This is a genomic window from Edaphobacter modestus, from assembly GCF_004217555.1.
GTDB classification, from domain to species: Bacteria; Acidobacteriota; Terriglobia; order Terriglobales; family Acidobacteriaceae; genus Edaphobacter; species Edaphobacter modestus.
The window spans coordinates 3,283,476-3,397,166 of record NZ_SHKW01000001.1 but is presented as its reverse complement, the minus strand read 5'-3'; the positions used below and the strand labels follow the sequence as shown (position 1 = coordinate 3,397,166).

At 59.0% G+C, this 113,691-nt stretch carries 106 protein-coding genes and 2 pseudogenes (2 of these 108 running past the window's edge); 55 read left to right on the top strand and 53 right to left on the bottom strand.

Translation table 11 applies throughout. The features are described from left to right. The 5 genes from BDD14_RS14435 to BDD14_RS14415 form a co-directional block, all read left to right on the top strand. Positions 1 to 1,056, top strand: the 3' portion of a protein-coding gene (locus BDD14_RS14435) for an acetyl-CoA carboxylase biotin carboxylase subunit (protein ID WP_130419417.1). The gene continues 438 nt to the left of window position 1, outside the view; the window shows 1,056 of its 1,494 coding nt (coding positions 439–1,494); its start codon lies beyond the left edge, outside the window; its stop codon occupies positions 1,054 to 1,056. A 35-nt stretch (positions 1,057 to 1,091) separates the two neighbouring features. Further along, positions 1,092 to 1,547, top strand: coding sequence for a biotin/lipoyl-containing protein (locus BDD14_RS33725; protein WP_165420085.1), 456 nt, complete (start codon positions 1,092 to 1,094; stop codon positions 1,545 to 1,547). Between the two features lie 68 nt (positions 1,548 to 1,615). Further along, entirely contained in the window at positions 1,616 to 1,945 is a 330-nt protein-coding gene (locus BDD14_RS14425) for a PadR family transcriptional regulator (RefSeq protein WP_130419415.1), read from the top strand. Between the two features lie 3 nt (positions 1,946 to 1,948). Next, positions 1,949 to 4,594 (top strand): ABC transporter permease, encoded by a 2,646-nt coding sequence (locus BDD14_RS14420; protein WP_130419414.1) that lies wholly within the window; start codon positions 1,949 to 1,951, stop codon positions 4,592 to 4,594. A 100-nt stretch (positions 4,595 to 4,694) separates the two neighbouring features. Continuing rightward, positions 4,695 to 5,438, top strand: coding sequence for a YIP1 family protein (locus tag BDD14_RS14415; protein WP_130419413.1), 744 nt, complete (start codon positions 4,695 to 4,697; stop codon positions 5,436 to 5,438). A 4-nt stretch (positions 5,439 to 5,442) separates the two neighbouring features. On the opposite strand, the gene BDD14_RS14410 is transcribed toward BDD14_RS14415, so the two are convergent. The 5 genes from BDD14_RS14410 to BDD14_RS14390 form a co-directional block, all read right to left on the bottom strand. Next, the gene (locus BDD14_RS14410) at positions 5,443 to 6,936 is read right to left on the bottom strand and encodes a sialate O-acetylesterase (protein WP_130419412.1); all 1,494 of its coding nucleotides are present in this window, start codon (positions 6,934 to 6,936) and stop codon (positions 5,443 to 5,445) included. Positions 6,937 to 7,042: 106 nt separating this feature from the next. Then, positions 7,043 to 8,293, bottom strand: coding sequence for a beta-ketoacyl-ACP synthase II (gene fabF / locus BDD14_RS14405; protein ID WP_130419411.1), 1,251 nt, complete (start codon positions 8,291 to 8,293; stop codon positions 7,043 to 7,045). Positions 8,294 to 8,295: 2 nt separating this feature from the next. Then, positions 8,296 to 8,538: an acyl carrier protein gene (locus BDD14_RS14400; RefSeq protein ID WP_026387969.1), complete on the bottom strand. Its 243-nt coding sequence runs from the start codon at positions 8,536 to 8,538 to the stop codon at positions 8,296 to 8,298. A gap of 145 nt (positions 8,539 to 8,683) precedes the next feature. Next, complete coding sequence (locus tag BDD14_RS14395) at positions 8,684 to 10,168, bottom strand: DNA recombination protein RmuC (RefSeq protein WP_130419410.1); 1,485 nt, start codon at positions 10,166 to 10,168, stop codon at positions 8,684 to 8,686. Positions 10,169 to 10,230: 62 nt separating this feature from the next. After that, on the bottom strand, positions 10,231 to 11,823 hold the full coding sequence (locus BDD14_RS14390) for an alpha-L-fucosidase (protein WP_130419409.1): 1,593 nt from the start codon (positions 11,821 to 11,823) through the stop codon (positions 10,231 to 10,233). A gap of 147 nt (positions 11,824 to 11,970) precedes the next feature. Here BDD14_RS14390 and BDD14_RS14385 point away from each other — a divergent pair, with 147 nt between their 5' ends. Together BDD14_RS14385 and BDD14_RS31835 are read left to right on the top strand one after the other, a co-directional pair. Beyond that, positions 11,971 to 13,020 carry a VWA domain-containing protein gene (locus BDD14_RS14385; protein WP_130419408.1) on the top strand — a complete coding sequence of 350 codons (1,050 nt, stop codon included), beginning with the start codon at positions 11,971 to 11,973 and terminating at the stop codon, positions 13,018 to 13,020. A 152-nt stretch (positions 13,021 to 13,172) separates the two neighbouring features. Next, a complete protein-coding gene (locus tag BDD14_RS31835; RefSeq protein ID WP_165420084.1) occupies positions 13,173 to 13,577 on the top strand; it encodes a hypothetical protein in 405 nt (134 codons plus the stop codon). Here BDD14_RS31835 and folP read toward each other — a convergent pair. Beyond that, positions 13,556 to 14,476 carry a dihydropteroate synthase gene (gene folP / locus BDD14_RS14375; protein ID WP_165420083.1) on the bottom strand — a complete coding sequence of 307 codons (921 nt, stop codon included), beginning with the start codon at positions 14,474 to 14,476 and terminating at the stop codon, positions 13,556 to 13,558. The two genes, BDD14_RS31835 and folP, sit on opposite strands and share 22 nt — an antisense overlap. A gap of 53 nt (positions 14,477 to 14,529) precedes the next feature. Here folP and dacB point away from each other — a divergent pair, with 53 nt between their 5' ends. The 6 genes from dacB (at position 14,530) to lipA (ending at position 19,700) form a co-directional block, all read left to right on the top strand. Continuing rightward, complete coding sequence (dacB, locus tag BDD14_RS14370; protein WP_242617950.1) at positions 14,530 to 16,230, top strand: D-alanyl-D-alanine carboxypeptidase/D-alanyl-D-alanine endopeptidase; 1,701 nt, start codon at positions 14,530 to 14,532, stop codon at positions 16,228 to 16,230. 92 nt (positions 16,231 to 16,322) lie between these two features. Next, positions 16,323 to 17,060: a sulfite exporter TauE/SafE family protein gene (locus BDD14_RS14365; RefSeq protein ID WP_130419407.1), complete on the top strand. Its 738-nt coding sequence runs from the start codon at positions 16,323 to 16,325 to the stop codon at positions 17,058 to 17,060. 18 nt (positions 17,061 to 17,078) lie between these two features. Then, positions 17,079 to 17,423 carry a c-type cytochrome gene (locus BDD14_RS14360; RefSeq protein WP_130419406.1) on the top strand — a complete coding sequence of 115 codons (345 nt, stop codon included), beginning with the start codon at positions 17,079 to 17,081 and terminating at the stop codon, positions 17,421 to 17,423. Next, complete coding sequence (locus BDD14_RS14355) at positions 17,420 to 17,797, top strand: hypothetical protein (RefSeq protein ID WP_130419405.1); 378 nt, start codon at positions 17,420 to 17,422, stop codon at positions 17,795 to 17,797. The genes BDD14_RS14360 and BDD14_RS14355 overlap by 4 nt, the downstream gene beginning before the upstream one ends. Before the next feature lie 95 nt (positions 17,798 to 17,892). Further along, the gene (locus tag BDD14_RS14350; RefSeq protein ID WP_242617949.1) at positions 17,893 to 18,759 is read left to right on the top strand and encodes a TIM barrel protein; all 867 of its coding nucleotides are present in this window, start codon (positions 17,893 to 17,895) and stop codon (positions 18,757 to 18,759) included. Further along, entirely contained in the window at positions 18,756 to 19,700 is a 945-nt protein-coding gene (lipA, locus tag BDD14_RS14345; protein ID WP_130419404.1) for a lipoyl synthase, read from the top strand. The genes BDD14_RS14350 and lipA overlap by 4 nt, the downstream gene beginning before the upstream one ends. A gap of 318 nt (positions 19,701 to 20,018) precedes the next feature. Here lipA and BDD14_RS14340 read toward each other — a convergent pair whose 3' ends face one another. Continuing rightward, positions 20,019 to 20,870, bottom strand: a complete 852-nt coding sequence (locus BDD14_RS14340) for a carboxypeptidase-like regulatory domain-containing protein (RefSeq protein ID WP_130419403.1) — start codon at positions 20,868 to 20,870, stop codon at positions 20,019 to 20,021. Positions 20,871 to 21,125: 255 nt separating this feature from the next. Between BDD14_RS14340 and BDD14_RS14335 the strand changes: the two genes are divergently transcribed. The 9 genes from BDD14_RS14335 to BDD14_RS14295 all read left to right on the top strand — a co-directional run bounded on the left by BDD14_RS14335 (position 21,126) and on the right by BDD14_RS14295 (position 32,017). Continuing rightward, positions 21,126 to 22,496 carry a TolC family protein gene (locus BDD14_RS14335; RefSeq protein WP_165420082.1) on the top strand — a complete coding sequence of 457 codons (1,371 nt, stop codon included), beginning with the start codon at positions 21,126 to 21,128 and terminating at the stop codon, positions 22,494 to 22,496. An 18-nt stretch (positions 22,497 to 22,514) separates the two neighbouring features. Further along, complete coding sequence (locus tag BDD14_RS14330; RefSeq protein ID WP_130419401.1) at positions 22,515 to 25,658, top strand: efflux RND transporter permease subunit; 3,144 nt, start codon at positions 22,515 to 22,517, stop codon at positions 25,656 to 25,658. Continuing rightward, a complete protein-coding gene (locus tag BDD14_RS14325; RefSeq protein WP_130419400.1) occupies positions 25,645 to 26,730 on the top strand; it encodes an efflux RND transporter periplasmic adaptor subunit in 1,086 nt (361 codons plus the stop codon). Before BDD14_RS14330 ends, BDD14_RS14325 begins: the two co-directional genes overlap by 14 nt. Positions 26,731 to 26,797: 67 nt before the next feature. Beyond that, positions 26,798 to 27,721: a chromate resistance protein ChrB domain-containing protein gene (locus BDD14_RS14320; RefSeq protein WP_130419399.1), complete on the top strand. Its 924-nt coding sequence runs from the start codon at positions 26,798 to 26,800 to the stop codon at positions 27,719 to 27,721. Positions 27,722 to 27,736: 15 nt separating this feature from the next. Continuing rightward, complete coding sequence (locus BDD14_RS14315; protein WP_130419398.1) at positions 27,737 to 28,648, top strand: DUF1259 domain-containing protein; 912 nt, start codon at positions 27,737 to 27,739, stop codon at positions 28,646 to 28,648. 6 nt (positions 28,649 to 28,654) lie between these two features. Next, complete coding sequence (locus BDD14_RS34505; protein WP_207231741.1) at positions 28,655 to 29,032, top strand: chromate transporter; 378 nt, start codon at positions 28,655 to 28,657, stop codon at positions 29,030 to 29,032. 2 nt (positions 29,033 to 29,034) lie between these two features. After that, positions 29,035 to 30,330 (top strand): MFS transporter, encoded by a 1,296-nt coding sequence (locus BDD14_RS14305; RefSeq protein ID WP_207231740.1) that lies wholly within the window; start codon positions 29,035 to 29,037, stop codon positions 30,328 to 30,330. A 52-nt stretch (positions 30,331 to 30,382) separates the two neighbouring features. Further along, positions 30,383 to 31,381, top strand: a complete 999-nt coding sequence (locus BDD14_RS14300) for a YncE family protein (protein ID WP_130419397.1) — start codon at positions 30,383 to 30,385, stop codon at positions 31,379 to 31,381. Between the two features lie 276 nt (positions 31,382 to 31,657). After that, the gene (locus BDD14_RS14295) at positions 31,658 to 32,017 is read left to right on the top strand and encodes a hypothetical protein (protein ID WP_130419396.1); all 360 of its coding nucleotides are present in this window, start codon (positions 31,658 to 31,660) and stop codon (positions 32,015 to 32,017) included. Positions 32,018 to 32,476: 459 nt separating this feature from the next. On the opposite strand, the gene BDD14_RS14290 is transcribed toward BDD14_RS14295, so the two are convergent. From BDD14_RS14290 to BDD14_RS14280, 3 genes are all read right to left on the bottom strand, one after another. Beyond that, entirely contained in the window at positions 32,477 to 32,896 is a 420-nt protein-coding gene (locus BDD14_RS14290) for a hypothetical protein (RefSeq protein WP_130419395.1), read from the bottom strand. A 151-nt stretch (positions 32,897 to 33,047) separates the two neighbouring features. Further along, entirely contained in the window at positions 33,048 to 33,248 is a 201-nt protein-coding gene (locus BDD14_RS14285; protein ID WP_035350315.1) for a cold-shock protein, read from the bottom strand. A 182-nt stretch (positions 33,249 to 33,430) separates the two neighbouring features. Further along, a complete protein-coding gene (locus tag BDD14_RS14280; RefSeq protein WP_242617948.1) occupies positions 33,431 to 34,123 on the bottom strand; it encodes a carbohydrate-binding protein in 693 nt (230 codons plus the stop codon). A gap of 100 nt (positions 34,124 to 34,223) precedes the next feature. On the opposite strand from BDD14_RS14280, the gene BDD14_RS14275 reads away from it, so the two are divergent. Further along, positions 34,224 to 35,402 (top strand): DUF6599 family protein, encoded by a 1,179-nt coding sequence (locus BDD14_RS14275; protein WP_130419394.1) that lies wholly within the window; start codon positions 34,224 to 34,226, stop codon positions 35,400 to 35,402. A 415-nt stretch (positions 35,403 to 35,817) separates the two neighbouring features. Next, a complete protein-coding gene (locus BDD14_RS14270) occupies positions 35,818 to 37,257 on the top strand; it encodes a glycoside hydrolase family 28 protein (RefSeq protein ID WP_130419393.1) in 1,440 nt (479 codons plus the stop codon). 97 nt (positions 37,258 to 37,354) lie between these two features. Here BDD14_RS14270 and BDD14_RS14265 read toward each other — a convergent pair whose 3' ends face one another. Beyond that, on the bottom strand, positions 37,355 to 38,806 hold the full coding sequence (locus BDD14_RS14265; RefSeq protein WP_242617947.1) for a TolC family protein: 1,452 nt from the start codon (positions 38,804 to 38,806) through the stop codon (positions 37,355 to 37,357). A gap of 151 nt (positions 38,807 to 38,957) precedes the next feature. Between BDD14_RS14265 and BDD14_RS14260 the strand changes: the two genes are divergently transcribed. After that, positions 38,958 to 39,656, top strand: a complete 699-nt coding sequence (locus BDD14_RS14260) for a DsbA family protein (RefSeq protein ID WP_242617946.1) — start codon at positions 38,958 to 38,960, stop codon at positions 39,654 to 39,656. Positions 39,657 to 39,723: 67 nt separating this feature from the next. Here the strand turns inward: BDD14_RS14260 and BDD14_RS14255 are convergent, their stop codons facing one another. The 5 genes from BDD14_RS14255 to BDD14_RS14235 all read right to left on the bottom strand — a co-directional run bounded on the left by BDD14_RS14255 (position 39,724) and on the right by BDD14_RS14235 (position 44,703). Continuing rightward, positions 39,724 to 40,401, bottom strand: a complete 678-nt coding sequence (locus BDD14_RS14255) for a class I SAM-dependent methyltransferase (RefSeq protein WP_130419392.1) — start codon at positions 40,399 to 40,401, stop codon at positions 39,724 to 39,726. Positions 40,402 to 40,433: 32 nt separating this feature from the next. After that, positions 40,434 to 41,489, bottom strand: a complete 1,056-nt coding sequence (locus BDD14_RS14250; RefSeq protein ID WP_130419391.1) for a radical SAM protein — start codon at positions 41,487 to 41,489, stop codon at positions 40,434 to 40,436. A gap of 95 nt (positions 41,490 to 41,584) precedes the next feature. Beyond that, positions 41,585 to 42,808 (bottom strand): PDZ domain-containing protein, encoded by a 1,224-nt coding sequence (locus tag BDD14_RS14245; protein WP_130419390.1) that lies wholly within the window; start codon positions 42,806 to 42,808, stop codon positions 41,585 to 41,587. Positions 42,809 to 42,863: 55 nt separating this feature from the next. Next, positions 42,864 to 43,811 (bottom strand): HEAT repeat domain-containing protein, encoded by a 948-nt coding sequence (locus BDD14_RS14240; protein WP_242617945.1) that lies wholly within the window; start codon positions 43,809 to 43,811, stop codon positions 42,864 to 42,866. A gap of 100 nt (positions 43,812 to 43,911) precedes the next feature. Then, on the bottom strand, positions 43,912 to 44,703 hold the full coding sequence (locus tag BDD14_RS14235) for an RNA polymerase sigma factor (RefSeq protein WP_130419388.1): 792 nt from the start codon (positions 44,701 to 44,703) through the stop codon (positions 43,912 to 43,914). Positions 44,704 to 44,829: 126 nt separating this feature from the next. On the opposite strand from BDD14_RS14235, the gene BDD14_RS14230 reads away from it, so the two are divergent. Further along, positions 44,830 to 45,513, top strand: coding sequence for a ribonuclease HI family protein (locus BDD14_RS14230; RefSeq protein ID WP_130419387.1), 684 nt, complete (start codon positions 44,830 to 44,832; stop codon positions 45,511 to 45,513). 37 nt (positions 45,514 to 45,550) lie between these two features. Here the strand turns inward: BDD14_RS14230 and BDD14_RS14225 are convergent, their stop codons facing one another. Both BDD14_RS14225 and BDD14_RS14220 read right to left on the bottom strand, forming a co-directional pair. Further along, entirely contained in the window at positions 45,551 to 46,009 is a 459-nt protein-coding gene (locus BDD14_RS14225) for a hypothetical protein (RefSeq protein ID WP_130419386.1), read from the bottom strand. A 66-nt stretch (positions 46,010 to 46,075) separates the two neighbouring features. After that, the gene (locus tag BDD14_RS14220) at positions 46,076 to 46,543 is read right to left on the bottom strand and encodes a MarR family winged helix-turn-helix transcriptional regulator (RefSeq protein ID WP_130419385.1); all 468 of its coding nucleotides are present in this window, start codon (positions 46,541 to 46,543) and stop codon (positions 46,076 to 46,078) included. A 102-nt stretch (positions 46,544 to 46,645) separates the two neighbouring features. Between BDD14_RS14220 and BDD14_RS14215 the strand changes: the two genes are divergently transcribed. After that, positions 46,646 to 48,469 carry a TonB-dependent receptor plug domain-containing protein gene (locus BDD14_RS14215; RefSeq protein WP_242617944.1) on the top strand — a complete coding sequence of 608 codons (1,824 nt, stop codon included), beginning with the start codon at positions 46,646 to 46,648 and terminating at the stop codon, positions 48,467 to 48,469. On the opposite strand, the gene BDD14_RS14210 is transcribed toward BDD14_RS14215, so the two are convergent. Genes BDD14_RS14210 through BDD14_RS14200 form a run of 3 tightly spaced genes read right to left on the bottom strand, consistent with a single transcriptional unit; the run spans position 48,456 to position 49,982 of the window. Then, entirely contained in the window at positions 48,456 to 48,836 is a 381-nt protein-coding gene (locus BDD14_RS14210; RefSeq protein WP_130419384.1) for a VOC family protein, read from the bottom strand. The two genes, BDD14_RS14215 and BDD14_RS14210, sit on opposite strands and share 14 nt — an antisense overlap. Before the next feature lie 26 nt (positions 48,837 to 48,862). Next, positions 48,863 to 49,468, bottom strand: a complete 606-nt coding sequence (locus BDD14_RS14205) for a lysozyme (protein WP_130419383.1) — start codon at positions 49,466 to 49,468, stop codon at positions 48,863 to 48,865. Between the two features lie 46 nt (positions 49,469 to 49,514). Further along, positions 49,515 to 49,982, bottom strand: a complete 468-nt coding sequence (locus tag BDD14_RS14200; protein ID WP_130419382.1) for a GatB/YqeY domain-containing protein — start codon at positions 49,980 to 49,982, stop codon at positions 49,515 to 49,517. A gap of 79 nt (positions 49,983 to 50,061) precedes the next feature. On the opposite strand from BDD14_RS14200, the gene BDD14_RS14195 reads away from it, so the two are divergent. The 8 genes from BDD14_RS14195 to BDD14_RS14160 all read left to right on the top strand — a co-directional run bounded on the left by BDD14_RS14195 (position 50,062) and on the right by BDD14_RS14160 (position 58,330). Then, a complete protein-coding gene (locus tag BDD14_RS14195) occupies positions 50,062 to 51,249 on the top strand; it encodes a pyridoxal-phosphate-dependent aminotransferase family protein (RefSeq protein WP_130419381.1) in 1,188 nt (395 codons plus the stop codon). A 23-nt stretch (positions 51,250 to 51,272) separates the two neighbouring features. Beyond that, complete coding sequence (locus BDD14_RS14190) at positions 51,273 to 51,662, top strand: hypothetical protein (protein WP_130419380.1); 390 nt, start codon at positions 51,273 to 51,275, stop codon at positions 51,660 to 51,662. After that, positions 51,659 to 52,030, top strand: a complete 372-nt coding sequence (locus BDD14_RS14185; RefSeq protein ID WP_130419379.1) for a hypothetical protein — start codon at positions 51,659 to 51,661, stop codon at positions 52,028 to 52,030. Before BDD14_RS14190 ends, BDD14_RS14185 begins: the two co-directional genes overlap by 4 nt. Next, positions 52,030 to 53,196: a glutathionylspermidine synthase family protein gene (locus tag BDD14_RS14180; protein WP_130419378.1), complete on the top strand. Its 1,167-nt coding sequence runs from the start codon at positions 52,030 to 52,032 to the stop codon at positions 53,194 to 53,196. The genes BDD14_RS14185 and BDD14_RS14180 overlap by 1 nt, the downstream gene beginning before the upstream one ends. An 85-nt stretch (positions 53,197 to 53,281) precedes the next feature. Further along, positions 53,282 to 55,072 carry an ABC transporter ATP-binding protein gene (locus tag BDD14_RS14175; RefSeq protein ID WP_130419377.1) on the top strand — a complete coding sequence of 597 codons (1,791 nt, stop codon included), beginning with the start codon at positions 53,282 to 53,284 and terminating at the stop codon, positions 55,070 to 55,072. 71 nt (positions 55,073 to 55,143) lie between these two features. Beyond that, a complete protein-coding gene (locus BDD14_RS14170; protein ID WP_130419376.1) occupies positions 55,144 to 56,139 on the top strand; it encodes a phospholipase D-like domain-containing protein in 996 nt (331 codons plus the stop codon). A 116-nt stretch (positions 56,140 to 56,255) separates the two neighbouring features. After that, positions 56,256 to 57,884 carry a phosphoglycerate dehydrogenase gene (gene serA / locus BDD14_RS14165; RefSeq protein ID WP_130419375.1) on the top strand — a complete coding sequence of 543 codons (1,629 nt, stop codon included), beginning with the start codon at positions 56,256 to 56,258 and terminating at the stop codon, positions 57,882 to 57,884. Positions 57,885 to 58,021: 137 nt separating this feature from the next. Then, positions 58,022 to 58,330 (top strand): FmdB family zinc ribbon protein, encoded by a 309-nt coding sequence (locus tag BDD14_RS14160; RefSeq protein WP_130419374.1) that lies wholly within the window; start codon positions 58,022 to 58,024, stop codon positions 58,328 to 58,330. Between the two features lie 11 nt (positions 58,331 to 58,341). On the opposite strand, the pseudogene BDD14_RS31830 reads toward BDD14_RS14160, so the two are convergent. The 4 genes and pseudogenes from BDD14_RS31830 to gatB form a co-directional block, all read right to left on the bottom strand. Then, a pseudogene (locus BDD14_RS31830) lies at positions 58,342 to 58,587 on the bottom strand (cupin domain-containing protein); the annotation flags it as partial. Positions 58,588 to 58,728: 141 nt separating this feature from the next. Beyond that, on the bottom strand, positions 58,729 to 59,067 hold the full coding sequence (locus BDD14_RS14150; protein ID WP_130419372.1) for a DUF6496 domain-containing protein: 339 nt from the start codon (positions 59,065 to 59,067) through the stop codon (positions 58,729 to 58,731). 75 nt (positions 59,068 to 59,142) lie between these two features. Beyond that, on the bottom strand, positions 59,143 to 60,585 hold the full coding sequence (locus tag BDD14_RS14145; protein WP_242617943.1) for a hypothetical protein: 1,443 nt from the start codon (positions 60,583 to 60,585) through the stop codon (positions 59,143 to 59,145). A gap of 155 nt (positions 60,586 to 60,740) precedes the next feature. Then, positions 60,741 to 62,231 carry an Asp-tRNA(Asn)/Glu-tRNA(Gln) amidotransferase subunit GatB gene (gatB, locus tag BDD14_RS14140; protein ID WP_130419371.1) on the bottom strand — a complete coding sequence of 497 codons (1,491 nt, stop codon included), beginning with the start codon at positions 62,229 to 62,231 and terminating at the stop codon, positions 60,741 to 60,743. Between the two features lie 372 nt (positions 62,232 to 62,603). On the opposite strand from gatB, the gene BDD14_RS14135 reads away from it, so the two are divergent. The 4 genes from BDD14_RS14135 (at position 62,604) to rpmA (ending at position 65,957) form a co-directional block, all read left to right on the top strand. Then, a complete protein-coding gene (locus BDD14_RS14135; protein WP_242617942.1) occupies positions 62,604 to 63,920 on the top strand; it encodes a glycoside hydrolase family 18 protein in 1,317 nt (438 codons plus the stop codon). 138 nt (positions 63,921 to 64,058) lie between these two features. Then, positions 64,059 to 64,964, top strand: coding sequence for a formate/nitrite transporter family protein (locus tag BDD14_RS14130; protein WP_130419369.1), 906 nt, complete (start codon positions 64,059 to 64,061; stop codon positions 64,962 to 64,964). 314 nt (positions 64,965 to 65,278) lie between these two features. Next, positions 65,279 to 65,599 carry a 50S ribosomal protein L21 gene (gene rplU, locus BDD14_RS14125; RefSeq protein WP_130419368.1) on the top strand — a complete coding sequence of 107 codons (321 nt, stop codon included), beginning with the start codon at positions 65,279 to 65,281 and terminating at the stop codon, positions 65,597 to 65,599. A gap of 88 nt (positions 65,600 to 65,687) precedes the next feature. Continuing rightward, on the top strand, positions 65,688 to 65,957 hold the full coding sequence (gene rpmA, locus BDD14_RS14120; protein ID WP_130419367.1) for a 50S ribosomal protein L27: 270 nt from the start codon (positions 65,688 to 65,690) through the stop codon (positions 65,955 to 65,957). A gap of 128 nt (positions 65,958 to 66,085) precedes the next feature. Here rpmA and BDD14_RS14115 read toward each other — a convergent pair whose 3' ends face one another. From BDD14_RS14115 to rpsU, 3 genes are all read right to left on the bottom strand, one after another. After that, on the bottom strand, positions 66,086 to 67,024 hold the full coding sequence (locus BDD14_RS14115; RefSeq protein ID WP_130423109.1) for an MBL fold metallo-hydrolase: 939 nt from the start codon (positions 67,022 to 67,024) through the stop codon (positions 66,086 to 66,088). 45 nt (positions 67,025 to 67,069) lie between these two features. Then, positions 67,070 to 67,459, bottom strand: coding sequence for a zinc-ribbon domain containing protein (locus BDD14_RS14110; protein ID WP_130419366.1), 390 nt, complete (start codon positions 67,457 to 67,459; stop codon positions 67,070 to 67,072). A 268-nt stretch (positions 67,460 to 67,727) separates the two neighbouring features. Beyond that, the gene (gene rpsU, locus BDD14_RS14105) at positions 67,728 to 67,925 is read right to left on the bottom strand and encodes a 30S ribosomal protein S21 (RefSeq protein ID WP_014267628.1); all 198 of its coding nucleotides are present in this window, start codon (positions 67,923 to 67,925) and stop codon (positions 67,728 to 67,730) included. A gap of 404 nt (positions 67,926 to 68,329) precedes the next feature. On the opposite strand from rpsU, the gene BDD14_RS14100 reads away from it, so the two are divergent. Further along, on the top strand, positions 68,330 to 68,848 hold the full coding sequence (locus tag BDD14_RS14100) for a gamma carbonic anhydrase family protein (RefSeq protein WP_130419365.1): 519 nt from the start codon (positions 68,330 to 68,332) through the stop codon (positions 68,846 to 68,848). A 722-nt stretch (positions 68,849 to 69,570) separates the two neighbouring features. Beyond that, positions 69,571 to 70,767 carry a pyridoxal phosphate-dependent aminotransferase gene (locus BDD14_RS14095; RefSeq protein ID WP_130419364.1) on the top strand — a complete coding sequence of 399 codons (1,197 nt, stop codon included), beginning with the start codon at positions 69,571 to 69,573 and terminating at the stop codon, positions 70,765 to 70,767. A gap of 24 nt (positions 70,768 to 70,791) precedes the next feature. On the opposite strand, the gene BDD14_RS14090 is transcribed toward BDD14_RS14095, so the two are convergent. The 4 genes from BDD14_RS14090 to BDD14_RS14075 form a co-directional block, all read right to left on the bottom strand. Then, a complete protein-coding gene (locus BDD14_RS14090; protein WP_130419363.1) occupies positions 70,792 to 71,964 on the bottom strand; it encodes a glycosyltransferase in 1,173 nt (390 codons plus the stop codon). 49 nt (positions 71,965 to 72,013) lie between these two features. Then, a complete protein-coding gene (locus tag BDD14_RS14085) occupies positions 72,014 to 73,192 on the bottom strand; it encodes a hypothetical protein (protein WP_165420081.1) in 1,179 nt (392 codons plus the stop codon). Between the two features lie 151 nt (positions 73,193 to 73,343). Further along, the gene (locus BDD14_RS14080; RefSeq protein ID WP_130419362.1) at positions 73,344 to 74,342 is read right to left on the bottom strand and encodes an LOG family protein; all 999 of its coding nucleotides are present in this window, start codon (positions 74,340 to 74,342) and stop codon (positions 73,344 to 73,346) included. Positions 74,343 to 74,439: 97 nt separating this feature from the next. After that, positions 74,440 to 74,778 (bottom strand): hypothetical protein, encoded by a 339-nt coding sequence (locus BDD14_RS14075; protein WP_130419361.1) that lies wholly within the window; start codon positions 74,776 to 74,778, stop codon positions 74,440 to 74,442. Positions 74,779 to 74,885: 107 nt separating this feature from the next. Here BDD14_RS14075 and BDD14_RS14070 point away from each other — a divergent pair, with 107 nt between their 5' ends. Beyond that, the gene (locus tag BDD14_RS14070) at positions 74,886 to 75,674 is read left to right on the top strand and encodes an FkbM family methyltransferase (RefSeq protein WP_165420080.1); all 789 of its coding nucleotides are present in this window, start codon (positions 74,886 to 74,888) and stop codon (positions 75,672 to 75,674) included. 62 nt (positions 75,675 to 75,736) lie between these two features. On the opposite strand, the gene BDD14_RS14065 is transcribed toward BDD14_RS14070, so the two are convergent. Continuing rightward, positions 75,737 to 76,963 (bottom strand): TIGR03118 family protein, encoded by a 1,227-nt coding sequence (locus tag BDD14_RS14065; protein ID WP_130419359.1) that lies wholly within the window; start codon positions 76,961 to 76,963, stop codon positions 75,737 to 75,739. A gap of 206 nt (positions 76,964 to 77,169) precedes the next feature. Between BDD14_RS14065 and abc-f the strand changes: the two genes are divergently transcribed. Beyond that, positions 77,170 to 79,140, top strand: coding sequence for a ribosomal protection-like ABC-F family protein (gene abc-f / locus BDD14_RS14060; RefSeq protein ID WP_130419358.1), 1,971 nt, complete (start codon positions 77,170 to 77,172; stop codon positions 79,138 to 79,140). Positions 79,141 to 79,321: 181 nt separating this feature from the next. Here the strand turns inward: abc-f and BDD14_RS14055 are convergent, their stop codons facing one another. From BDD14_RS14055 to BDD14_RS14040, 4 genes are all read right to left on the bottom strand, one after another. Further along, on the bottom strand, positions 79,322 to 81,265 hold the full coding sequence (locus BDD14_RS14055) for a TonB-dependent receptor plug domain-containing protein (protein WP_130419357.1): 1,944 nt from the start codon (positions 81,263 to 81,265) through the stop codon (positions 79,322 to 79,324). Next, the gene (locus BDD14_RS14050) at positions 81,265 to 81,708 is read right to left on the bottom strand and encodes a MerR family DNA-binding protein (RefSeq protein WP_207231739.1); all 444 of its coding nucleotides are present in this window, start codon (positions 81,706 to 81,708) and stop codon (positions 81,265 to 81,267) included. The genes BDD14_RS14055 and BDD14_RS14050 overlap by 1 nt, the downstream gene beginning before the upstream one ends. Positions 81,709 to 82,017: 309 nt before the next feature. After that, positions 82,018 to 82,776: a metallophosphoesterase family protein gene (locus BDD14_RS14045; protein ID WP_130419355.1), complete on the bottom strand. Its 759-nt coding sequence runs from the start codon at positions 82,774 to 82,776 to the stop codon at positions 82,018 to 82,020. A gap of 54 nt (positions 82,777 to 82,830) precedes the next feature. Continuing rightward, positions 82,831 to 83,652: an ATP-binding cassette domain-containing protein gene (locus BDD14_RS14040; RefSeq protein ID WP_130419354.1), complete on the bottom strand. Its 822-nt coding sequence runs from the start codon at positions 83,650 to 83,652 to the stop codon at positions 82,831 to 82,833. Between the two features lie 8 nt (positions 83,653 to 83,660). Here BDD14_RS14040 and BDD14_RS14035 point away from each other — a divergent pair, with 8 nt between their 5' ends. Beyond that, positions 83,661 to 85,388, top strand: a complete 1,728-nt coding sequence (locus BDD14_RS14035) for an ICP22 family protein (protein WP_130419353.1) — start codon at positions 83,661 to 83,663, stop codon at positions 85,386 to 85,388. Between the two features lie 7 nt (positions 85,389 to 85,395). Here BDD14_RS14035 and BDD14_RS14030 read toward each other — a convergent pair whose 3' ends face one another. Further along, positions 85,396 to 86,076: a TetR/AcrR family transcriptional regulator gene (locus tag BDD14_RS14030; RefSeq protein WP_130419352.1), complete on the bottom strand. Its 681-nt coding sequence runs from the start codon at positions 86,074 to 86,076 to the stop codon at positions 85,396 to 85,398. 109 nt (positions 86,077 to 86,185) lie between these two features. On the opposite strand from BDD14_RS14030, the gene BDD14_RS14025 reads away from it, so the two are divergent. Then, complete coding sequence (locus BDD14_RS14025; RefSeq protein ID WP_130419351.1) at positions 86,186 to 87,139, top strand: NAD-dependent epimerase/dehydratase family protein; 954 nt, start codon at positions 86,186 to 86,188, stop codon at positions 87,137 to 87,139. Between the two features lie 82 nt (positions 87,140 to 87,221). Here the strand turns inward: BDD14_RS14025 and BDD14_RS34500 are convergent, their stop codons facing one another. The 4 genes and pseudogenes from BDD14_RS34500 to BDD14_RS14010 form a co-directional block, all read right to left on the bottom strand. Further along, positions 87,222 to 87,533, bottom strand: coding sequence for a pirin-like C-terminal cupin domain-containing protein (locus BDD14_RS34500; protein WP_423201797.1), 312 nt, complete (start codon positions 87,531 to 87,533; stop codon positions 87,222 to 87,224). 180 nt (positions 87,534 to 87,713) lie between these two features. Beyond that, positions 87,714 to 88,103, bottom strand: a pseudogene (locus BDD14_RS34495) (pirin family protein); the annotation flags it as partial. 4 nt (positions 88,104 to 88,107) lie between these two features. Next, a complete protein-coding gene (locus BDD14_RS14015) occupies positions 88,108 to 88,614 on the bottom strand; it encodes a MarR family winged helix-turn-helix transcriptional regulator (protein WP_130419349.1) in 507 nt (168 codons plus the stop codon). Between the two features lie 147 nt (positions 88,615 to 88,761). Continuing rightward, a complete protein-coding gene (locus BDD14_RS14010) occupies positions 88,762 to 89,388 on the bottom strand; it encodes a TetR/AcrR family transcriptional regulator (protein WP_130419348.1) in 627 nt (208 codons plus the stop codon). A gap of 123 nt (positions 89,389 to 89,511) precedes the next feature. On the opposite strand from BDD14_RS14010, the gene BDD14_RS14005 reads away from it, so the two are divergent. From BDD14_RS14005 to BDD14_RS13995, 3 genes are all read left to right on the top strand, one after another. After that, positions 89,512 to 90,132 carry an FMN-dependent NADH-azoreductase gene (locus tag BDD14_RS14005; RefSeq protein WP_130419347.1) on the top strand — a complete coding sequence of 207 codons (621 nt, stop codon included), beginning with the start codon at positions 89,512 to 89,514 and terminating at the stop codon, positions 90,130 to 90,132. A 39-nt stretch (positions 90,133 to 90,171) separates the two neighbouring features. Beyond that, the gene (locus tag BDD14_RS14000; RefSeq protein WP_130419346.1) at positions 90,172 to 90,555 is read left to right on the top strand and encodes a hypothetical protein; all 384 of its coding nucleotides are present in this window, start codon (positions 90,172 to 90,174) and stop codon (positions 90,553 to 90,555) included. 282 nt (positions 90,556 to 90,837) lie between these two features. Beyond that, positions 90,838 to 93,828, top strand: coding sequence for an LssY C-terminal domain-containing protein (locus BDD14_RS13995; protein WP_165420079.1), 2,991 nt, complete (start codon positions 90,838 to 90,840; stop codon positions 93,826 to 93,828). Positions 93,829 to 93,898: 70 nt separating this feature from the next. Here BDD14_RS13995 and BDD14_RS13990 read toward each other — a convergent pair whose 3' ends face one another. The 4 genes from BDD14_RS13990 to BDD14_RS13975 all read right to left on the bottom strand — a co-directional run bounded on the left by BDD14_RS13990 (position 93,899) and on the right by BDD14_RS13975 (position 97,404). Continuing rightward, the gene (locus BDD14_RS13990; RefSeq protein ID WP_130419344.1) at positions 93,899 to 94,372 is read right to left on the bottom strand and encodes a ferritin-like domain-containing protein; all 474 of its coding nucleotides are present in this window, start codon (positions 94,370 to 94,372) and stop codon (positions 93,899 to 93,901) included. Positions 94,373 to 94,516: 144 nt separating this feature from the next. After that, positions 94,517 to 95,656, bottom strand: coding sequence for an alkene reductase (locus tag BDD14_RS13985; protein WP_242617940.1), 1,140 nt, complete (start codon positions 95,654 to 95,656; stop codon positions 94,517 to 94,519). Positions 95,657 to 95,709: 53 nt separating this feature from the next. Further along, positions 95,710 to 96,585 (bottom strand): UTP--glucose-1-phosphate uridylyltransferase GalU, encoded by an 876-nt coding sequence (galU, locus tag BDD14_RS13980; protein WP_130419342.1) that lies wholly within the window; start codon positions 96,583 to 96,585, stop codon positions 95,710 to 95,712. Between the two features lie 360 nt (positions 96,586 to 96,945). Further along, a complete protein-coding gene (locus BDD14_RS13975) occupies positions 96,946 to 97,404 on the bottom strand; it encodes a RidA family protein (protein ID WP_130419341.1) in 459 nt (152 codons plus the stop codon). A 293-nt stretch (positions 97,405 to 97,697) separates the two neighbouring features. Here BDD14_RS13975 and BDD14_RS13970 point away from each other — a divergent pair, with 293 nt between their 5' ends. Further along, a complete protein-coding gene (locus BDD14_RS13970; protein WP_165420078.1) occupies positions 97,698 to 99,149 on the top strand; it encodes an ABC transporter permease in 1,452 nt (483 codons plus the stop codon). Next, on the top strand, positions 99,068 to 100,111 hold the full coding sequence (locus BDD14_RS13965; RefSeq protein ID WP_130419339.1) for an FtsX-like permease family protein: 1,044 nt from the start codon (positions 99,068 to 99,070) through the stop codon (positions 100,109 to 100,111). Before BDD14_RS13970 ends, BDD14_RS13965 begins: the two co-directional genes overlap by 82 nt. A gap of 15 nt (positions 100,112 to 100,126) precedes the next feature. Here BDD14_RS13965 and msrB read toward each other — a convergent pair whose 3' ends face one another. Next, entirely contained in the window at positions 100,127 to 100,723 is a 597-nt protein-coding gene (gene msrB, locus BDD14_RS13960; RefSeq protein WP_130419338.1) for a peptide-methionine (R)-S-oxide reductase MsrB, read from the bottom strand. Between the two features lie 119 nt (positions 100,724 to 100,842). Beyond that, entirely contained in the window at positions 100,843 to 102,138 is a 1,296-nt protein-coding gene (gene hemL / locus BDD14_RS13955) for a glutamate-1-semialdehyde 2,1-aminomutase (protein ID WP_130419337.1), read from the bottom strand. Positions 102,139 to 102,167: 29 nt separating this feature from the next. On the opposite strand from hemL, the gene BDD14_RS13950 reads away from it, so the two are divergent. Next, positions 102,168 to 102,638, top strand: a complete 471-nt coding sequence (locus tag BDD14_RS13950) for a thiol-disulfide oxidoreductase DCC family protein (RefSeq protein ID WP_130419336.1) — start codon at positions 102,168 to 102,170, stop codon at positions 102,636 to 102,638. Between the two features lie 210 nt (positions 102,639 to 102,848). Beyond that, the gene (gene purM / locus BDD14_RS13945) at positions 102,849 to 103,895 is read left to right on the top strand and encodes a phosphoribosylformylglycinamidine cyclo-ligase (protein WP_130423105.1); all 1,047 of its coding nucleotides are present in this window, start codon (positions 102,849 to 102,851) and stop codon (positions 103,893 to 103,895) included. Positions 103,896 to 103,973: 78 nt separating this feature from the next. Here the strand turns inward: purM and BDD14_RS13940 are convergent, their stop codons facing one another. Then, a complete protein-coding gene (locus BDD14_RS13940; protein ID WP_130419335.1) occupies positions 103,974 to 106,613 on the bottom strand; it encodes an ABC transporter permease in 2,640 nt (879 codons plus the stop codon). Positions 106,614 to 106,616: 3 nt separating this feature from the next. Further along, positions 106,617 to 106,928, bottom strand: a complete 312-nt coding sequence (locus tag BDD14_RS13935; RefSeq protein WP_130423103.1) for a PadR family transcriptional regulator — start codon at positions 106,926 to 106,928, stop codon at positions 106,617 to 106,619. Between the two features lie 227 nt (positions 106,929 to 107,155). On the opposite strand from BDD14_RS13935, the gene purN reads away from it, so the two are divergent. Next, entirely contained in the window at positions 107,156 to 107,788 is a 633-nt protein-coding gene (purN, locus tag BDD14_RS13930; protein WP_130419334.1) for a phosphoribosylglycinamide formyltransferase, read from the top strand. Between the two features lie 57 nt (positions 107,789 to 107,845). Here the strand turns inward: purN and BDD14_RS13925 are convergent, their stop codons facing one another. From BDD14_RS13925 to BDD14_RS13915, 3 genes are all read right to left on the bottom strand, one after another. Further along, positions 107,846 to 109,057 (bottom strand): S1C family serine protease, encoded by a 1,212-nt coding sequence (locus tag BDD14_RS13925; RefSeq protein ID WP_130419333.1) that lies wholly within the window; start codon positions 109,055 to 109,057, stop codon positions 107,846 to 107,848. 175 nt (positions 109,058 to 109,232) lie between these two features. Continuing rightward, on the bottom strand, positions 109,233 to 109,937 hold the full coding sequence (coaE, locus tag BDD14_RS13920; protein ID WP_130419332.1) for a dephospho-CoA kinase: 705 nt from the start codon (positions 109,935 to 109,937) through the stop codon (positions 109,233 to 109,235). 3 nt (positions 109,938 to 109,940) lie between these two features. Beyond that, positions 109,941 to 110,876, bottom strand: a complete 936-nt coding sequence (locus tag BDD14_RS13915; protein WP_130419331.1) for a bifunctional 5,10-methylenetetrahydrofolate dehydrogenase/5,10-methenyltetrahydrofolate cyclohydrolase — start codon at positions 110,874 to 110,876, stop codon at positions 109,941 to 109,943. A gap of 265 nt (positions 110,877 to 111,141) precedes the next feature. Between BDD14_RS13915 and BDD14_RS13910 the strand changes: the two genes are divergently transcribed. Beyond that, the gene (locus tag BDD14_RS13910) at positions 111,142 to 111,390 is read left to right on the top strand and encodes a hypothetical protein (RefSeq protein WP_130419330.1); all 249 of its coding nucleotides are present in this window, start codon (positions 111,142 to 111,144) and stop codon (positions 111,388 to 111,390) included. A 42-nt stretch (positions 111,391 to 111,432) separates the two neighbouring features. Beyond that, on the top strand, positions 111,433 to 113,691 hold the 5' portion of the coding sequence (ppc, locus tag BDD14_RS13905; RefSeq protein WP_130423101.1) for a phosphoenolpyruvate carboxylase. Its footprint extends 585 nt past the window's final position; 2,259 of the gene's 2,844 nt are visible here — the first part of the coding sequence; its start codon is at positions 111,433 to 111,435; the stop codon falls past the right edge of the window.

Sequence of the window (113,691 nt, the reverse complement as noted above, 5' to 3'; positions counted from 1 at the left end):
GCCGCGCAGATCGGATATCCGGTGATGCTGAAGGCGGCGGCCGGTGGCGGTGGAAAGGGAATGCGCGCGGTCTTTACCGAGGCGGAGCTTCCTGCAGCGTATATGGCGGCGAGCAGCGAAGCCGAACGAAGCTTTGGCTCAGGAGAGGTCTACCTTGAGAAGCTGATCGAGCGGCCGCGTCATATCGAGATCCAGGTACTGGCAGATATGCACGGCAACTGCGTCTATCTGGGTGAGCGGGAGTGTTCGGTGCAGCGGCGCCACCAGAAAGTGATTGAAGAAGCGCCATCTGCGATTGTGGGCGAGGACCTGCGGCGCCGGATGGGTGAGGCCGCTGTCCGGCTAGCGCTTTCCGCGGGGTATGTGAATGCAGGAACGGTGGAGTTTCTGGTAGATGCTGAGCGGGACTTTTATTTTCTCGAGATGAATACGCGTTTGCAGGTGGAGCATCCCGTGACTGAGCTCATCACAGGGCTCGATCTGGTCCAGATGCAGCTTCGCGTCGCGATGGGAGAGACGCTCGGGGTGAAGCAGGAAGAGATTCAACTTCGCGGGCACGCGATTGAATGCAGAATCTACGCAGAGGATCCGGAGAACAACTTTCTTCCGTCTCCGGGAAAGATCACGCGTCTGGTGCAGCCGGGTGGCCCGGGAGTACGTGAGGATTGCGGTGTCTATGAAGGATGGACCGTACCTCTCGAGTATGACCCGATGCTGTCGAAGCTCGTAACCTACGGTGAAACCCGCCAGGCAGCCATTGCGCGAATGCTGTGCGCTCTCGATGAGTATGTGGTCGGTGGCATCCGTACGAATATTGGCTTGTTCCGCCGGATCCTGCTCGACGACGGTTTCCGTACCGCGGAGATCGACACCGGCTATCTGGAGCGGCTACTGGCTCGTCCTGAAACAAAGGAACAGGCGAATGTGCCGGAAGATGTGATCGCATTGACAGCAGCGCTATTTGCTGCGGTGCGAAAGGACGGTGCTGCCTCTCCGATTTCGGTTCCGACGAGTCGATGGACGGTCGCGGGACGTGGGGAAGGGCTCCGCGCATGACCCTATGGGTGGAGGTCGAGGGCAGGAAACGGCGTGTGGATTTGCCAGCAAATCTGGCGGACGCTGGAGTTCTTGGCTGCGCCGTGGATGGACAAGCGATAGAGGTAGATGTGCGCACGGTGGAGGCCGGAGTTCTCTCCCTCCTCGTTGACGGGCGTCAGTATCGATGCGTTCTCGATGGGGATGCTGTCGTGATCGCGGGCTGTCGCTACGAATTTGTTGTGGACGATCCGCGCTCTCTGCGTGGACGCCGGGGGAAGGAAGATGGAGCGACAGGCCCGCGCGCGGTGAAGGCTCCGATGCCGGGACGTGTAGTGCGTGTATTGGTGAGTGAAGGCGACGAAGTGGTGGAACAGCAAGGCGTAGTCGTGATTGAGGCCATGAAGATGCAGAACGAGCTGAAGGTTCCGAAGGCAGGCCGCATCGCAAAGGTGGCGGTAGCGGTGGATGCGACCGTGAGTGCGGGCCAGATCCTCATCGTAGTGGAATAAAGAACACTTCCCCTTGACATTCGACAAGAGTCGGGATCATTCTGTTGTCGAATGTCGAGAGGAGTGCAATGCCACCCCCGTCCGATCTCTTGCAAGGAACACTTGATTTACTCATTCTGAGGTCGCTTTCCCTCCAGCCTATGCATGGGTGGGGCATCGCGCAGCGTATCCAGCAGGTCTCGCGGGAGGTTTTGCAGATCGGGCAGGGCTCGCTTTATCCCGCGCTGCACCGGTTAGAGTACAGAGGCTGGATTCAGGCGGAGTGGGGGGAGTCGGAGAATAATCGAAGGGCAAAGTTTTACTCGCTGACGAAGGCTGGAAAAAAACAGCTCGAAGCGGAGTTGAAGAATTGGGAACGTCTGACCGCAGCGATTGCACTCGTTCTGAAGGGAGCGTGAGCGATGGAACTGTTCAGGGCATGGAGGGTCCGTCTTCGCAGGTTGCTTTTCGGGAGGGAGAATGCCGAACTGGACGAGGAGCTTGTATTTCATCTCGATCGGCAGACGGAGGAAAACATCGCCGCGGGGATGACGCCGCAGGAGGCTCGCCGACAGGCGATGATTGCGTTTGGCGGCGTGGAGAGATCGAAGGACGAGTGTCGGGAAAGTCGTCCTGGCTTCAGGATGGAGAGGCTCCTGCAGGACCTGCGATATGCTCTCCGCGGGTTTCGCCGCAATCCGACGTTTACGGTCACCGTTGTCTTGACCCTCATGCTTGGAATTGGAACGACCGCCGCAGTCTTCAGTGTCGTCGATCCAATCCTGTTTCGCTCTCTGCCTTATGGCCATGCCGATCAACTTGTTTCGGTCGGGCTCGTTGCTCCGGTGGAGCCGCAGGAGTTCATGCTGGGTGGCTCTTATTATGAATGGCGCGACAATCAGAGGCCGTTTGAGGCTTTCACCTCCGAGATAGGAGTGAATCCGTGCGACCTGACGGAGGAACGTCCAGCGCGTCTGAGTTGCGCCCGTGTGGAAGCAAACTTTCTTCCGACTCTTGGAGTCAGTCTCGTTCTTGGACGTAACTTTACTGCGGAAGAGGATCGTCCTCATGCGCCGAAGGTAGCGCTGATCTCATATCAGCTATGGAAGAACCGCTTCGGTGGCGACGCGAGCATTTTGGAAAAGCTGGTGAATATCGATGGCCAGTCGATTCGTGTGATTGGGGTGCTTCCACAAAGCTTCGAGATGCCAAGACTCCAGGACTTCGATGTGATGATGCCTGAGGGGCTGGATGAAGCGGCCCAGCGGAAGGCAGATCCGGGACAGCCGATGTGGGCCTTTGCTCGACTGAAGGCAGGAGTAACAAGCGAACAGGCGAAACAGGAGTTGAAGCCGTTGTTCGATTACTCGCTGAGACTGGCACCCGCTCCATTTCGTAAAGAGGTTCACTTGCAGGTAAGGTCGCTTCGCGATCGGCAGATGCACGATGTGCAGCTTGTTGCCTGGGTACTCTTTGGACTGGTAATGGCGGTCCTGCTGATCGCATGTGCCAACGTAACCAGTCTCTTGATGGCGCGTGGGGTAGGGAGAGAAAGAGAGCTTGCTGTCCGGTCCGCATTGGGGGCGAGCCGTGGCCGCCTCGTGTACCAGGCTTTGACGGAGTCGCTTGTTCTATCTTTGGCGGGGGCTGTAGCGGGATGTGTGTTCGCAAAGCTGCTGCTGAAGCTTTTTATTGTGGCTGCACCGGAAGGGATTCCATTCCTGAGCAAGGCTCAGATCGATGTGCGCATTATCCTCTTCACGATTTCGTTTGCTCTTTGCTGCGGCATTCTGTTCGGACTTGTCCCCGCTCTGCGCAGACCCCGAGCCCAGGCGTTGGCCGGGCGCATGATGTCGATCTCCGCGCCGGCCTTTCTGAGGCAGTGGTTGGTTGGAGTACAGATTGCAGCAAGCATGATTCTGCTGGTGGGTGGTGCGCTTCTGTTCCGCAGTTTTTTGAAACTCCAGGATCAGCAACTTGGAATGCGCGTGGAGAATGTTGTAACTGTAAACCTCTCGCTAGGAGAAAAAGCTTATCCGACAGCAGAGCGACGAATGGAGTTCTTTCAACATTTGCAAAGGGAGCTGAGATACGGTCCTGGCGTAACCGCGCTTGCCATGAGCGATTCGCTTCCACCCGCCGGTTACCATCACGACCAGATTTACGCTTCCATCGCGGTGGATGGCAGGCCAAAACCAACAAGCGGAACAGGCGGCCTGGTTACGTGGCGTTGGGTCACCCCGGAGTATTTCCGCGCGCTGGATATTCCAATCGTCCAGGGAGAAGGGTTTACCGAAGGTGAGCTGACCTCAGCAGATCACTTCCTCGTCCTGAGTAAAAAGTTGGCCGCCCGGATGTTCCCCGGTGAGAGCCCGATCGGTCATCGGCTACGATTGGCAGGATGGATGCCGGAGAACAATCCCTGGTATACCGTCGTGGGAGTCGCGGCCGATGTGAAGAACGGCGGTCTGGCCGATGGAGATGAGCCTGAATACTATCGGCTCAGACGCAACATGCCTGAAGATTGGGACAGGGGTTCGAACGTCGTTCTTAAGACGACCCTTCCGTCGGACGTTGTGGAACCATGGGTGCGGACTCGGGTAATTGCGATTGATCCGACGGTTCCGGTCAACATCGAAACCTTGTCTGAGAGGGTCAGCAAGATCGCGGCCCGGAATCGGTTTGAAACCTTGCTCGTCGGTTTCTTCGCTATGACGGGGCTTGTGCTGGCGGTAATAGGACTCTATGGATTAATCGCTTTTCTCGTCGCACAGCGTACGCAGGAGATCGGCGTGCGCATGGCATTAGGGGCAACCAAAGGCAATATTCTGCGATTGGTGATGGGCAAAAGCCTGCGACTGATTGCTGCAGGGACAGTAGTGGGTCTGGTGGTGGCGCTTGTTGCTTCGCGTGTGTTGTCGAGCCTGCTTTTTCATATCGGCCCGCACGATCCGGTGACATTTGGAGGTGTGACCCTCCTGCTGGTTCTGGTCGCTTTGATGGCTACCTTGATCCCAGCCAGGTCCGCTACCCAGGTGAACCCAACCGAGGCCCTGCGAAGTGAATAACACGTAAAATCTCGTTTCCGGGCCACGCCTTCCGGGCTACAATCTGGCAACAAATCTTTCCGCTGATCTGTGTAGCTCCAGTGGAGCCAGGGGAGTGCGCATGAAGGATGCCGTCATAACGGGGCAGAGTACGGGCCTGAGTGAAGTGGAGCGCGTCGTCGATGTGTTTGTCGCGCCCACGAAGACGTTCACCGATATTCTTCGCAGCGCAAGGTGGTGGCTGCCTTTTGCCCTGGCGCTGCTCATTACGTTAGGCGTTACTGTCGCTGTCGACAAGCAGGTTGGCTTTGCCCGCGTCGCGGAGGTCCAGATCCAGCAAAACCCGAAACAGGCGGACGCCTTCAATGATCTGACTGCCGAACAGAGAGCGGCGCGGCTCCAGGGCATGGCGAAGGGATACCGATACTCAAGCTATGGATCGTTTCTCTTCATCCTGATCTTCGTTGCGATCGGCGCGCTACTGTATTGGGCCAGCTTTAACTTCGGCCTGGGAGCACAGACCACATACGGACGGATGTTCGCCGTATGGATGTATGCTTCGCTACCCCGCTTGATAAGTGGACTCTTGGCAATTGTGCTGCTGATGGCCGGTGTGAACACCGACAGTTATAACGTGCAGAATCCGGTAGGAACGAATCTCGCGTATTACATGCCTGATGCAGCACCCTGGCTGCGCACGATCCTTAGCTTCTTCGATGTAATTGGGTTGTGGGTGCTCGCACTCCTGGTGATCGGAACAGCGATCGTCGCGAAAGTCTCGCGAGGCAAGGCGGCGATGGTTGTAATTGGCTGGTGGCTGTTCGGAATGATCGTAATGACCTGTATTGCATTTGCCAGCAGTTAGACCGTTAGGGCACGGGATACGACGTGAAGGTAGAAGCAGGCAGGCCGGCTGCGTTGTAAAGGTTCGCAGACGGGAAGTTCGGCCAGGCGTAACGAACGTAGCGCGGTTCGGGAACCGAAGGACTGCTGGCGACGACGGTGTCGCCTTCGATACGGGCCTTGGCTGCAACGAAGTTGCCATCGGCTCCCGCAACCTCGAAGCCTTCGGGCGCTCCCTGTGCGGTGAGCCCCTCTGCGTTGTTGAACCACACATGCATCGCTCCACCCTCAGGATATGCCAAGCGAAAAAGAGGGCCCGAGGCGGCAACCTGTTCTCCGTAGACCATCTTGCGTGCGAGCAGCGAAAGTCTCTCGCCGACGATCTGTTTCTTCGCGGGATGGACGTTGTGCTCATCGCCGGAGTCGATGGTAACGGCCATTCCGGTATTCGCGAGTGAGAGTGTGCGGCGCTGAGCGTCACGCAGCAGCCCCCAGTTCTCTTGCGGCGTGCTGGCGTAGGCGGAGATCTGCACGAAGAGGAAAGGGAAGTCTCCCTGGCGCCATTGACGGCGCCAGTCCTGGATGAGCGAAGAGAAGAGCCGGTTGTAGAGTTCGACAGTGTTCAGCTTGGAGTTGCTCTCGCCCTGATACCAGATGACGCCTCGGATGGGCAGCGGCGTGAAGGGCGCAACCATGGCGTTGAAGAGCGCCGCAGGCTGCCATGAGGCGGGATCGGGATGCCACGGGCGGGGCGAGGTGGATCCCTTTCCTTCGAGCTTTGCCCGCTTGTCGATCTGGTCAAGGCGTCGTTCCGAGCTTTCGCGGTCCATGCGATCAGCGCGAGCGGCAAAGACGGGCATCAGCGACGAATCGGCGGCGATTCCAGTAAGACTTACCCAAGCCTCGGCGGGAGTGCCGCCCCACGTTGAGTCGATCAGGCCTATGGCGACCTTCTGATGTTGCTGGAGATCGCGAGCAAAGAAGTAGGCTGCGGCGGAGAAGGTGCGCGCAGTTTCAGGTGTGCAGATCGACCATCCCGTCGCACCTTTGACGTCTTCAAGGGGATAGTCCGAAGTGTCCTGCGCCACGTGAAGCAGGCGGATCTCTGGGTGGTTGGCAGCGGCAATCTCCTTTTCGGAGTCTTTGAGGTCGGCTCCGGAGAATCCTGCCAAAGGCATCTCCATATTCGACTGACCGGATGCAAACCAGAGATCTCCGAGAAAGATGTCGTCGAGCTGAACGGTGTTAGCGGCGCGCACGGTGAGGGAGAAGGGGCCACCGGCAAGCTGTGGCGGCAGGTAGACGCTCCAGCGGCCAGCCCTGTCGGCGGTCGCACTAACAGAACTGCCATGGAAAGAGACCGCAACCTGTTCGCCCGGCAATGCCGTACCCCAGATGTGAACAGGCATGTCGCGCTGAAGCACCATGTGGCTGGAGAAAATTTTTGGCAGTGCAACCTCGGCATGTGCCGTGACGGAGATTGCAGTTGCGAACAGGATGAGCAGGTAGCGAAGGTTCATAGGTTGGTATCTCCGAACGCCAACCTTTATACCGCGAATGGAGGGTTAAAAGACGAGAGGTGCGGAATATCCACACCTCTCGTCTTTTTGTAACAGAGTCGGTTTCTTATTCGGTCCAGCGTCTGAAGATGAGTGATCCGTTGGTACCGCCGAAGCCGAAGGAGTTCGAAAGAGCATAGTCGATCTTTGTCGGCTGAGGTTTGTTAGGCACGTAATTCAGTCGGCACTCCGGGTCGGCTTCGACGAGATTCATCGTCGGAGGCGCGATCTGGTTCTGCATGGCCATGATGGTGATGCCCGCCTCAAGTCCACCAGCTCCGCCGAGAAGATGGCCGGTCATGGATTTAGTGGAGCTGACGAGCAAGGTACCGTTTTTTGCTCGTTCCCCGAAGACATTTTCAATGGCCTTCGACTCGAGCGCGTCGCCCAGGGGCGTGGAGGTGGCGTGGGCATTGACGTAGTCGATCTGGTCAGGAGAGACCCCGGCGACCTTGAGGGCATGGTTCATCGAGCGATAGCAGCCCTCGCCCTCCGGTGCCATTCCGGTCATGTGGAAGGCGTCTGCCGACATGCCATAGCCGATGATCTCTGCGAGGATCTTCGCTCCGCGCGCCTTGGCGAACTCCAAATCTTCGAGAATGAGGATTCCGGCGCCTTCTCCTACAACGAATCCGTCGCGATCTTTATCAAAGGGACGGCAGGCGTGGATGGGATCGTCATTGCGGGTGGAGAGTGCCTTCATGGCCGCGAATCCGCCGACTCCCATAGGAGTGATAGCCGCTTCGGTCCCTCCGGCAAGCATGACGTCGGCGTCACCCCGCTGGATGATACGGAAGGCATCGCCGATGGAGTGAGCGCTGGTGGTGCAGGCGGTTGCCGTGGCCTCGTTCGGCCCCCTGGCCTTGTAGCGAATGGAGACGTGACCGGCGGCGAGGTTGACGATCGAACCCGGGATGAAGAATGGCGAGATCTTGCGCGGTCCACCGGCCAGCATGGCACTGTGCTCGCGCTCGATCACATCGAAGCCGCCGATGCCGGATCCGATGTGGACACCGACGCGATCGGAGATCTCATCGGTGACGGTCAGGCCGGAGTGCTTCATCGCTTCGTCAGACGCAGCCAGGGCGAAGTGAATAAACCGGCCCATCTTGCGGGCCTCTTTCTTATCCACGAACTGAAGAGGATCGAAGTTCTTTACCTCGGCGGCGAAGCGGACAGGGTGGCCGGTGAGATCGAATGCCTTGATCTCGGCCATTCCGCTCTTGCCGGCCATCAGGCCGTCCCAGAGTTCGGGCGCGGTATTACCGACCCCGCAGATAAGTCCGAGGCCGGTTACGACGACACGACGCTCTAGCATGATTACTTCGCTTTCTGATTCTTCTCGATGTAGTCGGTAGCGTCTTTGACGGTCTTGATCTTCTCTGCGTCTTCATCGGGAATCTGGATGTCGAAGGCCTCTTCGAACTGCATGACGAGCTCGACTACGTCGAGAGAGTCGGCGCCAAGGTCCTCCTGAAAGCTTGCGCCTGGGGTAACTTCAGCCTCATCCACCTGAAGCTGCTCGACAATAATCTGCTTCACCTTTTCATCAACTGCTGCCATGTCGTTCTCCTCTATACCTCTTGGGGTCAAAACCGATGCGATACGCGGACGCTACGCCCAACGCAGGCCAATCTCAAGCATACTGAGGGCCTAGGAGAGTGTAAAGCAAACCGGGCTGCAGGAAAATCAGAGCGCGCAAGGATTGTCAATCGTCCTCGCCGGAGGCTGCAAGAAAGGTGGTGATCCCCGCGGCCTGATCGAAGTCGATCAACTGTGCCCCAGGAAGACCTTTCTCCGTCGTGCCGACTTCGCGAAGAGTCTTATGGATTGCACGGGAGCGTTGGCCCAGGTCTCGGATGGTGTTCTGTACCGTTCCCACCTGCTTGTCCATCTTGTCCATCAATCCCTCGAATTTGCCGAACTCCTTCTTTGCTCCCTCCAGCACATTCCATACTTCGTCGCCCTTCTCCTGGATGGCGAGCATGTGGAAGCCCATCTGGAAGCTTGTCAGGATCGCCGATAAGGTGCTGGGACCGGCGATGGTGACGCGGCATTTTGATTGGATCTCAGCCTGTAACGCGTCACGGCGCATTACCTCGGCGTAGAGGCCTTCTGTCGGAAGGAACATGATTGCGTGGGGAGTGGTGCGTGGAGGATTGATGTACTTCGAGCAGATGCGGTCGCCTTCGGTTCTAATGGCGCCCTCGAATGCCTTACCCGCCGCGGCAATCTGCTCCGAGTTCCCGCTTTCGTAGGCACCCTCCAGCCGCTCCCAGTCCTCGCGGGGAAACTTGGCGTCGATCGGCAGCAGGGTCTCGCCGGACTGGCCGGGGAAGCGAACCGCGAACTCCACGACCTCTTGCGAGCCATCCCTGACCTTTGCATTCCGAAGGAACTGGCTGGGGGCAAGCATCTGCTCGAGAAGCATGCCGAGCTGAACCTCGGCGAAGCCTCCGCGCGATTTGACATTGGTGAAGATGCGACTGAGGTCGTTGACGCCGTCGGAGAGCTTGGTCATCTCGCCGAGACCGCTGTGCACCTTGTTGAGCTGGTCGGTTACCTGGCCGAAGCTCTCGGTCAGGCGCGTCTGCAGCGTGGTCTGCAGCTTTTCGTCAACGGTATTCCGCATCTCCTCGAGTTTGGAGGCGTTTGTTGTGTTGATTTTTTCCAGTCGTTCTTCGACGGCGTTACGGAGCTGAGTCTGGTGATCCGTATTGCTGGCGGTGAGATCTTTGAGTTTTTGATTGAGGGATTCGCGCAGGTCAATATGCTGCTTGTTTGTCTCGGCCGTAAAAGAAGCGATGCGCTGGCTGATGGTGTCCATCTGATCCTGGACAGCCTTGCGAAGAAGGTTGTCCGAAGTCTTGTTATCGTCACGAAAACTATTTAGACCGCCCTGAAGCAGCTGGCTGAGCTCGGCGATATTGCTTGTGACCTCTTTGCGAAGGGAAGCGAAGTCGGTTGCGCTTGCCTCACGGGTACGCTTCGCCTCGTCAGCGAGGTCTGCCCGCATCTGCGAAAACGCATTGCGGATGTGCTCATCGAGCGCCTGATTGCGAGCGTCGAGCCGAGTGAGCTGGTCGGGGAGCTGCGTAAGTCGCGGATCTGACGGGGCCTGTTGTTTTCTTAACAGCAGAGCGACGACGGCGATCAGGACTACGATTTGGATGGCAAGGAGGGCAGTCAGCATTTCGTATTTCCTTCGCCAAGGATAGCATTGGAGTCGAATTCGGCCGGGCCATTAATCCACAGCTAGAGGCCCACGGGCACCATGCCTTCCACCCGCAGAACATAAGGTTGTTCGGACTTGGCTGTCTGCGGAGGAAGAATCAAGACAAGTCCTTCGGCTGTCTGGTGGAATTTGACTGGCTGCGGTTGTTTGCCCAGCAGCGAGACGCGCTCGACCTTTGCCTTCGCCGTGGAGAGCGATCGGATCGTTGCCTCGCCTGTCGGCTCTTTGTAGCCGATGGCATAGAGCTTGCCATCCTTTGTGGTGAAGCGGAAGTCGGCCTCGGTGTAGGGCTTCTCCGGCGCAGACGAAACGCGGGGCCAGTTGAGGATGCCAGTGGAGCGGCCCTTCCAGTCACCATTCGGCCTGGCAGACACGGCCGGGCCTTCGCCGGGCATGATCCATGCCCGGGAGCCGTAGATTGCCTCGCCATGGTCTGTGAGCCAGTCCCCCAGCGTGCTCAGGGACTGCTGTTGGTCTTCGGGGATGGAACCGTCTCCCTTTGGCGAGATGTTCAACAACAGGTTGCCGCCGCAGCTTGCGACCGCGACGATCTGATGGATCAGCGACAGGCCACTGGCGACCTTCAATCCCTCGATGTAGCCCCACGAATTGCCTATGGGCGTGTCGCATTGCCAGGCTCCGGCGTACGGCCATTTGGGCGCATGGTGGGTACCTTCAAAATCCTGGACGGTCGCGAAGAGATACGCGTCGTCCTTGGTAGCGAGCGTGGCCTGGTAGCCGCGTTCGCGGGCCCGGTTGTAGAGGTATGCGGCGGCGCGCAGCTTCACCTCGTCGTACTCCCGCGGGTTTACGCCGTTGTCGAAGTAAAGCATCTGCGGCTCGAACTTATCGATGAGCTCCTGCACACGCGCCAGCCAGTCCAGCTGGAAGATCTTTGAGTTGGCGCCGCTGTTGAACTGCTGATCGATCGGCGGCCCGTAGAACCCAGCGAGCATCGGGTTGAACTGGTCCGTCTTCAAACCCTTGGCCGGGTAGGCGAAGTAGGCGTGTTCCATGCGATGGGACGACAGCCCGAAGATGAGGTTCTGCCTGCGCGCCGCCGTGGCAAGCTCGCCGGTCAGGTCGCGCTTCGGCCCCATGCGGCCCGCGCACCACGGCGTCAGCTCGGAGCGATACATGGGGAAGCCGTCGTGGTGCTCGGCGACAGGGACGACATAGCGTGCGCCCGCGCGCTGAAACAGCGAGATCCACTCCTCGGCGTGATACTTGTCGGGCTTGAAGAGAGGGATGAACTCCTTGTAGCCGAACTTGTCCTGCGGCCCGTAGTGCTCGGCGTGCCACTTAATGCCTTCGGCATCCTTGTACATGTGACGCTCGTACCACTCGCTGCCGTGCGCCGGGATGGAGTAGAGGCCCCAGTGGATAAAGATTCCAAACTTCGCCTGGTTGAACCACGTCGGCACGGCATAGGTGTCGCGGAAAGATTCCCATGTGGGCTGCACCGGCCCGTTGAGGTCGGGCTTTGGAGTGGCGTAGGCGTCGGCGGCTCCTTGCGGAGCACCGGTCTGCGCGGCAGTCAATGGTCGAGGCAAAAGAGATGCGGCAGCCAGAAGAGCGGAGTCGGTGAGGATGCGCCTGCGTGAGATCGGCATGCATGCCACTCTATTTCATCTCCCTAAAGAGCTCCACTCTTTAGAAATAGCGTCTTGCGGAGACTTCATCTCGTCTAATCCATAGGTTGACCAGGTCCAGCGGGCTCGACATCGGGCCGTGCGAGGCCTTGGCAAGGGAGTCCTCCTATGTCCATCGCAAGCCGATGTGGTGTTTTTGTTCTGTCTTCGCTGATCTTCGCTTCTTCTTCTGCACTATCTCTATCCGCACAGCAGACTGAGCCGAAAGCTGAGCCCGGAGGGAAGGTCATCCTCGATGTGGTGGTTTCGCCCAGGTCAGGGCTTCCCGTTGCATCGCTTCAGCAGCAGGATTTTCAGGTCCTCGACAACAAGGCTTCCCAGGCGATGACCTCGTTTGCGGAGTTGGGAGGCGAAAAGGCTCCGGTGGAGGTCCTGCTGGTGATCGACGCAGTAAACGCCACCTTCTCCACTGTCGCAATGGAACGGGATCAGATCAAAAACTTCCTGCGGTCTCATGGGGAACACCTGGCTAATCCCACGTCGCTGGCGATCGTTACCGATACGGGGATGCAAATCCAACCGAGCCCTTCGAAGGACGGTAATGCTCTCAGCACGGCCCTTGATCAGTACACGGGTGGTCTTCGAACGCTTCGACGCTCGAGCGGATTCTATGGGGCGGATGACCGGATGAATCTCTCGATCAACGCAATGCACCAACTGGTGGCGCGAGAAGGTATGAAGAAGGGGCGCAAGCTGATTCTGTGGGTCTCGCCGGGTTGGCCGCTGCTGAGCGGACCGAATGTTCAGCTCGGTGCGAAGCAGGAACAACAGATCTTTTCGACCGTCGTGCAACTGTCCACCCAGCTTCGTCAGGCGCAAGTGACTCTCTACGCGCTCGATCCGCTGGGTGCGAACGAATCGTTGCTTCGCAACCTTTATTACGAAAACTTTGTGAAAGGTTTGACGAAGCCTCGGGACGCCGCCTTGGGCAATCTGGCATTGCAGGTATTGGCTGTGCAGAGTGGTGGATTGGCCGTGAACTCCAATGATCTCACTGCCCTGCTTGAGCACAGCGTCGAAGACGTTACCGCATACTACGAGATCTCATACGATCCCCCTCCCGCCGACCGCCGGGACGAGTATCACTCCGTCGAAATCCGGATGACGAAGCCCGGTCTCACGGCAAGGACGATCCAGGGCTATTACTCGCAGCCTTGAGGAGTTGGCGCCGCAGGTGAAAGAAGCGCCAGCAGTATCGCGCAGGTGTCTGGGGGAAGATTTTGAAAACGATCTCCCAGACCCTGTCGCGCCCGGCCAGATTGCATCCAATCCTGAACACGTTGGGTTGCAGCCGCGCGTCGGGAGGGATTATGGCAAACCTTGAAGGGAACAATCCAAATCAGAGATCGAGTGTGCACAAGGATCCAGGCACCTTTGACGACACGGTGCGTAAAGTGGGTCCAGATGTGACAGCAACCCTCGACAACTCCAGCAGCAAGCCCACCGAGTGGGCGGGAAGCGAGGCGTTGCAGTCACCGACACCGGGTGAACGGGAGAGTCCCGCGGATGTGGACGATCGCAAGCCTGGTCTGCGCACAATCGACGACGCCGATGTCGACGACGAAGATGATGAGGATGAGGATGATGACGACGATGACGATGAGGATGAGGATGATGACGACGAGGCCTTGGGAGACGAAGGTGGATCAGAAAGGATTTATTTAGCTCTGTCTGCCAATCGTTATCACCTAAGTCAGCAGCCGAGAAGAATTTGATCCGCGATGGCGGCAGACTCGCAGGCCGGCTTGACGTCGTGAACCCGGAGAATGTGAGCTCCGGAGAGGATTGCTGCCACATTCGCTGCCAGGGTCGCGTTGATGCGAGCGTGCGCTGGTGGCAGCTCGCCGTTGCTCATCGCAGCGAGGTTCGGAGCCTGCGCGAGAGTATTGGCGAGGAAGTTCTTGCGCGAGGCGCCGATCATGATCGGCAGCTTGAGCCGATGCAGGGCAGCCAGGTTCGCCAGGATGGGATAGTTTTCCTCCAGCCTCTTGCCAAAGCCGAGTCCAGGATCGACGACGATCCGGCGGCGAAGAACGCCCGCAGCCTCGGCGCTGACAACACTTGCCTCGAGACTCGTGAGGATGAGAGGCACGATCTCCTCCGGATCCAGTGGCGGCAGAGAGCTCCATTCGGATGGCGTGCCCCGCGTGTGCATAAGAACAGCTCCGCAGGAAAGCCGCGCACAAGTGCTGGACATGGTTGTGTCCCAGAGATGACCGCTGACGTCGTTGACGATCTCGGCGCCGGCTTCCACGGCGCACCGGGCGGTGGATGCGTGGAAGGTATCGATCGAGACGATCGTCGATGGACGTTCCTGAAGGAGGGCAGAGAGCACGGGAAGAACCCGGGACTGTTCTTCGTCGGCTGAGACCCTTGTCGAGCCCGGTCGTGTGGATTCGCCGCCCAGGTCGATCAGGTCGGCTCCCTGATCGAGCATAGCGATCGCGTGCTCCAGTGCTCGGTGGGGCGCTTCTTCGGGAGCGAAGAAATGGCCGCCGTCGGAGAACGAGTCAGGCGTGACGTTGAGGATACCCATCACCAACGTCCGGCGGCCGAGCGCAAGGGAGCGGGTGCGTAGCTGCCAGTCGTAGTGCGGGCGTGAGGCGAAGGCCATGAAGCGATTCTAGAGCGAGGCCGCGCCATGCAGGAAAGACGCTGGCAAAGACCATGAGGATGCTAGACTTCGCGAATATGAAGACAATGTACGGTGTAGTGGCCGTTGCAGCTCTTGCGATCGTGACTGCAGCCCCCGTCCCGGCGCAGAAAAGGGGAGCCAAGGCAGACGTTTCGGCCAAGGCAGGACGGGCGAAAGAGGATTCAAAGCTCGCACGCGAGATCGAGGCCGTGCTCGCCGACCCTGCGGTAGCGAGGGCGCATTGGGGAATCAAGGTCACTGCGATGGATGGAACGCCAGTCTATTCGTTGAATGAAGGCCAGCTCTTCCAGCCCGCGAGCAACACAAAGATGTTCACCACGGCAACGGCCCTTGCGTTACTCGGCGCGAATGCCACATTTCAGACGAAGGTGGTCACGAGGGGCGCCTTCAGCACGCCTGGCAGACTTGTGGGCGATGTAGTGCTCGTCGGAGGTGGAGACGCGAATCTCTCAGGGCGCGAGATTCCCTATGTTCCGCCAGCGATGCGCCCACGAGTTACTCCTGGGCAGCAGCCGCCGCCGGGTCCCCCCGCCTTGCGATATCTCGAAGAGATGGCCGACCAGGTGGCGAAGACAGGCCTCAAGGTGATCAACGGCGATGTGGTCGGTGACGATACGCTCTATCCATGGGAGCCGTACCCCCAGGATTGGTCCATTGATGACTCGGTCTGGGGTTACGGAGCCCCGGTTTCCGCGCTGACGATCAACGACAGCCAATTGAAAGTAACGGTTACACCGGGCAGCGGACCTGGTTCACCGGCATCCGTGACGATTGATCCTATCGCACCTTATTACACGGTTGATTCGACCGCGCTGACCACGGGACCGGCAACGAGCGGCGCTCATGTCCAGATGGAACGTGCTTTGGGTTCGAAGGTTCTTCGAATCTATGGCTCGATTGCAGTGGATGCTCATCCGGATGAGGAAGAGGTTGCGATTCACGACCCTGCCGAGTACGCGGCCTCCGCACTGAAGTCGATGCTTGAAGCGCGTGGAATCCTGGTGACGGGAGTGGCCCGGGCGAAGCATCGCATCTCAAGCGATTCGAGAGGTTTTCTGCAGGCCTCGCACGAGCCCGTACTCGTGATCGACTGGGCAAAGACGTATCCTCCGGCGGTTGCTTCATTCAGATGCGTGAATGATTGCGGAAGCGCAACGGAGACGATTCTTGGTCAACACACCTCGCCTCCCCTGATCGAGGATATGGTCGTCACCAACAAGGTGAGTCAGAACCTCCATGCGGAGATGTTTCTGCACAACGTTGGCGCTGCCGTTCTGAATGATGGATCGACTGTCAATGGGGTGCGCGTAGTGCGGGCATTCTTAACCGCGCGCGCAGGGATCGACCCTGAGGACTTCGTCTTCTTCGATGGGTCGGGCTTAAGCGGTCACGACCTCGTGGCTCCGCGCGCGACCGCACGGCTGTTGCAATTCGCGTCGACGCAGCCCTGGTTTGCAGACTGGAAGCGAACGCTGCCCATCGGTGGCGAGGATGGCTCGCTGGTGGAACGGTTCGGCAAATCATCGCTGAAGGATCATGTCTTCGCAAAGACGGGAACCCTGAGCGAGGCTCGCGCCTTGAGCGGATATGTCGACTGCGCCAGCGGAAAAACTATGATCTTCTCGATCATGGTCAGCGCGCACACGCCGGGGTCCAGCGCGGATCGGGTTGCCATGGACAAGATTGTCGAACGGATTGCGGAGGCGGATTGAGATGCCAAAGGCAGGGAGTCCAAGCCGTAAAATGGATCAATGAAGACTAACTTTCGTATGGAGCGACGACTCTTTCGTGGGTGGTTCGAAGAGTGAGCGCAACGACTGCGGAGATTCTGGCGGTAGTCTTTTTCGCAACCTTCATCCGCTCGGCATTTGGATTCGGTGAGGCGCTGATTGCCGTTCCGCTGCTCGCCCTTTATCTTCCGGTCACTGTGGCCGCTCCACTGGCGGTGCTGATCTCGATCACGATCGCGGCCGTAGTGGTCGCGCAGGACTGGCGCAAGATTCACCTTCGCAGCACAGGATGGCTGTTTGCTTCGACGATGCTCGGCATTCCGATAGGGCTGTTGCTTTTGACCAGCAATCATCAGCGAGGCGTGAAGATTGTGCTGGCTATCGTCATCCTTGCGTTCTCGCTGTACTCGCTCATTGGCCGCAGACCCCCTGAGTTGACGAGCGATAGCCGTGGCTGGCTCGTCAGCTGCGGGTTCTGCGCGGGCGTGCTTGGCGGAGCCTACGGTATGAACGGACCCCCGCTGGTGATCTACGGGGCGATGCGCCGCTGGTCCGCACAACACTTCCGCGCAACGCTGCAGGGGTATTTTCTGCCCGCCAGCATCGTCGGCATGGGTGGATATTGGGCTGCTGGCCTTTGGAGTCGCGCAGTGACGCATTACTTTCTGTTGTGCCTTCCCATTCTGTGGCCTGCCATCTGGCTGGGACGAGTCGTGAACCATCGTCTGCATGGCGACGGCTTTCTCCGTTACGTCTATATAGGACTCATGGGGATCGCGATGCTTCTCCTGGTGCAGTCGGCTCGCGGGTAGGGTGAGAGAATAGAAGTGATGACGCAAAAGTGTTTCCTCTTGGTGCTGGCCTGCACGCTGGCAGGCTGCAAGTCTATTCCGCCGCCTACTCCGCTGCAGCAACTGAACCCGCAGCAGGCCCGGGGCCATGGGGTGTATCAGGCGCATTGCCTGGTCTGTCATAGCGACCGGACGAACACCCCGCTCACCGGCCCTGCCCTGCGCGGGATCTTCCAGAAGCAGTACCTGGACAGTGGGGCTGCTGCTACGGATGAGCGGGTCTCGGCGACAATTCTTCACGGAAGGAACATGATGCCCGCGCAGGCCAACGTGATCGATCAGCAGGATCTCGATGACCTCCTGGCGTATCTGCATACGTTATGAGCGATTCAAACGAAGTGAAGAAATTACAGACGCGGGCCAGGGGAATGCTTCCCGGTGTTGCCGGCATCTGCATGTTCATGCTGGTGATGACAACCCTGAATGCATTTGCGGCGCTGCGCGGCACCTTTGGGCAGGGGCGGGGAAAGTATGGTGTGCTCGCGATCTGTACGCTTCTTGCGGCGGGAATCTTCGGCCTGCTGCGGCTGACGCGCTGGGGATGGGCTCTTGTGCTTGCCGGATGCCTCACGCTGTTTCTGGGCAACATGGTGTACTTCCGCCAGACACATGCGGCTCCATTTGTGGTGCAGGGATTGTTTGCCCTGGTATTTTTTCTGTATCTCGTACGGACAGAGGTCAGAGAGCGGCTGCACTGATCTCCTGGGAGGGCAGGGGGTTCGTTCTCTGTGTGCTTCTACAACGGCAGCTGTGCTAGCTTCTTGAAGTGCTGACTCGAAGAGTTTTTGGAAAGTTGATAACGTCGACGTTCCTCGCGCCATGGTCGATGGATGCGATTCAGGCAGGCGCACAGCCCGGGCCCGCGGTGAAAGACCACCGTTTCTCGGTCATGATCTGGACGCTGAAGAGCCGCGGAAGCTTCGAACAAAACCTTGAGCGCGTCGCCAAGGCCGGATATCGCTACGTCGAGTTGATCGGCGAGTCTCTGCGATGGTCCGATGCTGAGACTGCTCATATGCTGGCCCGGATGGACGCACTTGGAATCTCCGTGGACGCGACCTCCGGCCTCGTCCCTGGCTTTGCCGATCCCGCCGCCACCGCGACCTATCCAGAGAAGCTGAAGGAGTTCGCGCAGGCGGCCCAGCGAGTCCGTTGTAAGAGGCTGATCCTGTTCTCGGGCAAGCGTGTCCAGGGCATGTCGGACCAGGACCACCAGCGGGTATCTATCGAGACGCTGAAGCGGGCCGCTGATGTCCTCGAACAGACGGGAACGAATGCGGTTCTTGAGCCAATCGACCGGCTGGAGAACCCGCCGATCTGGATGGATACCGTCGAGCAGGCCTTCGAGATTGTGGAGGCGGTGGCAAGCCCCAGGATCAAGGTGCTCTACGACCTCTACCACGAGCAGCGTACCCACGGAAATCTGATCGAGAAGCTCCAAAAGAATATTCATTCCGTCGGGCTGATCCATGTAGCCGATGTTCCCGGCCGCCACGAGCCAGGCACCGGGGAGATTCACTATGCCAACATCTACCGCAAGCTGGGCGAACTGAAGTACGACGGAATGATCGCAATGGAGTTTTATCCGACCGGGGAGATCGTCGAGTCGTTGCGCGGCGCCCGGCTGGAAGCGTCGCAAGCGATACAATTAAGAAGATGACTCCGACCGCCGAGCTGGTCCAGATCGACCTTACGCCCCGAAAGCCCGCGCCCAAGCCGGCGTGGCTGAAGGCGAAAGCTCCCATGGGCGAGACCTTTCACAATCTGAAGAAGATGGCGCGCGAGCTCAATCTTCATACGGTTTGCGAGAGCGCTCACTGTCCCAATATCGGCGAGTGCTGGAACCAGAAGGCCGCAACCTTCATGATGCTCGGCAATCTGTGCACGCGCCGCTGCGGTTTCTGTGCGGTACCGAAGGGCCGGCCTGAGCCCATCGATCTCGACGAGCCGCGCCGCGTGGCCTATGCGGTCGCGCAGCTTGGATTGCATCATGCCGTGATCACCAGCGTGAATCGCGATGACGACAATGTGGGCGCAGCCCACGCCTTTGTGAAGGTAGTCGAGGAGATTCGCCTTCAGGCTCCCGGCTGCCGCATAGAGATTCTCACCCCCGACTTTCAGGGCAATGAGGAGTCGCTGCGGCTGGTCGTCGCCGCTCGACCGGAGATCCTGAATCACAACATAGAGACCGTGCCGCGGCTCTATCGCGTCGCAAAGTCGGGCGGCCGATATGAGCGCTCGCTGCGGTTCCTCGAGTATGCAAAAGAGATTGCCGCCGAGAGCGGGGAACAGATTGTTACCAAGACCGGCATTATCGTGGGTATGGGTGAGGAGATGCACGAGCTTCTGGCCGTCTTCCGCGACCTTGCGGACCGGCGCGTCGATATCCTCACCATCGGTCAGTATCTCCGCCCCTCACGCGATCATCTTCCGATGACCCGCTACTACACACCGGACGAGTTCGCCTTCCTCAAGCACGAAGCCCTGGCAATGGGGTTCAGACACGTGGAATCCGGTCCGCTGGTTCGATCGAGCTATCACGCACAGGAGCAGGCAGAGTCGACGGGGCTGGCTGTCAATAACATCGCTAATTTGTACTGACACATCGCTAATTTGTACTGGTACAAATTAGCGATGTTTGCTTAAGCAGCCGGACGTGTCGCAGGAGCTTTCAAGTCGAGGGGACACCAAATGTCATCTCTTCTTCTCCCGTGTCATCCGCGACGCCGTAATGACGAGATTTTGTCTTCCTGGTTGTTTAAAATTGCGTCCGACAATATCGTGCCAGTTAAAAGGCTCCTCGAGAGAATCGATATTTCACGTAGTCATCTTGATTCCATGGGTCCCGACGATCCTCGCCTGGTGTCAATTGCAAGTGCAGTCGGACTATCGAAGAAGGCGGTTCTTCCAGCCCTTCCCTCAAGCCTTTATGGATTGTTTGGAGATAATCGCTTTTCTCCTAGGGACGGGTGCTGGCTCCGGTGTTGGGGCAGAACCTTCGTAGTAGGTTCGCTGCTCTCCGGGTTTCACGACCGCGAAAGGGTTTCGGGCATCGAAGAACGAATCGCGATAGAGAAAGTTCGCAGATCCGTGGATCTGTGGTGTTCCACCCGCCGTCGTAATTTCAATTCGAGCGCGTCCAGGTCTCGAGAAGAGCGCTGAGTATGGGTTCTGGTTGATCTTTACGTTTTGAACGGCGGACGCTGTGACACCAGGCCCATTTGCCTCAACTCCGTTGACGACGAGTGTGACGCCGTTGCTTCCTGTAGCGTCTGGGTTAAGAAACCGCGATAGCGTGGTGATGTAGTCCTGATCGAAGACCGGCAAACGATCCAGTGCATTGCGATCCAGAGAATTGCTGTTCTGGTTCTGGCTAATTTCCGTGCTGACCTGGGCGGAGCTATCGGACGCTCCGACGTCGATTTGCTCTTCCACTCCAGCTATAGGCAGAACGATCCGAACTGGCGGATGGCTCGCTGAATCGGCCATTACGTTCGTTTTGGTCTCTTTAAAGTCGTTTTGGCGGACATCCACAAGATACCTGCCCCGAGGAACGTTCTTGAACTGGAATTCACCGACACCGTCGGTGATCGTGTGCATGATTTCGCTGCCGTCTGGACTCTCCAGGGCAACCGACGCGCCAGCAACTGCCGCGCCGCTCGTATCTTGGACAGTGCCGAGAATCGGGCGGCTTGTCGCGGGAGTCTGCCCAGGCAAAGATCCGTATAGAAGCGTAGGGATCAATACCAGGGAAAGAAAGAGCTTATTCATTTATTCATTCAGCCATTCATAGAGTTCTGGACTGCTTCCTAACAATCATGCCTGAGCGAACCTTTTGCCAATTTTAAGGTTATCACTGTACTCTTTTTGTGTTATGACTATAACGTGATGTAGAGGAGTTACGACAGTGTCTGGTCACGGAGTAAGGATTTGCTTTGGAGACAATGCGGTATGAGCAATTGCGAGCGCGTCAATCTACGGAATTCCGTGCGAGTTTTTCTTTGCTCAATTGCATTTTTCGGAGCAATGTCGGCAGCGGATGCACAGATTACCGACGCGCACAACGCACTTGCTTCTGGTGACTCGCTGTCTGTCACGGACGTAGTACAGTCTGCGCTTCGGGACTACCCTCTGATTCACATTACTCAAGAGGAATTGAACGCATCGGCAGCGAACATCCGTCTGGCGCGCACTGCCTATCTTCCGCGGATAGACGGTCTGGCCCAATTCAACCGCGCTACTCGCAACAATGTCTTCGGTGCTTTGCTTCCGCAGAACACCCTGCCATTGATCTCGGGCCCGGTTATTGGAACCAATAACGGAGGCTCCGTTTGGGGTAGTGCAACCGGCTTGTTGATCAGTTGGCAGCCGTTCGACTTCGGACTTCGCCACGCCAATGTAGAAGCTGCCCGCGCCGCAAGGGACAAGGCTGATGCCGCCGTCCAGCGCAGCCAACTTGAAGTAGGCACGGCCGCTGCCGATACCTTTCTTACATTGATCGCGGCACGGCAGACAGAAAAGTCGGCTGCAGCAGCGGTAGACAACTGGGATGTCTTACTGCGAAGCACACACGCGCTAGCCTCCGCTCAGTTACGTCCGGGAGCGGATGAATCGCGCATCGATGCCGAGCGTGCAATGGCCCAGACCCAGCTCGTCTATGCAAGACAGGCTGAAGAATTAGGCCTCGCTGCCTTGGCGAAGTTCATACCCCATGCCAATGACAGCGGAACGGCCTTCGACGCCTCTCGCTTGCTGAATGAACTGCCTGCATCGGCGGACGAAGAACTACCGTTCAAGAGCGACCAGAATCCTGTAATGGCCGAACAAAGGGCGACAACGGCGCAGTCATCTGCCCAGTTGCATGCAACAGAACGCAGTTGGGTACCGCAATTCAACCTAGAAGGTGCGGGATATGCGCGCGGGACGGGCGCCGAGACCAATGGACAGCGTCTTACTGGAGCAAACGGCTTAGTTCCGAACGTCCAGAACTATGCTGTCGGGGTGAACATAACTTTTCCGTTTATGGACTTTGCGAGCATTCACGCGCGTGAAGCCGCTCAGGCCGCGACCCTTCGAGCAAATAGAGCGAGCGAACAGCTTTCAGATAGAAACCTGCAGGAGCAGTTCGCCAAAGCCAAGGCTACATTGCACGCCGCACGCGAGATCGCGGCGAATACACCGATTGAGGTGAAGTCCGCTCACATAGCCTTCGATCAGGCACGGGCTCGCTATCAAGCAGGCCTTGCGCCAATCGACGATGTGGCACAAGCGCAGCGGCTCGTAGTGCAGGCCGAGATCGACGATTCCATCGCACGCCTGAATGTGTGGCGTGCTCTTCTCCAATTCGACGCGGCGCGGGGGGACATACAGCCCTTCCTACAGGCCGCCAGTAAGTGAATTTCAGGTAAGGAAGCGATGCGTCTTGTTCTTGCAGCTCTAACTCGTCCCCTCGCCGTGATCGTGGCGTTGATCGCGATCACGGCCGGCTTCGTTCTGTCGCTTGGCCAAATGCGCACGGATATCTTCCCCGAGGTGGGCAATCCGGTCATCTATGTCGCTCAGCCGTATGGTGGCATGACTCCCGCCCAGATGGAAGGATTTCTTACTTACTACTACGAGTATCACTTCCTCTACATCACGGGTATTCAATCGGTCGATAGCAAAAGCATTCAAGGCGCTGCGCTGATGAAGCTGACCTTCCGGGAAGGCACCAACATGCAGCAAGCCATGGGCGAAACTGTCGGTTACGTCAATCGAGCGCGAGCCTTCATGCCTCCGGGAACAGTTCCGCCATTTATCACACGCTTCGATCCTGGAAGCGTGGCTGTTGGCCTGCTTCTTTTCACAAGTTCCACGCATTCCCAAGGCGAACTACAAAACATTGCCCTCAATCAGGTAAGACCCTTGTTTGCGACCTTGCCCGGGGTCTCCGCGCCTCCGCCCTTTGGCGGCAATCAACGGACCATCGTGGTTTCGCTAGATCCTGACAAGCTGAAGCAATACCACATCTCCCCCGAACAGGCGATCTCCGCCGTCAGCAGCGGTACGGTCGTAGCACCGTCGGGAAATCTCTATGACGGTTCTCTCAATCGCATCGTGCGCACCAATGCGACGCTTGGACCGGAGCTGAACGACCTGATGAACACTCCGGTCCACCCTGGATCGGGTACAAGCGTCTATCTCCGCGATATCGGAGCCGTGGAGAACGGAACCGACATCGTGACGGCTTATGCGCATGTCGATGGCCGCCGTACGGTATATATACCAGTGACGAAGCGTTCGGATGCCTCCACTCTTGCCGTCATCAGCGCCGTGAAAGCAGCTATACCAGTATTCAAAAAAGTGATTCCGGGCGATGTCGATGTCCAGCTGGCCTTCGACCAATCTGGATATGTATCGCACGCGATCAACGGCCTAGTCCGGGAAGCACTTCTCGGAGCCTTCTTGACAGGGCTGGTCGTATTGCTCTTCCTCCGGGACTGGCGCGGCGCGCTGATCGTGGTTGCGAATATCCCCTTCGCTCTCGCCGCTGCGGTGCTTCTTCTCTGGGCCACAGGGCAGACCATCAACATCATGACGCTGGGCGGTCTAGCGCTCGCCGTAGGCGTTCTTGTGGACGAGGCCACGGTGGAGATCGAAAACATCCATACGCAATTGCTTCCGGGCGTCTCTCACGCCAAGGCTGTTCTTGAAGCGTGCAAACGGACGGTAATTGCCCGGTTACTTTCGATGTTGTGTGTCCTGGCCGTCTTCGTCCCTTCTTTCTTCATGAAGGGTGTCGGGCGGCAATTGTTTGTTCCGCTGTCTCTGGCAGTCGGCTTTGCAATGATTGCCTCCTATCTGCTGTCAAGCACACTGGTTCCCGTCTTTGGCACATGGATGATGAAGGAGTCGCATCGGCGGGAAGAGTTAGAAGGAGCCTTCGGGCGGCTCCGATTGCGTTATGAAAAATTCCTGGAAGCCGTTCTGAAACGTAGATGGCCTGTAATTCTCACCTATTTCGGAGTGTCAGTGATCGTTTTGCTGGTCGTTACACCGCGTTTGGGAACCGAGATATTTCCCGACGCCAATGGTCCCGTTCTGCGAATGCGTCTGAAAGCTCCGATCGGCACGCGCATCGAAGAGACGGAGCCCATGGTTCTCCACGCGCTCGATCTCATTCGCAAAACAATAGGCAAAGAAAACGTTGAGGTTACATCCGATTATGTTGGTGTGCAGCCATCCAGCTATCCGGTCAACTTGATTCATCTTTTCACCAGTGGGCCTGAGGAGGCATTGGTGCAGGTGCAGCTTCGGTCCGGGCATCCCGATGACGAGCGTCTGCGCGAAGACCTGCGAGCAGCTTTCCAGAAAGAACTGCCCGCGCTCAAGCTGTCTTTCGAGGCAGGAGACATCGTCTCGCAGGTCATGAGTTTTGGTTCTCCCACTCCCGTGCAGATCGATGTACAAGGGGTCAACCTCGATCAAAACTATGCCTACCTTGCGAAGATCGAAGCGGAACTTCGCAAGTTGAGTTTTCTGCGCGATGTGTCAGTCGTTCAGCCGCAGAAATATCCGACGGTTGAGGTGAACATAGATCGTCAGTACGCGGGACAATTCGGCCTGACCATGGCGGACGTCACAAACTCAATGATCGCCGCAACAGGATCATCGCGGTTCACCTCGCCGAACTACTGGCGCGACCCGCAAACGGGGAATGCTTTTCAGATTCAAGTGCAGCTACCCCCGAGCCGCGCTCAGGGCTTGCCTGCCTTGTCCTCTCTGCCGCTGATGCGAGATGGCCTCTCGCAACCTCAACTGGACCAGGTGGCAAGCCTGCAGTACGGCATCATGCCGGAGATGATCGAGAGGCTTAGTGGGCAACGCGTCGTGAGTCTGACAGCCAACCTGCACGGAGTAACTCTCGGAGAGGCGCAAAAAAAGATTCAAGCTGCCCTCAGAAATGTTGCCGCACCGCCGAAGGGCTCAACCGTGACGGTTCGTGGCCAGGTCCCAGCTATGGAGGAGACCATCTCTGGTTTGCGGGTGGGACTTCTGCTTGCCATTGCGACTATCTTCCTCCTCCTGATGGCGAACTTCCAATCTCTCCGATTGCCTTTGGCCATCTTGAGCATGGTTCCGGGCGTTCTCTGTGGTGTGGTGCTCATGCTGCTCATTACGCGAACGACACTCAATATTCAATCCTTCATGGGAGCGATCATGGCGGTGGGCATCTCGGTCGCCAATTCCATTCTTCTGGTGACCTTTGCTGAGCAGGCACGACAGACTGAAGGGGCAGAGACTGCAGCGCACACGGGCGCCGTCGGTCGCCTCCGTGCAATTCTCATGACCGCTACGGCGATGATCTGCGGCATGATCCCCATGGCAATCGGATTCGGGGAGGGCGGCGCACAATCTGCCCCTCTCGGACGTGCCGTGATTGGGGGTCTTCTCTTTTCAACATTCGCCACTTTGGCCGTGCTGCCCGCTATTTACGGCCTTCTGCAGCGACGCGCCTCCGTTACTTCAAATTCATTGAATCCTCAAGATCCCGCGAGTCGCTACTATGTACAGCCATAAGACAGTTGCCATCCTGACCCTCGCTTTCGGCCTGCCAGCCGGCGCGCAGACTCCTGCACATGTAGAGTTTGCCACGGTAGAAAGCCGCACTCCCTCACGAACCGTCTCCCTGCCTGCTGAGCTGGCTCCCTTTCTTCAGGCTGATATCGAGGCGCGAGTACCCGGTTACATCGAACGGGTGCTCGTCGACCGCGGCAGCAATGTGCGGCGAGGTCAATTGTTGGTCGAGCTCTCCGCGCCGGAGATGAAGGCGCAGACCTCCGCTGCCGAATCGACTCTCCATCAGGCAGAGGCCGATGAAAGCCAGGCTGAGGCCCAGGCTGCCGGTATTGAGAGCACCTTTGCGAGACTTGAGGAAGCTTCGAAGACACCGGGAGCCGTTGCTGGCAATGAACTCGTGCAGGCCGAGAAGCAACGTGACGCGGCACACTCACTTGTAAATAGTAGAAAGGCCGCCACACGGGCAGCCCAAGATAGATTGCGTGCGACCAAAGAGCTGGAAGCTTACCTCCGCGTTACAGCCCCCTTCGATGGGACCATTACAGATCGCTTCGTTCATCCGGGAATGCTGGTCCAAGCGAACGCTCACACACCGCTGCTCAAACTTCAACAGGTAGCGCATCTTCGTTTGACCGTTCCGGTGCCAGAAAGCTATGTCGGGCACGTGGTGCGTGGCACGTCTGTGAGCTTCCACATCGCCGCACAACCCGGCAAGTCATATGCAGCAAAGATTGCCCGGATCCCAAACGCTCTTGATCCTCAGAGCAGAACGATGATGGTGGAACTTGACGCATACAACAAAGATGGCACCCTGGCTCCTGGCATGTATCCATCGGTTGATTGGCCGGTGAGTTCAGCGGATCCGCTCCTGCTCGTGCCATCGACGAGTGTCGTGTCCACAACGGAACGCACCTTTGTGATCACCTCTGTCAACGGGCGTGCGCATTGGGTGGACGTTCGCAAAGGTGCAGTTTTTGGAGAACAGGTTGCGATTCGCGCAAATATCAAACAGGGTGAAAAAGTTCTGAAGCGTGCGTCCGACGAGATTCGAGAGGGGACACCGCTGATCTGAACGTTGATTAAGAGTCTATGACCAGCGAAAGCAAGTCTTTGAACAATCATCGCAAGACTGAGGTCCTATGAGCATGTCGACTAGTACGCCACCGTGGCTCCTTCTGATCTTCAGTTTGCCTTCGAAGAGAACTAGCGAGAGGGTAGGGATATGGAGAAAACTCCAGAAGTACGGAACCTTCGCGTTACGCAACTCCGGCTATGTATTGCCGAATACGCCAGTGAATCAGGAACGGCTTGAGTGGTTGGCTACGGCGATCCGTGGATTCAAGGGAGAAGCCTCTGTGCTTCAGGTCCTGGCAATCGATGACCTTCCCTCCGATGTGCTCAAGGAACGATTCCGCGAAGAGCGCAAACCCGACTACACGGCACTCATCCGAGAGGTTCAACAACTCAAACCGTCCGCGCAGGGATTCTCGACGCAACTGACGCGCCTGAAACGACGCTTTGAAGACATTTCCGAAATCGACTTTTTCGAGTCTCCGCTCAGGGTAAAGGCCGAAGAAGCCCTCTACAAGGCGGAGCATCCAGCGACCACGCAAGCGCGGGTCGGGAAAGGTAAGGTATCGAAATCTGACTATCAAAGCCGGGACTGGATCACGCGTCCAAGGCCAGGAATCGATCGGGTCTCCTCCGCCTGGCTGATCAAGCGGTTCATTGATCCCAAAGCCTCCTTCCTCTTTGACAGTAATCCGACCATCCACCCTGAAGCTGTGCCGTTCGACATGTATCAGGCCGGTGGCTTTGGTCATGACGGGGAGAAATGCACGTTCGAAACCCTGTGTGCCCGGTTCGGTCTCGCAGACAAGAAGGTACGACTGATCGGGCAGGCTATCCACGACGCCGACCTCGATGAGGAAAAGTTCGGTCGCACCGAAGGTATCACCATCAACCAGATTCTGAAGGGATGGGCTAAGCAAGGCATCCCGGATGACGAACTGCTAAACAGAGGGATGGATCTGATCGAAGGACTCTATCACTCGATTGCGTAGAAAACGGAGAATTCAATGAAGAGTCAGATAGTATCCTTTGCCGCCTCATGTTTACTCGCCTGCAACTGTACCTTTGCCCAGCCACAGGACGATTCCACCGCATCATGGAAACCCGTAGAGGCCGCCCTGGGGCGATCTGGGCAGATGCAGCCGGGGGAAGTCTATAAATTCGCTCTGCCACGCAGAGACATGAAAGTTGTAAAAGATGGTGTCACCGTAGCCCCTGGGCTTGCGCTGGGCTCCTGGGTGGCCTTCAAGAAGATGGGAAATGAGGCAATGGTGATGGGCGACCTCGTTTTGACTGAGGAGGAAATCGAACCTGTCATGTTGAAGCTCCAGCAGCAAGGAATCGAGCAGACCTCAATTCACAATCACCTGTTGGGGGAATCACCTCGCGTTATCTACATGCACATCGCCGGGCATGGCGATCCGGTTGTGTTGGCACGCTCGCTTGCGGCTGCAATCGCGCTGACGAAGACTCCTGCACCTGCGGCGACGACGCCAGCCACTACCCCGCAGGCAATCGATCTCCAGACACCACAGGTCGAGCAAGCCATCGGTTATTCCGGCAAAGTAAACGGAGGGATCTTGCAGTTTTCCGTTCCGCGCGTAGAGAAGATCACCGATAGTGGCATGGAAGTCCCGCCCGCGATGGGTACCGCTACGGCCATTAACTTCCAGCCTACTGGTCAGGGTAAAGCTGCTATCTCTGGAGATTTTGTTCTGCTTGCCAAAGAGGTCAATCCGGTAATTCGTGCTCTGCGGACGCATGGGATTGAAGTCGAGGCCATGCACAATCACATGTTGTTCGACCAGCCTCATCTCTACTTCATGCACTTCTGGGCCAACGACGATGCTGTTAAGTTGGCGCAAGGACTTCGCGCCGCGCTTGATGAAACCAACTCACAAAAACCGCAAGTCAAGTAGGTCTGCATGAACCGCAGCCTCCAACCCGCAATAGAGCAGAAAGCGCCGTTCGGCGACTTTCTGCTCTATTTCCTCCGTCTCGGAACGCTAGGCTTTGGAGGACCTATCGCCCTGGCCAGCCGGATACAGTCGGAATTAGTGGAGGACCGAGGTTGGATTGAGTGGGAAGATTATCTTGAAGGATTATCGTTTGCGCAGCTAGCTCCCCGACCGCTTGCCGCCCAATTCGCCATGTATCTGGGCTACGTGCGGGAGGTGTGTTGGGCGCAACTGCGGTGGGTGTGGCCTTCGTCGCGCCGTCCTTTCTCATGCCCGAACCTATCATCGTTGTTGGTTCTGGGCATTGCAGGATTGTTCTTATTTTCCTCGATCGGAGGGAAATGAAGATGCATTCTAAGTCAGAGCCAGGCATGCTGAGTGATCTCTGGAGCGACAGTATCCTAAGAAGCCTCAACTACGACGCACGGCTACTCTTTCTTACTCGATTCACTCGCCTCTTCGCATACGGTGCGCTGTCGGTTGTTCTTGTCTTCTATCTGACCAGCATAGGACTCAGTGAATCGCGGATCGGAATGCTTCTCACCTTGACCCTGCTGGGGGACACGGTCGTTTCCCTAATTCTGACAACCCAGGCGGACCGTATTGGACGCCGGCGGATGCTCATTATCGGGTCCGTTCTTATGGCTGGTGCGGGTCTTGCCTTCGCCTGTACGAACAATTTCTTGTTCCTTGTGATCGCCGGGACGGTCGGAGTCGTAAGTCCAAGCGGCAACGAGGTTGGGCCGTTTCTTTCGATTGAGCAAGCCGCGCTCGCGCATGTCGTTTCGTCCTCCACGAGGACGATGGCATTTGCCTGGTACACATTGACCGGGTCATTCGCGACCGCTATTGGGTCTCTCTGCGGAGGCATGCTTCCCGCCTTGGTAAGTTCAAGCGGAACGGCCTCCATCAAAGGCTATCGCGCCGTCGTTATCGCGTATGCCGCGCTCGGTATGGTGTTGACACTGGTGTTCGCGCGACTCTCGTCAGCAACCGAAGTGGGCGCGTCCGAGGATCGCTCCTCAAGTCTTGCGGCTAAAAAGACTCTCCTCGGAATTGGACACTCGCGAGAGATTGTATTCAAGCTATCGGGACTGTTCGCCCTGGACTCCTTTGGCGGCGGTTTCGTCGTTCAGAGTTTCGCTGCCTATTGGTTCTACCTGCGTTTCGGTGTGAAACCGGCCACGCTCGGTGCGATCTTCTTTGGAGCGAATATGTTTGCTGGGATTTCCGCGCTTCTGGCATCCCGCCTGGCATCCCGGTTTGGACTGGTGAGGACGATGGTCTTTACCCATCTACCTTCGAACATTCTGCTTATTTTGCTGCCGCTTATGCCTTCGCTTCAACTTGCGATCGGGGTCTTGTTGTTGCGGTTCAGTATCAGCCAAATGGACGTTCCCACGAGGCAGTCCTACACGATGGCCGTCGTTCATCCCGAAGAGCGATCTGCCGCGGCCGGCATTACGGGCGTGGCGCGAACAATCGGTGCCTCAATCCCACCGATGTTTGTCGGGCTCATGTTCGCCAACCCGCGCTTGATCAATGTTCCGTTCTTCATCGCCGGAACCCTGAAGATCGCCTATGACCTTCTGCTCTATCGGCAATTTGTGGCGATTAAGCCGCCCGAAGAGGCGCTCCGATGATCCGCGCATCGTCACTTTACGAACCAGGAAACAAATGAACTGGAGAGACACAATGAGCCAAGCGGCAGTCATCGTTCTTCTGTTATCGCTGATGGGTGTATCTAACGTTTCGTTTGGGCAGTCCGATGCAAGCGAACTGCTGAAGCTGGAGGCCACGATTCCGATGGCCAATGTCCAGGGTCGGATCGATCACCTCTCAATCGACCTCAAGGGACAGCGACTGTTTGTAGCGGCTCTGGGGAATAATTCGCTTGAGGTGATTGATCTGAAAGCGAACAAAGAAGTTAATTCGGTGCACGGATTGGCGGAGCCTCAAGGGATTGCTTTCATTCCTTCATCCAGTCTAGTTTTCGTAGCGAACGGCAACGACGGGTCAGTCCGGGTATTCGATGCAGTTTCCTGGAAGATGCTTAAATCGATTCCGTACGGAGATGATGCCGACAACCTCCGCCATGAACCGAGCAGCGGTCACATCTGGGTTGGCTACGGGGGAGGCGCTCTAGGGGAGTTTGATCAAAAAGGTACAAAACTCGCGGACATCAAACTAGATGCCCATCCCGAGTCGTTCCAGCTAGAGAAGAACGGAGCGAGAATCTTCGTCAACTTGCCAGGATCACGGAAGATTGCTGTTGTGGACCGTAAGACGGGAGCAGTAGTGGAATCGTGGGGCACGGGAGGGCCGCTAGCCAACTATCCGATGGCTTTGGACGAGCGGGACCATCGGCTATTCGTGGTAACCCGGCTTCCCGCACGGCTCATTGTGCTGGATACCGACCAAGGTAAGCGGATAGCGACTCTTCACGCCATCGGCGATTGTGACGATGTCTTCTATGATGAGCGGCGTCACAGGATCTATGCGATCGGAGGTGAAGGCGGGATTTCAGTGTTCCAACAGCGGGATGCCGACCACTATGACGAACTTGGCCGAATCAAGACGGTCAGCGGAGCGCGGACGGGCTTCTTCTCAGCGGAGTTCGACAAGCTGTATGTTGCCGTGAGGAAACATGATTCCCAATTTGCGGAGATTCGCATTTATACACCGATACCGTAAACGCAATTACACCGGGCTTGCGATTCCTACATCGTGCAGGGTTCCGCTGCTAACGCTACCGGGTCGATGTAGAACCGGGAGAAAACCTCTGTTCCCGGGACGGTACACCGAGCATCAGAAGCACCTGGAGGCTGCCCGTGCATCTATCTCTGATCAGAATCGTCATGATTTCTGCTTTCATCCTGACACTCGGTTTGCTCTGACTCGAAGAGTCATGTCCAGACTCATAATTCTCAGGTGCTCTTCGTCTGTGAACACGGCAACGTTAAGAGCCTCATGGCGGCGTCTTACTTCAATCAATTGGCTCAGGAGCTTCGATTACCTTTCCGGGCGGTGTCGCGTGGCATAGCTCCCGACTCAACGACGGTTCCGCCCGCAATTATTCAGGGCCTGCGCGCTGACGGTTTCGACGTGAGTTCTTTTCATCCTTCAGCCGTCACGTCTTCCGACGTCTCCGCCTCTCAGCGTGTGATCACGATTGGAACTGTACTGCCCGTGGATGCGCAGCTCGCTTCTGCTCAGCCCAAGATCGAACAGTGGAACGATGTACCACCCGCCAGTGTCGGCTACGGCGCGACGCGCGATTCTCTCAAGAGGCATATCAAGGAATTAGTCGAGCAACTGGATAAACGCTAGTCTCTCAGGCTATGTCTGGATTGTCGATTTGACCGGACCTAAAGCGAACATCTTCCGCTCCGGTACGAGAGCGCATCGTAGGTATCCGCCAAGTATCAAAAAGCTAGGCAGCCCTATGCCTTCGTTTGTTGGGACCCCTTCGTTATCTCCGCGAAGCGAGGCCGCGATGTGAGAGTCGGCAGATCTTTCCTTACTCGTGTGCAACCATATCGAGCACTGACTGTTCTCGTACAGTTTGCCTACCGTGAGCCAGTATCCCGTATCGCTGAAGAATTCCATCTGGTATCCAATAGCTCTGAGTCCAGTACAGAATATCGTTGTAAATTCAGCTTGAAATCGGGCCGCTCCAGTTCGAAATAGCGTTTAATCTGACAGGGGGGGCTTAGGTAAGGTGCAAAAAAAGCTCTGCGTCAATGTAGCCGCAGAGTGGTATTGCTCAATTGAGTCAGGCGAAGTTGCTTAGGCCTGTTTCCTGGCTTTGCTTTGCTTGTAGGCCTGTACTTCCTGCCGACAGTCGAGCGCTGTTCCAGCATAGGGAGACGGATAGGAAGAATCGGGCTTTGCTTTCGCTACGGAGTCAGTCTCCGGCTGTGCGTCAATTTCCACAGATGGTACAGGGAGAGGCTCGTTCGGAGTCTCTTCTGCCCGAAGCGACGCGGGGAGCTCTGACGGATCGAATTCGACACCATCTTTCGCCATCTGGAGAGCATTTCTAACGAGTAGCTTCCGCTTGGAATTCAATTTACTGACGGCGACTTCACGGTCAGCTTCCGTGGGAAAGCTCTCGTATTTGGAGACATGCGCCAGTTTGCGATCGAAGAGTCCAATCTCTTCGTGAAGGGACCGGAGTTGGTACTTGCCAGGGGGTGGGGTTGACATCGTTTCCTCCGGAGAAGGTTTATGGCTGCAAAACGGTGGGAGCCTTACGCGAGCGCTCAACTATCTTCCGGGTCGATTGAGAGATAGATTTAGAGAGACGAAGAGGGCGGTTCTGTGAACCGCCCTCTTCCGCATCTTACTTTGAAAAAATTTAGAGAGCCTGAACGTTCTCTGCCTGCCAGCCCTTGGGGCCCTTGACGACGTTGAACTGAACGCTCTGGCCTTCCTGAAGCGAACGGAAGCCATTGCTCTGAATAGCGGAGTGATGGACGAAAACATCCTCGCCGTTAGCGCGGCTCAGAAAGCCGAATCCCTTCGCATCGTTAAACCATTTTACAATTCCCTGTTCCATGAACTTGTTCCTTTTACTGCCTAAGATGTACCGCTGAACTCAACGTGGATTATTTGCGAGTAGAGGGTAACCAGAACCAGCAAGAACCAGATCGGATTCGACGATCAGGTTCTAGTGTACCATTCCTTGCCCGATGTAGAACACGCTGCGACAGGGTTGTTGTCTTGCAGCGGGGTCTGGATTCAGGAGAGAGGTCGAAAGTCGAAGGTCGCCAGATTCATCTGGCCCTCGGTAAGGATATGGATTGTAAGAACGCTTCTACCTGTTGGCAGCTTTAGTTTCAACAGGTTAGACGCGATATTCCAGTGGTGCCATTGACGCCACGCGACAGGATCTGCCGGATTGTTGGTGGTGGGAATGGTAAGAGGGCCTGTGGCTGGTCTGCCGTTGAGGTCGATGGAGATGGTTCCACCTCGGTTGGAGGTGTAGAGCAGGTCGGCGGTGTAGGCACCGGCGTGGTGGACCTCGACGGTGATATTGAACCATTCGCCGGGCTCGGTCCAGCCTACGTAGAGCTGGTTGGCAGGCGGCATCACGATGGTCCAGGGGTTATCGTCGATTCTTTCGGGGGAGTTATGGAATTTTGTGTACGAAATATCGACTCCCTCGCGCAGACGGAACTCATTGAGGTAGGTTCCGTTGGCAGGGTTCAGTTTTCCGGAGCCTTGGTTGACGGCGTCCGTGTCGTGGTAGGCGACTCCTTCGCCGCCCTCGTCGTAGAAGGCGCACTCGACCTTGCCTGGGATGGTTTGAGGAGCGATCTGCGGGGCATGGAGGTAAGGAGTGCCCTTATACGTCTTCGGCAGATTGGATTGTGCGACAGCAATCACAGCGAGAAGCGTTGGTAAGAAGAGGAACGGAATCGTTCTTCGCAAGCAGGTTCACCTCGAGAGAATGGTACTTCGAGCACAAGGGGGCGTCACTCGCATCGCAGGTTCGTGCTGGTGTAATCTGGCCGTTAGCAGGGCGGTGTTTATGGCACAGGGCGATCGAAGAGTGCACGGATTGGCGCGCCAGATTCTGTGGGTTTGTCTTGCAGGCGTATCGGCGGGAGGATGGGCATCGTCTGCGTTAAGTCAGGACGCAAAGACGATGCTGGTTGTGCCGCCTTCTCCCCTGCTTCCACAGCAGGCAGGGGATTGGGTCCGTCAGTCCGATGCGGCGGCTGCGTCTCCGATAAAGAGTGACGAGAAGCTGGATCAAATCCTGAATGAAGATGGACTGAAGCGAAGTGAGCAGGCGGTCTATCGTGTCGGAGATGCCGGACCGTTGGTGGCGGTGACAGCGCGACAGTTTGTCGACGCTACGGGAGCGCACGCGGCTTACAACTACTTTGGACGGCCCGGCTCGGTCTATCGTGGTGTGGGGCTGGGTGAGGAGACGACTCTGAACGGTGACCGCTATGTATTTCGTAGCGGGGGAAGCGTCGTGGAAGCGACCGGTGCCCGGGGGCCGAAGGTCGAAGCTCTCCTGAACAGGATACAGATTGGGTTGCCGAAGGTGAGCGGGCCAAAGGGGCTAGCTCCGACGCTGCCGACGCTTCTGCCGCAGAAGGGGCTGGACCGCGATTCGGTGAAATACGCGCTGGGGCCGATAAGCTACGAATCGATGGGGGGTATCTTGCCGGGAGCGATCCTGGGCTTTGATAAGGCCGCCGAGGCGGTGATGGCGAAGTATGCAGGAAGGGGCTCCCTCACCATGCTGCTCTATCCGACTCCGGAGATCGCCGGAGACAGATTGCGTGCGATCGAAGCGGAGATTCGCAGGCTAGGCAGATCGGCTGGAACCGTAGTGATGCGCCGTTCGGGAAACCTGTTGATGATTACGACAGGGCAATGGACGCTGCCGGAAGCGAAGGCGCTGGTGCAGGGAATTCATCCTCGCGTCGAGGTGACCTGGAACAAACCCATGCCGCCAGAATTTCATGTGGAAGTTCGCAAGACCTATAGTCTTCTGAGCAGCATCGCGATCTTCTGCGGCTTTGGGGCATTGGCCGCGGTGGTCCTTGGACTTTCGCTGGGAGCAGGGAGAGCTGCAATTCGGGTGCTGCAGGGCAAACCGGCGGCCACCGAGCCGGAATTTCTAAGAATCGACCTGAGTGGAAGACAGTTGCCGATCCAGGCGGAAGGTCGAGGGTCAGGGGTCAAAGGGTAGACCGATGCACCAAGGGTGGTGCAAGCGGAAAGCTAAGCACCTGATTCGACGACCATTTATTTGACGACACGAGAGCTAAAAGCGAAGTTTAGGCGAATAAACGGGTGGGTGTTACCTACTTTATAACGTTGATAACTAGTTGGAATAAAACGAGTTATGGTTTTTAGGTTTAAACCTTGACACGTCATTTTGCCAAACATAGTATTTCGCCAGAAAGTTCTGATGGCTTTGCCTCCGTTGGAACTATTCTCCCTAAAGAAGAGGCCGCCCTGTTGCCGGGCGGCCTCTTCGCGTTTCAGAAAAAATCACACAAACGCTCGAAGATCTGTCGAGACGAATCAAAGAATCGAGCTTGGAGTGACTGAAACTCACTGATCGTGTTAGGGTTGCATGAGAAAAGTAGGAGGTCGGACCAATGCCGTTCCGCTTGGGGCTGATTGCGGCGGTTGCTGTGGTTTCGTTTGCGGCAGCACAGGATACGCGGCATGTAACCGAGCCGAAGGTACCCCGTGCATGCACCAAACTGAAAGCTCAGTTGCATGCGGTGAACGACGGCCTCGGGGACGCGGACGAGGCGAGGCTCGACACCGAGCGGATTCAGAAGGCGCTCGATCACTGCAAATCAGGGACGGCAGTTGAACTTGAGATGTCACGAGGCAGGGATGCATTTCTTAGCGGCCCGCTTGAGATGAGAGAGGGCGTGACGCTGCTTGTGGACAAGGGCGTGACGCTGTTCGGATCTCGCGATGCAGCCGTGTACGAGATAAAGGAGGAAGGCTCCACATCCGGCTTATGTGGAACGATTGCGATGGGAGCACCACCGGCTGTTTTTCCGGCACCGCAGCATCCCGCGCCGGCACGTGGAGGATGTCGTCCGTTGATCAGCGTGAATAACGCGAAGAATGTCGGGATCATGGGCGATGGCGTAATCGATGGCCGAGGATACGCGAAGATCCTGAATAAGGACTACAGCTGGTGGCAGATGTCGCGCAAGGCGGAGCCAAAGAATGAGAGGTACTTCACGCCGCGAATGATCGTGGCATCGCACGCGGATGGGCTGGTGCTGTACCGGATTACGCTGCACAACTCGACGAACTTCCACGTGAGCGTAAACCAGACCAACGGTTTCACGGCCTGGGGGGTGCATCTGCTAACCCCTACGGTTCGGGGGACGGATGCGCGGAACACAGATGGAATCGATCCGGGCAGTTCTACCAATGTGACGATCGCGCATAGCTGGATCGACAACGGCGACGACAATATTGCGATCAAGACCGGCGTCTCGCATATGAGTGTGATCGACAATCACTTCTACTCGGGGCATGGGATGTCGATCGGGAGCGAGACCTACACGGGACAGAGTTATCTGCTGGTGGATGGATTGACGGAAGACCATACGACGAGCGGTATCCGTATTAAGAGCAATGTGACCCGAGGTGGCTCGGTGCATGACCTGATGTATCGGAATATCTGCATGAGGGATGTGAAGAATCCCATTGCAATCAGTCCCTATTACACCAACCAGACGACGGAGCCTTTCGAGGATCCGACGTACAAGGGGGACCGTATTCCGGACTATAAGTCCATCACGATCCAGAACATGACGAGTACGACGGATGGCGATGTGCTGATCGCGGGTCTGAACAGCGATCACATAACGCAGGTGACGCTGGACAACGTACGTGTGGATGGGATCGCGCCCTCGCAGGTGCATGGCCATTTCGCTACCGTGACGCTGGGACCAGGGGGGACCAATATAGATTTCAGCGGAACAGATGTTAAGGTGGTGTCGCCGACCTCACCGAAGCAAATCGAGCCATATAGTTGCGAGGGAAAGTTTGTCCCGATGCAGTAGGCGGCTCGCTTCTGTTGGGTAATCCAGAATATGTTCAGGAAGAACAACCCAGCGAAACCGGCTTTATATAGCTGGTAGGAAATCGGCGGATCCCAGTTCATCGACCGAGATAGGTCTTGTATTGGGTCTCCACCACTCCCGTATTTCGGGCCAGCCTCAGCTTTGCCTGGTTGTACTGATAGAGCGTCTCGACCAACCTTGACTGCGCTGACGCGAGCGTAGCCTGCGCCTGTACGACCGGAAGATTGTCGTCGATGCCTGCGGCAAATCTGTCGGTAGTGTCTTGCAGCGCCTGGGTCGCGAGTCCTACATTACTTTGGGCTACCTTTACCTGATCATCGGTTGCCTCGACGTCCAGCATCGCCGAACGAATCTGCTGCTCGATGGTCACCTTCAGACTCTGGATCTGTTGGCGGAGACCGATGAGCTGCGATTGGGCCACCTCGCGTTCGCCGCGAAGCTGCCCCTCCTGAAAGATTGGGAACGTCAGCTTGCCCACCGCGCTGAACACGCCGTGGTAGAGGCCATGGGTCTCGCCCAGCACGCCGTAATAACCGTCGAACGAAAGGGAGGGCAAACGCTCGTACTTTACTGCCTTCTGGGTGCGATCCGCGACATCCATCTGTGCTTCGAGACTGCGCAGATCCTTGCGTCTCTCATAGGCCAGGGACATCGTCTGGTCCAGCGGAAGCGCTGCGAATTCGGCATAAGGAGTGGTATCGGTCAGGGTCAGCTCCTGCTCGGCTGGAAGGCCCATCAGACGGTTCAGGGCAATCTTGTCCTTGGCGAAGGTATTCTCGGCATTGATCAGCGTCTGCTGCTGGGTCTGCAGCTGAACCCGCGCGCGCAGGACATCGAGGTGTGTTCCCACTCCGGCGTCGTGTGAGGCCGTTGCCTGGTTCAGGGCCACCTCGTCCGCCTTCAGGAGTGCGCGTGCATTCTCGATCTCCGACGCGTCGGCCACAGCGCGGAGATACTGGCTGCCCACGTTCAGGGCCACGACTCCCCGCTCGTTTAGTGTTGTCCAGGAGGCGACGTCATCGGCCCTCTGTGCGGCCCGGTAGAGGTAGTAGGCCGGGACATTGAAGAGCTGCTGGTTCAGGTTCAACTGGGCCGAGGTAACGTCTACCTTTACGATCTGCGGAAAGGTTCCAACATAACCGGGGATCGAGATGGTGTTGGGGTTGAATCCCAATGCGGCGAGGTTGATCTGCTGCGTCGAGGTCTTCGCCACGGCAGTCATGCTCGGAAGCAGGTTATTCTTCACCTGCAGAACCTGGCCATGAACCGACCTCTGATTCTGGAGCGCCAGCACGATTCCCAGGTTGTGCTGGAGTCCACGGCCGATCGCCTCATCGATACTCAGGGGGAGCGCATTCGGAGTCGCCCGTTCGACCACAACCCCGCCTGCCAGCCGCGTCGCTGGGGCGTTGGGCGCGGTATTCGGTTCAGGGGCCGATGGAAGCTCTTCTGGCTTCGGCTGTTGGGCCAGCGAGGCCAGGGAGAATCCGAGCCACATGGCTGCAACCGGCAAATACTTCCTTGTCATCGAGAGACGAAACTCCAATTTCATCAAAGGTTGAATGGGAAATCTTCTGTATTCACAGGATTAGATTACCCGCTGGCTGCCCGGGTTGCGAAAATCCGCCGCAAAATCGCTGCCACGGCCGAGGCTCGTCTAAAATACAAAGAAAGGCCTTATGCGTCCAACCATCATGAACCGCATCTCTCTCGCTGCTACTCTGCTCGCCGCCTTGTGCCTTCCTGCAGCGGCCCAGTTCTCCGCACCGCCGAACTCCGGTAACGCCTTCAAAGACACCTCCATGCTGAAGCCGCCGGCCGGAGCAAAGGTCGCCATCTATAAGTTCGAGGATCTCGAGTGCCCGGCCTGCGCGCATGCGTACCCCATCGTTCACGCAGCGGCCGATCGCTACAAGATTCCCATCGTCCGGCGCGACTTTCCTCTGAAGATGCACATCTGGAGCCGCGACGCCGCCATCACCGCGCGTTACCTGCAGGACAAGGTCTCGCCGCAGGTCGCCGAGGAGTTCCGAGGCGCTGTCTTCGCTGCACAGACCTCCATCGCTTCCAAAGAAGATCTTTCCAACTTCACCCGTCGATTCTTCCAGTCTCACAAACTGAATCAGCCGTTCGTGATCGATCCTTCCGGCCTCTTCGCCGCCGAGGTCAATGCCGACTACACGCTCGGCGAGCGCATCGGGATCACCCAGACCCCCACCATCTGGGTCGTGAGCCAGAAGAACTGGGTTCAGGTGACAGATATCAACCAGCTTTACGCCACGATCGACAACATGGAATCCCAGGTTGCAGCCGAGACTCCGGGAAAGAGTGCCGCGGCAAACTCCAAGCTGCGCCACGCGTCGACACCCCAGAACTAGTTTTTCGAAGAAAAGCGATTCGGGTCTGGCTTCGTTCTCTGAGCCAGGCCTGAATTGTTTAACTCACTTATTTCACCACGAAGATCAGGAAGTAATCCTGTCCATCGGCCTTGGTGAAGTCATAAGTGGCACTTAGCCGGAAACCTGCTTCCCCCATCTCCTTTTCCACAACTTCATGGTCGACGCCGTGATTGGCACCGTTGCCATTCTTGTCGATGATGCCAACCCGCCCGCCTTCACGCAGCGCAGGCCGCAGCTTCTGCATGAACTCCACCGGATGCGCGATCTCGTGGTAGACCTTCAGCAGAAGCACGGCGTCTACGCTCCCGGAAGGAAGCATCGGATCGTTGGGCCGTCCGAGCACCGTGCGGACGTTGCCGAGATTCTCCTTCGCGATGCGCTTGCCGATCGCCTCAATGGCCAGAGGATTGATGTCTTCCGCGAGCACCGCTCCCGTAGGACCGACACGCTTGCTGGCGCGTACCGTAAACCAGCCTGAACCGGCGCCGATGTCGCCGACGTTCTTTCCTGCCCGGACGTCGAGCAGATCCATCACACGGTCGATCTGGAGCTTCTTATCGCGGTCCGGGTACTCGAAGATGGAGAGATCACCGGCATAGGGTGTGCTGGTGGGCCGTTGCCCACCCGGTTGCGGAGCCTGGGAAGGAGCGGCCTGCGGATGCACGCATGGCACAAGCGCGAGAGAAACCAGCAGCGCGATGACAAAACGAGATGCGCTCATCATGCCTCCGGCGTTGCAATCTCTGGTTCCGGCCGCTACTGAATCTGTACCAATTCCTGCGCGTCCGTTTTATGCGACGAGTTTGGAGTGACGGTGTCCTTCTGCGGAGCCCGCCAGTGGTCTATATAGCTGACCTGGTGAACGCAGCTGATGGTGCAACTCGGAGAGCAGCCCTTCTCGGTGAGAAACTCGCGTTTGACGTCCGCAGTCGTATATTCCGCGAGCGGAACCGCCGGAAAGCCGCGTTGCTGGCTGCAGTAATGCACCAGACCGTTCTCGCAGACGTAGAGGTAACGTCCGCCGGCGCGGCAGCGCCAGTCGTTGGTCTTGCCGTTGGCGATCGCTTCCTGGAAGTGGTTGAAGCGGGAGTAGCTGCGACGTGTAAGCTTGCGGACCTTATCCCAGACGATGCGTTCGGAATCGCCAAGGGGCTTGAGCTGGCCGGTACCGTCGTGAATGATTCCGATCGTCGAGCTGAAGCCAAGGCCAAGCGCCCGCTCGCTGACCACGCGGGCATCGTCGGGATTCGCGATTCCGCCACCCACGACTGAATTGATGTTCACGTGGAACTCCGCGTGTTCGGTCAGCATCTGCAGCTTCTTGTCCAGAACCTTGAGACTTTTTTTAGAGACTGCGTCCGGCATCACATTGTCGATCGAGATCTGCATGTGATCGAGTCCGGCGCGGTTCAGCCGCTGGATACGATCGGGCATCAGCAGATATCCATTGGTGATCATGCCGGCGATAGCGCCTGTCTTGCGAATGCGGGCAATAATCTGGTCGAGATCGGGATGCAGCAGGGGTTCGCCGCCCGAGATGGTGATAACACTTGTCCCCAACCGTCCCAGATGATCGATACGGCGGAGCATCTCGTCCACCGGTACGGGATCGGAGAAGTCGTCATACTCATTGCAGTAGGTGCAGGAGAGATTGCACCTGCGCATCGGCACGATGTGCGCCATGTAGGGGTGGCCCGTAGACGCCAGTGCAGAGCCAATGGATGCCAGCTCGCGTATCTTACGCGTCGCAGCCTTCCAGCGCCGCTTGGCACGACTAGGTGGCTTCAGGGTAACGGTCGCAGCAGAGGACATAGTCGAGGTTAAGTATATCGGACGGGGCAACTTGCGGGCATCAAAGGTCGGAGAAAGGGGGCTGGAAAGCCTGGGGACGCATCGAGCGGCGAAGTTCAATCGAGCCGCGTCATGTCTCGTACATGCTCGTGCAGGGCATTCATTCGGTCGCGGAGCGCGGGCGAATCGAGCCTCATCTGCTCGGCCGCTGCGCTGACCTGGCGTCTTGCGACCGCCATCTGGCGCTGAAACTCCGGATTACTGGACCAGGCATCGAGCTTTGCCATCATCTGGTTCATCTCCGGCGTGTCGCCAACCTCTTCGAGACTGTGCCGCATCTTTGCGGCCATGGCAGTCATCACGGGTTCCAGTTCTGCAAGCGTGGCGCGAGTATCCTGGGCCTGCGGAGAATTGCCAAAGAACCCCTCGATATTGGCCCACGGCTCAACTGCAGAGCGTTTCTTCGCGTCGGGAATGAGGGTCAGGGTCTGTTGTTTCTTATCGCGAAGGACAACGACAGTTACAGATCTCCCCTTATTCTCGTGAATTGTCTTCGACCAGTCGTTGCCACTGGCGATCTCAACAGAATTCACCTTGACCACGACATCGCCTGCCTTCATTCCGGCGTCGGCCGCAGGACTGTTGGGCTCCACGCTTCGCACGAGCAGACCGGCACTCCCCTGTGCACCGAAGAAGTCCGCGAGTTGCGGCCCCATCACTTCGAGCTTTGCTCCCGTGAAGGAGGAGCTAACCAGCATCGTCGTTCCAAGAAAAGCGCGAGTTCCCTTGGTCGACCCCGACTTCGAGGGTGAGAGGAAGGAGTTTCCCACGCGTGGAGTGGAGGCGGAGGAACTTCCTGAGGGATCGGGCACGGTGTAGTGCTTCTCCCATGCCTGGCGCTCCACCTCTTCGCGGTTCGCCAACTGCGTCTGGATCGTCCGCTGCTGGCCATCGCGGCTGATCACGAACGTTACCTGGCGTCCAGCGGGTGTCTCGCGAAGCATGCGACGAAGCTGTTCTTCGTCGTCGATGGCCTGACCGTTCATCTGCAGGATGACGTCATGCAGCTGTAACCCTGCCTTGCACGCCGGGGCGTCATGGTCGACACCCGTGATCTCCGCGCCACGGGCTTCTTTCAGCTTGAGTACGACTGCCTGTTCGTCGCTGACGTCACGAAGGTCGACGCCAAGATATCCCTGCATATTCTTGCTTGAAAGACCCACCATCCGGAGCATGGCATCGTCGTGCAGCAGGTTGGTCTGAGCCCAGGATGGGGCTTCGCACAGCAGGCCAATGCCCGTGGCGAGAACCAGAATGCTGAATGATCTTCCGTGCTTCATCTTGCCTTCCTTGCATCCATCCCGGCTTGTTCACGGTGCTTTCGCTGTGACCTGGCTACTGAATCGAATCCGATCCTTGCAGCGTGTTGAAACTCACGGTGCGGATATTGGGATTCTCGTCCTGGGTGGAGACGGTGCGCAGCACCTGCCTCACGCTGGAGTCGTGCTGGACCGGCGTAAGAAGACTGACCGCAGCCATCCGGACCTGCGCATCGGGATCGTGCGCCAGTGCCTCAAGCACGGCATCGCGAACCCGCTGGTCCTGCGCGATGAAACTCTCCAGGCCCTCGAGAGCCTTCAGGCGAACGCCTGCATCTTTGTCGTAGCGAAGAGAGACCAGAAGTGCACCGCGAACGCCCTTGCCATCCTCTCTCGCGGAGCATTCATGACCAGCCTTGCATTCGCTGGCCAGCAACTGAACCGAGTTGGCGCGAACCCCTTCAGCAGAGGACGTCGTTGCTTTCATCAGCAGGTCGCGAATCTCCTTGGAGTCCAGCGAGCCCTCCGCCGTCTCCGGAACCATGCGGTTGTAATGGACCTGCACCAGCTCGGAATCGGGCGTGCGGTCGATTCCCGTGACATTGGCGATTACGCTCTGCGTGGGATTGGTATAGATCGGTCCCTGGTGTGGCACCGGCAGATTAGCCACCTGGTAGCGATTCAGAAAATTGCCCCCGAGGAAGCCGACTCCCACCAGCAGGGTCGCCAGCGCCGGAGCGCTGCGAACATGTCCCATCCAGATGAAGAAATTGGTTCTGAACCGTGTCAGGAAGCCGTGGGCCGGAATGGCGTCCAGGGCATCGTCCAGTCGCATCCGCGATTGCGCCAGTAAGTTTGGAGTCGGCTCGGCAACCGGAAGCGTCGCCAAATGGATTTCCATACCCTGCAGGATCTCCAGTTCGTCCTTGCACTCCCCGCAGGTCATCAGATGCTGTTCCAACGGGCCCGATAGCTCATCCGGCAGCTCGCCGTAGTACGCCAGGATCACGTTGTCTTTCGCCATCTCACACTTCATTTCCGTATACCTCTACCAGCCTCAAAAATTGCCGTGTTTTTCTGTCCGGGTCTATATGCCCGTCTTTTTTTTGGGGTACTGCCTAACTCTAGTTTCCTCGCAACTCCGCCAGATTCGCCCGCAACTTTCTCGTCGCTCTGAAGAGCGTATTCTTCGCGGTCTCCTCGGTCGTGTTCAGCATCTCGCCGATGGTGCGCAGCTTCAGTCCCTGGTAGTGCTTCAATTCAAAAACCATCCGTTCACGCGGAGTCAGCTTATCGAGGGCGGCCAGAATCCGCTCACCCATCCGTTTCCGCTCCAGCTCCCGCGCCGGGTTCGACATCGCGCGGTCGTCCGAGATATTCGCCAGCAGATCCAGTTCGTCGCCGCTGGAGTCCAGCACCGTCGCCGGATCCTCCCTGCGGCTCTTGCGCCGCCGGAGCTGATCGAGGCAAAGATTCGTTACGATCCGGTACAGCCATGTATAGAAGCTGCACTCAAACCGGAAGTTTCCCAGATGCCGGTAGGCCTTGATGAAAGCCTCCTGATGCACATCCTGGGCATCCTGCTCATTCCCAAGCATATGCAGCGCCAGCCGGAGAACACTCTGGTCATAACGCCGAACCAGGGTGTCGAACGCCGCTCGCTGGCCCTTCTGGGCCTCGCGGATCAACTCGTCGTCCTCAATGCGCTGTTGCGCACGAGCCTCGAGCTGCGCCGGTGTCAGCTTGCTGTTTCTTGCGCCGGATTGAGCCGCTGCCTTTGCCATCCCTGGCAACGATTCTACCGCCGCATCCCGCAAACCCAGCGCGAAAGGGCTGGATTGCCGACCCCGAGAGGTCAATGTGAGCCTGGAAGCAAGTTCGCTCCCAGGGGTAATCCCAATTGCTTCAGCCTTCATACGTCCGACTCCGGAGTCAGGAACGACATTTCCTGTTCAATAGACCCAACTCGTCCCTGAAAGGTAAGCAGACGGCCCATCGCCCCTCGTTACCAGGGCCTGACCCGTTCTTATAAACTTGACCCCATGCCTACCCGCTCCATCTCTCCTGGCCTCTTCGCCGATACCCCTGCCTCCTCGTCCACCGGCCAGACCGGATGGGTAACCGCCCACTGCGACGGCGGAGCCCGCGGCAACCCCGGGCCAGCCGGCTACGGGGCCGTCCTGACGGGGCCGGCAGGCGAGCCGCTGGCCGAGCTGAGCGAGTTTCTGGGGGTCCGTACCAACAACTACGCGGAGTACTCCGGCATGCTGGCCGTGCTGGAATACGCCCTGGCGCACGGCCATCGCAGGCTGCGGGTCGTCTCGGACTCCGAATTGATGGTCAAGCAGATCCAGGGGAAGTATCGGGTTAACTCCCCGGATCTGAAGCCCTTATGGCAGGAGGCGAAGAACCGGATCGCCCGCCTGGACGCCTTCGAGATCTCGCACGCGCTCCGACACAAGAACAAGGACGCCGACCGGCTCGCCAACCAGGCGATGGACCGCGGCATGAAACGGCCCCAGGCTCCCGGCCAACCGGCCCCGCCACCCCTCAAGGCGACGCCTTACCCAACGAAATCCTCGGCTCCGCCCGACCCCGATGCCCGACGAGTTCCTGCTTCCGGCGCAGGGATCATGCTGCGCGGCTTTACCCGCGATGGCGTCGTACATGTTCTGGGGGGCCAGACGCTGCCCGATGGCGTCTTTGTGAAGATCATCCCCGAGTAGGCCGTTCGCGACGTCAGGCAGCGTCCTTTTTGCGCGGTTACTGTTTGTCGAAAAAGTCCGTGCCCGAAACCTTCGTGCCCGTGGCGTTGGTTCCCTTTACCGTCGATTGCATCGTCTTCCCATCTTCCGACAGGACCATTCGACGCGTCCTTATCTCTTTCCCGTCTTTCATGTAGCGAAGCTCGCGAGTGTGTTTGCCGACCATCTTAGAACTAATGCCGTCGAAGTCGCCGGTCTCTACGGTGCCCATCCCTCCCTTTGCGGGAATGGTGTATTTCACCGACAACGGCGAGCCGTCGACGTACGTGCCCGTAGCTGTCACCTGAACGTTGTCGCCCTGCTCTTCAATAACGATGGTCACGTCCTTGGATGGAGTTCCGGTTGTATATTTGGTCTTCTCGGCATTGAGCTTCCACGTTCCTGCAAAAGAATCGTCGCTTGCAAGTAGCGGAGTGGCCAGAGCGAACAACACCAGCGCATACATGATCTTTCGCATAGCGTTACCTCGATGGCCCGGGACTATACTCCTCCCATCACAGGCGGTCTATGCGCCAGCTACCCCCTACGCCCGGCCTCTCTCGCTGGACCCCGCCAGGCGGGAACACAACTCCTCCACGTCGGCCATTTGCCGCAGCATCGTCTCCAGCTTTGCAGCGCCGACCTCTTTTTCCATCTGCGTCTGCATTCGGTCGAGAATTGCCGCCACTCGTGCAGCCCGTCTCCTGCCCGCCGGCTCCAGCTCCAGCAGAAATCCGCGAGCATCCTCCGGATTGATCCGCCGCCGCACCAACCGCTTCGCCTCCAACGACGAGACTGCATGGCTCACGTTGCCGCGCGTCGTCTCGAAGGTCCGCGCAAGCTCCGACGGCCTCACTCGTTTCTTTTCGAGAAAGATCGCCGCCAGCATAAGTGACTCCGAGAAGGTCAGCTCCTCCTGCTTCAGCAGGGCATTCAGTGATGACTCCATCCGACGCGCCATCCGGCTGGCCTGAAAGACCGGGCTCTGCTCGAGGAACGACTCAATCCGCATGTCTGCTTTCTCCTATCCACAAATTTTAGTTGAATCAATAAACTACTTATTAGCGAACAAAACTACTGCTGCAACGGCCCTCATCTCGGAGATCATCTTCCTGTGTATGCTCTACGGCCAGTCCTGCTCCTCGCCCTTGCCTCCATGCCGCTCGCGGCCCAACAGCCTCAGCTCTCTACGCAAGCGACGGCAGACCCGCAGACCGTCACCGTAACGACCGCCATTCCACCGATCCCGCTCTCCGAGTCCAACCGCTCCGTCTTTACGTTGGACACACGCGAACAGCCGCTGCTTTACAACAACGTCACCGATTACCTGCGGCAGGACACCACAATCAACCTGCAATCACGCGCTCCCGCCGGGGTGCAGTCTGATCTGTCCATCCGTGGCACGACCTTCGAGCAGTCGCTGGTCCTGCTCAACGGCCTTCGCATCAACGACCCCGAGACCGCTCACATGAACCTCGACATCCCGGTTCCTCTCGACGCTCTCTCCCGCGTCGAGGTGCTGCACGGCTCCGGCTCTACCTTCTACGGCTCCGATGCCATCGGAGGGGCCGTCAATCTCATCACCGAACGCCCAACGCCCGATACCCGCTTCAGCCTCATCGCCAAGTCCGGTGCGGGAAACTACGGCTCGCTCGAGAATCATCTGCGCGCGGACTTCAGCACGCCGCTGGTCAGCGAAGAGCTTACCGGCAGCCGTGACACCTCGAACGGCTTCATGCCCGATCGCAACTACTCGAGCAATGCGCTCGCGTCGGAGACGTGGCTAAGCCTGCTGAAGCCGGGGACGACGGACATCCTGCTGGCCACAAGCGACCGCCCTTACGGGGCGAACCAGTTTTACGGCCCCTATGACTCGTGGGAGCGCACCAAGGGCTGGTTCGCCGCGCTGCAGCAACAGTTGGGCCAACGCACCTCGGCGAGCTTTGCCTACCGCCGTCACACCGATCTCTTCGTCCTGTTGCTCGACCGCCCCAACTACTACCGAAACAACCACATCACGACGGCGTGGCAGTCGGCGCTGCGACGTGCGGATGCCATCGGGCCCAATACGACGCTCTCCTATGGGCTTGAGGCGAATGGTGACTCCATTCACAGCACCAATCTCGGTGTTCATGCCCGCAATCAGGGGGCGGGATACGTGAATCTGTCGCTGCGCTCGCTCGGCCGCTTCTCCCTCTCGCTGGGCGCGCGAGAGCAAGTCTTCTCCGGCGGAGATTCAGTCTTCTCGCCCAACATCGCAGCCGCCTATGCGCTCACCAGCACGCTGCGGCTACGAGCCTCGGTGGGACATGGCTATCGCCAGCCCACCTACCTCGACCTGTACTATTCGGACCCCACCACCATCGGCAATCCCAACCTCAAGCCCGAATCTTCCTGGAGCTATGAGGGCGGCGTGGACTGGACTCCGGCCAGCGCTCCCTTCACCCTTACCGCCACCGGCTTCAGTCTTCATCAGAAGAACGGCATCGACTACTCCAAGTACGACCTCTCGGAACCATGGCAGGCGACCAACGTCGCGAACTTCGCCTACAACGGAGGCGAAGCCAGCTTCCGCCTCCGTCTGCCAGCCTCCCAGCAGCTTCAATTGGGTTACACCGCCGTGCAGGCGACCTCGCCCCCGCCGGGTCTCATCTCCGAGTACGCCTTCAACTATGCCGCGCAGTCCGCGCTGATCGCCTGGAGCGGACAGCTTCCAGGGCAGCTCGTGGCGCGTTCGCAGCTTGCAGTCATCCAGAAGACGACGCAGTCGCCCTATCCACTGTGGGACCTATCACTCGCACGCAGCACCGGGCGTATCCGTCCCTATGTACGCGCCCTCAATCTCACCAACACGTCGTATCAGGAGATCCCGGGCGTACCCCTGCAGGGCCGCACCATCATGGCGGGGGCACAGCTGAACTGGTCTATTCGACGCTGACGTTCTTCGGCTTCGGCTCCTGGTAGATCGCCATGATGTTTCCGCCGGGATCCCGGAACCGTGCCGTGATCTCTCCCGGATCGCCGCCGATCGGCTGCACGATCTCGCCGCTATTCGCCTGAATCTTTTCGATCGCGGCCTCGGCGTCATTGACCATGATGTAGACCGCCAGCCCCGGCTCCTGAGGTGGCCTGCCCGTCACCCATGCTCCGCTTACCTGTCCAGTAGTGTCGTCGAAGGCCGTCGCGCCGTCCCCGCGCTGCCGGATCGTCCAGCCAAAGACGCGGCTGTAGAACTCCGACGAACGCGCAACGTCCATCGCAGGTATCTCGATGTAGCAGATCTTCCCGTTTGCAGGCTCAGCCATGCTCGCCTCCAGAACTTAGGAGGCAATCATAGACCGCGTGTACGACCGGCGGCTTTCTTCTTTGCCGCCGTCTTCGGGCCGGTCTTCGCAGCCTTCTTCGTGGCGCTCTTCTTTGCGGCCTTCTTTACCGCTCCGTTGGTGGCCAGCGGAAAAGCAGCTGCCCGCAGCGGCAGCCCCACTCGCGTTGGCATCGTCGGCGTGCTGAACAGGTCCATCTCGTCCTGCCTCCGGCGCGTCAGCCCCTTCAGCACCTTGCCCCTTGCCTTGTTCCAGCGCAGGAACTCCTTGGCAGCTCCAGCGGAATCTCCCGCGTTCAAGAGCCGCAACAACGTCGACTGCCCCAGGCTGGCGCAGCCAAGGTTGAACGTAAAATCCACCAGTGCATCGAACTGGTTCTGATTGATCGCTGACTTCACCGACTTGTTGACGCAGGTCACAGCCCACGCCACGTCGGCAGCCAGCAGAATCGACGCCTGCTCCTCGGTGATCGTCAGCCCCGGATGAACGTCGGTGCCGGTATGGCCATACCCGATGGTCCAGACGCCCACGCTATCCTGGTAGGCCGTCAGCTCCAACCCCTCGAAGCTCTTTGTCAGGGCCAGCCCGTCAGCACTGTACTTGAAGTTCGCCATCCACCCTCCGCTTGCCGAGATTGGTTACCGTGGGCCGACCTCTGCTTTATTTCGCCAGCTCTGCCTTCACCATTTCGCTCACCAGCTTACCGTCAGCGCGCAAGCCGTTGGCAAGAATTCGCTGCTGAACGATCTTCATCACCGTGCCCATGTCCTTGGGGGCGGGCTTGGTTCCCGCCTCGGCAAGCTGTGCGATGGCACCCTGAACCACGGTGCGAATCTCGTCCTCGCCGGCCTCCTTCGGGAGATAGCCTTCGATCATCCCAATCTCGACGCGCTCCTTTTCAGCCAGCTCGGGGCGATTGCCCTTGGTGAAGCTCTCCACCGACTCCCTGCGCTGCTTGATCAGCGTCGAAAGAATCTGCGACTCCTCGGCATCCGTAAGTTCCGCACGCTTGTCGATCGCCTTGTTCTTCAACGCGGACTTCACCATCCGAAGCGTCGTCAGCTTATGCTCGTCCCGCGCCTTCATCGCCGTCACAATGTCGGCATCGACCCTCTGGCCAATCGTCATGGCACATCTCCCTGTATCTGAAACTGACTCTTCATCATAGAACGCACGCCGACCGGCTGCCCGTCGCTACAATAGAGATATGATCCGGAAAACGCGCCTCTTCACTCCGGGGCCCACGCCCCTGCTTCCCGCGGCACAGTTCGCCATGGCGGCCGCCGATATCCACCACCGCACGCCCGAGTTCCGCGCCCTCTACACCCGCGTCCTCGCCCAGCTCAAGGAGTTCGTCGGAACCGTCAACGACGTCATCATCCTCTCCAGCGGTGGCACGGGAGCCATGGAGGCCTCGGTCTCCAATCTCACCTCGCCCGGAGATCGCGTCCTCGTCCTCACCGCCGGGAAGTTCGGCGAGCGCTGGACCTCGCTGACCAAGGCCTTCGGCTGCCAGGCTGATGTGGTTGAGAAGCCCTACGGACAGACCTTCACCCTCGACGAGGTAAAGGCCGCGCTCAAGCCCGAGACCCGCGCCGTCTTCGTCCAGGCCACCGAGTCCTCGACCGGCGTACGTCACGACATCAAAGGCATTGCGGAGCTGCTCAAGGCCGAGAAGTCCGAAGCCCTGCTGATCGTCGACGCCATCACCGGCCTCGGCACCACGCACCTCGACATGGACGGATGGGGAGTCGACGTCTTCATCGGAGGCTCGCAGAAGGCCGTCATGATTCCTCCCGGCCTCAGCTACCTCGCCATCAGCGCCCGCGCATGGGACCGCATGGAGTCCACCCACAATCCGCGCTACTACTTCGATCTCCGCAAGGAGCGCAAGAACGCCGCCAAGGGTGAGTCTGCCTACACGCCATCGGTCGCGCTGATCGCCGCGCTGGGAGCGTCGCTGGACTACATCGCCGGACAGGGCGGAGGAAACCTCGTCGAGGGGCGCAAGAAGCTCGTCGACAACGCCGAGACCTGTGCAGCCATGACCCGCTCCGCCGCAACCGCGATGGGCCTCAAGCTCTTCGCGCCCGTTGGATACGAGGCCGCAGCCGCGACCGCGATTCTGCCGCCTGACGGCACCGACTCCGGCGTCATCGTCAAGGGATTGAAGTCGCAGTTCGCCGCCATCGTGACCGACGGTCAGGGCGAGATGAAGGGTCATCTCTTCCGCATCGCGCACATAGGCTTCTTCGACTACATGGATACCATCGCGATCATCGGGGCTCTCGAACAGGTTGCGATCGCGGCCAAACTTCCCCTGCCCGGCTTCGCCTTCGGCAACGGCCTCATCGCCGCCCAGAAGACCTTCGCCGAGTTAACCGCAACGAAGTAATTTCCAGACGTAACGAAGCGAAAATGAAGCGCTCGACCGTCCAAGTCGTAGCTCTCCTCCTTGCGGCAGCCCTCGCCCTGATGGCTGGCTGCCGCAAGCCGGAGATGCAGCGCTGCGTAAACCCGCAGAACATCGTCGTCGATGACGATCTCTGCCACAGCTCCGGCGAACAGCGTGTGCTTGGGCAGAGGCCGGCGGCCAGCTCTTCCTTTCGCTATTACTACGGCGGCTCCGGCAGCACAGAGGGCGGCACCCTCGCTACTGGCGGCAGCTACATGCCTGAACGTGACCACACCTATGCCATCGCCGGCAGAGAGCATCAACACCTGAAAAACACGTGGCCTTTGGTTGGGATCGTTGGAGTCGCGGTCCTTCTCTTCTTCGCCTGGCAGGGGCGTAGAGGGCAGGTATGAGACGCTCTGCCAAAGTTACCGCACCGCTGCTCGCCTCGGTTGCCCTCTCCATGGCGACCGGCTGTCGCAAGCCGGAGATGCAGCGTTGCGTAGACGAGAACAATCGCGTGGTGGACGACACCCTATGCGCAAATCTACCCGCGGCGAATAACCAGCAATATCAAAATCTCGGAGGGCCGGGCTACATTCCCTATCACCCGCTGTATCACTTCTACTATGGCGGCTGGGGCGGATACGGTCTTGGCACAGTAGTAGGCGGCGGCAGCTATGCTCCATCCGGAGGTCGCAGCTATGTCACCCGGTTTGGAGCCACCACACGCGGAGGTTTCGGCGGCTCCATGTCATCGGGCCACGGAGGAGGCGAATAATGCGGCGTATCCCTATAAGTCCACGCGATGACTGGCAGCAGAAGGTCGCTTCGGCGGGACTCATCTTTCATTCGCCCGAGGACGGAGGAATGGATCGTCCGTACTGGGACGAGTCCGCTTGTTACGAATTCACCGCCGCAGAGATCGACACTCTCGAAGCGGCAGGCACGACGCTGCAGCAGATGTGCCTCGAAGCCGCCCAGCACATCATCGACAGGAAGCGTTACGCCGAGCTCGAGATTCCCGCAGAAGCCATCCCCGCCATCGAGTGGGCCTGGGAGAACGAACCCCCAGCCCTCTACGGACGCTTCGATATAGCCTTCGACGGTGCCGGGCCTCCGAAGCTGCTCGAATACAACGCCGACACGCCGACCTCCCTGCTCGAGGCGGCAGTCATCCAGTGGTCGTGGCTCGAAGAACAGTTTCCCAACGCCGATCAGTTCAACTCCATCCACGAGCGCCTCATCGCGAAGTGGCGAGATGTCGCGCCGTACCTCTCGAAGCCTGTCTACTTCGCCGGTCTCGACAATCCGGAAGATCAGCTCACCCTCGCGTATCTCTGTGATACCGCACAGCAAGCCGGTCTATCCACCACATCCATCCTGATGAACGACGTCGGCTGGAACGACGACCGCCAGGCCTTCGTCGATCTCGAGGAACGGCAGATCTTCTCCATCTTCAAGCTCTATCCGTGGGAGATGATGCTGGCCGAGGAGTTCGGTCCCGCCGCGCTCGATACTTATACGGCCATGCGATGGATCGAGCCCGTCTGGAAGATGCTGCTCTCCAACAAGGGCCTGCTCCCGATCCTGTGGGAGCTCTTCCCCAACCATGACTTTCTGCTCGAGTCCCACTTCGAGTCTTCCGCCTCTAAACCCCGCGATTACATCCGCAAGCCCCTCCACTCCCGCGAGGGAGCCAACATCACCCTCGTGCGTGACGGCAGGACATTGGCTTCGACCGACGGTCCCTACGATGGCCCGGCTATTCTGCAGGCCCTTGCGCCCGCCGCCTCCTTCCCGGACAATTCGAGACTCGGCGCCAGCCGCCATCCCGTTCTCGGCCTCTGGATGATCGATCAGCAGTGTTGTGGCCTTGGCATCCGCGAATCTTCCGGCCTCATCACCGATAACCTCAGCTCGTTCCTGCCGCATTACTTTATTTAGGTCGCAAAAAGACCCGCTCCCCACACAAACGTCTTCTCATGAAACCGTTCTTCCGCTACGATTCGGACACTCGCGGGTGTCTGCCATGTTGCGTTTCATCGGGGACCTAATTCGGCCGTATCGCGGCACATTGATCATCATCCTGCTCGCCATGCTGGTAGAGACGCTGATGAGCCTCGCCGCCCCGTGGCCGCTGAAGATCATCCTCGATAACGTCGTGGGCGATCACAAGATGGCTCCATGGCTGCACCACATCCTCGCCCCCATGCTCGAGCACGGCAATCGCCTGCAGACAGCCCTGATAGCTGCCTGCCTGTATGTCGTTATCTCTGCCCTCGGAGCCCTGGCCTCATACATCGACAACTACTACACCGAGAGCGTGGGCCAGTGGGTAGCTCATGACCTGCGCATGCGCATGTACAACCACCTGCAGCGGCTCTCGCTGGGGTACTACAACACCCACCAGACCGGTCCGATCATCAGCACGCTCACCACGGACATCCAGACCATCCAGGGATTCGCCTCGTCCTCGACGCTAAGCATTCTGGTCGACATGCTCACCATCCTCAGCATGCTTGGGCTGATGTTCTGGCTCAACTGGGATTTCACGCTGATCGCCGTCGCCGTCACGCCGTTTCTTCTGCTCTTCGTCTCGCGCTTCAAAAAAGCAGTGAAGAGCGCGACCCACGAGGTCCGCAAAGAGCAGAGCGCCATCATGGCCGTGGTCCAGCAGGGCCTGGAGTCCATGCAGGTCGTAAAAGCGTTCGGGCAGGAGGCCACCGAAGAGACCCTGCTGAAGAATGTGAGCCAGGCCACAGTAAGCGCCGCCCTCAAGGCACGCAGCGTAAAGGCTCTGCTGTCGCCCGTGGTGACGATCGTCGTCTCCATCTGCACGGCGATCGTGCTGTGGCGAGGTGCGGCACTCATTCTCACCGGGACCATGACCGTAGGATCGCTGACGGTGTACCTGGCCTATCTCAGCCGTTTCTTCAAGCCGGTAAAGGATCTCGCCACAACGACCAACGCCATCGCGCAGGTCACCGTCGGCGTCGAACGCGTCCGCGCCATCCTCGACACCGACACCATCATCCCGGAGAAGCCGGACGCCATCGAAGCCGGTGATTTCAAGGGCGAGATCGAGCTTCGCAACGTCGCCTTCGGCTACGACCCTTCCACCCCCGTCCTCACCGACGTCTCCTTCCATATCCGCCCCGGCGAGTTCGTCGGAATCGTCGGCCCCACCGGCAGCGGAAAGTCCACCGTCGTCAGCCTGATTCCGCGGTTTTATGATGTGCAATCCGGCGCCGTGTTAATCGATGGCGTCGATGTTCGCGACTACAGCATCAAGCCTCTCCGCGATCACATCGGCTATGTGCTGCAGGATACGGTCCTGTTCCACGGAACCATCTTCGAGAACATCGCCTTCGGCAATCCCCGCGCCGGCCGCGACGAGGTGATCGCCGCCGCAAAGCTCGCCAATGCCGACGAGTTCATCTCCCGCATGCCGCAGGGCTACGACACGCCCGTCGGCGAGCGCGGTTCGACGCTCTCCGGAGGCCAGCGCCAGCGCATCGGGATCGCGAGGGTTATGGTCCGCAACAGCCCCATCCTGTTGCTCGACGAACCCACGGCGGCCCTCGACAGCGAGTCCGAAAAGCTGGTCGTCGATGCCCTTGAAAAACTCATGAAAGGCCGAACCGTCATCGCAATCGCGCACCGGCTGACGACGATTCGCGATGCCACCCAGATCATCGTCATCTCCGGAGGAGTTGTCGCGGAGAACGGAACCCACGAAGAACTGCTGAAACAAAACGGACTCTATGCCGCCCTCTACCGCACGCAGTACGACACCGGCGCGGAAAAGGCAGTCTCGTAGAATGGTGGGGTCTCCTCCTATGGGCCCCCTGACGCACGTTCGGTAACGAAACAGAAACGAAGGAACAGGCGATGTCCCGCTCAATCATTATTCTTCCCGACGATTCGGCCAAACCCCTCCTCGACGCCATCTCTGGCGCCACCTCTTCGATACGGATCAAGATGTTCGTCTTCTCAGATCCGTCTCTGTTCGATGCGGTCGTCGCCGCACACAAACGTGGCGTGAAGGTGCGCGTCATGCTCAACCCCGAGCGCCGCGACGGAGAAAAGGAAAACGATGAGACTCGCAGCCACCTGAAGGCAATCGGCGTCGAGGTGAAGGATAGTAATCCTCACTTCGACCTGACTCATGAAAAGTCGATGGTCATCGACGACGCCGTGGCTTACATCCAGTCGCTCAACTGGGAGACCCGCAATCTTACCGAGACTCGCGACTATGCCATCGTCACCTCGCACAAGCACGAGGTCGACGAGGTCATTCAGTGCTTCGATGCAGACTGGGATCGCACGGAATTCGTATCGGGCGATCATTCCCACCTGATCTGGTGCACCGGCAACGGGCGGCAGCGTCTCTGCCACCTGATCGACAGCGCGAAGCACACCCTCTGGCTACAGAACGAGCGTTATCAGGATCCCGTCATCATCGAGCACGTCGTTCGCGCGTTCCGTCGGGGAGTAAAGATTCATGTGATGGCACGGCCGCCCCACAAGCTGAAGAAGGAAAAACTGGTAGAGGGCGTCAGCGGCCTGCGCATCCTTCAGGATCTCGACATTCCCATACGCAAGCTGAAGCACATCAAGCTCCACGCCAAGCTGCTGTTTGCCGATGATCGGCGCGCCATCATCGGCTCCATCAACTTCGCTCCCGGCAGCTTTGACAGCAGGCGCGAGCTGGCCATCGAGGTCGATGACGAACACATCACCAGGCGCCTGCACAAGACACTGCACGAGGACTGGGGAAACTCCACGCCCCTCGATCTGTCAGACAAGGGTCTTCTTGCCGAACTCAGGAAGACCGACCCCAATGTTGTGGAAGATCTGGGCATCGAGGATGTGAAACACAAATGAGCAAGCCATCTGCTTAAAAGAACCCTGAATCTTTCCGGCGACACAGGAACTCCTATACAAATTGGCGAATTTGAGTGACAACATGGCTCTCCCGCCCCTATTAGAATAGGAGTTACATGAAGATCGTCCTCGCAGAAAAAGTCTCTCCCGCTACCCTTGCCATCTTCCAGCAGGAACCAGGCTGGCAGGTCGTCACCGCCGATCAGATCAAGAATGGCCTACCCGCCGAGCTGGCCGATGCCGATGCGCTCGTCGTCCGCTCAGCTGTTCAGGCTGACGCCAAACTGCTGGAATCCGCACCGAAGCTTCGCGTCATCGGACGCGCCGGCGTGGGCGTGGACAATATCGATACCGACGCCGCCACCCGTCGCGGTATCGTCGTGATGAACACCCCCGGCGCCAACGCGATCGCCGTGGCTGAGCTGACGCTCGGATTCATGGTCTCGATGGCACGTTCCATCCCGCGTGCCAATTTCACCATGCACGATGGCAAGTGGGAGAAGAAGTCGCTGCAGGGCCGCGAGCTTCGCGGAAAGACCCTCGGCATCGTCGGCCTGGGCCGCATCGGCCTCGAGGTCGCCCGCCGCGCCCGCGCCTTCGGCATGGACCTGATCGGCTACGATCCCTTCATCGCGCCGGTTATCGCACGCGAAAACGACGTCACCCTGGTTCCCATCGACGAGATCTTCCGTCGCTCCGATTACCTCACGCTCCATGTTGGCCTCACCCCCCAGACCGAGGGCCTCATCAACGCGACCTCGCTCGCCATCATGAAGAAGGGCGTCCGCATCATCAACTGCGCCCGTGGCGAACTGATCGTCGAGCAGGCACTGGCCGACGCCCTCAAGAGCGGGCACGTCGCCGGAGCCGCCCTGGACGTCTTCCACAAGGAGCCATTGAAGGACTCGCCCTTCTTCGAGCTCGACAACGTCATCCTGTCGCCGCACATCGCCGGTTCCACCGATGAGGCCCAGGAGGCTATCGGCATCCAGCTCGCCCGCCAGGTGCGGGACTACCTCAAACTTGGTGTCGTACAAAACGCCGTCAATCTGCCCTCGCTCACGCACGAGGAGTACACCGAGATCTCTCCCTACATCGAGATGGCTGAGCGTCTTGGGCAATTCCTCTCGCACGCAACCCCCGGGAACCTCGAAAACATCCAGATCAGCTACACCGGTCGTCTCGCCTCCGGCAAGACCGACCTGGTACGCAACGCCGCCCTGGCGGGCATCTTCGCCGAATCCGAAGCGAACGGCGAGTCGCGCAGCACAGCGAATCGCATCAACGCCGCTGCCATCGCAGAAGAGCGAGGCGTCCGCGTCCAGGAAGACAAGAAAGAGTTCACGACTGGAGGGGCAGGTTCCGTCCTCAAACTTGTGCTGCACTCTTCGGAAGGCGACGCCTCGGCCTCGGCGACTGTGCTCCATGGCTCCTCGCCACGACTGCTCACCTACGATGGCATTGATATCGAAGCTCCGCTCACCGGTACACTTGTCGCCATCCGCAACCACGATGTACCCGGCGTGATCGGCCGTATCGGAACGATCCTGGGCGACAACTCGGTAAACATTGCGAACTTCGCCCTCGGCCGCTCCACCCGATCCCAGCGCGTCCCGCAGGGCCAGGCGCTCGCTGTCGTTCAAATCGATGTCCCCAGCGTCGCCACGGCAAATGCAGTCGTCGAATCGCTGCGCAAGGTCGAAGCCATTGCCAGTGTTCGTCTGATTGAGCTTGGCAAGCTGTAGCTTGAAAAACCCCGAGGCCCTGCATCCGCTCGATGCAGGGCCTCTCTTTGTCTCGATTTAGAATCATAGAAGACACTTGTCCGCGCTCTTCGCGGACCGCAGCCAAAGCCAGTCACATCACAGGAACGATCACAACCATGCCCCTCTACGAATATGAATGCACGGAATGCCACGAACGAACTGAGAAGATCCAGAAGTTCTCCGATCCCGAGATCACCGTCTGTCCCCATTGCAGCGGACATCTTGAGCGAGTCATCTCGGCTCCTGCAGTGGCTTTCAAGGGCGGTGGATGGTACGCAGACGGCTACGGTAATGCGAAGCCGAAGTCTTCCGAATCGAAGACCACCGACTCAAAGAGCGCGAGCACCTCTTCAGACACCTCAAGTACGCCTGCTGCCTCCGCACCTGCTGCTCCTGCACCCGCTGCCTCGTCCGACAAGAAGTAGTCTCGCCTCGGTCAGGCTTCAGGAAGCAGCTCAATCAATTCCTGCTCACCATCGAGCAGGTAGTAAGCGATGAACCGCATCGTCTCCGTTTCCGATGCGTTGCCGAAATGAATGACGACCTTGTCGGCAGGCTCGTAGAATGCGCCGCCAGCCTTTAGCAACTGCGGCTCTGCCTCGTCTTCGCACTGAAACAGCGCTGTTCCATCCGCGATATACCCGACAACAGGACAGGGATGAAGGTGTCGCGGGGTTCGCTGTCCCGGTTTGAAGGAATCTCACGTACCTCCACGCGAGTTACCCGGCGTTCTCCGAGCAAAGCCGTCAGGAGAGGCTTGCGAACGATTGCATCGAGATTCATGGGCCTTTGGATTCCCGACGGCACCTCGAGGATTCGGTTTCTAGCTCTTCTTCGCGGGAACCTTCTTGCCTTCCTTGCGAGCCTCCGACAAACCAATAGCGATCGCCTGTTTGCGGCTGGTCACCTTCCTGCCGCTGCGTCCGCTCTTCAGCCTGCCACGCTTCATCTCATGCATCTCGCGCTCGACGTTCTTGCCTGCCGATGGACTGTACTTCCTCGAACTCGACTTCCTGGAGGTCTTCTTCGCCGCCGATTTCTTCGCCGCCGACTTCTTTGCTGTCGATTTCCTGGTGGCCTTCTTGCTCGGACTCTTCCTACTAGTGCTCTTCTTGGCAGATGACTTCTTCGCAGATTTCTTGCTTGCCTTTTTCGTTGCCATAACTATCCTCCCAATCTATCTGAGAAGGCAGAATGCGTTCTGCGAGTTGCATCCATCGGGCTGAGATTCAGCGCCTCAATGCGTCTTGCGTCTTCGTCGCCACAGCGCGACACCAGCCAGCAATAGCCACGCTGTAGCTCCAATCACACGCAGAAGCATTCGGTGCATCCACGTTGTCGTGCGCTCCAGCGAGCCCTCCTGCCATGCGGTCTTCACGCGTGTCAGATCCTGCGCGAGCCCCGGAATGGTGATCGCGCTTAAGTCATCCGTTGGAAGCGAGCCGAAGATGCGCTCCGGCCCTGGCAGCCCACCCTCATGATCTTTCGGGATCTCAGCCATCATCGCGTTTACTTCAGCATCACGTGGATCATCGAAGAGAGAGATCTCCGCTGTGTTGGGAAACAGCGTGTCCTTACCCGTCATCTTCTTTTCAATCGCCGCAACACCGTCCTGGCACACACCCAGCGGATAGTAGCCACCGAACGGAAGATCGGGACGCCGCAGGTGCTGGTGCGCATAGGCCACCACCATCCTCCCCACCAGCCGAGTCACCTCAATCGCATCCTTGTCGCGATACTCATGCGCGTGCCGTCCCAGCACCCACGCCTGGTCCTGCGTATCCATGGTGCGGAACTCGCTCTTGCCGTCGATGCCAAAGTACCAGCTCACATTGGCGTTGATGCCGGGCTTATCTTTGGGGGCCCGAATCTCCCACTCATACTCCGCATGGCTCACCGGTACAAGGAGCGATCGCTTCTCGCCTGGAATCGCGATCTGCGAATCAATCCAGAAGGGCATCATCACCTCCTGCCCCCTAAAGTGGAAATGTCCGAAGTTCGCGAAGTAGCGGGCATCGAAGACCGCTACCGTGTGTCCGCTCGCCATCAGCGCTGCAATCAGCCCCTCCGGCGTAAGGGCTGTCTGCCCATCGATCACTGCCGTGGCCCGGGCAATCCCATTCAGTTCATTCAGACTCAACCGATTCAGCACATCGGCCAGCCGCTGGCTCTCCGCATGCATTGGGGCAAGTTGCGGATTCGGTCCGTCGCCGCGCTCGACGCCTGCGCCGAGCGCGGTCACGATGCCTTCCGTCGTGAACCCCGGCAGAGTGGATGGCTTATCGAGATCGACCGTCTCGGCCTTCTCCAGCGTATACGGGCCGAGATCGATGTACGGTTGGATGCGCTCCGTTGTGACCGCCCCGCTCTTCGGCAGACCATCCGTGCTGGACGCGGTGCCTTCCTTGTCGCCTCTCTTCGCGACATAGTGCCCAGCCAGCTTCACCGTCGGGTTAATGCCCTGAATGGTCCATCCGGGAAAGCGATCGAGCCCCTGCCAGTCCTTGCCCAGAATCAGCTCCCGCAGCCGATGGATCAGGTCCGGCGACATCAGCGCGGGGCCCTGCTTGTTGCCGTTGAGCTGTGACAGCAGCGTTTCGGTGAAGCCCGGCGTTGCCGAAAGCTCGCGCATCATCCCCGACAGCAGGATTGTATTTGGCGGCAGCGGTTCTTCAGGCACCACGTAGGTCTCGTCTCCTCTGCACCCGAGCAGCGCCAACGATAGTACCGCAGCCGTCGCACACATCCGCAGAAATGATGCGGCCCTTCGCATCCGCCTATTAGAACGCAGGAAGGCCAAGGCCAATCAACATTTTTTCGGAGAGAGGAACTGCCTCAGGCGTCCAGCTTCTTCACCACCAGCTCATTCAACAGCCCGGGATTCGCCTGGCCCTTCGACAGCTTCATCACCTGGCCCACAAAGAATGCCGAAACCGTCTTCTTTCCTCCGCGATACTGCTCTACCTGCTTCGGATTCGCCGCAATCACCTCGTCGATCATCTTCTCGATCGCACCCGCGTCCGAGATCTGCTGCGGCCTGTCCCGTTCGTAGATCTCCGGAAAATCCTTGCTCTCGGCAAAGCTCGAATCCAGCAGTTGCTTCAGCTGTTTGGAGCTGATCGTTCCCGCCTCCATCAGATCGGCAGCAGCCACGATGCCGTCGAGCGAGACCGGAGACTGGTCGTCGCTCAGCTCTGCCGCCCTCAGGCGCATCGTAATCTCGGAGAGCAGAATCGATGCCACGCGCTTGGCAGACTTCGCCTTCTTCGCCGCCGTCTCGAAGCGATCGGCGAAGTCGCGCGTCGCCGTGATGGTCGCGGCATCCTGTTCGTTGAGGCCATACTCCGCAATCATGCGTTCCCGCCGTGCCTCCGGCAGCTCCGGCATCATCTTAAGAATCTCGGCCTGCCACTCAGCACCTACTACGAGCGGCGGAAGATCCGGCTCCGGGAAGTAGCGGTAGTCATGCGCCTGTTCCTTCGAACGCATCGAGTACGTCCTGCCCTCGCCCGAGTTCCACAGCCGCGACTCCTGCACCACGCGGCCGCCATCTTCGAGCACACCAATCTGCCGTTCGATCTCGTACTCCACCGCGGCGCGAATATAGCGGAAGCTGTTGACGTTCTTCACCTCGGCCTTGGTTCCGAACTGCTTCGCGCCCTTCAGCATCACGCTCACATTCGCATCGCAGCGCAGCGAGCCCTCTTCCATATTGCAGTCGCTCACGCCGGTGTAGAGCAGAATCTCCTTCAGCTTCGTCAGATACTCGAAGACCTCGTCCGCTGTGCGCAGGTCAGGCTCGCTCACAATCTCCACCAGCGGGGTGCCGCAGCGATTCAGGTCGATGTACGTCCGGTTGATCGAGTCGGCAAAGCCATCGTGGATGCTCTTGCCCGCGTCTTCTTCCATATGCAGGCGCGTAACCCCGATGCGCTTGGTAATCGGCGCGCCGCTCCCGTCCAATGCCGGAACTTCGATCCAGCCGTTCTCGGCGACCGGCTTGTCGAACTGCGAGATCTGATAGCCCTTGGGCGAGTCAGGATAAAAGTAGTTCTTCCGCGCAAAGACGCTCGTCTCGCGAATCTCGCAGTTGATCGCCTTCGCCGCCAGCACCGCATACTCCACGGCCCTCCGGTTCAGCACCGGCAATGCGCCCGGCAGGCCAAGGCACGTCGGGCAGGTATGCGTATTGGGCTCGCCGCCATACTGGTTCACGCAGCCGCAGAACGCCTTTGACTCCGTCAGCAGCTGAACGTGAACTTCGAGCCCGATCACGGGCTGGTACTTGGCAAGAATCTCCGGCGAAAGCGCAGTGGCAGTGGACATAGTCAACACGATTCTACCAAGGGCCCTCGTTCCTCCGCTCCATGGCAAAAGCCGCCGTTCCACCGCCCATCCCTCAGAAAAAGTGCGAACCACCAAAAACGAGGTCAGAAAAAATGCGACCAGCCAAAACGAAGTCAGAAAAGTGCGACCGCCAAAAACGAAGTCAGAAAAGTGCCCCGCCGAAAACGAAGTTAGAAAAAGTGCGCCCGACAAAACGAAGTCAGAAAAATGCGACTAGCCGAAAACGAAATGTCATCCCGACCGGAGCGCAGCGGAGTGGAGGGACCTGCGTCTCCTCTCCCGCAGCAAAAATCTGCGCACCAGAACGAACACGCATATCCAGCCAGAATTCGCTCCACTGCAAACATAACCTTGCATCGATTCCATCTCCAGCGCGTCTCTCACAGTATGGGTGCGCTTCGACTTCGCCTCCTCCTTTGCATCGGCGTCGCGCTATGCGCGCTTCCGGCAGCGTTCGGGCAAAAAGCTGACGTCTCTCCTGCGCCGCATCCCGCTCTGGTCGGATACTTTCCGCAGTGGGCGCTGTACGACGACCAACCCTACCTTGTCAAAAACCTCATCTCTCCCGGCGGCAAAGCCCCGCTCGTCGACCAGATCAACTACGCCCAGGGGTTCGTGACCAATGGCCGCTGCTCGGTTGCAGACCCCAATGCCGACCTCAACTTCACCTTCAACGCACAACAAAGCGTCAACGGCATCGCGGACTCACCATCTCAGCCCTTTCGTGGTCACCTCCATCAGCTTCAACTTCTCAAGCGCAAGTTCCCGCACCTGCGCATCCTCATCTCGCTTGAAGGCCGCGGCTCGGACTTCGCCCAGGATGCCCAGCCGGAGAATCGCCAGGCCTTTGTCGCCTCCTGCGTGGATATCTTCCTCAAGGGCCACCTCGCTCCCGGAATCGAAGCCCCCGGCCTCTTCGACGGCATTGATGTCGACTGGGAGTTCCCCCATGAACCCGATGCCGCCAACTTTCAGGCTCTGCTGCGGGAGTTCCGCCGACAGATGAATGCCGTCCGCCCCGCCCTCAAGCTCACCATCGCCGTCGGTCACACGCCGCACATGTATCCCGGTACCGACGTTGCCGCCGTCGCCTCGCTCGTCGATCAGGTCGGCCTGATGACCTACGATTTCATCGGCCCCTGGAGCGACACCACCGGCCTTCTCGCGCCGCTGTCCGCCGCGCCCGACTTTGACGGAGGAACCGTCGCCCGTTCCATCGAAGCCTGGCGCCAGTCAGGCGTTCCCACCTCCAAACTCCTCATGGGCGTGCCCTTCTATGCCTACGGATGGCACCAGGTCTCCGACGATGCCCACGGCCTCTTTCAGGAAGGGCAGGGAATCCACGGCGATCGTCCTTATCCCTATATCCAGGGCCTCATCGAACACTCCACCGTCTATCGCGATCCCATCTCGCAGGCGCCCTGGCTCTTCGACGGAGACGTCTTCTGGACCTACGAGGACCCCGTCTCGATCGCGTACAAGGCCGGCTTCGCCCGCGATCAGCGGCTCGGCGGCGTGATGATCTGGGAGCTTGGGGAAGACGACGCCTCGGCCGTTTTATTGCGTGCCGCCCATCGGGCCCTGAACGAAGACGCCGCGCCGGAGATCGCCACGCCGGAGCTGAAGCCCGTCTCAGCCTCTCCTCTGAACCGAAACCGCCTCCAATAAAATTTTCAGCCATCGTCATTTTTCAGCCATCGTCATGCTGAGCTGAAAACCGAAAGAATCCCAGTATCTTTCCCGCCTCGCACAAATATCCGTCTGCCCCCGGGCGTTGCCGGTCCTCCCTGCATCTCACTCACCACAATGGCCTTTCGACTCCGACCACGCCAACCGGCGGCGCCCCCTCCTCCTCCTCCCGCGCAGATGCATCTCGAGCGTCCCAGCGCGCAGGACATCTATGAGCAGGTAGCGAATAACGCCCGTCAGGAGCTGGGCCGGTCCGGCGTCTCACTCTTCATCTCCGGCATCGCCGGCGGCATCTTCATGGGCCTCTCCGGTATGGGGAACGCCATCGCGATCGCCCTGCTCACTCCTCCTGGAACCAAACCCACAGCCGCCACGTTGTTTATCGGTAAGATGTTCTACCCGTTGGGATTTATCGCGGTCATCCTGGGCCGCTCCCAGCTCTTTACGGAGAACACCCTCTATCCGGTAGCGCTGGTTCTGGCAGAAAAACAACACCTCTGGAAGACGTTGCGTCTGTGGCTGATCGTCCTCGGTGCCAATATTCTTGGAGCCGCGGCCTTTGCGGCCCTGGCGTCGTTCACCGGTGCTCTACGGCCCGAGTTCGTCGGCGCACTTTCGTGGCTGGGGCTGGAGGCGGCGGCTCGCCCGGCCGCGACCATCTTCTGGAGCGGTGTCGTTGGCGGATGGATCATCGCGACGGTGGCATGGCTCGTCTCCGGGTCCCATTCCATCACCGGCTCGGTGATGATCATCTGGATGCTGGCCTTCGTGGTTGGTCTGGGCGGCTTCGCCCACTGCATCGCCGGCAGCGGAGAGGTCCTCACCGCAGTCTTCCTCGGCCATGCTCCCCTTCTGACCTTCCCACGATGGCTCATTCCGGCCGTCGCAGGCAATATCTGCGGCGGTGTAGGCATGGTGACCCTGCTCGAGTACGGACAGGTTGTCTATGGCCGCGATGCCGAAGCAGAGGCACTTCCACCCGCACCAATCGCCTCCGTCGCCGATAAGGAACCGGAGATCTGATCTCGAATCAAGCTCATCATTCTGCGTTATTTAGAGAGCACCTGCCTTTCGTTTCTCAGAGGGAAGAGGTATCCTTTTCGGTCTCGCGCCCTGGCGTTTCGACTGAATCAGTTGACCCGTCCATCGCCGACACGGTAAACTCATTAAGTTTGGCGCTGTGGCCAGTGTGTCCCAACGTCAGGTATGGCAGGGTTTGAGCCGAAATCAGCTCAGGCGAGCCGGCCTGATACACCACTCCCGCAACCGCCCCATGCAGCACAATTCATCAAGGAAGCGGCCACGCTCCCACGAGCGAACGCTTAGAGGTTTTAGCCATGTACGCAGTCATCCGCACCGGCGGCAAGCAGTATAAGGTCGCTCCCGGCGACACCCTGAAGATCGAAACCACCCCCCACCAGGACGGAGCCATCGAGTTTTCCGACGTCCTCGCCGTCTCCGGCGAAGCGGGCAAGTTCGAGGGAGATCTGAACGGAGCCAAGGTGACCGCGTCGGTCGTAGGCGAAGGCCGTGGCGACAAGATTCTCGTCTTCAAGCTCAAGCGCAAGAAGCAGTACAAGAAGATGCAGGGTCACCGCCAGAACTATGTCGAGGTCAAGATCAACGAGATCTTCGTGAACGGCAAGTCGCTCCAGTAACCGCCGTTCGCAGTTTTGCTGGTTACCCCAAAATTCAGACTTTCAAGCGTAACGCTCCAGGCGAGCGGCGCGAAACGAGGCAATCGAAATGGCACATAAAAAAGGACTTGGTTCTTCCAAAAACGGTCGCGACTCAAATGCACAGCGCCTCGGCGTGAAGCGCTTTGGCGGCCAAACGGTCACCGGCGGCTCCATCCTGGTTCGCCAGCGTGGGACTCCGCTGAAGCCCGGCCTCAACGTCGGCCGCGGCAAAGACGACACCCTGTTTGCGAAGATCGACGGTGTGGTCCGCTTCCAGGATCGCGGCCAGCACGGCCGCTTCGTCTCGATCGACCCGATCGCGATCGCGACCGCATAAGCCAGCGCAGTTTAGAAGAGCCCTGCTTCGGCAGGGCTCTTCTGTCGTTGTGCCATCAAGCTTCCTCCTACCCCGTGACCGCGAGTGGGCGCTTTTCGGAGTAGCCAGTGGTGGAAGGCTTCGCGTTGTCACTTTGACGCGAGATGGGACTCCTGAATCTGCGCGACGGGCTTGCCTTTCTCATTCAGAACGACCTGCGCCATCGGGGTGCGGTGATCGTGGGTAAAGAGCACGAGCCACTTCTCCGGGATGGCTCGCTGGTAGAAGCGCTTCCTCTGCGCGATGCACTCAAGAGGATCGAGATCGTAGCCCATCACCCAGGTCGTATCGAGATGGGATGAGGTGGGAATCAGGTCGGAGATGTAGCAGGCGTGCTCGGAGGCTCCTGCATGGGAGCGCGACTCGATGTGCACTGCCATGAGCTGGCGGGTGTGGCCAGGAAAGAGCTCGACCGAAACTCCGGGAACGATCTCCGGCTTTCGGCGGATGCCTTCTGTGGTGAGCAGCGTCATCTGACCGGACTCGATCAGCGGATCGTAGTTCGGCGAAAGGTAGCTGACGCGATCGCGATCGAGCTGCAGGTGACCATGCTCGACCTCTCCGCGGTGGGCGAAGTAGCGAGCGTTGGGAAAGGTTGGCGTGACCAAGCCGTCGGGCTGAAGCGTCGTGTTCCAGCCGCAGTGATCGAAGTGCAGGTGCGAGTTGATGACGATGTCGACCTCTTCGGGGCGCACTCCGGCGGCGGCGAGCGATTGAGGCAGAAGCTCCTGGTTCTGGTGAATCTCCCGCATCTTCTCGCTCTGCTTGTTGCCAATTCCGGTCTCGATGACGACGGTGTGGCTTCCCGTACGGACAACCACCGTGTTCAGTCCAAGGAGGATCCTGTTCTGCTCATCGGCGGGCGCGCGCTTCTGCCACAGCGTCTTCGGTACGACACCGAACATCGCCCCGCCGTCGAGCAGATAGGTTCCGTCCGTGCAGACTGTGAGCTCGAAGCTGCCAAGCGGAACGCGCGCACGCACCAAGTCGGCCGCGTCGGGGAGGTGGAGGTGAGCATCGTCCATCATCCTGACCATGGTACTGGCCAGGATGATGGACGTGAAAGGTCGATGTCAGGCCTGCGGAGCGTGCGCTGCTACGACCATAATCTCGGCGCTCAGAGGCACGCTTTCGATCGCAGCTACGACCGCAGGAGGAGCATCCCGCTTGTTCTGGAAGCACTGGCGGCAGAGCACCGGCCTTCCTTGTGTGGGTTTGAAGGGAACCGTGGTTTCGATCCCGCAATCGGAGCAGACCGTACGAGTCTCAGTCCGCGAGATTCCGGCTGCCGCAGGACCAGCTCCCGGACGCGCCGAAATCCCTGCTCGCCGAGATTTGCAGGGCTTGCATCGCTTGGGATCGTTCTTGAACTGTTTATCGAAGAAGAAGAGTTGTTCGCCGGCAGTGAAGATGAACTCTCCACCGCAATCTGCACACGTTAATAAACGATCTACAAATTCCATAGCCGCGTCTCCCGGAAAATGCGGGACAGGTCGACAGCTCATGGAATTTCAAATGCAGGCTCCCTGAGCAATCATCCTGCCGTAGTGGTGGCACGTAGGCCTGGGGACCGCCAAGATGGCGGAAAGAATGCAATTCAACGAGCAGCCGAACACAACAGGCCTCGGTGCTTTGCCTAGTCGACAGCGGGAGTCTATCGCCGGCATTTCTAGAACGCCACCTCTCTTTGGTAACCTATCGAGAGGTGACGTCCTTTAACGGAGCTATTGATTAGTCCTGCTCCTTGCGGACTTTCTTACGATTACGCTTGCGGGCGAGCGCTTCTTTGACGCGCTTCTTTTCGCCCGGCTTCAGGTAGAAGGAGTGACGCTTGACTTCTTTAATAATGTCTTCTGTCTGCACCTTGCGCTTGAAGCGACGCAGGGCATTTTCAAGCGGTTCGCCTTCTTGAACTCGAACCTCTGCCAAGAAAAACACCTCCAAACATTCCCAGAGAGGGACAGTGACAGGATACTTCATTCCTTCCAATAAGTGTTAGGAATTGAATGAATCTTCTACTTTCGGAAGCTCACTTGCCATGGGTGGGTACCCACCCATATGTTTCTTTGTAAAATATTCAATATAAACAGTTTAGCTGGGTACCTTCTATATTCCTAAAAGAAGTGCGTTCAATCCACGCCAATCCCATTTTCTATATCCCTGCGATCTAATCTCTCCCCACGTTCTAGTGTATAGAAACGCAGGGTATCATTCGGCAAATGTATCTTGTTGTTTTGTAATAACTTATGCCTTTATGAGCTTGACAGGTTTCAACACTGTTCTTTGGGTAGTGGAGCGGACAGCCGTAGAATCTCTCTTTGTGGGGGATGGGAATGATCAGGAGCTATCAGGGCAAAACGCCGGTTGTGCCGGAGAGCTGTTATGTGGATGTTTCCGCTCAGGTCATCGGAGACGTGGAGCTGGGAGAACAGGCCAGTATCTGGATGAATGCAGTAGTCCGGGGTGATGTGAACTCAATCCGCATCGGGGCAAAGAGCAACGTGCAGGACTGCGCGGTGCTGCATGGAATGCGGTACCTGTATCCGGTGACGGTGGGGGAGATGGTCACGATCGGCCATAACGCTACGGTCCATGGGTGCACCCTGGAGGACAACGTTCTTGTCGGAATCGGAGCGGTGATCCTAAATCATGCTCATGTGGGAGAGGGATCGATTGTCGCGGCGGGAGCCGTGATTCCGGAGCATGCCGTGATTCCACCCCGGTCGCTGGTTGTGGGGATTCCGGGGAAGGTGAAGAGGGAGCTGGGCGAGGAAGATCAGAAGTTGATTGCACGGTATGCGGAGAACTACCTGGACTATACGGCGATCTATCTTGCGGAGATGAAGAAGTAAAGTCCAGGGATGGACGCGCTCGTTCCTCCGGACCTCACGAGGACGATCGCTTCGTCCTGCGGACTTCGTTCATGCCTTCGGCAGAGTTGATGCCGCTTCGCGGCGGCTTTCAGAGGGCCAAGCCTGAAGGCTTGGCAAGGGGAGGGTGTTCCAATTACCTGTCTGCTGGCTTCTGAATGCACCGAAAAAGGCGACCCGCATCGGTCCTCGGCTCTCAAAGGACTGGAGATCAAGTTGTCGAGGATCGACGGAGGGAAGCAGGATGATTCGAATGTCCTGCCCTTCGATATAGCGGATATCTGCTTTACCTCCCGATAGCCGCGCCAAAACAACGGTATTTCGTGAGTTCACAACAGAACTTGGACCAGATTGCTGCGTGTCAATAACAGCTGTCTCCACAGGTGATCTCGGACTGGCTGCTGTCAGGCTGGATCGCGAACATCTGAATTCGACGTTTCGGCTTGGAAGAGTGCTGTTGTCCTGCGGCAGCGATTGCGACCAACAACAAGGCTAGACTTGGGAAAGGTTTCACCGGGGGGCAGGATAGCATGCGAATGATGCAGCCGCTTCGCCCGCCCCTTAAGCCCGCCCCCCTTTACGGCTGACAGGCGAGGACCGCACCTCTCCGCCTTCGTTTATTCCGGCTGTAGAGATGGGGAATAAAGACGAAGGCGGACGTAAGATATAGGCGGATCCAGTTAGGAAATCCGGAGGTGAGGGCGATGGTGCAGGCTGAGGTCTCGAAGGTACGTGGCTTGGGACTGAGTGAGCTGGCTCCGCGGGTGGTTCAGTCGGAGATTCGCGCTATGACCGTGGAAAGCGACCGGGTTGGCGGAGTCAACCTGGCCCAGGGCGTATGCGACACCGAGGTTCCCCAGGTGGTGGCCGAAGGCGCGATTGCGGCGATCCACGAGGGCCACAACATCTACACCCGGCTGGATGGAATCGCGCGGCTGCGACGCGCGATTGCCGAGAAGACAGAGCACATGCAGGACCTGGTGGTCGATCCGGAGCGCGAGGTGCTGGTGACCAGCGGGGCTACGGGAGCTTTCCATGCGGTGGCTATGGCGCTGTTCGATCCGGGCGACGAGGTTCTCCTGTTCGAGCCGTTTTATGGCTACCACGTGGGCACGCTGCGTTCGCTGCGCGTCGTTCCGGTAGCGGTGGAGCTTGAAGGTCCGCAGTGGAGCGTGGATCTGGAGCGGGTGCGCGCAGCGATTACCTCGAAGACGCGGGCGATTGTGGTGAACACGCCCTCCAATCCGGCGGGAAAGGTATTTACCCGCCACGAGCTCGAGGGGCTGGCGGAGATTGCCCGCGAGTTCGATCTGTTTGTTCTGACGGACGAGATCTACGAGCACTTCATCTACGGGGATGCGAAGCACGTATCTCCGGCGGCCATCGACGGGATGCGTGAGCGGACGATTGTGATGTCGGGCTACTCGAAGACGTTCTCGGTCACAGGGTGGCGCATCGGGTATGTGATCGCGGATGCGAAGTGGATTGGGGCGATTGGATACTTTCACGATCTGCTTTACGTTTGCGCCCCTTCGCCGTTCCAGCATGGGGTGGCCGCGGGTATCGAGAGGCTGGGGAGGACGTTCTACGCGGGCCTGGCGATGGAGCATGAGACCAAACGCGAGATGCTGGTGAGCGCGCTGAGCGATGCGGGGATGACACCCCATGTTCCGGATGGTGCGTACTACATTCTGGCTTCGACGGCGGGTCTGGGCGGTGTGCTGAGCGGAGACACAGCGGCGCAGAGGGCACGGTCGCTGCTGGCGAAGACCGGTGTGGCGGCAGTTGCGGGATCGGCATTTTTTCGAGCGGGAAAGGGCGAGGATTTGCTGCGATTCTGTTTCGCGAAGAAGGATGAAGATCTGGCGGACGCCTGCCGGAGGCTGCGCGCTCTGCGGTGAACTTTGCAGACGAGATCGAGTGCATCACAGGGCAGGCAGGGCGTCGCGGTAACCTTCGTAGACGCGGTCGAAGACAGCATCCCAGCTACAGGCGAGGGCGTACGCTCGCGCAGCTGTACGCATCTGCGCAAGTCGAGTGCGGTTCTCTGCGAGTGCGGCGATAGCGGGAACGAATCCTTCATCCGAGGTAACGAATCCGGTCTCCTGGTCGCGAACGATGTACTTGGGACCGCCTCCGGGCGTGACGACGGCCGGAACCCCGCTCGAGAGCGCCTCGAGGACGACGTTGCCGAAGGTGTCGGTGTGTGAGGGGAAGACGAAGAGGTCCATGTCGGCGTAGGCGCGGGAGAGCTCGGCGCCTCGCAGGACGCCTGGAAAGTCGGCCCGGGTGAGCGAAGCGCGGAGGCCAGCCTGTTCATTGCCATGTCCGACGATAAGGAAACGGAAGTTGGAGATGCCGAGATCGAGGAGGCCGCGTTCGAGGCGTGCGAGCAGGGCGACATTCTTCTCGACGGAGAGGCGGCCTACGTAGCCGAGGACGAGCGTGGAGTCGTCGATAGACCGGGTGCGGTGCTCGGGGGAGAACTGGACGGTGTCCACCCCTCGCTGCATGAGATGGCAGGGCCGGTGGGTGGCCTGCTCGAGCATGCGGCAGAGCTCTTCGTTGGGCGCATAGAGGACGCGCGCGAGGGAGTAGAAGCGAGTGGTAGCCCATAGCGAGGAGGCCTCGACGCGCTGTTCGAGGCTCGCTGCTGCCGGCTTCGAGATACGACGGGTGAGCCAGTCGAGCCGGCGGGCGGCGTACTCGTGGACGTTGGTGTGCCATGAGGCGGCGAGCGGAATCTTCTGCTCCCACGCAAAGTAGGCGCCAAAGATGCCAAGCTCGCTGGGGCCGGTGATGTGAATGAGGTCGGGCTTGAAGCGGAGGAGCTCGCGGCGAATGACGCTGGTGTGGCGAAAGAAGAGCGGGTCGAACTGGAGGTCTTTTTCGATGCGAACGGCGGCGCGAGATCGCCTGAGCTCGAGAGTGCGGAGCTCGGTGACCTGTTCGAAGGTGTGCGGACGGGTTCCGGCGCGGATGCAGAGGAAGGGCAGCGCGTGTCGCTCGGCATAGGCGACGAAGTTACGGCTGGTGTGTGCGACGCCATTGATCTCGTGGAACGAATCGGGGAGATAGGCTACACGAGGAACGCGCACGGCATTAGAGTACAGCGCGATCTGGGGATACGCTGCTAAATTCGTCGCTCTAGGCCTCCTGCTTTGCCAGTGCGGCGCGCATCTTGGCGGAGTCGTCCCAGGCGAAGCGAAGCGTTCCGGAGAGCGGAGCTTGTCCCATGAGGCGAACCGCCGCGAGGATGGTGCGAATCCACGCGGGGGCGCGACGATTCTCCGAGGGCCAGAGCTCGGACAGCGGACGTATGGCGCCGCTGCCGTCGGGATGATAGACGCGCTGGTCCCAGCGACGGGAGCCTTCGGGGAAGTGCGGGTAGTCACGGATGGCGTCGAGGGTGGACTGGAGAATGCGGTGCTTCCAGGGCTCCGCATACTGAGGCATGTAGAGGACATGGCTCTGACGGTCGCGGCGGATCTCGTAGACGAAGTCGGTGAATGAGGTCGCCCGGGTGAGATTGACGTTGGCGTTGGGTTCTACGCCGTGACGGTCGCCCCCGGAGATGACGATCTGGTTCCATTTGCCGGCGAGGGTGGCAGCTTCGCGGTTCTCCTTCCAGTCGCGCAGGCCGTTGAGCTCGAGCGCGTGGACGTACTGCCCATAGATGGCGAGGAACTCGTTGACGAGGACCTCATGACGGTCGCGGCCGATGCGGTAGAGGTCCCAGATGGGGTGGTTGAAGACGATCAGCACCTGTGGAATCTCGTCGAGCTCGGCCAGGATCTCGCGCAGGAGGTTCGGACCACGCTCGGGCACCGGGATAGCGGTGAAGGCGCGAAGGCGATCCATCCACTGCTGGCCGGTGGCTGAGGGAAGGTTGTGAACCCCGATGTGAAAGGCGCTCTCGTAGAAGGGAACGGTCCATTCTACGGAGACGGGAATGTGGCGTGCCGAGGGGACAGAGCGGAGCAGCATCGGCGCGTTGATGTCGTCGTGGTCTGTGAGGGAGACGAGCGCCGGGAGCTGCAGGCGGTTTTCGATCTGCGAGCTTTCAAGGTCGAAGGCAAGGCGGGGGGTGAGCGGCGGCGTCCAGTAGCTGTGGGCGTAGTCCGGACGGATGCCGGAGGACTGCTGGCTACGGCCTTCGGCCCAACGCATAACAGGCTGCAGGAAGCCCCAGTCGCGGGAGAGCTCGGCGATAAAGTCCAGGGTTTCCTGGGACTGGTTGGTGTGGCTGTGCAGCGAAACACCCGTGGTAAAACCACGGGCAGCCTGGGGTTCGCGCCACAGATATGAGATGGATGACTGGCTCATGGGGCCCCTCCGAGCGCTTTATCTCGCTCGGGGGCAGTATGAGGGGAAGTTTGTGACAAAGTGATGACTGCACTGAGAACGGGGCTTCAATATTCGTAAAACGCCGTTACTCAGTTGGTTACCCGCAAAGATTTTCGCGGAGCAGGTGCCTTCAGCGTGTAGTGGCGATGTCCGGGCCGAGAATATCCTGGGCCGTTGGCGCGGGCTCCGGAGGGATGCTGGGATCTGTGACCGAGCGATGCGCTCGCTCGTGTGCGGTCCGCTCGTAGGCGGATTCGAGGTGGTTCCGCGTCAGGTCATCTTTCAGGATCTCGAAGGCCTCCTCGGGCGTGTCGACGAAGCGGAAGAGCTTCAGGTCGTCGTGTGCGATGGCGCCTTTTTCTGCGAGCACGTCGAGATTGATGACGCTCTTCCAGTAGGCCGACCCGTAGATGATGGTGGTGATCTTCTTGGCGAGTTTGTTGGTCTGTGCCAGGGTCAAGAGCTCGAACATCTCGTCGAGCGTGCCGAAGCCGCCGGGAAAGATGACCAGGGCTTTGGCCAGGTAGGCGAACCAATACTTGCGCATGAAGAAGTAATGGAAGTCGAAGTTGAGCGAGGGCGTGATGTACGGGTTGGGCTGCTGCTCGAAGGGCAGCTTGATGTTGAGGCCGATCGTTTTGGCTCCTGCCTCGTAGGCTCCGCGATTTGCGGCCTCCATGATGCCGGGACCACCGCCGGAGGTGACGACGAAGCGATGGCGGGGGCCGGGGAGGGACTTTGCCCAGGTGGCGAGTTTGTACGCGAGGATGCGGGCGTCCTCGTAGTAGGCGGCCATCTCGATGGCAGCCCCGGCGAGACGGAGGCGCTGGCCGGTCGTTTTTCCGTGCTCGACCTCTTCGAGCGAGGCGGGCTGCTCGGGGGCGGGCTCACGCGAGCCCGTGTTGGCGAGCAGCTCGAAGTTGGCCGCCGCCACGTCCAGAGCGCGGAAGCGTGCGGAGCCGAAGAAGACGACCGTGTCCTGGATGCGCTCGCGCCGAAAGCGGCTGAGCGGCTCCTGGTACTCGGCCATGATGCGAAGAATGCGCGCATCCGGAGAGTTGAGGAAGCCGGGGTTCTCGTACGCTAACGGGGCTTCTTCAAGTGGGTCAGGTTGATCGGGCTTGTCCATGTCCCTTCTATTGTCTCTCCGGTTGAGTATGGATACCTTTGGAAATTTGCGTGAATCCGGCCACTGCGTACAGACCCCGCGCAACATCTTCTCCGCTTCAGCCGCGGTAGTCGCGGTAATGAACGGCCTCGGAGATGCCGATCCATATATCGAGCAGCCCCAGGCCGGAGACGACTCCGCGTACGGCTCCGTTGTGCAGGAACGTGGCGAGTGCCGGATGCGACTGGATAAAGAGATTGTGGTCCCACACGCGCGTCCACCAGGGAAGCAGCATGACGAGAACTCCAAGGTAGACGCAGAAGAGCACGAGCACGAACAGGGAGAGGCGCTGCAGCCACACGGGCGCCACGGCACGTCTGGTTTCGGTGGGACCGCCCTGAGGCGGAGGCAGAACGGTCGGTTCGTGATCCGGAAATAATTGGGACTGACCTGGCATCAAGCTCTCATCTTTGACAGTAGCAGAGGCGCTCCGCCGTTGTCTCTTCAGAGACGCGTCATTTGAGGCGAACGGGGCTGCGATAGAATTGGCGGCGAATGAAAGACGTGCTAAGAAAAGCTTTCTTTTCCATGGGCTACCGTGTGGGGCGGCACACGAAGCTCGATGATTTGCGACAACTTCTACGCAGCCTGCGGCCAGAGGACTGTGGCAGAGAGCTAATCCGCATCGGCGGCGACGCGGATGGCGGCTACCTGTTGCCGGACGATCTGGAAGGGATCGAATATTGTTTCTCTCCCGGCGTGAGCACCATCGCGGACTTCGAGAATCAGATCGCCAATCGGGGGATACGGTCCTTCATGGCGGACTACTCCGTATCCGCGCCTCCGCAGATGCGACCGGAGTTCCATTTCGAAAAGAAATATCTTGGTGCCACCGACGATGAGATCTTCACGACGCTGGCAAGCTGGAAGCGAAGATGCCTTGGCGACTACACGGGCGACATGATCCTGCAGATGGATATCGAGGGCTTCGAGTATGAGGTCTTGCTGAGCCTTCCCGAAGATCTGCTGGACCAGTTCCGGATCGTCATTATCGAGTTCCACCACCTGGACAGGCTCTTCGATCCATACATGTTCAAGCACTACAGCATGTGTTTTCGAAAGCTGCTCAGGTACTTTCGCGTAGCGCACATTCACCCCAACAATTGGGATGAGGTGACACGAAGGGCGGAGGTCGAAATTCCGCACATGCTTGAGTTCACGTTCTATTCGCGGAGACGCGCAGGCTCCCAGGGAGCGGTCAGCCGGCTCCCGCATCCACTGGATCGGGACAACGTTCCCGGGAAACGAGCACTCACCCTTCCTCGTTGCTGGTACACGGATTCAACCGCATAAGAAGAGAAAAAAAAAGGAGCCGTGAACCATACTGGTCGCGGCTCCTTTGCTTGAGGAAGGATCTACTGATCGTTGCCTTGGATCAGCTCTGTGGCTACGGGCTTGAGATATCCGAAGAGGCCGCCCGTTCCATGGTCGGGGCCGGCGGTGAAGTAGAGCTGCGATGCCGGCGCTCCGGTGGTGTCGTAGCTGCTTGCGGTGGCGCTATTGGCCGGGCTGATCGCCCAGATACCGTTGATGGAGATAGGTTTGCCGGTGGCGTCCTCGAGCAGACCATCAAACTCGCCGGTAGCGAGATCGTAAGCGGCGATGTATCCACTGGACTCCGAGGTCCCGGCGCCGGCGAACTGCCCTACAAGCAGATCGTGGCTGAAACGTCCGAAATCAAGCGGAGCCAGGGCGACTCCCCAGGGTGCGTTAAGCCAGTCGCCATGTTCGAGCCGGCTGAGCAGCTTGCCCTTGGAGGAGTAGACGTCGACGTAGCCGAGTCCTGGACCGTCGGTCTCAAACTGCTGATTTGGAAGGTGGAGCGCGTAGGTGACGACAACATCGTTGCCGATCGTCTGCACATTGAAAGGAACGTAGAAACGCGGAAGGCGGTCATCGGTAAAAGGCTTGTCGTTGCCTCCGAAGAAGCGATCGTCGCCGAAGGAACGGTCGGAGCGACCATGGTTGTCGTCATCCTTAAGCTTGACCGGGCTGAAGGTGTTGTCGAAGACATCGACACGGCCCTTGTTGAAGTTCGCAGCGTAGAGATAGCGTTTGCCGTCGACGAACGCGGCGGTAAGCCCGGTGTAGCTGGAGCCGTCCTTGGCGCGGAAGACGGTGACAGCGTTGGTGGAAGGACCGGGTACGCCGGGAGTAGCTGCGAAAGTCGAATTCCATCCCGCGAGGGTTCCATCGACGGTTGAAAAGAGGAATGCCGCAGGCTTGCCGGCTGCGAGAAGAAAGTCGGTAGGGCTGGAGTTGGCGATCGTTCCGGTGGGAGTTCCGGTTGGGAAGGTCTTGTCGTTAGGATCGGCCTTCGGAATGGTTACCACGAGAGCCTGCTTGGCTCCTGCTCCGTTATAGAGCGTGCTTAGCCCCGTGCCGGCATCGGAGACCCACCAGGGAGAGCCGGAGCTGCGGGAAAGTCCCCAAGGGTTAATGAGCTGCGGATCCGTGACAGGAGCGACGCCTGAGACGTTCGAGACGAGGTTAACCTGCGTGTAAAGTTGCCCGAAGACGGCAGACGGCCTCAAAAAAAGGACTGCTGCTGTAAAGGTGAGCAGTTGGGGAAGACGCTTCATTGCGAGCTCCTTGAAAATGTATGGCCCCGCGGAATTCGAACGATCCTCTGGTCCAAGTGAGACGGACAGAGGCCGGCTCAACGACAGGCGAGGAGGAACTGTGTTGATCCTCGGTAAGCGTAGGGGCACTTCGGAGAGGTGGTGTCACGGGCTTGTCATCGCTTCGTCAAAAAAAAGAGACAGCGAAGATGCGAAAATAGAGAGAAATGCTGCAACTGATCTCTGCCGGCAAGCGGTTCGGCCAAAAACTACTCTTTGAAGATGTGAACTGGCTGATTACGCCGGACGAGCGCACAGGTCTGGTGGGTGGCAACGGAACCGGCAAATCCACACTGTTGAAGGTTCTGGCTGGCGCGGAGTCGCTGGACTACGGTCAGTTGACCCGGGTGAAGGGCACGACGATCGGGTATCTTCCGCAGGATGGCCTGGCGCTGCGCGGACGAACCGTCTTTGCGGAGTGCCTGTCGGTCTTCGATCATCTGCATGCGCTTGAGGCGGAGTCCATCGAGCTGATGACCACCATGTCCGAGAAGGACCCGAAGTCGAAGGAATACATCGCCGCCGCAGAGCGCTACTCCGACATCGCCGACCAGTTGCACGTCCACGACATCTATACGCTCGACTCACAGGTAGGCGCGGTCCTTGGCGGACTCGGCTTCTCGAAAGAGGACTGGGAACGCAAGACCGAGGAGTTTTCGGGCGGCTGGCAGATGCGTATCGCGCTCGCCAAGCTGCTGCTGCAGACACCGTCGCTGCTGCTGCTGGACGAACCGACCAATCATCTGGATCTCGAGAGCCGCAATTGGCTTGAGAACTATCTGCACGACTACCCGAACGCGTTCATCCTGATCTCGCACGACCGCTACTTTCTAGACGTGACCGTAAACAAGACCGTTGAGGTCTGGAACAAGCGGATGCATACCTATCACGGCAACTATGAGAAGTATGTGACCCAGAAGGAAGAGCGCCGCACCCAGTTGATGAATGCGTACAAGAACCAGCGCGACCGCATCGAGGCGCTCGAGGCATTCATCAATCGCTTCCGTTACCAGGCGACGAAGGCCAAGCAGGTGCAATCGAGAATCAAGGAGCTCGAAAAGATCGAGCGCATCGAGGTTCCTGAAGACGAGGCGACGATTCACTTTACGATTCCGCAGCCCACGGCCTCGGGACGCACGGTGATCGAGGTTCAGAATCTCACCAAGGTCTATCCCACTCCGGATGGCGGCCAGAAGACGATTCTCGACAACGTCAGCTTCACCATCGAGCGCGGCGACCGTATCGCTCTCGTTGGAGCCAACGGTGCAGGCAAATCCACACTGATCCGTTTGCTCAGCGAGCAGGAGGCACCCACCTCGGGCACGGTTCGTTACGGCCACAACGCTCTGGTCGACTTCTTCGCGCAGGATCAGTACAAGGTGCTCGATCCCAATGCCGAGATGCTGGATGATATTGCCGGCGCATCGCCCAAGGTTCCGGTCGTCGAGCTCCGCAGCCTTCTGGGGTGCTTCATGTTCTCGGGCGACGATGTCTTCAAGAAGCTTGGCGTACTCTCCGGCGGCGAGCGCAACCGGTATGCGATGGCGAAGATGCTGGTCTCGCCCTCGAATATGCTGCTGCTGGACGAGCCGACGAACCATCTCGACCTGCGGGCGAAGGATGTTTTGCTGGATGCGATTGGAAACTTCACCGGCACGGTTCTGTTTGTCTCACACGACCGCTACTTCATCGATGGACTCGCCACTCGTGTCTTCGAGGTGGAGGATCGACGCGTGCACATCTATCCGGGCAACTACGAGGACTACCTGTGGCGCAAGCAGGGAGGACCGGAGAAGGTAAAGGAGTCACTGAGCGCTGGATTGAGTGCGCCTGCGCCGGTTGCGAGGCCCGTGGTGGTTGAGGCTGCTCCGGTTGTGGAGAGCGCGCTTGCAGCCCCGGTGAAGCGGGTGAATCCGATCAAGCTGAAGCAGATGGAAGACCGCCTGAAGTTCGCTGAGGAGAGGATTCCTCAACTCGAATCGGAGATCGCCACAGCAGAGGAGCGCTTGGGGAACTTCACTTCCGCGGAGCAGTCGCAGATCGATGCCGCTGAAGCAGAACGTCTGCGCGGCGAACGGACGACTCTACTGGCGGAATGGGAAGAGCTGGCGATGGCATTGGAAGAGCAGCGCGCCTGAATCTTGAGGGAAGATGCCACGCCAGCCGCTGACGCCGCTTGCTGTGGGCTTACGTATAACGTGAAGTAGTCGCATACCTGAAATGAGCGATTCGGGACTGTTATCGCCACTGACCTCAACTTCCGGATTGACCGTCACTCAGGAGTAACCGGAATTCCTACAAGCCCGAACAAGACAATTGTCAAAAACGCACGCGCACGCCGCCATTGAAGACACGACCATCGAGCGGCGCCCATGCGTCGGTCGTCCAGCGTCCGTCGGGAGCCTGTTGCGGGAGAAGCAGAGGATCGGTTTTCGTCTGCCGCACATCACTAAGGTTTTCGGCGTTGAGGTAGAGTTGAAACGCCCGGAGTTGCTTTTGAATCAGGAAGCCAAAGAGAACATAGGGCTTTGATTCCGTTCGGTAAGGATTGTCCTCTAACTGTTGCGTCCCTGTGTAGTAGCCTTCGATGCCGATACGCGCGAAGTTTGGCCTCTCCCAACTGGCCACCAGACCCGCGCTGTGGCGGGGAGTCAGTGGAACATCCTGTCGCACGGTCCCCGGCTGCTGCTGAGCACGGGTCCAGGTATAAGAGGCAGTAGCCGAATATTCATGTTTGCGAAGGATGGCAACTGCTTCGACTCCCAGGTTGCGCGTCGGTAAAACGAGATTGGTGAGAGTGTAAGCAGTGGTCCGCTCCACGTACAGAGGGTCATGTACGTTCGAGGCAAAGAGAGTAGCGGTTGCGGTAACGAGGCTCCAGCTTCTGGTGAGATCGAACGTCAGTCCACGTCCACGCTCCACGCGCAGTGGGAAAGGGATCTTGAGTCGAGTCAAGCCGGCTGCTTCTGTCTCTTCTGTAAGTGCGCTCGACGCTGCGAACCCCTGGCTGAGAGCGAGCCGGCTTGTCCAGCCGTCTCCACGCAAGAGCGCGGCGAATCGTGGACTGAAGAGCGTACCGTACTGGCTGTGAAAGTCGACGCGTGCGCTGGCCGAGAACGACAGCCACGAGGTCGCCTGGAGATCGTCCTGCCCGAAGATGCCTGGATTGCGATAGGTGTAGCGATACTCTGGAACATCTTCGGGACGATAGGCATCGCGCTCGAAGGCCGCTCCACCCACCCATGTGTTGTGTCCGGCAGTGCCGCGAAGGCTGCCTTCTGCAAAGAGCAATTCATGACGGTCCCGCTCCAGCACCTCACCAAACTGATGGCGGTGATGCAGCGTGGAATACGACCCTCGCAGTGTGCCGACATACTTCTCGCTTAGGAGGAACTGCGCCGTACCGCCGACATCGCCCCTTCGCGTGCTGAGCGCTTCAATATACGGGCTGCCGGTAGCCGGCAGGACTCTCCCCGGAAGTGTTCCTCCATTGCGATCCTCGTAGAGGAAACCTCCGGTCAGCAGGCCTCTTCTCCCTTTTCCGTTGTCCCAGAAAAGGCGGGGCCGTGTCACACCGCGACTGTATCCGGCGAGGTCGGCCCAGCCGTCGCGATTACGGTCTCGCTCAACTTGCCAGTTCCCTGTACCCATCAAGGACGTAGCGATCTGGGGCGATATCCTGCCGTCCAGATAGGCTGAAATATCCGTGCCACCGAGTGATGTCTGGTTGAAGATAAAATCCCGAGCGGCCTTGTCGCGGGGACGGCGGGTGATGAGGTTCACCACGCCTCCCATCGCTCCCGCGCCGTAGAGCGCCGAGGCTCCGCCCTTGATGATCTCCACCTGACCCAGATCAACCGGCGGTATCTGCAGCAGTCCCAGACCGGCGCCCTGCTGTCCGAAGAGAGGAAGACCATCTGCGAGGAAGCGTGTGTAGCGTCCCTTCATACCTTGAATGCGGACGCTCGATGCTCCAAGTGAGGGCGATGTTGTTTGAACGCGCAGTCCACTCGTCTCATTCAGCATCATGACGATATTGCCGGGCGTCATCGCTGTCTTTTCGTCGATCTCATCCTGATCGAGGATCTCAACGCGTGCCGGGAGATCTTCCAGGCGTCCTTCCGTGCGGGTTGCATAGACGGTGACCTGTTCCTGTATCGGCTCGGGCTTCTGTGGAGCGGGTGCGGTCGGTTGCTGCGAGAATCCGACAACAGGCAAAAGCAGAACCACGAAGGCCGTGCGTGGGTGAAAAGAAAACAGCATCAGGTACGTCTCGGATTCCGCTTGCGGGATCTGACCGACGGCTTAGCTGTATCAAGGCTTTCCAGAATCGGGCAATCTCCAACCAGGCAATCGCCATTGCAAAGCCTTTTCATGCGCGACAAAGCACGGCGGATCGACTCGAGGTCGGCAATCTTTCGGTCGACTTCGCGGCGTTTGGCTTCAATTTGGCGAATGACATCGTTGCAGACGTCCTCTTGATTCCGGCGAAGTGCAAGCAGTTCCGCGATCTCTGCGAGGGAGAATCCCAGAGCTTGCGCACGTCGGATGAAATGCACACGTGACAGTGCCGAAGTTGGGTAAATGCGGTGTCCTGAAGAAGAGCGCGGCGGCTCCGGCATAAGCCCGAGACGCTCGTAGTAACGAAGTGTCTCCAGATTGATCTGGCACTCCTTAGCCAGTTCACCGATTGTGAAGGTTTCCATAGCGCTCCGAAGCCAGCATATGCCCTGTACCTGACTACGGGTCAAGCTATTCACAGATCCAAGTACATGGAAATGGCACTGGATTATCAACGACGTTGCCATCTCGTCATTCACTTCTGGATGGTCGGCTATCCGGAAATTAGTGGTTCGTCTAAGTCTCGGTGAGTGCGTAATCGCCAATTCACTCATCTACACCTGATCGATATTGAAATACATCCCGGTGACAAAAAGTAGAGGCCCCAGGAGGCCTCTGCTTAGTTTCACTTTATGGGTAGCAGTTTCATCTTATGGGGTCACCCACACTTGCTTTCAGCGCCCTTCGCGCAGACGAAGTGCGAGCTTCTCCGGCAACTGAGCCATGAGGATGCGGCCCTGGGCGGCGGTGAGATCGTAGGGAACGCGATGGAAGACGATCTCGGCTGCCTCGGTGTCGTAGATCGCAAACGCGGAGCGCCAGTCGCAGTCGCGAGGCTGACCTACGGAGCCTGGGTTGATGAGATGACGCGTGCCTTCGGCCAGAGAGAGAGTCCAGCTGTCGGGTTCGTTTCGCGTTGTGTAGTTGGGACGCAGCTCGTGCCACTCCTCATTCCGCTGGCAGAAGCCGCCCTGCAGGTGCGTGTGCCCGATGAAAGTGATTTGGGTATTGCTCTGCTGTAATGGTCCCCAGGCGTCGCGCATGGTGAGGATGTACTGGTCCTCGTTGAGGGGCGAGCCGTGTGCGAGGACGACGCCCGGAAGATTCTCGGGACTGAGCGGTCCTTTGGGAACAGCGGCGAGCCACGCACGGTTGGCTTCGGTCATCTCGTCGTGGGTCCAGGAGGCGGCGGCGCGAGCGACGGGATTGAAGCCGAGTGCGGAGGCGAGGCCGCAGCAGACGCGATCGTGGTTGCCGCGTACGTTGAGCTGCGCGAGGGGACGTATGATTTCGATGACTTCGTTGGGACTGGCTCCGTAGCCAACGACATCCCCAAGGTTCCAGAGCACGTCGTATTGGCCGGCGGCAGCTTCAAGAACGGCGTTCAGGGCTTCGAGATTGCCGTGGATGTCCGAGAGAATCAGGGCTCGCATGGGTTCCGGGGGTGGCCTAGCGGGCCTCGAATTAGTGTACCCGCCACTTCGGTTTCAGGCGAGGGTGGCGAGCGGCTGGGTGCGGTCGGTCCGCATGGTGGGGGCAGAGGCGAGCAGGCGCTTCGTATAAGGATGCTGCGGCGAGTGAAAAAGCTGACTTACCGGTGCCTGCTCGACGATGTTGCCGTGCTGCATGACGGCGACGCGATCGGCCACCTGGCTGACGACGGCGAGATCGTGCGAGATGAAGAGCATGGACAGGTTGTGGGTCCGTCGAAGGCGATTGAGGAGAGCCAGAATCTGCGCCTGCACAGTGACGTCGAGTGCGGTCGTAGGCTCATCGGCGATCAGCAGGCGCGGTCGGTTTACGATGGCCATGGCGATCAGGATGCGCTGGCGCTGCCCGCCGGAGAACTGGTGCGGGTAGTCGCGGATTCGGCGCTCAGGCTCAGGCAGCGCAACCTCGTGCATGGACTCGAGCACCCGCTCGCGTACTTCGCGACGGGAGAGGCTGGGATGGTGGGCTTCCACAGCCTCCGCGATCTGGGCGCCGATGGGCATGACGGGATTGAGCGCGGTCATGGGCTCCTGGAAGATCATTGCCATGTTTCGGCCGCGGTGACGCCTCATCGCTCTCTCGGACAGAGCGACGAGGTCTTCACCTGCAAAACCGAGATAGCCGGTTACCCTCGTCGAAGGGGGAAGCAGCCGAAGGAGAGCAAGAGATGTGGCCGATTTGCCGGAGCCGGATTCCCCGACCAGGCCGAGGGTCTCCCCCTCGTTGATGGAAAAGGAGATGCGGTCGACGGCGGGGCGTTCTCCGAAGGCGATCGAGAGGTTCTGAACGGCGAGAAGGGGCTGGATCGAGGTAGACATCCACCGCCATGGTAACGAAGCCGGGAGTTGTCGAGAAGGTCGATGCGGGTTTTGGGCGGGATGCGTCTAAACTCGTGACGCATATGAAAAAGGCGATTGTGTCGTTCGTGACAGGGCTGGCAGTGGCCGGCGGAGTCTGGGGCCAGACTCATAAGGTGGCGTCGACCCCTGAGACCGTTGTGAGGGCGGTAGGAGTGTACGAGTGGACCGGCGACCTGGCCAAGCCGACCGGAAGCCGGTTTATGCCGGTGACCGTCTTCATCGACGGCGATCTTGAAGATGGGGGACTCTACAAGCCACAACCAGTGCCCTTTGCTCTTCTGTCCGGGAATATCTACGAACTGCAGGATGCCGGACTGGCGAAGGGAACGGTCGTGCTCGAATCGGCTCTGCATGCGAAGCTGCCCGACGGAGCGCCGGGGCCGGCCTTCGATGCGGGATGGATGGCGTATGGATCCTTCAAGCCACCGGCGGCGGCAAGGAAGAGTGCTCCCCTCAAGCCATCGAAGAATCTTCCAGTGATCGCCGTATCCGGTGATTCGAGCAAACCACACTTCAGCAATAAGAGTGGGGATGCAGGCAAGCCGGCAGATCCGGCGCAGCAGGGTTCGGCACAGCAACAGGGTTCGAAGACGGACAATGGATCGGATACGAAAGCCAGTTCGGATACGAAAGCCAGTTCGGCCGGAAGCGATGATCCGGATCGGCCGACGATGCATCGCCGGACCCCGAGTGACGATACCTCCCAAAACGGCGACAGCAGTGGAGGGGCCTCTTCGGACGATGCGGCCGAACGGCCGACGCTGAAGCGGCGGTCGCCCGAAGAGGAAAAACAGTCCCAACAGAAAAATAAGAAGAACGATACTGCGACCGTGACCGGCGGCGATTCGCTGAACGACGATCCTGACAGGCCCCGGCTGCATCACGGGGGCAAAGGGAGCGGAGAGAACGACGGGCCTCCGAAGCTGATGGGGATTCCTAAGGACATGCGCCAGATGGTTGCCGTCTCGGATCCGAAGGATCGCGACCCGCACCCGTTTGCGAGGCCATGGGAAGACCCCAACGAGCATGCGGGGGTTCTGGCCAAGATGCAGGGCTTTGCCCGCGCGAAGCTCACTGCGTATGGCATTGTGCCCGGCGTTACCCCGCCTACAGCGATTGCGGGCAGCTCTGCCGGTTCGCCAACAACCACGACCGCGTCGACGACCGTGACGCCGGACGGCGGACCCCCGACGTTGAAGCGGGGAATACCACCCAAGGCATCGGTCACGACAGCCCCTGCGCCTCCCGCTGCTACGCAAACTCCCAAAGCTTCGACTGCTGCAAAATCCCAAAAGCCTACGACCGCGAAGGGACGGCACGGAGCTGCCGCGGTCCCGGCGCAGGTGATCTTTGCGGATGAAGAGCTGAAGGGGTACACGCTGAGTTACGGAGGCGCCCCAACCTACGTCTATATGGCGCACACGGTCGAAACAAATTCCGTGATGCGATATGTAACCGTGGTGGCTCAGGATAACGGCATGGGTGAGCTGAAGGTGGCGCTGGCCAGCGTCACGGATGCGGCGCACCTGGATCGTACGCCATGGATGCGGCTGATCGACGCTGTCGATGTCGATGCCAGCAACCGTGCGAGTCTTCTCTTCGAATTGCGAGGGCAGAATTCACGGCAGTTCGGGTTGTATCGGGTGATCGCGGCCAAGCCCGAGCAGATTTTTGTTAGCGCGAACGGCCTGTAGCCACAGTTCACCCGGCCTGCGAAGCTTCGAGTCCACGGAGAAGCGTCTCGATCATCACGTGCGTCATGATCTCTGCAGACGCGGTGGGGAATTGCTGACACGTCAGCTTTAGGCTTACGATGCCGTGCATCCCGGCCCATAGGGTTTCAGCCAATTCTGTGGGTGTCACCGCCCGAGGCCTTCGGGAGATCCCCTTTGGCGGAGCAAAACCAGCGGTGATGAGATCGCGTGCAACCTCGATCAGCAGGCCGTAGGCGCGGGTTGCAGGGTCATCGCCGTCGGGGCGAGACGCCACTGCCTGCAGATAGGAAGTGTCTCCGAGAAAGATGAGCCGGTAGGTTTGAGGATTCTCCAGCCCGAACTGTATATAGGCCGTCGCCAGAGCACGAAGGCGTGCCGCGGGATCGTCCCGGCGGGCCTTTCCCGTTGCCGAAGAGAGAGCCGTCAACAGATCGGCATAGCCTACGCGGCTGACTTCGCTCGCAATCTCGTCGCGATTGCGAAAGTGCAGGTAGAGCGAGGCAGCCGAGTAGCCGATCTTCTCGGCCAGCTTGCGCATCGTCAAGGCGGGAAATCCTTCTTCCGCGATGATCTCGCGCGAGACGGCGAGAATCTGCCCGCGAAGATTCTGCTTCGCAGCCTCTCGCCGCTGCCGGGGAAGAATTCCTTGAACCTTCTTGACAGCCATGAGAATCAGTATAGACTGAACACTGTTTAGTGAACAGTGTTCATGTTTATGAATGCTGTTCATGTTTGTGAGCTTTCTTGTTCTTCAAAGAGAAGCCGGGAGGAAGTCTATGGGAAAGATTGCTTTGTTTGGAGCCGCGGGGGCTATCGGGCGCAGCCTCTCTGAGGCTCTTCGGGAACGGAATCAGCCCTATCGCGTTACAGGGCGTGATCGTGCGCGGCTCGAGAAGACCTTCGGCGGCGATCCTGGTGCCGAGATTGTCACCTGGGATCCGGAGGATGCGGCATCGGTGCGCGCGGCGGCTCGCGGTGTAGACACGTTGATCTACCTGGTTGGCGTACCTTACAACCACTTCGAGCTCCATCCGCCAACGATGCAGAAGACGCTCGACGGCGCAATCGCAGAGGGCGTGCGTCGTGTACTGCTGATTGGGACGGTCTATCCGTATGGCACACCGATCACCGCCACGGTGGCCGAGGAACATCCCCGCAATCCCGTGACGTTCAAAGGAAAGATGCGCAAGGAGCAGGAGGATCTTCTGCTTGCCGCCGATGCTGCCGGGAAGATAGAAGGCGTGATCCTGCGACTTCCCGATTTCTACGGGCCGGGGGTGGAAGCAAGCTTTCTCGACGGAGCCTTCAAGGCGGCGGTGAATGGAGGAACGGCGAACATGATAGGGCCGATCGACACGCCTCACGAGTTCGTCTTCGTCCCCGACGTGGGGCCGGTGGCGCTCGATCTGGCAGCGAAGCCGGAGGCGCGCGGGAGATGGTGGAACCTTGCCGGAGCGGGCGAAACCACGCAACGCCAGATGGCCGAGATGGCCTTCAGGGCGACGGGGAAGAAGCCGAAGATTCGGGCGGCGGGCAAGACGATGGTGCGGGTGATGGGGCTGTTCAATCCTTTTATGCGAGAACTGGTCGAGATGCACTATCTGCAGACGACGCCGGTGCTGCTGGACGACACTGCTCTGACGGGTCTGCTGGGGAACGTGAAGAAGACGCCGTACGCCGAGGGAGTGAAGCAGTCCATCCAGTATCTACAATCGCATCCGCAGGGCTGAAGATCCAGAGACGTCAAAATAGAAGAAGGCCGATCCGGATGTTCTCCGGATCGGCCTTCTTCAGCTATGCAAATGTACAAGCTCAGAGCTTACCGAAACGGCCGGACTGAAAGTCCTGCACGGCCTGGCTGATCTCTTCGCGGGTGTTCATGACGAAGGGGCCATAGCTGGCCACTGGCTCGTTGATGGGTTCGCCACTGAGCAAAAGCAGATGCGAATCGGATGCGGCCTGAAGCGTGAGGGTATCGCCGTCGCGGCCCAGTGTGGCGATGCGAGCTTCGCCGGAGAGCTTCGTTGAGCCGTTAATGGAGACATCGCCCTTACGCAAGACGACTGCCGTGTTGTGGCCCTCGGGAATCGCCAGTTCGACACGCTCGCCTGCCTTCAACTCCACGTCCCAGACATTGATGGGCGTGAAGGTGCTCGCCGGGCCTTTGGAACCGTTGAGCGATCCCGCGATGATACGGGCGTGGCCGCCGGTTCCGAAGGCAACGGTTGGAATCTGCTCTTTGGTGATGGCCTGGTAGCCGGGCTTCGACATCTTGTGGGCCGCGGGAAGGTTGACCCAGAGCTGAATCATCTCGAAGGTTCCGCCGTTCCTGGTGAACTCGGCTTCGTGCATCTCCTCATGCAGGACGCCGGAGGCAGCGGTCATCCACTGGACATCGCCGGGGTAGATGACCCCGGAGTTTCCAGCCGAGTCGCGATGCCCGACGGAGCCCTGGTAGGCGAGGGTCACGGTTTCGAAGCCACGGTGTGGATGTTCCCCGACCCCACGCGGCTGGGGAGCGGGCTGGAAGTACTGCGGGCCCGCATAGTCGAGCATAAGGAAGGGACTGACCTCGAGTTGAATTCCATTCGAAGGAAACAGATTGCGTACGGGGAAGCCATCGCCAACCCAGTGCTGCGAGCCGGGGCCGTAGGTTCCGAGGATCTTCTTCTGTGTTGTGGTTGCGGTGGGCATTGCGTTACTCCTTCCGGCGCGCGTCTGCGCCTGTCTGTTGCGGTTGCGGTACTGCGTGAAATGTTGTCTCGGCGATGTGGCCCAGCCTGCGCAGAAGTGGCAGAAGGCGAGCACGGTCTTCGTCGCTGAAGCCTGCCAGTGCAGCCTCCATATGGTCGCGATGCTGGGAGAAGGCGCACTCGATCGATCTGCGGCCTTCGGGTGTGAGATTGATGATGCGAGCACGACGATCTTTGGCATCATCGTGGCGCGCGACCAGTGCGCGGGCTTCGAGGCGATCGACCGCCGTGGTCATCGAGCCGCTGGTGAGAAGCACCTTCTCTCGAAGCTGCTTCACCGTCAACGGACCCTTGTGAAACAGAGCCTCGAGGACAGCGAAGTCGGTGGCTCCCATGTTGAAGCGGGCGATGCTGCAAGTGGCGTGTGCCTCGACGGCACGGGAGGCCTTCCAGAGAAGGAGCCACAGGTGGATGCCACTCAGATCAGGTTCGTTTTTGAGGCGGCTCGACATAGCTTGATATAAAGATGCTTGATATCAAGATAAAGATTCAGGGGAAGGACTTCAGCGATATCCGTGACCCTCCAGATCGTTCCAAGGAGAGGGGAGACGCAGATTCTTCGTCCCTCATGCGAAACAGCCGACAGAGGACGAACCCTGTTACTGGGTCAGCGGATGGGCTTCGATTGAATCGTGGGGTCCAGTGGGACCCGCTGTCGCGAGAATCGGAAACACGAGTTGCAGGATGGGTTGAACGATCTCTGAAGCCGGAACATGCTGCGGCGTGTAGAACCACTGCTTGGCGGCACCGTAGATGGCCCAGGCAGCCGTCGTGGCGATGATCTCCGGAGTCAGAGGCTCAGGCACTGGCTTATCTTCGACGCCCTTGAAGAGGGTACGCCGTATCGCAGCGACGATGCCGGCCTCGGCCAGAGGCTCAAAGGCGCTGTTGCGATTGCAGTCTCCGCTGGCGTGCGTGGCGGTGAGGTAGTCGCAGGTAGCGAGGATGATGGCACTGGCTGCGGAGGGGCAGGTTCCATCGAACATGACGTTGCGTTCGGCCAGAAGCTTGTGAAAACCGCCGGCCACCATCGCGTCCAGAAGGGAGAATTTGTCCGTGTAGTGATCGTAGAAGGTCGCCCGGTTTACATCTGCGGCCTCGGTGATGTCCTGAACGGAGATCTCATCGAAGCTTTTTTGCTGCATGAGGTTGCGTAAGGCTCCCTGCAGGGCCTGGCGGGTCCTTCGGATGCGTGGATCGCGAACTTCACAGTCAGAGATGGGCATAAAGGTCCTGCGCATTAGAGGCTACCAGAGAGAAAAAGAATCGCCTCGGCGACATATGTCGTCTACTAATGATATAACAACGTATGTTGTTTAGTCGTCTGCTGTCGCCAAAGGAGATCTTGAATGCCTACTTTATTACATATTGATTCGAGTCCGCTGGAGAGCTCAATCAGCCGTGAGCTTACGCGGGAGTTTACCAAGGCCTGGAAGAACCGTAACCCGGAGGGTAGGGTCATTGATCGTAACCTGTCGGCCATTCCGCCGAAACCGATTGATCAGACGTGGGTTGGGGCTTCCTTTACGCCCGAGGGTGGACGCACACCGGAGCAGAAGGCGGTACTGGCGGAGTCGGATACCCTGATCGCCGAGCTGGATCAGGCGAACGAGATTGTAATAGGCGTGGCAATGCACAACTTCAGTATTCCATCGGTGCTGAAGCTGTGGATCGACCAGGTGGCCCGTAGCGGGAAGACCTTTGCCTATGGTGCAACTGGTCCCGAAGGCCTTCTTAAGGGCAAGAAGGCGACCATTCTGACCGCCAGCGGGGGCGTCTATGAGGCTGGGACTCCGGCAGGAGCGATGAATTTTATCGAGCCTTATCTTCGCGCGATTCTGGGCTTTATGGGTATTACCGACGTGAAGTTCGTGAATGCCGCGGGCGCAGCGCAGATCATGATGGGCGCGATCGATCGAGAGGCGTTTCTGAAGCCAACCCTGGAGCAGGTGCGGTCGCTGACGGCGTAAACAGAACCATACCTGCCGAAAGCGACTACGGAGACTACGATGAAGATTGCCTTTACGATTGCACGCATCCTGCTGGGACTTTTATTCACTGTCTTTGGCTTGAACGGCTTCCTGCACTTTATTCCCATGCAACCGCCTACGGGGCTTGCCGGACAGTACATGGGCGCCTTGTTCCTGTCGCACTATCTTTTGCCAGTCTTCCTGCTGCAGTTAATCGGCGGTCTGCTGCTACTGGTAAACCGCTTTGTTCCCCTGGCTCTGCTGTTGCTGGGGCCCGTGGTTGTGAACATTCTTCTATTCCATTCGCTGATGGCGACTGAAGGTCTTCCTGTGGCTCTGTTGACGACGATCCTCTGGCTGGTCGTGTTTGCCGGGGTACGGAAGGCGTTCGCCGGGGTTTTTGTGCAGAGCGTCGAAGCGTAAGAATCCCGATTGCCGATGCTTCGCCCGGGTTCGAATGCTCTTCGAACGCGGGCGTTTCTGCATTCACACGAACGTCAGTGGATCAGGGTAATGTACCTCGCTTAATTGGATTCAGGAAAGTGTGCCTGCGATATGATCGCTGTCAGCGAAGAGGGGCTGCGCTCTTCGTTTTTCTCCTGACATCGAAGTGAGCGAGGCCATATGGGTTTGTGGTCGCAAGATGTTGTCGGTTTGCGGAGGGTGAGGGCCTGCTCTCTCTGGCACTGGCTTCTGACGGGATTGTTGCTCACGTCTTTTATGCACGCGCAGCAGAAACCTTCGGCTGTTCTTTCTCCCATAACGATTGCACGCAAGCCAGGGCACGAAGACGGCCAGGCGCAGATTACAGAAAAGGGAAAGACTCGCAAGATTGCTCCGCACGCGGTGGCGGCATGGCGGGTACGCGGAGAGGATGGCGCACTGGTTCTGATCCTGCAGCCGTCAAAGGGCGATCGAGCGAAACAATACGTTCTGCGCTATTACGATCTGGATAGCGGGCGCAGGCGGGTGCTCGGGGTGGTGCCTTTTTCGTCGGGCGCGGTGGTTGAGACCCAGGCGAGCGACGACCGCTGGGCCTTCGCGCTAAGCGGACCGCAGCAGCCAGAGGGAACGCCGATAATCGTTGTCGGAGATGACCAGGCGATCCCGGGACGGCTTGTGAATGCGAACACTCCCGTCTTTCCTGACGACACATCGCTGACTTACAGCCAGGCGGGCGAGTCGAAGTCGGCAAAGCTCGGTGTTCTTCTGGGAACGGATCTGAAGGAAATCTATACACCTCCTCGAACCGCGCAGGCTGCGCCGAAGTATCTGCAGGTCTTTCCCAATGGCGAAGCGATGGTCGAACTGGCGGATGGCTCAGTTGTTAAGGGCCGCTGGACGACAAATGGAGAGACGCTCGATCTGTCGGGGCTGCGCACGGCCTATGCAGTTCCTATCAGCGATTTGAGTCCCATCAAGGGCGTTCCGGCTGGACAACGGTTCGGTGTGCGTCTGACCCAGGAGCTTTCCTCGCGCACGACGCACGAAGGTTCCACGGTAAACGCGGTCACGATCACTCCGGTCGTCGTGGACGGAGTAATCCTGATTCCACAGGGAGCGAAGCTCGAAGGCACGGTGATTCAGGCGAATAACGTGGGGTGGGGCTTCAAGCACGAAACTGCCTCGCTGACGATCAAGTGGACGAAGGTTACGACTCCGGACGGCCAGGCCCTGGGCATCGACGCGCGCGTGTATCAGGTGGAGAATGCGCAGGAGAAGGTGACCGACCAGGGCAAGATCCAGGGGATTCGTTCGACGGGAACGATCGGCCACACCGTGCAGAACGGCGTTCTGGCATTTGCCGGTATCGATCCGATTGCCTATATCTTTGCTTCCGCATCGGGTTCGGCCGTGCTTGGCTTTGCGGAGCCGGAGATTCTGTATCACGGCGGCACGGAGCTGATTCTTGAGAACGTGAGGCCTCTGATTACCGCGACCGTATATCCACCTTCAGTGGCGCCGATGGAGAACAACGCCGAGGGCCGCGAACAACTGCAGGCGTTCGTTCAGAAGCTGCCGTTCCGCACGCGAACGAAGGGCTCCAATAAAGTCTCAGACATTACGAATCTCGTCTTCATTGGAGAGCCGGCTGCGTTGCAGCGTGCCTTTGCCGCTGCAGGCTGGCTGCCGACGGACGATCTGTATGCAGGTTCGACGTTTCGTACGGTGAAGACGCTGACCGGCAACCAGACTTATACGCAGGCTCCAATGTCTGTTCTGTTACTGGATGAGCGTCCGCCTGTATTAACGCTAAGCAAGACCACGAACACGTTCATGGCGCGACACCATCTCCGTGTTTTTCCAACGGAGGAGCGTTACGACGGACAAACGGTGCTGACGTCGTCCTCGACACAGGACATTGGCATTGCCTTCTCGAAGAAGCAGAAGACGTTCATCCACGTGATCGATCAGCACATCGACAACGAGCGGTCGAAGGTGGTGAACGACCTGATGTTTACGGGCTGCGTGGAGAGTCTGGATATGGTGGAGCGGCCGTGGGTTCCGCGTGATGCGTACAACTCAACCGGCGACAGGCTGCTGACGGATGGAGAGGCAGCCGTGGTGCGCATGAACAGCTGTGACAACCCGAGGACGACACCGGCGACACCGGCACCGCCACCCAACCGAACCAAGCGCGCGACGCGCGATACGGCCCTGACGATCCGCAGCGATCTCTACCGCGGCAACCTCGTGTACATGGGTATTGCGGGGGCCCTGCAGGCAAAAAACTATCTGCATAGCGCGAGCGAGCTGCCGCCGGACACGGGGGCGTGGCGAAAAACGGATGCTTCCGGTGCGGACTATCGAGGATATGGAAGTAATCCTGGATTACAGCGCAGACAGCCGGGTGAACTTCCCGAGCCGAGCGCTGAGGATCTAACCGCGATTGAGAAGGCGAAGGAGAACCACAAATGGGATCCACCGCGATATGAGTTCGCGTTGCATGGCGGCTACATGCACATGCGCGAGGACTACCTGTCGGCAGTGGGTCTACTGGAAATATCTTCCGATCCCAACAAAGATGCCTACTTCGTCTTCCTTGCAGACAATGTGGGGGATGGATGGGCCGCTGGTGGTTCGGTGACGGTGAACAGCTGGAAACACTTTTCCAATGAGTTCTCTTATTTTCGTCAGCAGGTGAAGTATCAGCTGGGAACGACGAACGTGGCAATTCCGCCAGGCACAGATGTGATTCTGGATGACAGCGATCTCGAAGCGATACCGATTGGGTTGGTGACGCGGCAGTTCGAATACAATCTGCTGATTCACGCAACAAAGCCCACCTCGAGATGGAGGCCGTACGCGGCTGTCGGGCCAGTGTTTCAGCTGATCGCACTGAACGGATCGCCATTGAAGAAGCCAGCTGGACCGTTCACGCTGGGCCTGAAGAACATCGGTCTGATCCAGGCGGCGTTCGACTTTGGGAATACGCCACCTCTGGACGGCGGAGGGATCTTTCAATTCGGACTGCAATATGGCGCGGGGATAAAGTACCGCGTGAGTCCAAGGATCATGCTTCGGGCCGACTGGCGCGAGACCTGGAGCAAGAATCCCGACATCATCGCGGACTCCTATACTGACTTCGATCCGAACGATCTCGATGAGACGTATACAACGGACATTATTCGGGTTGGGCCGGAGAAGAAGTTTCTCCAGGACCGGTTTACCCTGGGAGTGGCGTTTACGTTCTGACGTCGGGATATGAAGAAGCGCCGTCCATTGGGGGCGGCGCTTCTCGTTTGATGACCGGAAGGGTAGAGGTTCAGTCGGCAATGCCGGGATTGGGCGGATCGATGCCCAATGCGGTTGCCAGCGATATAAGGTGGTCCTGCTCCTGCATGAGGATCTCGCGGATGGACTCGCTCAGGGCAAACTCGTTCAGCTCGTCGCACTGTTTTACGCGACGTCGATACTGCGCGATGGTTTCCCTCTCATTTTCGAGATCGAAGCGGAGCATCTCTTCCGCCTTTTCGGAGGTCTTGACCGGCTTCGGCACAACGGAAGGCATTCCCCCGAGATAGTCGATGTGGTTGGCGATGGCGAGCGCGTGGGTGAGCTCCTCGTTCGCATGGACAGCGAGCTCGGCGGCGATATTCATGTAAGCCGCTCCCTTAATAACCTGTGAATAGTTCACATAGGCGATGATCGCCTGGTACTCGCGCTCGAGGTCTTCATTTAGAAGCTCGATCAGCTTTTCGCGGGTGATAGAAACCGTGGGGGCTGCTGTCTCTGGCATCTTTCGTCTCTCCATTACTCGATCAGAATCGAGTTCTTCGTGAGATGCGGAAAATGCAGAGGTCCACTGATCAATCGACGAGTGGACCTCATAAATAGGGTGTATCTCAGGAAGAGTGGAGCGAATCTCTCCTGGAAGAGATCTTTACTCTGCGAGCGAGGGATAGTCGGTGTAACCGTGGGGCCCGGAGGCATAGAAGGTGTTAGGCTCCGGGCGGTTGAGCGGCGCTTCACTGGCGAAACGGGCGGGAAGATCGGGATTGGCGATAAACAATTTGCCGAAGGCGACGGCGTCGGCCTTGCCCTCATCGAGAAGCTGCTGACCTACCTTTTGGTCGATGGCCTCATTGGCGACGAAGACGCCACCGAAGAGCTGCTTCAGATCGGGACCGAGGCTGTCGGGGCCAACATGTTCTCGTGCGGCGATGAAGGCGAGCTTGCGTTTGCCCAACTCTTTGGCGACATAGCTGAAGGTAGCGGCCAGGTTCGTGTCGGAGACTCCGTGCGTGTCGCCGCGGGGGGCAAGGTGCATGCCTACGCGACCGGGGCCGAAGACGGAGATGGCGGCTTCGGCAACTTCGAGCATGAGGCGGGCGCGGTTTTCGATGGGACCACCGTACTCGTCGGTGCGCTTGTTGGCGCCGTCCTGCAGGAACTGGTCGATAAGGTAGCCGTTGGCTCCGTGGATCTCAACTCCGTCGAAGCCCGCGGCCTGCGCATTTTGTGCGCCGCGGCGGAACGCCTCGATGACTCCTTTGATCTCCTCGAGAGTGAGCGCATGCGGGGTTACGAAGGGGCGTGCGGGACGGAGGAGGCTGACGTTGCCTTCGGCAGCAATGGCGCTGGGTGCGACGGGGAGCCGGCCGTCGAGGAACTGAGGATCGGAGAGGCGGCCGACATGCCATATCTGCGAGAAGATGTGGCCGCCGGCATCGTGCACGGCCTTGACGATGGGCTTCCACGCTTCCACCTGTTGCTGCGACCAGATGCCGGGAACATTGACGTAGCCCACGCCGAGCGGGTCGACGGGTGTGCCTTCGGAGAGGATGAGTCCGGCGGAGGCTCGCTGACGGTAGTACTCCGCCATGATGGGTGTGGGAATGTGGTCGGGTGTTCCCCGCAGGCGGGTGAGAGGCGCCATGAAGATGCGGTTGGGAAGGTGAAGGTCGCCTATTTGAATAGGATCGAAGAGTGAGGGCATCTGTTGCTCCGTAAAGTTGAGTACGGATAGTTGGATGATGCTCGAAGGGAAAGGACGCGGCAGTCGGCTTTCAGCAGAATTCATCGGCTTCGCCCGGGATCACAACCTTGTGATCCCGGGCGATACGCCGTGTCTCTCTACAGCGGGAACTGCTTCAGCCATGCACGGAAGTCCGGGCCCAGCTTGTCGTTCTTGAGGGCGAATTCTACTGTGGCTTTGAGGAAGCCGAGTTTGTCGCCGGCGTCGTGGCGTTTGCCTTCGTAGGTGAAGCCGTAGACCTTCTCGTACTGGAGCAGCGCCTTGATGCCGTCGGTGAGCTGCAGCTCGCCACCGGCCCCGGGGGTAATCTTCTCGAGAGTTTCAAAAATGCGCGGGGTGAGGATGTAGCGGCCGATGATGGCGTTCTGCGAGGGGGCCTCTTCAGGCTTCGGTTTTTCGACCATGTCCTTGACGGCAAGCAGACGGGGGTTCTTCGGATCGGGGGTGACGTCGAGACAGCCGTAGGCGGAGATGGCTGCACCTTCGACGACCTCGGAGCCGAGGATGCTGGCACCGGTCTGCTCGAACGCCTCGACCATCTGCTTCATGCAGGGAACCTTTGCATCGACGATATCGTCGGGCAGCAGAACGGCGAAGGGCTCGTTGCCTACGATCTCTTTGGCCTGGAGAACGGCGTGGCCGAGGCCGAGGGGCTCCGACTGGCGCGTGTAGGTAATCTTGGCGAGTTTGGAGACGGAGCGTGCGATTTCAAGCAGAGCGGTCTTGTTCTTCGCAGCCAGAGTCGCCTCCAGCTCGAAGGATTTGTCGAAGTGATCTTCCATGATCGTCTTGCCGCGACCGGTGACGATGATGATTTCGGTGCAGCCTGCAGCGACCGCTTCTTCGACACCATATTGGATGAGGGGTTTGTCAACGAGACAAAGCATCTCCTTTGGAGTGGCTTTGGTTGCGGGGAGAAATCTTGTTCCGAGGCCTGCTGCGGGAAAGACTGCTTTGCGAATCTTCTGCGTCATATTTCCTTTGGATGCAGTTTCTTTCTTCAAATCCTAGCAGGGAGGAAAGATTTGGGGATAGCACCGTCGGGGTAGAGAAATTCCACACAGAGCGAAATTAAAATGTTGCCACTTGCAGATGGGGACCTTGATGCGGCGGTCCAACTAAGGTGTATGCGCGGGGGTCTCTCGTCCATCTGCTGGAAGAATCGTTCCGGTCGAACGGTCACGCAAGGTGTGTTCTGACCGTTGCCTGATTCTGGACCGCTCCGCAGTCTTTTGTAACCAGCAGAACGAGTCCACCGCTAACCGTGGGACTCGTCGCTGGTCTTCGTTCGAGGGCATTCTCCGACACCGTGCAGAGAATGTTTACTGCGCCTGCTAGACGTATGCGATGCAGTCAATCGCCAGGCCATGGTCTCCAGCCGGAAGCGCCGCGGGCTGTACCGTATTCCGTGCGGGAAAGACCGATCCCCACTTGCGCGCTCGATACACCGCGTTCATCCGGTCAAAATCCTTGATGTCTTCAAGGAAGATATTCACCTTCAGAACCTTCTCCAGCGACGAACCCGCCGCTTTCAGATTCTTCTCCATCTCGTCGAGTACCCAGTTCGTCTCTTCCTCAATGGTGCCTGCCACACGGCAGCCGATCCCGGAGACGAACAGCAGATTGCCGAACGAGACGACCGTCGTAAACGGGAATGCCGGGGAAGATTTACCCGTAGCATCTTTCTTTGTCATGGATCCTGTCTGCGCCGAGGCACCCTGGGCGAGCACCGCTCCACCGATGGCCGCCTTCGTTACATTTTTCAGGATACCTCTCCTTGTCTGCTTTTCCATTTACGACTGCTCCTTCTAGAGATAGGTTGAGACCCGACCATGGTACAGAACTCGCCGAGCGTCTGGGCGGAGGCGGGTCGCCGTCGTATGAGTGCCTGGACTTTCCACAGCGCATCGCGAAATTGCCAGGGTGAATATCGAATCCCTGTCCACTTCCGGACATGCGGTTGCGAATCCGGACAGCGTGATCCCTGAACCTTAAATTCATATTCCTGATTCTGTGATATTTATGCGGAATAAATTCCGGAGCTTCGCATGCAGTGATCTGATGCGAATCGTATTTGGAGACCGTCGTGAGATCTTTCCTGCAGGACCTTAGCTATGCCGCCCGCCAACTTCGCAATGCTCCGGTCTTCGCGCTGACCGCGATTCTCACACTGGCGCTTGGCATCGGCGTGAATGCGGCGATGTTTTCCGTTGTGGACCAGGTGCTGCTTCGCGCGATGCCGTTTCCTCACGCGAGCGAGGTGGTGCAGATGGCGGTGCGTTCCGAGAGCGGTGGCTTTTCGCCTACCTCGCTGCCCGACATTCGAGATTGGAAGGCTCGCAGTCATTCCTTCCAACAGATCGCTTTTTACACCGAGCAAGTTCCTACGCTTGGTGGAACGGCAAGTCCCAAGTTGGTTGCGCAGGTTGTGTCGAGCGCGAACCTCTTCGACCTGCTTGGAGCTCGTCCGATGATGGGACGCACCTTCGTGCCTGCCGATAACGAGGCTGGCCATACGAACGTCGTCGTCCTTACGGCTTCGATCTGGCGCGAGCTTTACCATGCCGACCCTACGATCGTCGGGCGTTCGATTCCGGTGAATGGTCTTCCTTATAGCGTTGTCGGGGTGATGCCGGATGGTTTCGCCTTCCCCGCAAATACGGGAGGCAATGCGATATGGACTCCGGCTCCGGTCGACGACAAGGCACTTCAGGATCGCGGCTCCGCCATGATGAGCGTGATCGGACGTCTTCGCCCCGGCATCTCCATTGCCGACGCGAGGCATGAGATGAACTCGATCCACGACCAGCTTCGGCATGAGTATCCGAAGGATGAGAGTGTGGACCCTGTTCGTATCGATTCCTACTCGGATGTCGTCACCGGTTCGGTGCGTCCGGCAATCCTTGCGCTCGATGTGGCAGTCTTTGCCGTGTGGCTTATTGCCTGCGCCAATGTTGCCGGACTTCTGATGGCACGTGGAAATACCCGCCGACGCGAGATTGCAGTTCGCGCCGCTCTTGGCGCTCAGCGTGGCCGCCTGATCCGTCAGCTTCTTACAGAGAGCTTTCTGCTCAGTCTCGCCGGGGGTGCACTTGGGCTGGAGCTCGCAGTGCTGGCGCTTCATCTGCTGAAGCGATACCTGACGAACGCTATTATCTTTGGCGATCAGATCCACATCGACGTGAGGGTCTGCGCCTATCTCTTTGTCGCATCGTGTGTGTCGGCGATTCTTTTTGGGCTGCTGCCTGCGCTGCATGCCTCGAACGTAGCGCCCCAGGAGGGCCTTCGTCAGGGGGCCGCTGCCAGTGGAGTGAGCCAGCAGCAGACTCGCTGGCGCGACGCGCTTGTGATCGGCGAGATCGCACTTACTCTAACGCTGCTGGTTGCGGCATCTCTGATGTCTACCTCCCCAGTCACGCTTCCGCTCTTTTCGTCACACCGCCGGAGCAGAAGGGAATGGCATCTATCGTCGATACTTTTTACGGGCCCCTGCTGGATCAGATCAGGGCGCTACCTGGAATCCAGTCTGCGGGGCTGACGACGGTTCGCCCGTTGCAAGGCGGGTGGGACTTCAACATGGCGGTCGAGCTTGCGCATCATCCCAAGCCGCCGCAATCGGCGCATGCGGACGCCCAGGCGCGTGCCAGTACCGGCGACTACTTCCGAACGATGGGCATCCGCCTGCTGCGAGGACGGTTCTTTGCTTCTACGGATACGCCGTCGGGTCCTCCGATGGCTATCGTCAACGGAGCCTTCGTTCGCCGTTTCCTTCCGAACGAAGATCCCATCGGCCAACAACTACGCTTGAACGACACGGGAGAGCGGCAATGGTCGACGATCATCGGCGTTGTGGATGACAGCCCGCAGAAGACACTGGGCCAACCACCGCTGCCGGAGATTCATTACAACCTGGCGCAGTTGTTGCCGCAGGACGAGCTCTATTCGATTCTGGGCAACTTTTACATGAATGTAGCGATTCGCTCTCCGCTTCCCGAGGGAACGGTTGCGCGGGACCTTCGACGCGCCGTTCATCAACTGCAGCCCGATGCGTCGTTGAATGGAGTTCAGAACATGCAGCAGGTGCTTGAAGACTCTCTCGGCAATCAGGTGTTAGCAGCACGTCTGCTGGGCCTCTTCGCGCTCTGCGGATTGGTGATTGCCGTGGCGGGTATCTACGGCCTGCTGGCTTATTCCGTTGGCCAGCGTACGCGGGAGCTGGGGATTCGTCTGGCACTTGGAGCTCAGCGCGAGGCGATCCTCTGGCTTGTGCTTCGCCATGCGCTCGTCCTTCTCGGCATCGGTGTTTCTCTCGGAGCGGTCCTCCTGGCGGGCTCGGGAAAGATTGTTGCCTCATGGCTGGGCTACAGGTTCAGTGCTTACGATGTCCTGGCATCGCTGGGCGTTACGCTGCTGCTGGCGCTGTGTGGGTTGGCAGCGAGCTATCTCCCAGCGAGTCGTGCAGCGCATATCGAACCTGTCGTGGCTCTTCGTACCGAGTAAGGAGCATGACCGGACCTACGCTTTTATGAAGCGCATGGATGCCGAGTTCATGCAGTAGCGCAGTCCTGTGGGCTCGGGACCGTCGTCGAAGACATGGCCCAGATGTCCCTCGCATCGCGCGCACCTAACTTCAATCCGCGCGGCTCCCAGGGAATGATCCGCCGCCTCCGCAACGTTCTCCTTTGCAAGCGGCGCCCAGAAGCTTGGCCAGCCGGTGCCGGATTCGAACTTCGTCTGCGAACTGAAGAGCGCGGTGTCGCAGCAGATACAGCGAAAGATTCCACGGCTGTGCTCGTTCCAGCTGACGCCCGAGTAGGGAACCTCGGTATCCGCCAGCCGTGCAATCTCAAACGAGTTTTTGCCCAACTGTTGAAGCCATTCCCTGTTTGTCTTCAGGATCTTGGCCACAGTCTGCCGGCCGAGGTCTTTTCCATCGTTGCTGAAGTTGACGATTGTGACCTGGCCGGGAGTTCCGTGGACGGTATCGCTGGCCTCGACGATAGGAGATCTTCGCAGAACAGGCACGGCCAGGAACGCAGCGATGCCAGCAAAGAAGAGCCTTCGCGTCATCTTTTTTGCCTGATCGTCCTTGCCTATATCTGACTCGAACATGATCGACTCCCAGCCCTATGGGGGTATCCATCCGACGGGGATTTCCGGAAAAAGTAACAGGAAATCTATAGGTGGCGCATTTCTAACGGGCTATCGGACAGCGTGGAGAGAGCGGCGGATCAGTCGTGGCCCAGGGCGGTGCGGGCGGCGTTGAGGACGAAGGCTACGTCCTGAGGGGTGTGGGCGGCGGAGACGAAGGCGGCTTCGAACTGGCTGGGTGGGAGCCAGACCCCGGCCTCCAACATGGCGCGGTGAAAACGGCCGAAGGCGGCTGTGTCTGAGGTGGCAGCGGTGGCGAAGTCGGTGACCGGGGTGTTGGTGAAGAACCAGGTGAACATGGAGCCGACCTGGTTTGTGGTCAGGGTGACTCCGGCCTCGCGGGCGATCGTGGCTACGCCTTCGGCGATCTCGGCGGTGGTTTGATTGATCTGAGGGTAGATGGCCTTTTCGTTGGCGATGAGGTGCTCGAGGGTCGCGATTCCGGCGGCCATGGCGAGAGGGTTTCCGCTGAGGGTTCCTGCCTGATAGACGGGGCCGAGCGGGGCGAGGTGGTTCATGATTTCGGCGCGGCCCCCGAAGGCTCCACAAGGTAAACCGCCGCCGATGATCTTGCCCAAGGTGGTGAGATCGGGCTGGATGTTGTAGAGGCGTTGGGCTCCTCCGAGGGTGACGCGGAAGCCGGTCATGACCTCGTCGAGGATGAGGAGTGCGCCGTGCTGGCGGGTGATCTCGCGGAGGCCTTCGAGATAGCCGGGAGCCGGGGGAATGGTTCCGGCGTTGCCGACGATGGGTTCGAGGATGACGCAGGCGATCTGATCGGGACGGGCGGCGAAGGCGGCGCGGACGGCGTCGAGGTCGTTGAATGGCAGCGCGAGCGTGTGCATCACGGTCTCCGCCGGTACACCCGCAGACCCGGGGATCCCCAGGGTGGCGACTCCACTGCCGGCTTTGACCAGCATGGCGTCGGAGTGGCCGTGATAGCAGCCCTCGAATTTGATGATGAAGTCCCCGCCGGTGAAGCCGCGGGCGAGGCGGATGGCGGACATGCAGGCCTCGGTCCCTGAGGAGACGAAGCGGAGTTTCTCGACCGAGGGGAAACACTTCTGGACGAGAGCGGCGAGGGAGGCCTCGGCGGCGGTGGAGGCTCCGAAGCTGGCGCTGCGGCCCGCGGCGTCGCGGATAGCCTCGACGACAGACGGGAAGGCGTGGCCGAGGATCATGGGGCCCCAGGAGCCGAAGAGGTCGAGGTAACGGTTGCCGTCCTCGTCGTAGAGCCAGGCACCTTCAGCGTGGGTAAGGAAGGGGGGCTCGCCGCCGACGGAGCGAAAGGCGCGAACGGGGGAGTTTACGCCGCCGGGGAAGACGGCCTCGGCTTTTTCCTGCAGCAGGTGGGAGCGTCGGTGCGAGAGAGGCATCTTATTCAGTATAGGCGGGGGAAAGCGCTATGACGGCGGAGCAGAGAGCGGAGCTGACAGGAAGGCCGGTCCTGCTGTACGACGGGCACTGCGGCATGTGCAACGGCCTGGTGCAGTTCTGCGCTAAGCGGGATTTTGAACGAAGGATGCGGTATGTTCCGCTGCAGTCGGAGCTGGGAAGAGAGCTGCTGACGAGATATGGGGAGACTCCGGAGTCCCTGGAGTCGATCGCAATCTTTCCGGAGGCATTGACGCGGCAGGAACAGTTTTTTCATCATTCGGATGCGGTCGCGTGGGCACTGCGGCAGCTTCGGGCGCCATGGAACTGGGTGGGGAGGATGGTGCGTTGGACACCACGATTTCTACGTGAGGCGGTGTATGCGGGGATAGGTCGCATCCGGTATGCCGTCTTTGGGCGTTATCCGGTTTGCCCGATACCGGGACCGGAGATTCGGGCCCAATTTGTGGGCGTGACGGATGCGGGGTGCGTGAAGGCGTAGGAGTTTGCGGGAGGTTATCCGAAGAGCCGGGCGGTGCTGCTAGACTGGAAACTCTGCTTTTTTGCATAAATTCCCCTGGAGAGCACTTTGCCGGAGACCTTCCCAACGACCGACGCGACCACCCCAGACAGCACGAGGCAAAAGCAGGAAGCGACGAGTGGGTCGAAGCTGCAGACAACGGCTGCGCAGAAGAATGCGATAAAGAAGCCCATGCCAGCTCCCGGAAAAAGGGCCATCAGCTATGCGGATGCCGGAGTGGATATCTCCGCGGCGGACAAGTCAAAGCATCGCATCAAGATGTTGGCACGGAAGACCTTCAACAAGCATGTGTTGAGTGAGATTGGAGGCTTCGGCGGATTGTTCTCGCTGGACCTCGAAAAGTATCCGAACCCCGTACTGGTGTCTTCGGCAGACGGTGTAGGAACGAAGCTCAAGGTGGCCTTTGACCTGGGGATTCACCACACCGTAGGGCAGGACCTGGTAAACCACTGCGTGAACGATATCGCGGTGCAAGGAGCGACACCGCTGTTCTTCCTCGACTACCTGGCCACGGGAAAGCTTGAAAATTCCATTGTGGAGACGGTAGTCCAAGGTATCTCGGACGCCTGCCGCGCGAACGGGTGCGCCCTGATTGGCGGAGAGACGGCGCAGATGCCTGGCTTTTACAGCGACGGCGAGTACGACCTGGCGGGGACGATCATTGGGGCGGTGAGCCGTGACCGGATCATCACCGGAGAAGGAATCCAGGTGGGCGACATCCTGCTGGGGCTGCCTTCCAACGGATTGCACACGAATGGCTATTCGCTGGCTCGGAAGCTGCTGTTCGAAGAGGCGAAGTATGGGCCCGAACAGTATGTCAACGAGTTGAAGGATAAGACGGGCGCCGCCCTCATGCGAATTCATCGCAGCTACCTGGCCATCATCAAGAAACTGACGGCGGCAGACCTGGTCAGCGGGATGGCGCACATCACCGGCGGCGGGATTACGGAGAATCTTCCGCGGATTCTGACGAAGGGAATGGGCGCACAGGTCGATCTGGCAACGTGGCAGGTTCCACCGTTGTTCGAACATCTGCAGAAGCTGGGGAACGTGGAGCAGGATGAGATGCTGCGCACGTTCAACATGGGAATTGGCCTCATCGCGGTGATTCCTGCCGAGAAGGTGAAGAAGGCCAAGGCGATCCTGAATCGCGCCAACGAACGCCACTCCATCATCGGCAGGATCGTTCGAGGCGAGCGGAAGGTCAGCTACAACTAACGTTCCAGCAGGGACGGCAAACCCCGCGAGGTTTATGGCTACGTTAGCACCGCGGGGTTCGTTGAGGGTCGCGAGATCCTACTCGGTTCGAAGGGCTTGGATCGGGTCAATCCGGGTGGCGCGCCGCCCGGGAATCACGCATCCGATCAGCGCAACCAGGACGAGAAGAAGGGCAATCGCGATGAGCGTTGGCCGATCGTTCGGTTCGATGGCGAAGAGCATGGTGGCCAGCAACCGGGTCGACAGCAGAGCAGCGATTGAGCCCATTGCGATTCCGGCGAGGACCGGAGTCATACCTCGTTTGAGGACATTGAGCAGGATCTCCTGACGGCTTGCACCCAGGGCGATGCGAATCCCGATTTCCCTGGTTCTGCGAGAGACGCTGAGGCCGAGAGTTCCGGTCACGCCGACGATCGTGATGAAGAGAGCGACGCCGGCAAAGATTCCAAGCAGGATCGAGGTCACGCGCGAGGTTCCCAACTGGGCGCTTCGCAGCTGCTCGAGCGTTCGGATATCGGTGACCGGCTGCTGGGGGTCGATCTGGTGGATGATGGAGACAACCTGCCTGGACACGCGGTCGGGATCGTCGCGGGTTCGGATGAGCAGGTGAGGATCGCCCATGAAGGTGACTTGGGCCTGCGGGAAATAAACGCCATCGATGAAGTCGCGGGTGAGCCCGTACTGGTGCGCGTTGCTGACGACCCCGACCACCGTGGCCCATGTCTTACCACCGTCGTCGGAGAGACGACGTCCGATGGGGTCTTGCTTCGGCCAGAAGTGTTGGGCCATCTGGGCGTTCAGAATGGCAACGGGCGCAGCGTCGCGGCTGTCGGCATCCGTGAAGGTGCGGCCGGAGAGCAGGGGAACACCGAGCAAACGGAAGTAGTCGGGAGTGATGAGCTCGTGGTTGACCTGGGGTAGAGGCTCTCCCGGACGTTGAGGGTGGCCTTCAATCTGGACACCGCTGTTCATTCCTCCGCGATCGCTGTTGAGGGGAACGATGCTGCTCATCGCAAGAGCCTCGGTGCCGGACACCTGTCTGGTGCGCTCGAGGATCTGGTTGAAGAAGGTGTTCTGTTGAGTCAGGTCTGCGTATCGAGTCCAGTTGAGGGGTATGTCCATCGACAGTACATTTGCCGTTTTGAACCCGGGATCAACCGATAGCAGGTTATACAGGCTGCGCATCATCAGACCCGCGCATATGAGGAGCACGAAGGAGAAGGCTACCTGCGCGGCGACCAGCGCATTGCGTGTGCGGGTTCCGGTTTCACTTCCCGCGGCGCGCTCGTCGGATCCGGCGAGAAGTGCGAGTTTGCTGCGGCTGGCGATGAATCCGGGAAACGCTCCAAAGAGAACGCCGGTGGACAGAGAGATGCTGAGACCGAAGACAAGCACCCAGCCGTCGAGGCGAATCTCTCCAGAGAGCACGGTCATGCGGGCAGCATAAGCTACCAGCAGCTTGAGGCTTGCTGCGGCGATCCCAACACCGAGAATCCCGCCGGCAAGCGCAACGACCAGGCTTTCGGTGAGGAGCTGTCGCATGATGTCCCACGGCGTAGCTCCCGCTGCGAGGCGGATGGCCATCTCACGGGATCGGCGAAGCTGACGCGATAGGGCGAGGTTTGCCAGGTTGGCACACGCCAGCAGCAACACAAGCGCAGCTGCGCCGAGCAGCATGAGGAAGGTCGGACGGGCGGCGTGGGTGAGCTGACGTTGCACCGGCGTGACCCCGACCGTGACTCCTGCAGCCTGTGGATACGACCTGGGATACGCAAGGGCAAGCCGAGCGGTAATCGTAGCGAGATCGTTTTGTGCCTGGGATGCAGAGATGCCTGGCTTGAGCCGCGCAAGAATCGTCAACACGCGAGCATCGCGGTTCGCGATCATTCCCTGGCTGGAGCGGAACGGGCACGATGTGGTGGGCATGTAGACATCGTTCGCGTCGGGATAATCAGGAACAGGGGACAGAACTCCAATCACAGTGTGCACGCGATCGTTCATCACGAAGGGGCGTCCGAGGACCTTCGGATCCGAGCCGAACTCCCTCACCCAGTACGCGTAGCTGAGCACCAGAACCGGGGGCGCGGTAAGAGTCTCGTCCGCCGGAGTGATGAGACGCCCGAGGGCAGGCTTAACACCAAGTACGTTGAAGTAGTTTGCGGAGACCACACCGGTGACGACGCGTTCCGGCACCTTCGTCCCCAGCAGATTGAAGGTCATGGAGTGATACTCGGCCAGATCGGAGAAGTCGCGCGACTGCTCGCGATAATCCCGAACCTCCTGAACAGAGAACCCGATCGGGTCTGGTCCGATGCGAGAGGCAGTCTGCTGCAGATGGACAACCTTGTCGGGCTGCGCGTAGGGCAGCGGCCGCAGGAGCACACCGTTGATGACGGTAAAGATTGCGGTATTGGCTCCGATACCGAGGCCTAGCGTGAGGACTGCCATCAGGGTGTATCCGGGAGAGCGTAGGAGCGTGCGGAAGGCATAGCGAATGTCGCGCAGGAGCTTCTCGACCGCCACGATACTGTTGCTGTTCCAGAGCTGCTCGCGGACTCGCCGCTGGGAGCCGAACCTGAGATGAGCCCGTCGCTTTGCCTCCTCTGGGCTCAGGCCGCGAGACAGGTGGAGGTCCTGCTCGAGGGCGAGGTGTTGATCGATCTCGCGTTGGAGCTCCTCATCGCGACGGCGACGGCGAAAGAACCGTAGAAGGGGCATGGATTATCCCTCCCCCATGACGAGACCGATGGCTCGCGCGATCTGGCGCCACCGAGTGGTCTCGGCCACGAGCTGCTTTTTCCCTGCGGCCGTCAGTTTGTAGAACTTTGCCTTGCGGTTGTTCTCGCTGGTTCCCCAGGAGGAGGACAGCCAGCCACGATCTTCGAGGCGGTGCAGCGCAGGGTAGAGGGAACCCTGTTCGACCTGCAAAATGTCTTCCGACGTGTGCTCGATGATGTGGGCGATGGTGTGGCCGTGGGCAGGACCCATGAGAAGGGTCTTGAGGATAAGCATGTCCAGAGTGCCCTGGAGCATCTCGGAATCGGTCGTTTTCTTCGCGCGCGGCACGTTGGACTCTCCACAAGAATGTCTATGGGAGAGAGCATATACCACTCGAACGTCTAGGGGAAGAGAGTTGTGAGATCGGGTCGTCTATGGCTTTTTCGAAAAAAACCCTCAAACGGGCGTACGTTCTCAGAAAGGGTGTGGGTCTGTGCCGGACATCGAGGTTGTGCGCCCGTCGCGCTTTAGAATCGGAGGTGATGGAACCGAAAAAAACAGTGCATAAACTAGGCATCCTCCTTTCAGGAAAAGGCTCAAACTTCATGGCGATTCATCGCGCCATTGCAGACGGCCGGATTCAGGGCGCCGAGATCGCAGTCGTGATCTCGAACAAGCCTGGGGCTGGAGGATTGGAAGCGGCCCGTTCTCTCGGACTTACAGCGCTTGCGATTCCGCAGGAGGGGAAGGGGCCGGAGGCACGCGAGGCGCACGATACGCGGATGATTGCCGCCTTGACCGATCATGGCGTCGATCTCGTCTGTCTCGCCGGATATATGCGGATCATCACCCCGGCATTCGTGGAGGCATTTCCGAGCCGCATCCTGAACATCCATCCGTCACTTCTGCCCGCGTTTCCCGGACTGGACGCGCAACGCCAGGCGCTCGAGTATGGAACCAAGGTAGCCGGATGTACGGTGCACTTTGTCGACGAGATTGTGGACCATGGAGTGATCGTGCTGCAGAGCACTGTCCCTGTACTCGATGAAGATACGGGGGATACACTTGCAGCGCGAATTCTGGAGCAGGAACATCTCGCGTATCCCGAGGCGATCTCGCGAGTTCTGAGCGGGAGATATCACGTTGTGGGACGCCGGTACCTCCTAAAGTCATAACCATGACCTGTACCGGCACCCAGCTGAGTATCTTCTCGCGCAGGGGAGCCTTTTGAGCTACGTGCTCTGGGCGCTGCTCGCCTGTTGCTGATTGCGGGCGTCTCCCAGAGTCACCTTCACGTCCATGCGCTTGCGACCGCGAAAGATGGTGATCGTGACGGTGTCCCCCGCGCGATGCGAGTTCATTGCAGCGGAGAGGTCCTGCGGACTCGTGATCTCTTGTCCGTCCATCGCGACGATAAGGTCGCCGCCCAGCATCACCGGGATATTGCCCTGATAGGCGCGCTGGGTTCCTCCATGCAGACCGGCCTTTTCCGCGGCTCCTCCGGGAAGCAGACGCTCGATGAGGATGCCGTAGTCGGCGGGCAGACCGATCTGTTCTGCGATATCAGGACCAATGGGAAGGGTGACGATATCGAGTGTAGGGCGCCGGATGTACCCGTACTTGGCATAGTCGTCGAGCATGGCTCGCGCTGTATCGATGGGAATCGCGAAGCCGATGCCGGAGCTCTGGTCGGCGCCGTTGCTGGCAATCATGGTGGTGATGCCAATGACCTCTCCGCGTGAGTTGAGAAGCGGGCCGCCTGAGTTGCCCGGGTTGACGGCGGCATCCGTCTGGATGGCGTCTTCGATGGGGTTGCCCTGTGGACCTCGAATGGAGCGGATGGCAGAGATAATTCCGCGCGTCATTGTGCCGTTGAGACCAAACGGATTGCCAATGGCATAAACACGCTGGCCGACGACGAGATCACGCGAATTGGACAGCGTAACCGGCGTGAGGTTTGGAGCATCGATCTTGATGAGAGCGAGATCGTGGTTATTATCGGCGGCCAGACGGCGCGCCTTGTATTTGTGCTTGTCGGAGAGCATGACCTCGAGCCGCTCCGCGTTGCCGATGACGTGGTTGTTGGTGAGGATCAGGCCCTCTTTGGTGAGGATGAAGCCGGAACCCTGACCCTGTTGCGGTACAGAGCCGTAAAAGAAATCGAAGGCGACCTCTGTGGAAGTGATATTGACAACGGAGGGTAACGCCTTCTTGTAGACAGCGATGTTCTGCTGCTCTTCGGTGTCGAAGGCGGGAGCAGCCGAGGCTTCCGTGAGTTGGAAACTGCCGCCGGGACCGCTGACAGAAGTTGTATTACTACCTGTATCGGCGTCAGAGGCAGGGTGCAGCCAGGGGAAGAGTCTGCCGGTGGACGACGAATGAGTCGTCACATAGTAGAAGCCGGAGAGAAGAAGTACGACAAGAAGAACGGGGCGTAATTTCATCGAAAGTTTCCTGGAGGTTCCCATCGTGGACTACGCAGTACGATGCTGTATTGATTGTATCGACTCCCTGGAATGGAACGAATCGGCGCCTCTTTCCAAAGGAGATGGAAGCCTTTCTCGCTCGGTTCGGCATTCCCTGTCAGGAGGACTGCAACAGGTCGGTCGATAATCTGCGCTAATGCTTGTGGTTAAGCGCGGAAGAGAACTGGAGCAAGGGCCAAAGCTCATCGACTTGCCACTCAAGTTCCGCGATGGGGCCATCGTTGTGAATGACGAAGTCGCAGAGCGGGGCTTTGCGTTCGTCGGGCATCTGTTGCGCAAGCCGGCGGCGCGCATCCGCTGTAAGCTCGGCACGGCGCTCAGGAGAAAGCGGCGAACCGGCAATACGCTGCAGATAGCGCTCGATCTTTAGCTCTTCAGGCGCGGTTACAAGGATGATGCAGTCGAAGCGAGCTCGCCAGGGAGCCGACGGTGGCTCTTCGTTCTGCCCTGTCTTGTCGTGTTTTGTGCCGTTGTGCTTCGTCTCAAAGAGCAGTGCCGATTCGACGATCACCACTGCATTCAAATCGCGCTCGAAGATCTGCTGAGCAAGTGTTGCCTGCTGCGCAATCACGACCGGATGGACGATGTTATTCAGTTCCTCTACCCGGCCCTCCCCGAAAGAGATGCGAGCAAGCGCGCCGCGATCGAGCTGTTTATCGGGTAGCAGAACTGTCGGGCCGAAGTGCTCGATGATGGCGGTGTAGACGGCTCCCCCGGGCTGCATCATCTCGCGGGCAATGGAATCCGCTTCAATAATATGAGCGCCGCGTTGTGCGAAGAAACGGGCCGCAGTGGATTTTCCGCTTCCAAGGCCGCCCGTAAGTCCAACGCGAAGCATAAATCAGCTCTTTCCCGTAGCGAGGCCGCGGCGGAGCTTCGCCGCCTTGACCGTGTTGTGCATCAGCATGGCGATCGTAAGGGCTCCAACACCACCGGGGACGGGGGTATAGGCGCCAGAAACAGCAAAGGCCGCTGGATCGATGTCACCCACGATGACGGAGCGGCGTTTGGCGAAGGTAGCCGCTCGCTCGGCGTCGCCGGGAAAGAAGCGCTGCACATCTGCGGCATCGGTAAGGCGGTTAATGCCGACATCGATCAGCGTAACGCCGGGTTTCACCATATCGGCCGCGACATAGCCGGGTCTTCCGATAGCCGCGACAAGAATGTCGGCGCTCCGGGTGACGGCAGGGAGATCGCGAGTCTTGCTGTGGCACACGGTGACAGTGGCGGACTCGTTTAGAAGCATCAGGGCCGCGGGTTTGCCGACGATGTCGGAGCGTCCGACGACGACAGCGTTCTGGCCGGCGATGGGAAGGCCGCTGCGGCGGAGGATCTCTATGATTCCCGCAGGTGTGCACGGAGCCAGACCGGGCTGGCCGCTCTGCAGGCGGCCGGCGTTCACCGGGTGGAAGCCGTCGACGTCCTTGTCGGGCGATACCGCCTCGAGCAGTCGCTTGGTGTCCACATGCTTCGGCAGGGGAAGCTGTATCAGGATGCCGTCGATATCGTCGCGAGCGTTGAGGTTGGCTACAAGAGCGAGCATCTCCTCGGTGGTGATGCTTTCGGGCGGAGTGAGCATCTCGCTGTAGATGCCAAGCTCGCCGCAGGTCTTGACCTTGCTGCGCACATAGATCTGTGAAGCGGGAACCTCGCCGACGAGGATGACGGCGAGACCAGGGCGGACGCCATGGGAGGAGAGCTCGGCAACCTCGCGGCCGACCTCGGCTTTAATCTCAGAGGCGATTGCGACTCCATCCAACACTTGAGGACGATTCATACCTCTTCATGGTATCGCGACCGGGAGCTTGCCGCCGCCCTTGCGAATCGGTCTGCATCCTTCCGTGAAGCCCGCGATTGGGCAGGCCCCCTTCTGATTCCGTCAAGGCTGCGACCGAAACGTGACAGAACTATGACAATTGCAAAATGCCGGAACATTTTCTGATACCTCCTGCGTACCTTGTCATGCAGGACGCATCCTTCGACATGGATTCGCGTCTAATATTCAGCGGTGTGATGAGCGGCACTGCGAGGGGTAACGGGCCATGACCACTGCTGGAACAAATGGAATCGAGAAATTCTCAGCGGCCGATCTTGCGGGTTTGCGCGAAGAGTTGCTGCACGCTCATCTCGACTCCTGGCAGGCTGCCGACGTCATCAGCCATTACCTGGCGACGCGAGGGTATGGTGTATCCGCTCCCGCGGCGCGCTCGACGGCCTCTCGACTGGAGTCCGCGGGGTACCCGATGGACCGGATGCAGGAAGAGTTCGAGCGCCTGGCCTTAGTCATGTAGCTCGGTGAGCGAAGCTCCTCGCTTGCAGTGCATAATCAAAAGATGCCGTCGCTCTGGAGTCCTTCAAACTGGCCGCAACGTCTCTCCGAACTGCTTGCTTCCGCAGGCGAGCTGAAAGAATCTCCGCTGCGGCGCGATGTACGTTCCCTGGGCATGCTGTTGGGCGAGGTCCTCAAGGAACAGTCTGGCGAGTCTCTCTACAACGCCGTGGAAGAGCTTCGCCGTACTGCGATCGCCCGGCGCGAAGCCGACGCCACGGGGGATGCTGTTGCCGCAGTCTCGCACCTCGAGCAATCTCTGGGGAGGGTTCATAGCCATGCCGACGATCTCACCCGCGTCTATCAGCTCGCACGCGCTTTCAGCTTCTACTTCGAGCTGATCAATCTGGCCGAGACCAATCACCGCAAGCGGAGACGACGCTCCAGCCGGTTGAACGATGCTCCGCCTCAGCGCGGCGACCTTCGCGGTACCCTGCGCAGGCTGCGCGAGGCAGGCTTTGATGCAAAGCGGGTCGTGGCGATGCTGGAGCGCATCTCGATTACACCCGTCTTCACCGCGCACCCCACCGAAGTGGCACGCCGCTCGGTGATGTTCAAGCGCAGGCGCATCTCCGATCTGCTGGAACGATTGGACAGGATCGCCGTTCCCGAAGAAGAGCTTGAATCGCTCGAACGCGAAGTGACGGGCGAGATTACGGCGCTATGGCAGACCGACGATGTCCGCAGCGCCCGGCCTATGGTGCGCGATGAGATCCGTATGGCGCTGGATTATTACGAGGCGTCGCTCTTCGATACCCTGCCTGTCCTCTACACGGAGGTTGCGGCTGCAATCGACGACGAATTTCCCGGCGCGAAGATTCCCATCGCGGAGCTTCCGCAGCTCATTCGCTTTGGCTCGTGGATCGGCGGCGACCGGGACGGAAATCCCTTCGTCACTCCGCAAACCACCGGCGAATCTCTCGCAATGGCGCACTCGCTGTTGCTCAATCATTACCGCCGCAGGCTGCAGAACCTCTTCGAGCAGTTGGGAAGCTCCACCCAGCAGGTGCCGGTCTCGGCAGAGCTGCAGGCGTTGCTGGACCACTACCTTGCGCAGCTTCGCGCGGCGGGCCAGACGACCCTCGAGGAGCGCTTCCACTTTGAATATCTGCGGCTCCTGATCGCCTGCATCCTCATGCGGCTGGGATCGACGCCGCAGAGCTCGGTGCCGTTGCCCCCGAATCCGGCGCTCGCTCCGTACACCAAAGCCGCGGATCTGCTGGCGGATCTTACGGTGCTGCGGAACAGCCTGATGGAGAACCGCGGCGAGAGGCTTGCCGAGATGCTGATCGATCCGCTGCTGATCGAGGTGCGGACGTACGGTCTGCATCTGCAGACGCTCGACATCCGCCAGCATGCGCGAGTTCATGCGGCGGCCGTGGCGGAGATTGCGGGCTGCGCGGAGAGCAGCGCAGACTCGTCGGCGCTGCGACTGCCCGCAGCGCTTTCGGCGCAGACCGCCGAGGTGCTGGAGACGTTTCGGACGATCGCGGAGTTGAAGCGTAAGTATCCTCCTGAAGCGATTCAGCAATACGTCATCAGTGGCGCGACGACCGCTGAAGATGTGTTGCATGTGCTGTGGCTCGCCAGATTGGGCGGCGTTCGCGTGGAGACGGAGGGCGACGATCCGGGGTTACAGCCTGTGCCCCTGTTCGAATCGATCGAAGATCTTGAAAATGCGCCGGACAGTATGCGTCGTCTGTGGTCGAGCGAGGCCTTTCAGCCTTTGTTGAAATCCTGGGGGTATCGGCAGGAGATCATGCTCGGCTATTCGGACTCCAACAAGGACGGAGGCATGATTACGAGCACGTGGCAGATCTGGAAGGCCCATCGCGAGCTGCATCGCGTTGCGGCGGAATGCGGCGTGACGCTTCGGCTCTTCCATGGTCGCGGGGGAACGGTGGGACGCGGAGGCGGACCGACGCATCGCGCGATCTTCGCGCAGCCGGTCGACAGCTTCTCGGGCGAGCTGAGGCTGACGGAGCAGGGAGAGGTTCTCAACTGGAAGTATTCCGATGTCGTGCTTGCGGAGCGCAACCTGGAGCTGATGATCGCGGCATCGCTGGATGCGCTGGCAAGGCCGGACGCGCTGCTGCAGAGAGGCGCGGCCACCCCGCATTTGACCGGTGAGATAACTCCGGCGTGGGAAGCCGCGATGGAACGTCTCTCCGAGACGTCGTACTCTTTCTATCGCCTCCACATCATCGAGAATCCTGAAACGTTTACCTATTTCGAGCAGGCTACGCCGGTGGCGGAGCTGGAG

Bases quoted from the DNA above. Each gene is read 5' to 3' on its own strand.
- BDD14_RS14425 (WP_130419415.1), top strand. From the start codon at position 1,616: ATGCCACCCCCGTCCGATCTCTTGCAAGGAACACTTGATTTACTCATT.
- BDD14_RS14420 (WP_130419414.1), top strand. From the start codon at position 1,949: ATGGAACTGTTCAGGGCATGGAGGGTCCGTCTTCGCAGGTTGCTTTTC.
- BDD14_RS14415 (WP_130419413.1), top strand. From the start codon at position 4,695: ATGAAGGATGCCGTCATAACGGGGCAGAGTACGGGCCTGAGTGAAGTG.
- BDD14_RS14410 (WP_130419412.1), bottom strand. From the start codon at position 6,936: ATGAACCTTCGCTACCTGCTCATCCTGTTCGCAACTGCAATCTCCGTC.
- fabF (WP_130419411.1), bottom strand. From the start codon at position 8,293: ATGCTAGAGCGTCGTGTCGTCGTAACCGGCCTCGGACTTATCTGCGGG.
- BDD14_RS14400 (WP_026387969.1), bottom strand. From the start codon at position 8,538: ATGGCAGCAGTTGATGAAAAGGTGAAGCAGATTATTGTCGAGCAGCTT.
- BDD14_RS14395 (WP_130419410.1), bottom strand. From the start codon at position 10,168: ATGCTGACTGCCCTCCTTGCCATCCAAATCGTAGTCCTGATCGCCGTC.
- BDD14_RS14390 (WP_130419409.1), bottom strand. From the start codon at position 11,823: ATGCCGATCTCACGCAGGCGCATCCTCACCGACTCCGCTCTTCTGGCT.
- BDD14_RS14385 (WP_130419408.1), top strand. From the start codon at position 11,971: ATGTCCATCGCAAGCCGATGTGGTGTTTTTGTTCTGTCTTCGCTGATC.
- BDD14_RS31835 (WP_165420084.1), top strand. From the start codon at position 13,173: ATGGCAAACCTTGAAGGGAACAATCCAAATCAGAGATCGAGTGTGCAC.
- folP (WP_165420083.1), bottom strand. From the start codon at position 14,476: ATGGCCTTCGCCTCACGCCCGCACTACGACTGGCAGCTACGCACCCGC.
- dacB (WP_242617950.1), top strand. From the start codon at position 14,530: ATGAGGATGCTAGACTTCGCGAATATGAAGACAATGTACGGTGTAGTG.
- BDD14_RS14360 (WP_130419406.1), top strand. From the start codon at position 17,079: ATGACGCAAAAGTGTTTCCTCTTGGTGCTGGCCTGCACGCTGGCAGGC.
- BDD14_RS14355 (WP_130419405.1), top strand. From the start codon at position 17,420: ATGAGCGATTCAAACGAAGTGAAGAAATTACAGACGCGGGCCAGGGGA.
- lipA (WP_130419404.1), top strand. From the start codon at position 18,756: ATGACTCCGACCGCCGAGCTGGTCCAGATCGACCTTACGCCCCGAAAG.
- BDD14_RS14340 (WP_130419403.1), bottom strand. From the start codon at position 20,870: ATGAATAAGCTCTTTCTTTCCCTGGTATTGATCCCTACGCTTCTATAC.
- BDD14_RS14335 (WP_165420082.1), top strand. From the start codon at position 21,126: ATGTCGGCAGCGGATGCACAGATTACCGACGCGCACAACGCACTTGCT.
- BDD14_RS14330 (WP_130419401.1), top strand. From the start codon at position 22,515: ATGCGTCTTGTTCTTGCAGCTCTAACTCGTCCCCTCGCCGTGATCGTG.
- BDD14_RS14325 (WP_130419400.1), top strand. From the start codon at position 25,645: ATGTACAGCCATAAGACAGTTGCCATCCTGACCCTCGCTTTCGGCCTG.
- BDD14_RS14320 (WP_130419399.1), top strand. From the start codon at position 26,798: ATGAGCATGTCGACTAGTACGCCACCGTGGCTCCTTCTGATCTTCAGT.
- BDD14_RS14315 (WP_130419398.1), top strand. From the start codon at position 27,737: ATGAAGAGTCAGATAGTATCCTTTGCCGCCTCATGTTTACTCGCCTGC.
- BDD14_RS34505 (WP_207231741.1), top strand. From the start codon at position 28,655: ATGAACCGCAGCCTCCAACCCGCAATAGAGCAGAAAGCGCCGTTCGGC.
- BDD14_RS14305 (WP_207231740.1), top strand. From the start codon at position 29,035: ATGCATTCTAAGTCAGAGCCAGGCATGCTGAGTGATCTCTGGAGCGAC.
- BDD14_RS14300 (WP_130419397.1), top strand. From the start codon at position 30,383: ATGAGCCAAGCGGCAGTCATCGTTCTTCTGTTATCGCTGATGGGTGTA.
- BDD14_RS14295 (WP_130419396.1), top strand. From the start codon at position 31,658: ATGGCGGCGTCTTACTTCAATCAATTGGCTCAGGAGCTTCGATTACCT.
- BDD14_RS14290 (WP_130419395.1), bottom strand. From the start codon at position 32,896: ATGTCAACCCCACCCCCTGGCAAGTACCAACTCCGGTCCCTTCACGAA.
- BDD14_RS14285 (WP_035350315.1), bottom strand. From the start codon at position 33,248: ATGGAACAGGGAATTGTAAAATGGTTTAACGATGCGAAGGGATTCGGC.
- BDD14_RS14275 (WP_130419394.1), top strand. From the start codon at position 34,224: ATGGCACAGGGCGATCGAAGAGTGCACGGATTGGCGCGCCAGATTCTG.
- BDD14_RS14270 (WP_130419393.1), top strand. From the start codon at position 35,818: ATGCCGTTCCGCTTGGGGCTGATTGCGGCGGTTGCTGTGGTTTCGTTT.
- BDD14_RS14265 (WP_242617947.1), bottom strand. From the start codon at position 38,806: ATGACAAGGAAGTATTTGCCGGTTGCAGCCATGTGGCTCGGATTCTCC.
- BDD14_RS14260 (WP_242617946.1), top strand. From the start codon at position 38,958: ATGCGTCCAACCATCATGAACCGCATCTCTCTCGCTGCTACTCTGCTC.
- BDD14_RS14255 (WP_130419392.1), bottom strand. From the start codon at position 40,401: ATGATGAGCGCATCTCGTTTTGTCATCGCGCTGCTGGTTTCTCTCGCG.
- BDD14_RS14250 (WP_130419391.1), bottom strand. From the start codon at position 41,489: ATGTCCTCTGCTGCGACCGTTACCCTGAAGCCACCTAGTCGTGCCAAG.
- BDD14_RS14245 (WP_130419390.1), bottom strand. From the start codon at position 42,808: ATGAAGCACGGAAGATCATTCAGCATTCTGGTTCTCGCCACGGGCATT.
- BDD14_RS14240 (WP_242617945.1), bottom strand. From the start codon at position 43,811: ATGGCGAAAGACAACGTGATCCTGGCGTACTACGGCGAGCTGCCGGAT.
- BDD14_RS14235 (WP_130419388.1), bottom strand. From the start codon at position 44,703: ATGAAGGCTGAAGCAATTGGGATTACCCCTGGGAGCGAACTTGCTTCC.
- BDD14_RS14230 (WP_130419387.1), top strand. From the start codon at position 44,830: ATGCCTACCCGCTCCATCTCTCCTGGCCTCTTCGCCGATACCCCTGCC.
- BDD14_RS14225 (WP_130419386.1), bottom strand. From the start codon at position 46,009: ATGCGAAAGATCATGTATGCGCTGGTGTTGTTCGCTCTGGCCACTCCG.
- BDD14_RS14220 (WP_130419385.1), bottom strand. From the start codon at position 46,543: ATGCGGATTGAGTCGTTCCTCGAGCAGAGCCCGGTCTTTCAGGCCAGC.
- BDD14_RS14210 (WP_130419384.1), bottom strand. From the start codon at position 48,836: ATGGCTGAGCCTGCAAACGGGAAGATCTGCTACATCGAGATACCTGCG.
- BDD14_RS14205 (WP_130419383.1), bottom strand. From the start codon at position 49,468: ATGGCGAACTTCAAGTACAGTGCTGACGGGCTGGCCCTGACAAAGAGC.
- BDD14_RS14200 (WP_130419382.1), bottom strand. From the start codon at position 49,982: ATGACGATTGGCCAGAGGGTCGATGCCGACATTGTGACGGCGATGAAG.
- BDD14_RS14195 (WP_130419381.1), top strand. From the start codon at position 50,062: ATGATCCGGAAAACGCGCCTCTTCACTCCGGGGCCCACGCCCCTGCTT.
- BDD14_RS14190 (WP_130419380.1), top strand. From the start codon at position 51,273: ATGAAGCGCTCGACCGTCCAAGTCGTAGCTCTCCTCCTTGCGGCAGCC.
- BDD14_RS14185 (WP_130419379.1), top strand. From the start codon at position 51,659: ATGAGACGCTCTGCCAAAGTTACCGCACCGCTGCTCGCCTCGGTTGCC.
- BDD14_RS14180 (WP_130419378.1), top strand. From the start codon at position 52,030: ATGCGGCGTATCCCTATAAGTCCACGCGATGACTGGCAGCAGAAGGTC.
- BDD14_RS14175 (WP_130419377.1), top strand. From the start codon at position 53,282: ATGTTGCGTTTCATCGGGGACCTAATTCGGCCGTATCGCGGCACATTG.
- BDD14_RS14170 (WP_130419376.1), top strand. From the start codon at position 55,144: ATGTCCCGCTCAATCATTATTCTTCCCGACGATTCGGCCAAACCCCTC.
- serA (WP_130419375.1), top strand. From the start codon at position 56,256: ATGAAGATCGTCCTCGCAGAAAAAGTCTCTCCCGCTACCCTTGCCATC.
- BDD14_RS14160 (WP_130419374.1), top strand. From the start codon at position 58,022: ATGCCCCTCTACGAATATGAATGCACGGAATGCCACGAACGAACTGAG.
- BDD14_RS14150 (WP_130419372.1), bottom strand. From the start codon at position 59,067: ATGGCAACGAAAAAGGCAAGCAAGAAATCTGCGAAGAAGTCATCTGCC.
- gatB (WP_130419371.1), bottom strand. From the start codon at position 62,231: ATGTCCACTGCCACTGCGCTTTCGCCGGAGATTCTTGCCAAGTACCAG.
- BDD14_RS14130 (WP_130419369.1), top strand. From the start codon at position 64,059: ATGGCCTTTCGACTCCGACCACGCCAACCGGCGGCGCCCCCTCCTCCT.
- rplU (WP_130419368.1), top strand. From the start codon at position 65,279: ATGTACGCAGTCATCCGCACCGGCGGCAAGCAGTATAAGGTCGCTCCC.
- rpmA (WP_130419367.1), top strand. From the start codon at position 65,688: ATGGCACATAAAAAAGGACTTGGTTCTTCCAAAAACGGTCGCGACTCA.
- BDD14_RS14115 (WP_130423109.1), bottom strand. From the start codon at position 67,024: ATGATGGACGATGCTCACCTCCACCTCCCCGACGCGGCCGACTTGGTG.
- BDD14_RS14110 (WP_130419366.1), bottom strand. From the start codon at position 67,459: ATGGAATTTGTAGATCGTTTATTAACGTGTGCAGATTGCGGTGGAGAG.
- BDD14_RS14100 (WP_130419365.1), top strand. From the start codon at position 68,330: ATGATCAGGAGCTATCAGGGCAAAACGCCGGTTGTGCCGGAGAGCTGT.
- BDD14_RS14095 (WP_130419364.1), top strand. From the start codon at position 69,571: ATGGTGCAGGCTGAGGTCTCGAAGGTACGTGGCTTGGGACTGAGTGAG.
- BDD14_RS14085 (WP_165420081.1), bottom strand. From the start codon at position 73,192: ATGAGCCAGTCATCCATCTCATATCTGTGGCGCGAACCCCAGGCTGCC.
- BDD14_RS14080 (WP_130419362.1), bottom strand. From the start codon at position 74,342: ATGGACAAGCCCGATCAACCTGACCCACTTGAAGAAGCCCCGTTAGCG.
- BDD14_RS14075 (WP_130419361.1), bottom strand. From the start codon at position 74,778: ATGCCAGGTCAGTCCCAATTATTTCCGGATCACGAACCGACCGTTCTG.
- BDD14_RS14065 (WP_130419359.1), bottom strand. From the start codon at position 76,963: ATGAAGCGTCTTCCCCAACTGCTCACCTTTACAGCAGCAGTCCTTTTT.
- abc-f (WP_130419358.1), top strand. From the start codon at position 77,170: ATGCTGCAACTGATCTCTGCCGGCAAGCGGTTCGGCCAAAAACTACTC.
- BDD14_RS14055 (WP_130419357.1), bottom strand. From the start codon at position 81,265: ATGCTGTTTTCTTTTCACCCACGCACGGCCTTCGTGGTTCTGCTTTTG.
- BDD14_RS14050 (WP_207231739.1), bottom strand. From the start codon at position 81,708: ATGGAAACCTTCACAATCGGTGAACTGGCTAAGGAGTGCCAGATCAAT.
- BDD14_RS14045 (WP_130419355.1), bottom strand. From the start codon at position 82,776: ATGCGAGCCCTGATTCTCTCGGACATCCACGGCAATCTCGAAGCCCTG.
- BDD14_RS14040 (WP_130419354.1), bottom strand. From the start codon at position 83,652: ATGTCTACCTCGATCCAGCCCCTTCTCGCCGTTCAGAACCTCTCGATC.
- BDD14_RS14035 (WP_130419353.1), top strand. From the start codon at position 83,661: ATGGTAACGAAGCCGGGAGTTGTCGAGAAGGTCGATGCGGGTTTTGGG.
- BDD14_RS14030 (WP_130419352.1), bottom strand. From the start codon at position 86,076: ATGGCTGTCAAGAAGGTTCAAGGAATTCTTCCCCGGCAGCGGCGAGAG.
- BDD14_RS14025 (WP_130419351.1), top strand. From the start codon at position 86,186: ATGGGAAAGATTGCTTTGTTTGGAGCCGCGGGGGCTATCGGGCGCAGC.
- BDD14_RS14015 (WP_130419349.1), bottom strand. From the start codon at position 88,614: ATGTCGAGCCGCCTCAAAAACGAACCTGATCTGAGTGGCATCCACCTG.
- BDD14_RS14010 (WP_130419348.1), bottom strand. From the start codon at position 89,388: ATGCCCATCTCTGACTGTGAAGTTCGCGATCCACGCATCCGAAGGACC.
- BDD14_RS14005 (WP_130419347.1), top strand. From the start codon at position 89,512: ATGCCTACTTTATTACATATTGATTCGAGTCCGCTGGAGAGCTCAATC.
- BDD14_RS14000 (WP_130419346.1), top strand. From the start codon at position 90,172: ATGAAGATTGCCTTTACGATTGCACGCATCCTGCTGGGACTTTTATTC.
- BDD14_RS13990 (WP_130419344.1), bottom strand. From the start codon at position 94,372: ATGCCAGAGACAGCAGCCCCCACGGTTTCTATCACCCGCGAAAAGCTG.
- BDD14_RS13985 (WP_242617940.1), bottom strand. From the start codon at position 95,656: ATGAATTCTGCTGAAAGCCGACTGCCGCGTCCTTTCCCTTCGAGCATC.
- galU (WP_130419342.1), bottom strand. From the start codon at position 96,585: ATGACGCAGAAGATTCGCAAAGCAGTCTTTCCCGCAGCAGGCCTCGGA.
- BDD14_RS13975 (WP_130419341.1), bottom strand. From the start codon at position 97,404: ATGGAAAAGCAGACAAGGAGAGGTATCCTGAAAAATGTAACGAAGGCG.
- BDD14_RS13965 (WP_130419339.1), top strand. From the start codon at position 99,068: ATGGCATCTATCGTCGATACTTTTTACGGGCCCCTGCTGGATCAGATC.
- msrB (WP_130419338.1), bottom strand. From the start codon at position 100,723: ATGTTCGAGTCAGATATAGGCAAGGACGATCAGGCAAAAAAGATGACG.
- hemL (WP_130419337.1), bottom strand. From the start codon at position 102,138: ATGCCTCTCTCGCACCGACGCTCCCACCTGCTGCAGGAAAAAGCCGAG.
- BDD14_RS13950 (WP_130419336.1), top strand. From the start codon at position 102,168: ATGACGGCGGAGCAGAGAGCGGAGCTGACAGGAAGGCCGGTCCTGCTG.
- purM (WP_130423105.1), top strand. From the start codon at position 102,849: ATGCCAGCTCCCGGAAAAAGGGCCATCAGCTATGCGGATGCCGGAGTG.
- BDD14_RS13940 (WP_130419335.1), bottom strand. From the start codon at position 106,613: ATGCCCCTTCTACGGTTCTTTCGCCGTCGCCGTCGCGATGAGGAGCTC.
- BDD14_RS13935 (WP_130423103.1), bottom strand. From the start codon at position 106,928: ATGCTCCAGGGCACTCTGGACATGCTTATCCTCAAGACCCTTCTCATG.
- purN (WP_130419334.1), top strand. From the start codon at position 107,156: ATGGAACCGAAAAAAACAGTGCATAAACTAGGCATCCTCCTTTCAGGA.
- BDD14_RS13925 (WP_130419333.1), bottom strand. From the start codon at position 109,057: ATGAAATTACGCCCCGTTCTTCTTGTCGTACTTCTTCTCTCCGGCTTC.
- coaE (WP_130419332.1), bottom strand. From the start codon at position 109,937: ATGCTTCGCGTTGGACTTACGGGCGGCCTTGGAAGCGGAAAATCCACT.
- BDD14_RS13915 (WP_130419331.1), bottom strand. From the start codon at position 110,876: ATGAATCGTCCTCAAGTGTTGGATGGAGTCGCAATCGCCTCTGAGATT.
- BDD14_RS13910 (WP_130419330.1), top strand. From the start codon at position 111,142: ATGACCACTGCTGGAACAAATGGAATCGAGAAATTCTCAGCGGCCGAT.